This is a genomic window from Tractidigestivibacter scatoligenes, assembly GCF_001494635.1.
GTDB lineage: Bacteria > Actinomycetota > Coriobacteriia > Coriobacteriales > Atopobiaceae > Tractidigestivibacter > Tractidigestivibacter scatoligenes.
On the sequence record NZ_LOJF01000012.1, the window covers coordinates 1 to 110,781 of the forward strand.

Annotated in this window: 118 protein-coding genes, 1 other RNA gene, 1 pseudogene and 1 riboswitch (1 of these 121 only partly in view); of the genes and pseudogenes, 41 read left to right on the top strand and 79 right to left on the bottom strand. The window is 63.4% G+C overall.

Translation table 11 applies throughout. The features are described from left to right. The first annotated feature begins 222 nt into the window (after positions 1 to 222). Genes AUL39_RS09950 through AUL39_RS09960 form a run of 3 tightly spaced genes read left to right on the top strand, consistent with a single transcriptional unit; the run spans position 223 to position 2,057 of the window. Positions 223 to 975 (top strand): AzlC family ABC transporter permease, encoded by a 753-nt coding sequence (locus AUL39_RS09950; protein WP_160327076.1) that lies wholly within the window; start codon positions 223 to 225, stop codon positions 973 to 975. Then, complete coding sequence (locus AUL39_RS09955; RefSeq protein WP_059055848.1) at positions 972 to 1,295, top strand: AzlD domain-containing protein; 324 nt, start codon at positions 972 to 974, stop codon at positions 1,293 to 1,295. The genes AUL39_RS09950 and AUL39_RS09955 overlap by 4 nt, the downstream gene beginning before the upstream one ends. A gap of 24 nt (positions 1,296 to 1,319) precedes the next feature. After that, on the top strand, positions 1,320 to 2,057 hold the full coding sequence (locus AUL39_RS09960; protein ID WP_059055850.1) for an alpha/beta hydrolase: 738 nt from the start codon (positions 1,320 to 1,322) through the stop codon (positions 2,055 to 2,057). On the opposite strand, the gene AUL39_RS09965 is transcribed toward AUL39_RS09960, so the two are convergent. The 4 genes from AUL39_RS09965 to crcB form a co-directional block, all read right to left on the bottom strand. Then, positions 2,054 to 3,469, bottom strand: a complete 1,416-nt coding sequence (locus AUL39_RS09965; RefSeq protein ID WP_059055852.1) for a DHA2 family efflux MFS transporter permease subunit — start codon at positions 3,467 to 3,469, stop codon at positions 2,054 to 2,056. The genes AUL39_RS09960 and AUL39_RS09965 overlap by 4 nt on opposite strands. A 121-nt stretch (positions 3,470 to 3,590) precedes the next feature. After that, positions 3,591 to 4,313, bottom strand: a complete 723-nt coding sequence (locus AUL39_RS09970) for an MBL fold metallo-hydrolase (protein ID WP_059055854.1) — start codon at positions 4,311 to 4,313, stop codon at positions 3,591 to 3,593. Between the two features lie 60 nt (positions 4,314 to 4,373). After that, on the bottom strand, positions 4,374 to 4,898 hold the full coding sequence (locus tag AUL39_RS09975) for a nitroreductase family protein (RefSeq protein WP_059055856.1): 525 nt from the start codon (positions 4,896 to 4,898) through the stop codon (positions 4,374 to 4,376). 419 nt (positions 4,899 to 5,317) lie between these two features. Continuing rightward, the gene (gene crcB / locus AUL39_RS09980) at positions 5,318 to 5,698 is read right to left on the bottom strand and encodes a fluoride efflux transporter CrcB (RefSeq protein WP_070807634.1); all 381 of its coding nucleotides are present in this window, start codon (positions 5,696 to 5,698) and stop codon (positions 5,318 to 5,320) included. A gap of 36 nt (positions 5,699 to 5,734) precedes the next feature. After that, positions 5,735 to 5,809: riboswitch (Fluoride riboswitch) on the bottom strand. A 405-nt stretch (positions 5,810 to 6,214) separates the two neighbouring features. On the opposite strand from crcB, the gene AUL39_RS09985 reads away from it, so the two are divergent. The 4 genes from AUL39_RS09985 (at position 6,215) to AUL39_RS10000 (ending at position 10,098) form a co-directional block, all read left to right on the top strand. Beyond that, complete coding sequence (locus tag AUL39_RS09985) at positions 6,215 to 6,787, top strand: hypothetical protein (RefSeq protein WP_059055857.1); 573 nt, start codon at positions 6,215 to 6,217, stop codon at positions 6,785 to 6,787. Positions 6,788 to 6,841: 54 nt separating this feature from the next. Continuing rightward, positions 6,842 to 7,399: a tryptophan transporter gene (locus tag AUL39_RS09990; RefSeq protein WP_059055859.1), complete on the top strand. Its 558-nt coding sequence runs from the start codon at positions 6,842 to 6,844 to the stop codon at positions 7,397 to 7,399. 139 nt (positions 7,400 to 7,538) lie between these two features. Continuing rightward, on the top strand, positions 7,539 to 9,359 hold the full coding sequence (locus AUL39_RS09995) for an ABC transporter ATP-binding protein (RefSeq protein ID WP_059055861.1): 1,821 nt from the start codon (positions 7,539 to 7,541) through the stop codon (positions 9,357 to 9,359). After that, complete coding sequence (locus AUL39_RS10000) at positions 9,352 to 10,098, top strand: energy-coupling factor transporter transmembrane component T family protein (protein ID WP_059055863.1); 747 nt, start codon at positions 9,352 to 9,354, stop codon at positions 10,096 to 10,098. Before AUL39_RS09995 ends, AUL39_RS10000 begins: the two co-directional genes overlap by 8 nt. A 279-nt stretch (positions 10,099 to 10,377) precedes the next feature. Here the strand turns inward: AUL39_RS10000 and AUL39_RS10005 are convergent, their stop codons facing one another. From AUL39_RS10005 to AUL39_RS10015, 3 genes are all read right to left on the bottom strand, one after another. Further along, positions 10,378 to 11,325 (bottom strand): L-lactate dehydrogenase, encoded by a 948-nt coding sequence (locus AUL39_RS10005; protein WP_059055865.1) that lies wholly within the window; start codon positions 11,323 to 11,325, stop codon positions 10,378 to 10,380. 72 nt (positions 11,326 to 11,397) lie between these two features. Continuing rightward, positions 11,398 to 12,012, bottom strand: coding sequence for a pyroglutamyl-peptidase I (gene pcp, locus AUL39_RS10010; protein WP_059055867.1), 615 nt, complete (start codon positions 12,010 to 12,012; stop codon positions 11,398 to 11,400). Positions 12,013 to 12,081: 69 nt separating this feature from the next. After that, positions 12,082 to 12,276 (bottom strand): hypothetical protein, encoded by a 195-nt coding sequence (locus tag AUL39_RS10015; protein WP_059055869.1) that lies wholly within the window; start codon positions 12,274 to 12,276, stop codon positions 12,082 to 12,084. Positions 12,277 to 12,925: 649 nt separating this feature from the next. Here AUL39_RS10015 and AUL39_RS10020 point away from each other — a divergent pair. Then, positions 12,926 to 15,292, top strand: coding sequence for a LuxR C-terminal-related transcriptional regulator (locus AUL39_RS10020; RefSeq protein WP_059055871.1), 2,367 nt, complete (start codon positions 12,926 to 12,928; stop codon positions 15,290 to 15,292). A gap of 138 nt (positions 15,293 to 15,430) precedes the next feature. Here the strand turns inward: AUL39_RS10020 and AUL39_RS10025 are convergent, their stop codons facing one another. Continuing rightward, positions 15,431 to 16,204: a dioxygenase family protein gene (locus AUL39_RS10025; RefSeq protein ID WP_059055873.1), complete on the bottom strand. Its 774-nt coding sequence runs from the start codon at positions 16,202 to 16,204 to the stop codon at positions 15,431 to 15,433. Between the two features lie 225 nt (positions 16,205 to 16,429). Between AUL39_RS10025 and AUL39_RS10030 the strand changes: the two genes are divergently transcribed. Then, positions 16,430 to 17,362: a carbon-nitrogen hydrolase family protein gene (locus tag AUL39_RS10030; protein ID WP_059055875.1), complete on the top strand. Its 933-nt coding sequence runs from the start codon at positions 16,430 to 16,432 to the stop codon at positions 17,360 to 17,362. 706 nt (positions 17,363 to 18,068) lie between these two features. Here AUL39_RS10030 and AUL39_RS10035 read toward each other — a convergent pair. Together AUL39_RS10035 and AUL39_RS10040 are read right to left on the bottom strand one after the other, a co-directional pair. Continuing rightward, positions 18,069 to 18,695, bottom strand: coding sequence for a response regulator (locus tag AUL39_RS10035; protein WP_059055876.1), 627 nt, complete (start codon positions 18,693 to 18,695; stop codon positions 18,069 to 18,071). Next, positions 18,692 to 19,789, bottom strand: coding sequence for a sensor histidine kinase (locus AUL39_RS10040; RefSeq protein ID WP_059056081.1), 1,098 nt, complete (start codon positions 19,787 to 19,789; stop codon positions 18,692 to 18,694). Before AUL39_RS10040 ends, AUL39_RS10035 begins: the two co-directional genes overlap by 4 nt. A 164-nt stretch (positions 19,790 to 19,953) precedes the next feature. Here AUL39_RS10040 and AUL39_RS10045 point away from each other — a divergent pair, with 164 nt between their 5' ends. Genes AUL39_RS10045 through AUL39_RS10055 form a run of 3 tightly spaced genes read left to right on the top strand, consistent with a single transcriptional unit; the run spans position 19,954 to position 23,272 of the window. Continuing rightward, positions 19,954 to 20,907 carry an ABC transporter ATP-binding protein gene (locus tag AUL39_RS10045; RefSeq protein ID WP_059055879.1) on the top strand — a complete coding sequence of 318 codons (954 nt, stop codon included), beginning with the start codon at positions 19,954 to 19,956 and terminating at the stop codon, positions 20,905 to 20,907. 9 nt (positions 20,908 to 20,916) lie between these two features. After that, entirely contained in the window at positions 20,917 to 22,086 is a 1,170-nt protein-coding gene (locus tag AUL39_RS10050) for an ABC transporter permease (RefSeq protein WP_059055881.1), read from the top strand. Further along, positions 22,073 to 23,272 (top strand): ABC transporter permease, encoded by a 1,200-nt coding sequence (locus tag AUL39_RS10055; RefSeq protein WP_059055883.1) that lies wholly within the window; start codon positions 22,073 to 22,075, stop codon positions 23,270 to 23,272. Before AUL39_RS10050 ends, AUL39_RS10055 begins: the two co-directional genes overlap by 14 nt. Positions 23,273 to 23,372: 100 nt before the next feature. Here AUL39_RS10055 and AUL39_RS10060 read toward each other — a convergent pair whose 3' ends face one another. Then, entirely contained in the window at positions 23,373 to 24,986 is a 1,614-nt protein-coding gene (locus tag AUL39_RS10060) for a peptide chain release factor 3 (RefSeq protein ID WP_059055886.1), read from the bottom strand. A gap of 111 nt (positions 24,987 to 25,097) precedes the next feature. After that, entirely contained in the window at positions 25,098 to 26,297 is a 1,200-nt protein-coding gene (locus AUL39_RS10065) for a Fic family protein (RefSeq protein WP_059055887.1), read from the bottom strand. 170 nt (positions 26,298 to 26,467) lie between these two features. On the opposite strand from AUL39_RS10065, the gene AUL39_RS10070 reads away from it, so the two are divergent. Genes AUL39_RS10070 through AUL39_RS10080 form a run of 3 tightly spaced genes read left to right on the top strand, consistent with a single transcriptional unit; the run spans position 26,468 to position 27,803 of the window. After that, positions 26,468 to 26,713 carry a hypothetical protein gene (locus AUL39_RS10070; protein WP_059055889.1) on the top strand — a complete coding sequence of 82 codons (246 nt, stop codon included), beginning with the start codon at positions 26,468 to 26,470 and terminating at the stop codon, positions 26,711 to 26,713. A gap of 37 nt (positions 26,714 to 26,750) precedes the next feature. Next, positions 26,751 to 27,074: a nucleoside triphosphate pyrophosphohydrolase family protein gene (locus AUL39_RS10075; RefSeq protein ID WP_059055891.1), complete on the top strand. Its 324-nt coding sequence runs from the start codon at positions 26,751 to 26,753 to the stop codon at positions 27,072 to 27,074. A gap of 24 nt (positions 27,075 to 27,098) precedes the next feature. Then, a complete protein-coding gene (locus AUL39_RS10080; protein ID WP_059055893.1) occupies positions 27,099 to 27,803 on the top strand; it encodes a DNA alkylation repair protein in 705 nt (234 codons plus the stop codon). Between the two features lie 349 nt (positions 27,804 to 28,152). Here AUL39_RS10080 and AUL39_RS10085 read toward each other — a convergent pair whose 3' ends face one another. From AUL39_RS10085 to AUL39_RS10105, 5 genes are all read right to left on the bottom strand, one after another. Further along, complete coding sequence (locus AUL39_RS10085; protein ID WP_153001628.1) at positions 28,153 to 29,019, bottom strand: DUF5004 domain-containing protein; 867 nt, start codon at positions 29,017 to 29,019, stop codon at positions 28,153 to 28,155. 62 nt (positions 29,020 to 29,081) lie between these two features. Further along, the gene (locus tag AUL39_RS10090; RefSeq protein ID WP_059055897.1) at positions 29,082 to 29,816 is read right to left on the bottom strand and encodes a DUF4428 domain-containing protein; all 735 of its coding nucleotides are present in this window, start codon (positions 29,814 to 29,816) and stop codon (positions 29,082 to 29,084) included. Between the two features lie 163 nt (positions 29,817 to 29,979). Then, positions 29,980 to 30,594 (bottom strand): response regulator transcription factor, encoded by a 615-nt coding sequence (locus tag AUL39_RS10095; protein WP_059055898.1) that lies wholly within the window; start codon positions 30,592 to 30,594, stop codon positions 29,980 to 29,982. After that, entirely contained in the window at positions 30,591 to 32,102 is a 1,512-nt protein-coding gene (locus tag AUL39_RS10100) for a sensor histidine kinase (protein ID WP_059055900.1), read from the bottom strand. Before AUL39_RS10100 ends, AUL39_RS10095 begins: the two co-directional genes overlap by 4 nt. Next, positions 32,099 to 33,931 carry a hypothetical protein gene (locus tag AUL39_RS10105; protein WP_059055902.1) on the bottom strand — a complete coding sequence of 611 codons (1,833 nt, stop codon included), beginning with the start codon at positions 33,929 to 33,931 and terminating at the stop codon, positions 32,099 to 32,101. The genes AUL39_RS10100 and AUL39_RS10105 overlap by 4 nt, the downstream gene beginning before the upstream one ends. A gap of 201 nt (positions 33,932 to 34,132) precedes the next feature. Between AUL39_RS10105 and AUL39_RS10110 the strand changes: the two genes are divergently transcribed. Beyond that, on the top strand, positions 34,133 to 35,410 hold the full coding sequence (locus AUL39_RS10110) for an SPFH domain-containing protein (protein WP_059055904.1): 1,278 nt from the start codon (positions 34,133 to 34,135) through the stop codon (positions 35,408 to 35,410). Positions 35,411 to 35,526: 116 nt separating this feature from the next. Here AUL39_RS10110 and AUL39_RS10115 read toward each other — a convergent pair whose 3' ends face one another. The 5 genes from AUL39_RS10115 to map form a co-directional block, all read right to left on the bottom strand. Beyond that, a complete protein-coding gene (locus tag AUL39_RS10115; RefSeq protein WP_328586095.1) occupies positions 35,527 to 36,066 on the bottom strand; it encodes a VOC family protein in 540 nt (179 codons plus the stop codon). Then, on the bottom strand, positions 36,002 to 37,183 hold the full coding sequence (locus AUL39_RS10120) for an MFS transporter (RefSeq protein ID WP_059055906.1): 1,182 nt from the start codon (positions 37,181 to 37,183) through the stop codon (positions 36,002 to 36,004). Before AUL39_RS10120 ends, AUL39_RS10115 begins: the two co-directional genes overlap by 65 nt. A 179-nt stretch (positions 37,184 to 37,362) precedes the next feature. Beyond that, positions 37,363 to 38,436 (bottom strand): GDSL-type esterase/lipase family protein, encoded by a 1,074-nt coding sequence (locus AUL39_RS10125; protein ID WP_235810838.1) that lies wholly within the window; start codon positions 38,434 to 38,436, stop codon positions 37,363 to 37,365. A 130-nt stretch (positions 38,437 to 38,566) separates the two neighbouring features. Continuing rightward, positions 38,567 to 39,136, bottom strand: coding sequence for a hypothetical protein (locus tag AUL39_RS10130; RefSeq protein ID WP_059055911.1), 570 nt, complete (start codon positions 39,134 to 39,136; stop codon positions 38,567 to 38,569). A 280-nt stretch (positions 39,137 to 39,416) separates the two neighbouring features. Next, a complete protein-coding gene (gene map, locus AUL39_RS10135) occupies positions 39,417 to 40,301 on the bottom strand; it encodes a type I methionyl aminopeptidase (RefSeq protein WP_059055914.1) in 885 nt (294 codons plus the stop codon). Between the two features lie 494 nt (positions 40,302 to 40,795). On the opposite strand from map, the gene AUL39_RS10140 reads away from it, so the two are divergent. Beyond that, positions 40,796 to 41,248 (top strand): MerR family transcriptional regulator, encoded by a 453-nt coding sequence (locus tag AUL39_RS10140; RefSeq protein ID WP_059055915.1) that lies wholly within the window; start codon positions 40,796 to 40,798, stop codon positions 41,246 to 41,248. Between the two features lie 345 nt (positions 41,249 to 41,593). Next, positions 41,594 to 41,893: a YhbY family RNA-binding protein gene (locus AUL39_RS10145; protein WP_059055918.1), complete on the top strand. Its 300-nt coding sequence runs from the start codon at positions 41,594 to 41,596 to the stop codon at positions 41,891 to 41,893. 36 nt (positions 41,894 to 41,929) lie between these two features. Here the strand turns inward: AUL39_RS10145 and AUL39_RS10150 are convergent, their stop codons facing one another. Next, on the bottom strand, positions 41,930 to 42,463 hold the full coding sequence (locus tag AUL39_RS10150) for a flavin reductase family protein (RefSeq protein ID WP_059055920.1): 534 nt from the start codon (positions 42,461 to 42,463) through the stop codon (positions 41,930 to 41,932). A gap of 213 nt (positions 42,464 to 42,676) precedes the next feature. Here AUL39_RS10150 and AUL39_RS10155 point away from each other — a divergent pair, with 213 nt between their 5' ends. The 3 genes from AUL39_RS10155 (at position 42,677) to AUL39_RS10165 (ending at position 45,656) form a co-directional block, all read left to right on the top strand. Then, the gene (locus AUL39_RS10155; protein WP_059055922.1) at positions 42,677 to 44,167 is read left to right on the top strand and encodes a HAMP domain-containing sensor histidine kinase; all 1,491 of its coding nucleotides are present in this window, start codon (positions 42,677 to 42,679) and stop codon (positions 44,165 to 44,167) included. Further along, positions 44,164 to 44,886, top strand: coding sequence for a response regulator transcription factor (locus AUL39_RS10160; RefSeq protein ID WP_059055924.1), 723 nt, complete (start codon positions 44,164 to 44,166; stop codon positions 44,884 to 44,886). The genes AUL39_RS10155 and AUL39_RS10160 overlap by 4 nt, the downstream gene beginning before the upstream one ends. Positions 44,887 to 45,008: 122 nt before the next feature. Then, positions 45,009 to 45,656 carry a DedA family protein gene (locus AUL39_RS10165; protein ID WP_059055926.1) on the top strand — a complete coding sequence of 216 codons (648 nt, stop codon included), beginning with the start codon at positions 45,009 to 45,011 and terminating at the stop codon, positions 45,654 to 45,656. Between the two features lie 21 nt (positions 45,657 to 45,677). Here AUL39_RS10165 and AUL39_RS10170 read toward each other — a convergent pair whose 3' ends face one another. The 4 genes from AUL39_RS10170 to AUL39_RS10185 form a co-directional block, all read right to left on the bottom strand. Continuing rightward, on the bottom strand, positions 45,678 to 45,998 hold the full coding sequence (locus AUL39_RS10170) for an ArsR/SmtB family transcription factor (protein ID WP_059055928.1): 321 nt from the start codon (positions 45,996 to 45,998) through the stop codon (positions 45,678 to 45,680). After that, on the bottom strand, positions 45,985 to 46,428 hold the full coding sequence (locus tag AUL39_RS10175) for an arsenate-mycothiol transferase ArsC (protein WP_059055930.1): 444 nt from the start codon (positions 46,426 to 46,428) through the stop codon (positions 45,985 to 45,987). The genes AUL39_RS10170 and AUL39_RS10175 overlap by 14 nt, the downstream gene beginning before the upstream one ends. Further along, on the bottom strand, positions 46,425 to 47,576 hold the full coding sequence (arsB, locus tag AUL39_RS10180; protein ID WP_082667382.1) for an ACR3 family arsenite efflux transporter: 1,152 nt from the start codon (positions 47,574 to 47,576) through the stop codon (positions 46,425 to 46,427). The genes AUL39_RS10175 and arsB overlap by 4 nt, the downstream gene beginning before the upstream one ends. A gap of 157 nt (positions 47,577 to 47,733) precedes the next feature. Then, a complete protein-coding gene (locus AUL39_RS10185) occupies positions 47,734 to 48,459 on the bottom strand; it encodes a fructosamine kinase family protein (protein ID WP_059055931.1) in 726 nt (241 codons plus the stop codon). Positions 48,460 to 49,024: 565 nt separating this feature from the next. On the opposite strand from AUL39_RS10185, the gene AUL39_RS10190 reads away from it, so the two are divergent. Further along, the gene (locus tag AUL39_RS10190; protein ID WP_059055933.1) at positions 49,025 to 49,528 is read left to right on the top strand and encodes a hypothetical protein; all 504 of its coding nucleotides are present in this window, start codon (positions 49,025 to 49,027) and stop codon (positions 49,526 to 49,528) included. A 108-nt stretch (positions 49,529 to 49,636) separates the two neighbouring features. On the opposite strand, the gene rpiB is transcribed toward AUL39_RS10190, so the two are convergent. After that, complete coding sequence (gene rpiB / locus AUL39_RS10195) at positions 49,637 to 50,080, bottom strand: ribose 5-phosphate isomerase B (protein WP_059055936.1); 444 nt, start codon at positions 50,078 to 50,080, stop codon at positions 49,637 to 49,639. A gap of 256 nt (positions 50,081 to 50,336) precedes the next feature. Between rpiB and AUL39_RS10200 the strand changes: the two genes are divergently transcribed. Further along, entirely contained in the window at positions 50,337 to 51,503 is a 1,167-nt protein-coding gene (locus AUL39_RS10200) for an iron-containing alcohol dehydrogenase (RefSeq protein WP_059055938.1), read from the top strand. Here the strand turns inward: AUL39_RS10200 and AUL39_RS10205 are convergent. From AUL39_RS10205 to AUL39_RS11575, 5 genes are all read right to left on the bottom strand, one after another. Then, positions 51,449 to 52,114, bottom strand: a complete 666-nt coding sequence (locus tag AUL39_RS10205) for a DUF4143 domain-containing protein (protein WP_082667383.1) — start codon at positions 52,112 to 52,114, stop codon at positions 51,449 to 51,451. The two genes, AUL39_RS10200 and AUL39_RS10205, sit on opposite strands and share 55 nt — an antisense overlap. A 6-nt stretch (positions 52,115 to 52,120) precedes the next feature. Continuing rightward, positions 52,121 to 53,494, bottom strand: coding sequence for an MATE family efflux transporter (locus AUL39_RS10210; protein ID WP_059055942.1), 1,374 nt, complete (start codon positions 53,492 to 53,494; stop codon positions 52,121 to 52,123). Positions 53,495 to 53,572: 78 nt separating this feature from the next. Next, positions 53,573 to 54,421: an aldo/keto reductase gene (locus tag AUL39_RS10215; RefSeq protein WP_059055944.1), complete on the bottom strand. Its 849-nt coding sequence runs from the start codon at positions 54,419 to 54,421 to the stop codon at positions 53,573 to 53,575. A 39-nt stretch (positions 54,422 to 54,460) separates the two neighbouring features. Further along, positions 54,461 to 55,336 (bottom strand): aldo/keto reductase, encoded by an 876-nt coding sequence (locus AUL39_RS10220; RefSeq protein WP_235810839.1) that lies wholly within the window; start codon positions 55,334 to 55,336, stop codon positions 54,461 to 54,463. Between the two features lie 32 nt (positions 55,337 to 55,368). Beyond that, a complete protein-coding gene (locus tag AUL39_RS11575) occupies positions 55,369 to 55,503 on the bottom strand; it encodes a hypothetical protein (protein ID WP_268873232.1) in 135 nt (44 codons plus the stop codon). 106 nt (positions 55,504 to 55,609) lie between these two features. Between AUL39_RS11575 and AUL39_RS10225 the strand changes: the two genes are divergently transcribed. Next, positions 55,610 to 56,470 carry a LysR family transcriptional regulator gene (locus AUL39_RS10225; RefSeq protein ID WP_160327078.1) on the top strand — a complete coding sequence of 287 codons (861 nt, stop codon included), beginning with the start codon at positions 55,610 to 55,612 and terminating at the stop codon, positions 56,468 to 56,470. Positions 56,471 to 56,564: 94 nt separating this feature from the next. On the opposite strand, the gene AUL39_RS10230 is transcribed toward AUL39_RS10225, so the two are convergent. Both AUL39_RS10230 and AUL39_RS10235 read right to left on the bottom strand, forming a co-directional pair. Continuing rightward, entirely contained in the window at positions 56,565 to 57,314 is a 750-nt protein-coding gene (locus AUL39_RS10230; RefSeq protein ID WP_059055950.1) for a carboxymuconolactone decarboxylase family protein, read from the bottom strand. A gap of 12 nt (positions 57,315 to 57,326) precedes the next feature. Beyond that, positions 57,327 to 57,824, bottom strand: coding sequence for a flavodoxin (locus tag AUL39_RS10235; RefSeq protein WP_059055951.1), 498 nt, complete (start codon positions 57,822 to 57,824; stop codon positions 57,327 to 57,329). A gap of 286 nt (positions 57,825 to 58,110) precedes the next feature. Here AUL39_RS10235 and AUL39_RS10240 point away from each other — a divergent pair, with 286 nt between their 5' ends. The 3 genes from AUL39_RS10240 to AUL39_RS10250 all read left to right on the top strand — a co-directional run bounded on the left by AUL39_RS10240 (position 58,111) and on the right by AUL39_RS10250 (position 59,607). Continuing rightward, a complete protein-coding gene (locus AUL39_RS10240; RefSeq protein ID WP_082667393.1) occupies positions 58,111 to 58,365 on the top strand; it encodes a type II toxin-antitoxin system RelB/DinJ family antitoxin in 255 nt (84 codons plus the stop codon). Beyond that, the gene (locus AUL39_RS10245; RefSeq protein WP_059055956.1) at positions 58,358 to 58,636 is read left to right on the top strand and encodes a type II toxin-antitoxin system RelE/ParE family toxin; all 279 of its coding nucleotides are present in this window, start codon (positions 58,358 to 58,360) and stop codon (positions 58,634 to 58,636) included. The genes AUL39_RS10240 and AUL39_RS10245 overlap by 8 nt, the downstream gene beginning before the upstream one ends. A gap of 86 nt (positions 58,637 to 58,722) precedes the next feature. Continuing rightward, positions 58,723 to 59,607 carry a LysR family transcriptional regulator gene (locus AUL39_RS10250; RefSeq protein WP_059055958.1) on the top strand — a complete coding sequence of 295 codons (885 nt, stop codon included), beginning with the start codon at positions 58,723 to 58,725 and terminating at the stop codon, positions 59,605 to 59,607. Positions 59,608 to 59,616: 9 nt separating this feature from the next. Here the strand turns inward: AUL39_RS10250 and AUL39_RS10255 are convergent, their stop codons facing one another. From AUL39_RS10255 to AUL39_RS10275, 5 genes are all read right to left on the bottom strand, one after another. Continuing rightward, the gene (locus AUL39_RS10255) at positions 59,617 to 60,747 is read right to left on the bottom strand and encodes an ATP-binding protein (protein WP_059055960.1); all 1,131 of its coding nucleotides are present in this window, start codon (positions 60,745 to 60,747) and stop codon (positions 59,617 to 59,619) included. A gap of 50 nt (positions 60,748 to 60,797) precedes the next feature. Continuing rightward, complete coding sequence (locus tag AUL39_RS10260; RefSeq protein WP_059055962.1) at positions 60,798 to 61,643, bottom strand: DUF1700 domain-containing protein; 846 nt, start codon at positions 61,641 to 61,643, stop codon at positions 60,798 to 60,800. Next, positions 61,640 to 61,954, bottom strand: coding sequence for a PadR family transcriptional regulator (locus AUL39_RS10265; RefSeq protein WP_059055964.1), 315 nt, complete (start codon positions 61,952 to 61,954; stop codon positions 61,640 to 61,642). The genes AUL39_RS10260 and AUL39_RS10265 overlap by 4 nt, the downstream gene beginning before the upstream one ends. Before the next feature lie 389 nt (positions 61,955 to 62,343). Further along, positions 62,344 to 63,174 carry an SIR2 family NAD-dependent protein deacylase gene (locus AUL39_RS10270; protein WP_235810841.1) on the bottom strand — a complete coding sequence of 277 codons (831 nt, stop codon included), beginning with the start codon at positions 63,172 to 63,174 and terminating at the stop codon, positions 62,344 to 62,346. After that, positions 63,167 to 63,976: a protein-ADP-ribose hydrolase gene (locus AUL39_RS10275; protein ID WP_235810842.1), complete on the bottom strand. Its 810-nt coding sequence runs from the start codon at positions 63,974 to 63,976 to the stop codon at positions 63,167 to 63,169. The genes AUL39_RS10270 and AUL39_RS10275 overlap by 8 nt, the downstream gene beginning before the upstream one ends. A 146-nt stretch (positions 63,977 to 64,122) precedes the next feature. Between AUL39_RS10275 and AUL39_RS10280 the strand changes: the two genes are divergently transcribed. The 4 genes from AUL39_RS10280 to AUL39_RS10295 all read left to right on the top strand — a co-directional run bounded on the left by AUL39_RS10280 (position 64,123) and on the right by AUL39_RS10295 (position 67,609). Then, positions 64,123 to 64,734, top strand: a complete 612-nt coding sequence (locus tag AUL39_RS10280; RefSeq protein ID WP_059055969.1) for a 4Fe-4S binding protein — start codon at positions 64,123 to 64,125, stop codon at positions 64,732 to 64,734. Next, on the top strand, positions 64,735 to 66,276 hold the full coding sequence (locus tag AUL39_RS10285) for an ABC transporter permease/substrate-binding protein (protein ID WP_059055971.1): 1,542 nt from the start codon (positions 64,735 to 64,737) through the stop codon (positions 66,274 to 66,276). Then, entirely contained in the window at positions 66,276 to 67,109 is an 834-nt protein-coding gene (locus tag AUL39_RS10290) for an ABC transporter ATP-binding protein (RefSeq protein ID WP_059055974.1), read from the top strand. The genes AUL39_RS10285 and AUL39_RS10290 overlap by 1 nt, the downstream gene beginning before the upstream one ends. A gap of 65 nt (positions 67,110 to 67,174) precedes the next feature. Further along, positions 67,175 to 67,609 carry an Rrf2 family transcriptional regulator gene (locus AUL39_RS10295; protein WP_059055976.1) on the top strand — a complete coding sequence of 145 codons (435 nt, stop codon included), beginning with the start codon at positions 67,175 to 67,177 and terminating at the stop codon, positions 67,607 to 67,609. Positions 67,610 to 67,635: 26 nt separating this feature from the next. Here the strand turns inward: AUL39_RS10295 and AUL39_RS10300 are convergent, their stop codons facing one another. Then, a complete protein-coding gene (locus AUL39_RS10300; RefSeq protein WP_059055978.1) occupies positions 67,636 to 68,373 on the bottom strand; it encodes a MerR family transcriptional regulator in 738 nt (245 codons plus the stop codon). Between the two features lie 400 nt (positions 68,374 to 68,773). On the opposite strand from AUL39_RS10300, the gene AUL39_RS11495 reads away from it, so the two are divergent. Continuing rightward, a complete protein-coding gene (locus AUL39_RS11495; protein ID WP_235810843.1) occupies positions 68,774 to 69,043 on the top strand; it encodes a hypothetical protein in 270 nt (89 codons plus the stop codon). 1 nt (position 69,044) lies between these two features. Here AUL39_RS11495 and AUL39_RS10310 read toward each other — a convergent pair whose 3' ends face one another. Next, positions 69,045 to 70,076 (bottom strand): alpha/beta hydrolase, encoded by a 1,032-nt coding sequence (locus AUL39_RS10310; protein ID WP_059055980.1) that lies wholly within the window; start codon positions 70,074 to 70,076, stop codon positions 69,045 to 69,047. Between the two features lie 127 nt (positions 70,077 to 70,203). Between AUL39_RS10310 and AUL39_RS10315 the strand changes: the two genes are divergently transcribed. Beyond that, complete coding sequence (locus tag AUL39_RS10315) at positions 70,204 to 70,707, top strand: TetR/AcrR family transcriptional regulator (RefSeq protein WP_201783945.1); 504 nt, start codon at positions 70,204 to 70,206, stop codon at positions 70,705 to 70,707. Positions 70,708 to 70,854: 147 nt separating this feature from the next. Here the strand turns inward: AUL39_RS10315 and AUL39_RS10320 are convergent, their stop codons facing one another. The 6 genes from AUL39_RS10320 to AUL39_RS10340 form a co-directional block, all read right to left on the bottom strand. Further along, positions 70,855 to 71,739 carry a radical SAM protein gene (locus tag AUL39_RS10320; RefSeq protein ID WP_070807636.1) on the bottom strand — a complete coding sequence of 295 codons (885 nt, stop codon included), beginning with the start codon at positions 71,737 to 71,739 and terminating at the stop codon, positions 70,855 to 70,857. Between the two features lie 88 nt (positions 71,740 to 71,827). Next, positions 71,828 to 72,136, bottom strand: coding sequence for an ArsR/SmtB family transcription factor (locus AUL39_RS10325; protein ID WP_235810844.1), 309 nt, complete (start codon positions 72,134 to 72,136; stop codon positions 71,828 to 71,830). A 282-nt stretch (positions 72,137 to 72,418) separates the two neighbouring features. Continuing rightward, the gene (locus AUL39_RS10330; protein WP_160327079.1) at positions 72,419 to 72,754 is read right to left on the bottom strand and encodes a transposase; all 336 of its coding nucleotides are present in this window, start codon (positions 72,752 to 72,754) and stop codon (positions 72,419 to 72,421) included. Positions 72,755 to 72,925: 171 nt separating this feature from the next. After that, the gene (locus AUL39_RS10995; protein WP_160327080.1) at positions 72,926 to 73,066 is read right to left on the bottom strand and encodes a helix-turn-helix domain-containing protein; all 141 of its coding nucleotides are present in this window, start codon (positions 73,064 to 73,066) and stop codon (positions 72,926 to 72,928) included. Between the two features lie 33 nt (positions 73,067 to 73,099). Beyond that, positions 73,100 to 74,083, bottom strand: coding sequence for an EamA family transporter (locus AUL39_RS10335; protein WP_235810845.1), 984 nt, complete (start codon positions 74,081 to 74,083; stop codon positions 73,100 to 73,102). Positions 74,084 to 74,518: 435 nt separating this feature from the next. Continuing rightward, positions 74,519 to 74,965, bottom strand: a complete 447-nt coding sequence (locus tag AUL39_RS10340; RefSeq protein ID WP_059055988.1) for a hypothetical protein — start codon at positions 74,963 to 74,965, stop codon at positions 74,519 to 74,521. A gap of 22 nt (positions 74,966 to 74,987) precedes the next feature. On the opposite strand from AUL39_RS10340, the gene AUL39_RS11500 reads away from it, so the two are divergent. Further along, positions 74,988 to 75,299, top strand: coding sequence for a hypothetical protein (locus AUL39_RS11500; RefSeq protein ID WP_235810846.1), 312 nt, complete (start codon positions 74,988 to 74,990; stop codon positions 75,297 to 75,299). 99 nt (positions 75,300 to 75,398) lie between these two features. Here AUL39_RS11500 and AUL39_RS11270 read toward each other — a convergent pair whose 3' ends face one another. Next, positions 75,399 to 75,536: a 3'-5' exonuclease family protein gene (locus AUL39_RS11270; protein ID WP_235810847.1), complete on the bottom strand. Its 138-nt coding sequence runs from the start codon at positions 75,534 to 75,536 to the stop codon at positions 75,399 to 75,401. A gap of 121 nt (positions 75,537 to 75,657) precedes the next feature. On the opposite strand from AUL39_RS11270, the gene AUL39_RS10345 reads away from it, so the two are divergent. The 5 genes and pseudogenes from AUL39_RS10345 (at position 75,658) to AUL39_RS11505 (ending at position 76,910) form a co-directional block, all read left to right on the top strand. Then, the gene (locus AUL39_RS10345) at positions 75,658 to 75,885 is read left to right on the top strand and encodes a hypothetical protein (protein WP_059055990.1); all 228 of its coding nucleotides are present in this window, start codon (positions 75,658 to 75,660) and stop codon (positions 75,883 to 75,885) included. Next, on the top strand, positions 75,878 to 76,096 hold the full coding sequence (locus AUL39_RS10350; protein ID WP_059055993.1) for a hypothetical protein: 219 nt from the start codon (positions 75,878 to 75,880) through the stop codon (positions 76,094 to 76,096). The genes AUL39_RS10345 and AUL39_RS10350 overlap by 8 nt, the downstream gene beginning before the upstream one ends. After that, positions 76,093 to 76,236 carry a hypothetical protein gene (locus AUL39_RS11315; RefSeq protein WP_174519255.1) on the top strand — a complete coding sequence of 48 codons (144 nt, stop codon included), beginning with the start codon at positions 76,093 to 76,095 and terminating at the stop codon, positions 76,234 to 76,236. The genes AUL39_RS10350 and AUL39_RS11315 overlap by 4 nt, the downstream gene beginning before the upstream one ends. A gap of 63 nt (positions 76,237 to 76,299) precedes the next feature. Next, positions 76,300 to 76,455: pseudogene (locus AUL39_RS11665) on the top strand (peptidoglycan recognition protein family protein); the annotation flags it as partial. 14 nt (positions 76,456 to 76,469) lie between these two features. After that, positions 76,470 to 76,910, top strand: coding sequence for a hypothetical protein (locus tag AUL39_RS11505; protein ID WP_235810848.1), 441 nt, complete (start codon positions 76,470 to 76,472; stop codon positions 76,908 to 76,910). Between the two features lie 518 nt (positions 76,911 to 77,428). Here the strand turns inward: AUL39_RS11505 and guaA are convergent. Beyond that, positions 77,429 to 79,021, bottom strand: coding sequence for a glutamine-hydrolyzing GMP synthase (gene guaA / locus AUL39_RS10360; RefSeq protein WP_059055995.1), 1,593 nt, complete (start codon positions 79,019 to 79,021; stop codon positions 77,429 to 77,431). Between the two features lie 245 nt (positions 79,022 to 79,266). On the opposite strand from guaA, the gene AUL39_RS10370 reads away from it, so the two are divergent. Continuing rightward, a complete protein-coding gene (locus AUL39_RS10370; protein WP_235810849.1) occupies positions 79,267 to 80,901 on the top strand; it encodes an LCP family protein in 1,635 nt (544 codons plus the stop codon). Between the two features lie 163 nt (positions 80,902 to 81,064). Here the strand turns inward: AUL39_RS10370 and ychF are convergent, their stop codons facing one another. The 4 genes from ychF to groES form a co-directional block, all read right to left on the bottom strand. Next, complete coding sequence (ychF, locus tag AUL39_RS10375) at positions 81,065 to 82,138, bottom strand: redox-regulated ATPase YchF (RefSeq protein ID WP_059056001.1); 1,074 nt, start codon at positions 82,136 to 82,138, stop codon at positions 81,065 to 81,067. A gap of 45 nt (positions 82,139 to 82,183) precedes the next feature. After that, positions 82,184 to 83,461 (bottom strand): 4Fe-4S binding protein, encoded by a 1,278-nt coding sequence (locus AUL39_RS10380; protein WP_059056003.1) that lies wholly within the window; start codon positions 83,459 to 83,461, stop codon positions 82,184 to 82,186. A 430-nt stretch (positions 83,462 to 83,891) separates the two neighbouring features. Further along, positions 83,892 to 85,532 carry a chaperonin GroEL gene (groL, locus tag AUL39_RS10385; RefSeq protein ID WP_059056005.1) on the bottom strand — a complete coding sequence of 547 codons (1,641 nt, stop codon included), beginning with the start codon at positions 85,530 to 85,532 and terminating at the stop codon, positions 83,892 to 83,894. 66 nt (positions 85,533 to 85,598) lie between these two features. Beyond that, positions 85,599 to 85,889 (bottom strand): co-chaperone GroES, encoded by a 291-nt coding sequence (groES, locus tag AUL39_RS10390; RefSeq protein WP_032111278.1) that lies wholly within the window; start codon positions 85,887 to 85,889, stop codon positions 85,599 to 85,601. Between the two features lie 301 nt (positions 85,890 to 86,190). On the opposite strand from groES, the gene AUL39_RS10395 reads away from it, so the two are divergent. Beyond that, positions 86,191 to 86,769, top strand: coding sequence for a xanthine phosphoribosyltransferase (locus AUL39_RS10395; protein ID WP_059056007.1), 579 nt, complete (start codon positions 86,191 to 86,193; stop codon positions 86,767 to 86,769). Positions 86,770 to 86,851: 82 nt separating this feature from the next. On the opposite strand, the gene AUL39_RS10400 is transcribed toward AUL39_RS10395, so the two are convergent. From AUL39_RS10400 to AUL39_RS10515, 25 genes are all read right to left on the bottom strand, one after another. Next, positions 86,852 to 88,777, bottom strand: coding sequence for an NAD(+) synthase (locus tag AUL39_RS10400; protein ID WP_059056010.1), 1,926 nt, complete (start codon positions 88,775 to 88,777; stop codon positions 86,852 to 86,854). A gap of 45 nt (positions 88,778 to 88,822) precedes the next feature. Beyond that, entirely contained in the window at positions 88,823 to 89,581 is a 759-nt protein-coding gene (locus tag AUL39_RS10405; protein ID WP_059056013.1) for a transposase, read from the bottom strand. 155 nt (positions 89,582 to 89,736) lie between these two features. Further along, complete coding sequence (locus tag AUL39_RS10410) at positions 89,737 to 90,519, bottom strand: amino acid ABC transporter ATP-binding protein (protein WP_328586097.1); 783 nt, start codon at positions 90,517 to 90,519, stop codon at positions 89,737 to 89,739. A 1-nt stretch (position 90,520) separates the two neighbouring features. Continuing rightward, positions 90,521 to 91,723, bottom strand: a complete 1,203-nt coding sequence (locus tag AUL39_RS10415) for an amino acid ABC transporter permease (protein ID WP_082667388.1) — start codon at positions 91,721 to 91,723, stop codon at positions 90,521 to 90,523. Positions 91,724 to 91,756: 33 nt separating this feature from the next. Continuing rightward, the gene (locus tag AUL39_RS10420) at positions 91,757 to 92,704 is read right to left on the bottom strand and encodes a transporter substrate-binding domain-containing protein (protein ID WP_235810850.1); all 948 of its coding nucleotides are present in this window, start codon (positions 92,702 to 92,704) and stop codon (positions 91,757 to 91,759) included. Between the two features lie 301 nt (positions 92,705 to 93,005). Beyond that, positions 93,006 to 95,438 carry a tRNA (adenosine(37)-N6)-threonylcarbamoyltransferase complex transferase subunit TsaD gene (gene tsaD, locus AUL39_RS10425; protein WP_235810851.1) on the bottom strand — a complete coding sequence of 811 codons (2,433 nt, stop codon included), beginning with the start codon at positions 95,436 to 95,438 and terminating at the stop codon, positions 93,006 to 93,008. 250 nt (positions 95,439 to 95,688) lie between these two features. After that, positions 95,689 to 96,186, bottom strand: a complete 498-nt coding sequence (gene tsaE, locus AUL39_RS10430) for a tRNA (adenosine(37)-N6)-threonylcarbamoyltransferase complex ATPase subunit type 1 TsaE (protein ID WP_059056017.1) — start codon at positions 96,184 to 96,186, stop codon at positions 95,689 to 95,691. Positions 96,187 to 96,188: 2 nt separating this feature from the next. Then, on the bottom strand, positions 96,189 to 96,806 hold the full coding sequence (locus AUL39_RS10435; RefSeq protein ID WP_032111463.1) for a uracil-DNA glycosylase: 618 nt from the start codon (positions 96,804 to 96,806) through the stop codon (positions 96,189 to 96,191). 43 nt (positions 96,807 to 96,849) lie between these two features. After that, positions 96,850 to 98,007 carry an alanine racemase gene (gene alr / locus AUL39_RS10440; protein ID WP_059056019.1) on the bottom strand — a complete coding sequence of 386 codons (1,158 nt, stop codon included), beginning with the start codon at positions 98,005 to 98,007 and terminating at the stop codon, positions 96,850 to 96,852. An 11-nt stretch (positions 98,008 to 98,018) separates the two neighbouring features. Next, positions 98,019 to 99,641, bottom strand: coding sequence for a bifunctional ADP-dependent NAD(P)H-hydrate dehydratase/NAD(P)H-hydrate epimerase (locus AUL39_RS10445; RefSeq protein ID WP_059056021.1), 1,623 nt, complete (start codon positions 99,639 to 99,641; stop codon positions 98,019 to 98,021). 6 nt (positions 99,642 to 99,647) lie between these two features. Beyond that, the gene (gene acpS / locus AUL39_RS10450; RefSeq protein WP_082667389.1) at positions 99,648 to 100,250 is read right to left on the bottom strand and encodes a holo-ACP synthase; all 603 of its coding nucleotides are present in this window, start codon (positions 100,248 to 100,250) and stop codon (positions 99,648 to 99,650) included. Between the two features lie 3 nt (positions 100,251 to 100,253). Further along, positions 100,254 to 102,104 (bottom strand): glutamine--fructose-6-phosphate transaminase (isomerizing), encoded by a 1,851-nt coding sequence (gene glmS / locus AUL39_RS10455; RefSeq protein ID WP_059056023.1) that lies wholly within the window; start codon positions 102,102 to 102,104, stop codon positions 100,254 to 100,256. A gap of 175 nt (positions 102,105 to 102,279) precedes the next feature. Continuing rightward, a complete protein-coding gene (glmM, locus tag AUL39_RS10460; protein WP_059056025.1) occupies positions 102,280 to 103,617 on the bottom strand; it encodes a phosphoglucosamine mutase in 1,338 nt (445 codons plus the stop codon). Between the two features lie 317 nt (positions 103,618 to 103,934). Beyond that, positions 103,935 to 104,330, bottom strand: coding sequence for a 30S ribosomal protein S9 (rpsI, locus tag AUL39_RS10465; RefSeq protein ID WP_032111287.1), 396 nt, complete (start codon positions 104,328 to 104,330; stop codon positions 103,935 to 103,937). Positions 104,331 to 104,333: 3 nt separating this feature from the next. Continuing rightward, positions 104,334 to 104,774: a 50S ribosomal protein L13 gene (gene rplM, locus AUL39_RS10470; protein ID WP_032111288.1), complete on the bottom strand. Its 441-nt coding sequence runs from the start codon at positions 104,772 to 104,774 to the stop codon at positions 104,334 to 104,336. Positions 104,775 to 104,975: 201 nt separating this feature from the next. After that, positions 104,976 to 105,293 carry a type II toxin-antitoxin system RelE/ParE family toxin gene (locus AUL39_RS10475; protein ID WP_059056027.1) on the bottom strand — a complete coding sequence of 106 codons (318 nt, stop codon included), beginning with the start codon at positions 105,291 to 105,293 and terminating at the stop codon, positions 104,976 to 104,978. Beyond that, entirely contained in the window at positions 105,280 to 105,561 is a 282-nt protein-coding gene (locus AUL39_RS10480) for an AbrB/MazE/SpoVT family DNA-binding domain-containing protein (RefSeq protein WP_059056029.1), read from the bottom strand. The genes AUL39_RS10475 and AUL39_RS10480 overlap by 14 nt, the downstream gene beginning before the upstream one ends. Before the next feature lie 59 nt (positions 105,562 to 105,620). Further along, positions 105,621 to 106,514, bottom strand: coding sequence for a patatin-like phospholipase family protein (locus AUL39_RS10485; RefSeq protein ID WP_059056031.1), 894 nt, complete (start codon positions 106,512 to 106,514; stop codon positions 105,621 to 105,623). Positions 106,515 to 106,617: 103 nt separating this feature from the next. Beyond that, positions 106,618 to 106,989, bottom strand: a transfer-messenger RNA (tmRNA) gene (gene ssrA / locus AUL39_RS10800). A gap of 350 nt (positions 106,990 to 107,339) precedes the next feature. Then, positions 107,340 to 108,077, bottom strand: coding sequence for a YoaK family protein (locus AUL39_RS10490; RefSeq protein ID WP_059056033.1), 738 nt, complete (start codon positions 108,075 to 108,077; stop codon positions 107,340 to 107,342). Between the two features lie 109 nt (positions 108,078 to 108,186). Beyond that, positions 108,187 to 109,008, bottom strand: a complete 822-nt coding sequence (locus AUL39_RS10495) for an HAD family hydrolase (protein WP_059056036.1) — start codon at positions 109,006 to 109,008, stop codon at positions 108,187 to 108,189. A gap of 147 nt (positions 109,009 to 109,155) precedes the next feature. Then, positions 109,156 to 109,299: a rubredoxin-like domain-containing protein gene (locus tag AUL39_RS10500; RefSeq protein ID WP_032111290.1), complete on the bottom strand. Its 144-nt coding sequence runs from the start codon at positions 109,297 to 109,299 to the stop codon at positions 109,156 to 109,158. Positions 109,300 to 109,392: 93 nt separating this feature from the next. After that, positions 109,393 to 110,058 carry a flavin reductase gene (locus tag AUL39_RS10505; RefSeq protein ID WP_059056038.1) on the bottom strand — a complete coding sequence of 222 codons (666 nt, stop codon included), beginning with the start codon at positions 110,056 to 110,058 and terminating at the stop codon, positions 109,393 to 109,395. 127 nt (positions 110,059 to 110,185) lie between these two features. Then, positions 110,186 to 110,662, bottom strand: a complete 477-nt coding sequence (smpB, locus tag AUL39_RS10510; RefSeq protein WP_059056040.1) for an SsrA-binding protein SmpB — start codon at positions 110,660 to 110,662, stop codon at positions 110,186 to 110,188. After that, a protein-coding gene (locus AUL39_RS10515; protein WP_059056042.1) for a hypothetical protein crosses the window boundary here: on the bottom strand, positions 110,646 to 110,781 show its final stretch. It continues 803 nt past the right edge of the window; only the last 136 of its 939 coding nucleotides appear in the window; its start codon lies beyond the right edge, outside the window; its stop codon occupies positions 110,646 to 110,648. The genes smpB and AUL39_RS10515 overlap by 17 nt, the downstream gene beginning before the upstream one ends.

Genomic DNA, 110,781 nt, shown 5'->3' on the forward strand with positions numbered 1-110,781 from the left:
CGATCTTTCTCTGCTCAGCGCTGTGCATGCGGCTTCCTTCCTGTTCCGATTTGGTCCAGGATTCCCACCGCAGTCCCGTCTGAACAAGTAACAAAAAATTGTTACCGCTCAACGGGCATATGAAACCACTCGGCGAGCGTATGCCCTGCGGTACAATTGTCCCCACTAAGTGCTGTTATCCGCGTGCCACTGCGCACGCGAGATATTGCCCAAGGGGATTACGTGCAAGAAGCAACAAGAACAACCGCCCAGGAGGTCCTGGCGGCCGCTTGGCCGGTCATGCTCTCTTATGTGGCCGTGGGACTCCCCTGCGGCGTGCTGGCCGCCAAGGCCGGCATGACGCCGCTTATGAACTTTGTCCTCAGCCTCACGTTTCTCTCGGGCGGCGGTCAGTTCATGATGAGCAACCTGTGGCTGGCAGGAACCCCTTTGCTCTCGATCATCGCCTCGGTGGCGGCCATCTCTACGCGCTTTGCACTCTACTCGGCGTCGCTCGCGCCATACCTCAAGCGCTTTGGACGCAGGCAGTCCCTTGCCATCGCGTGCTGCTACACCGAGGAGGCGTACGGCATCACGCTCTCGCGCCTTGCGTCGGGCGACGCATGGACGGCACGACACGCGCTTGGTCTCAACGTGTGCGTGCAGCTTACCTGGGCCGTGTCGTGCGCCGCCGGCGCCGCGCTTGGCTCTGTGGTCGACATCCCCACCGCCATCGCCGGCTTTGCGATGACCTCGCTCTTCATCTACCTGCTCTACGCTCAGCCCCGCACGCGCGGCACCGTCTGCGCCGCCTTGGGAGCAGCGGTCACGGTTGCGCTCTGCAAGTGGAACGGGCTGGGCGGCGTGGCCGTGCCGCTTGCGGCGCTTATGGGCGTGGCCGCGGGGATGGCGTCCGGGCTTGCGCCGCGACGGGGTAGCGACGGCGAGAAACCCGCCGCGCCCGCCGCGTCTGCCAAGGGTAGTGGCGCCCGATGAGCACCTCTCAGTTCCTAGTATTGTGGCTCTCCTCGTTTGCGTTTATTCTTGCCTGCCGCGTGGTGCCCGTGGTCGCGCTGCGCGGACGTCCCCTCTCGCCACGCGTGGTGGAGGCGCTGGGCTACATCCCGCCGGCCGCCTTTGCGGCGCTGGTCGCAAACGACCTGCTCTCCCCCAGCATGTTCGACGCCGGGCTGTGGGCGGGCCTCATGCCCCTGGTAGCGGCGGGCGTGGTGGCGCTTGTGGCGTGGCGCACGCGGTCAATGCTATGGTGCTGCGTGGCGGGAGTCGTGACGTACGTGCTGCTGTCGCTTGTGTAGCGGCGATGGGACCGGGGGCGTGACATGGTTGAGCAGAGCTTTGAGGTCGAAGGCGCGAAGGCCACCCTTCGCGCGACGGAGCCACCGGCGAGCACGACCGACGCCTGGGCGCGCGTTCCTGTGGTCTACCTGCATGTCTTTGAGGGTGACGGCGCAGACGTGTGGCAGCGCCTGCGCGAGGGCGGCGAGCAGCCCATAGCCTTGGTGGCAATAGCGCCTAAGAGCTGGGACAATGACCTCACCCCGTGGCCGAGCCCGCCGGTGTTTCGTGGCGGCAGGCCCTACGAAGGGTTCGCCTTGTTACAGCTCGACCTGCTCGAACGCGAGATCATGCCACAGGCAGAGGCGCTTCTCGCCCAACACGGCATGGTGCCGTCCTTCTCGGCGCTTGCGGGCTATTCGTTGGCGGGACTCTTTGCCGCATGGGCGGCAACGCAGAGCAGCGCCTTCGAGCGCGTGGCTAGCGTCTCTGGCTCTCTGTGGTATCCGGACTTTGTCAAATACGTCGCAGGTAACAGGCCCAAGCCTGCCGTACAACGCGCGTACTTCTCGCTTGGTGATGCCGAGCCGCACACGCGCAACCGTGCCATGCGGTCCGTACTTGAAGACACGCGTCAGGTTGCGGAGAGATTCGAGCAATTGGGCGTCGTTACGCGTTTTGAGCTCAATCCCGGCAACCACTTTGTGGACGAGGACCTACGTACGGCGCGCGGCATCCGCTGGCTGCTAGATGACGGCACAAACGCCGCACCGGCGGACTAGGCCGCCTGCACAGGCCGCGCGGTGACCCACGCCATCGACGCCAGGGGCACCACGGCCACGCACGCCAGAAGCAGGTACGCCTCGCGCGTGCCAACCATGGTTGCCCACGCCATGTCTGTGGCCCCCACCTGCGCCGCATTGACCACGGTAGTCACGACGCTGGTACCGATTGCGCCTGCCAGCTGCTGCAGCGTGTTGATCACCGCGTTGCCGTCGGCCTTGATTGCTGCCGGCAGGAACGAGAGGGACTCGGTCATGGTGTTGCCCACCATGAGGCTCTGGCCAAAGGCAAAGCACACGTAGATGGCAATGGCCGGCGCCGTGGTCAGGCGCTTTGACAGCGCGGCAAAGAGAACCGTGCCAAGTAGGGCGCAGGTGGCGCCCACGAGGATGGGCCTTCTCGGCCCAAAGCGGTCCAGGATTTGGCCCGAGAGCGGCGCCATGCAGGCGCCCACCACGCAGCCGGGCAGCAGGATCGATCCGGCCTCGGTCTCGCCGGTGTCCATCACAAGCTGCGAGTAGTTTGGGATGAGAAATGACAGCCCCAGCACAACAAACTGCAGGCAGACAAGGGCAACCACACCCATCACAAAGCGGCGCTGAGAGAAGACTGCAAGGGAGATGAGCGGGTGGTCTGCTCGCCTTTCTCGGCGTACAAACAGGACGAGAAGTACCACGAAGGCGGCTAGCAGGCAGAGCTCAGCGGGGCTGGTCCAGCCAAGGCTAGAGCCCAGATCGACGGCAAAGACCAGCGTGGCAAAGGACGCGGCAATGGCAAGCCAGCCGGGGACGTCGAAGGGGTCGCGCGAGACCTCGTGGCTCTGGCGGATGGAGAAGACGCCCAGGAGGAAGGCCACGCCCAGCACAGGCAGAAGCGCCGCGAAGATCATGCGCCATCCGTAGTTATCGGCAAGCCAGCCGCCCACGGAGGGGCCAACCGCCGGTGCCATGGCCGTGACCAGCGTACCGATGCCCATCATGACACCCATGTTCTTCTTGGGAGCCTGCTCGGTGATGATGTTGAACATGAGCGGAAGGGCGATGCCCGTGCCCACGCCCTCGAGGATGCGGCCGCACAGAAGCATGGGGAACGAGATTGCAGTGAAGCCGCACACGATGCCGGCGATGTAGAAGCACATTGCCGCGATGAACACGCTACGGGTGCGGAAGCGCCTGTTGAGATAGGACGACGTGGGGACAACGGTGGCAAGAACCAGCAGGTAGGACGTGGTCATCCACTGGACGGTCGAGGTGGTGATGCCGAACTCGGCCATGAGCGAGGGGAACGTGACGTTCATGGCGGTCTCGACGGTCACGCCGGAGAACGACATGATGCCGGCCGCGATGACCGACAGGACGAGACGAGCGTCGAGCATGCGCTCGAAGCTGCTTGCGGTGGTGCTTTCTTTCATGGGGCGACTCCCGGGATTGGCTAGTCCAGACGGAAATGTCTCTGGTTCCGCTCGGGACAGTGGGAACTATAGCCAATGCGCGGGAGCCGCGCTTTCAGTTTCGCGCGGGGTGGCAGCGGCGCTAGGCCGGGTGCGCAGACGGGTCGGGCAGCTCACACACGTCCTCGAAGTGCGTAATTCCTGCGTAGGGGGCCAGCCGGGTATCTGCCATAAGGGTGTGGACGATGTCAGCGCTGTCCCAGTAGTGCATGGGGAAGAGCGCGCGGGTGCCTACCACATCCATAAAGGCTGCAATTCCAGCTGCGGGGTCTTTGAGGCGTGGGTCGAGCGGAACAAAGGCGAGGTCCACCGGACCGGAGGCAATGCGCGAGAGCTCCGTGCGGAAGAACTTCTCGGATGCGACGTTTTGGTCGGCCGGACGGCGCCACTGCCAGGAGTTGAGGTCGCCCGAGAAGTAGATTGAGGTTCCGCCAGCACGGACGAAGAATGCCACGCCCTCGTCGTTGGACTCGAGGGTCTGGACGGAGAGCGAGGTGGGGACTGCTCCTGCCGCTGCAGGCAGCTGCAGATTGTAGGACGCACGCGGCTCGACGGCGGTCACGTGGGCATCCGCCGGTGCGTCTGCTGCGACGTCTTTATCCAGCACGTAGTGCGTGTTGGGGAACTGCTCGCGCAGCGGCCAGATGCAGCGGCCATAGTGGTCGGAGTGTTCGTGCGAGACAAACACCACAAGCGGAAGGTCGCGAGGAAGCTGGGGGAGCTCGCCTGTGTACCAGTCGAAGAGCAGCGTGCAGACGGGTAGTTCCACGGCAAAGCCGCTGTGGTAGATATGCGTGACGCGCATGGATGGTCCTTTCCGGCGCACTACGTACTAGTGGGAACGATAACTGGGGAGCCGCGGGCGTCACTCAGCCCAGAAGACGCGGCCGTCCTTGCGCGCGGGTTGGGACTTCTCGGCGTCTGGGTAGCCAATCACCACGTGGCCAATGCCCTCGTAGTCGCCCTGCACGCCCAGGCTTGCCAGCAGCTCCTTGTAGCGAGGCTCCTCGAACTCCTCCTTGGCGCGGTGGATCCAGTGGCCGCCCAGACCAAGCGACTGCGCCGCAAGCAGCATGTTCTCGATGGTCGCCGAGCCATCGTACACGCGCGTGGGAACCGATGCGCTGGCGAGAACCACAAGGACGACGGGTGCGCCGTAGAACGGGTCCATGCCCTCGGGCGCCCCCATGATGCGGCGGTTCTCCTCGGCAAGCTCGTCGCGAAGCTTGCGGTTGGTCACGGCAACGATGATGGGAGACTGCTTGTTCATGCCGGAGGGCGCCCAAAGGCCGGCCTCGATGACGCGCTCGACCAGCTCGCGCGCCACGGGAACCCGCTTGAACCTAGGGGTGCTGCGACGCTCACGGATGCACTTCTCGACCTCGTTCATGGCTCCTCCAATGCGGTTGGAAATTGCGCGGCCCGTCCTTGCTCGGCCTCGCTCTCCCATGTTCTTCCCAAACCAGCTCTTGATGTACCGTGGCAGCGTTGGCGAATGGCGTCGGGCGACCGGGACGCGATTTCCTCTCGGCAATCCCTCCCGTACCTTCCCGCTGCAGAGATGTGCCCTCCGGCGAGAAAAAGACGCCCGAGAGCCCCTTTTGTACGCACTTGCTGCCAAAACGGCCCACCGCGTTCCCCGTCCCCGTCCTCCGCTCTCAGCAGTTTCCGAGAGTCGGGCGCCGCGTTTGCCCATTGACGGGAATCGGTTTTAAGAAAAGGAGCCAATCTCCCCGAGCCAACAGTATTGGCTCTGGTCTGAGTCGGCGCGAGGCGGGCGTAACCAGTGCCTCAGCGCTGTTAGGCCCCCTACGCTGCCACCTGCTGGGCGAGAACCACCGCGCCCATGCCCAGGCCGGCGCTCAGCATCACGTACACCACGGCTACCAGCGGCTCACCACGCTGCACTAAGCCAACGCTTTCCAGCGCAAACGTCGAGAACGTGGTAAATCCACCGCACACACCCACCTTGAGGAAGAGGACGAGGCGCGAGTCAAGCTCGTGACCTGCGGCAACGGTGGCAACGATAAGCCCAATCACAAACGCGCCCACAATGTTGGTCACAAGCGTGGCAAGCGGGAATCCGGCGTCACCCACGCTCTTGAACGGGGCAAGCGAGATAAAGTAGCGGGCGAGAGACCCAAGAGCTCCCCCGGCGCAGACGGCAAGGCAATCGAGCAGTGCAGGCATGGTTGCGACCTTCCAGACGAGACGGGCGGCACGCCGCCCAACGCAGAAGCCATCAGCGCCATGCGGTTCGGCGAGCGCGCCCGCCGGGGAGGCCTCATTCCCCAGCGGGCAGCGTAGCACAGCCGGCGCCAGCCTACCCGCGCGGTCGCTCGTTCGCACGGCTTTCGCACCCCAAGCAACCCAGGCCCCGCGTTACCAAGCGTTTACACAACGACTCTTGCGACACGCGGGCCATCGGGCGTATAGTTCCCGACAACAAGCACAGGCCGCCCACGCGGCCGGAACTCACGAGAGGAGCGCCAGAGATGAACCGCATCGCCACTAACATCGCACGTACGTCCATGAACTGGTGGTGGCGCGATTCGCAAGCGGTCGGTCGATCGTGAGTCTCTCGCGCCATAATTTCGCGAATTAAGAGGGCTCCCGGTTTGACCGGGGCCCTCTTTCTTGTGCAAGCACACCCTCTAAGCGATCTCAAACCACACACAGCGTCACCCAATCAGAAAGGAACCAACCATGTCCGAGAACACCAACACCCAGCAGGCCCGCACCGTCACCTCCGAGGATCACGGAAAGCTCGACGTCCGCGCGCTGGTACTTCTCGCCGTGCTTCTCGCGGCAGGCTTCATCCTCAACTTCACCGTGGGCAAGGCCATCTCCAGCATCTCCGGCGGCATGATCAGCCCCGAGTTCATCATCTCGGCCTTCTGCCTCACCATCCTGGTCGTTCGTCCCAACGTCCCGCAGGCCCTGGTTATTGGCCTCATCTCTGCGGCCGTGATCCAGATCACCACGACCTCGCCCTTTGTTGACTTCGCCGCCGAGGGCGTGGCCGCCATGCTCATGGCCGTCATCGTGAGCGCCGGCATGCGCGGCAGCGCCAAGAAGATCGTCCCCGCCATTGGCACCTTTGTCACCACCGTAGTCTCCGGCGTCATCTTCATGATCATCCGCATCGCCATGGTTGGCGCCGCTCAGCAGCTTGCCGCCGCCATGCTCCCCGTTGTCTTTGCGACCGCCGTCTTCAACGCCATTCTCGTCCAGGCGCTCTATATCCCCGTGTGCAAGGCCCTTAAGGTCAACGACTAACCGCCCGTCCTCAACCGTAGACCTCACCAGCAGCACAACCGAAAGGAGCCCACCATGTCCGAGCAGAACGCAACCCAGGCACGCACCGTCAACACCACCGAGCACTCCGGCAAGGCCGACGTCTCCTCCCTCGTCCTTCTCGCCGTCCTTCTCGCCGCAGGCTTCATCCTCAACATGACCGTGGGCAACGCCCTTGCCATCGTAGGCATCAAGCCGCAGTTCATCATTGCCTCCTACGCGCTGGCAATCCTGCTCTCCAACGCCGGCTTTGGCCAGGCGGCCATCTTTGGCCTGGTCTCCGCCGCCGTCATCCAGCTCACCACCTCCATCCCCGGCCTCAACTTTGTGACCGAGCTCGTCGCCGCGCTGGTGATGTCCGCCCTCATCCGCCGCACCATCAAGATTGGCGGTCGTGACGTCACCCCGCTTGTCGCCGCCTTCGTGACCACGCTCGTCTCCGGCGCACTCTTCGCCGTGGCTGGCAACCTCATCATGGGCGCCGCACTGGCCACCGTGGTCGTGAAAATCCCTATCGTCCTGGGCACCGCAATCTTCAACGCCGTCGTAGTCCAGGCCCTCTACTTCCCCCTCAAGAAGGTCCTCAAGAAGTAGTTCGTCTACGATAGTGAACCGCACGTGAGACAAAGGGACAGTCCCTTTGTCTCACGTATGTGGCAGGGACGCTCCTTGCCTTCACCCCAGCATTGGTATGAGACAAAGGGACTGTCCCTTTGTCTCACGAAAGGCTCTTATGACCGCACGGGAAGAAAAGCCCATCATCGAGATGAGCCACGTCACGTTCTCCTACGACGCACCAGCCGAGGGGGGCGCCGAGAACAGCGAGGACGCCGCGCTGCGCGACGTGTCGCTGAGCATTGGCGCGGGCGAGTTCGTAGGCGTGATTGGACCCTCGGGCGCCGGCAAGTCCACGCTCGCGTCCGTGATGTCGGGTGCCATCCCTCACCACTACCACGGCGCACTCTACGGCGCCACACTGGTCGACGGGCACGACACCTGCGACGTGACGCTCACCGACATCTCGCAGGTAGTGGGCAGCGTCCTGCAGGACATCGACACCCAGATGGTGGCCTCGGTGGTCGAGGACGAGATGCTCTTTGGCCTGGAGAACTTTGGCGTCCCTCACGACCAGATCGAGGGGCGCATTGCCCAGACGCTTGAGACTGTGGGCATCTCCAACCTGCACGAACGCGAGATAGCCACGCTCTCGGGCGGTCAGAAGCAGAAGGTGGCCATTGCCGCCATTCTCGCCATGCGCCCGCGCGTCCTGGTGCTCGACGAGCCCACGGCCGCGCTTGACCCCGCGTCGTCGACCCTTGTGTTTGACACACTGCGCAAGGTGCGCGAGGAGGGCGTCACCGTGGTGGTCATCGAGCAGAAGGTGGCGCTGCTCTCGGAGTACTGCGACCGCATCCTGGTGATGAGCAAGGGGTCGCTGGTGCTGGACGGCACGCCGCGCGAGGTCTTCTCGCACGGCGATGAGCTGCGGCGCATTGGCGTCGACAGCCCGCGCGTGGCACGCGTGTACAACTCGCTTGCAAAGGACGGCCTGGTTTCCGGCGCACCGTGCCTCACCGTGTCCGAGGCGGCGGAGGTCATATCTGGCCTGGTGCAGCCCGCGTCAAAGACGAGCTGCCACGTGGCAAGCGCCGAGGAGGGAGCACGCGAGGCGGGCTTCCGCGCGGGCTCCAAGCACGTAGCAACGCCGCGCCCGCACGCCGAGGGCGCTCAGCCAGTGGTGAGCCTTGAGGACGTGAGCTTTGCGTACCCGGGCAGAACGGCATCCGTGGACCACCTGGACATGCGGGTGTATCCCGGCGAGGTCGTGGGCATTGTGGGCCAGAACGGCGCCGGCAAGACCACGCTCACCAAGCTACTCAATGGCTTGCTGCGTCCCGCGTCGGGCACCGTGCGGATGGCTGGCCTCGACACGCACGAGGTTCCCACCAGCGCGATTGCCGCGCACTGCGCGACCCTTTTCCAGAACCCGGACTACCAGCTGTGCAAGGACACCGTGCTCGAGGAGGTCGCGTTTGGCCTCACGCTCCAGGGCGTGGACGAGAGGGACGCGCGCGAGCGTGCCAGCGCGGTGATCGAGCACTTTGGGCTGCCCGCAGACGAGGCGCCCTTCTCGCTCTCGCGCGGCCAGCGGCAAATGGTGGCACTGGCATCCGTGGTGGTGATGGAGCCGGAGGTGGTGCTTCTCGACGAGCCTACGAGCGGCCTTGACTACCGCGAGTGCATGACCGTAATGGACACGGTAAGCAAGATGGCCGAGCGCGGCTGTGCAGTAATCATGGTCTGCCACGACATGGAGGTCGTCTCGGACTTTGCCGAAAGGATCGTGGTCATGGCAAACGGGCGCATCCTCGACCGCGGCGGCACACTCGAGATGTTCTCCAACGCCAAGCTCATGCAGGAGGCAAGCGTGAGGGCGCCGCAGGTCATCGAGCTGTCCGAGGTTCTCGCACGCGATCTTTCGCCCGAGTTTGCCGGAATCAGCCAGGTCTCTGGCATAGTCGACCTCACCGAGGAGATGGTTCGCCGTGGTTAACGTGATCGACTACGTGCCGGGAGACACCCTGCTGCATCGGCTGAACCCCGTGACCAAGCTAGGCATTGCCGCGGCAATCATCATTGCGATTTTCCTGGCCGACACCTACCCCATGCTGCTAGGGCTTCTCGTCCTCACCTTTGCGCTGGGCGCCTACGCGCATGCCACGTCCAAGCTGGTCTCGCTGCTCAAGCTGCTTGTGCCGCTGGCGGTGGTGATGCTTCTGCTGCAGACGGCGTTTGTGCGCGGCGGCGCGCCCGTGTTTGCGTGGATGACCACGGAGGGCCTGGTCACGGGCAGCAAGGCATGCCTGCGCCTGATGGGCGTGGCGCTGCCGCTCATCCTCATGCTGAGCGTGACCAAGCTCAACGACCTGGCAAACGCCTGCGTCGAGGTGCTGCACATTCCGTATCGCTACGCGTTCACGTTCACCACGGCGCTGCGCTTTGTGCCCGTGTTCAGCCAGGAGATGAACGCGATCATGGAGGCGCAGACCGCGCGTGGCGTTGAGTACGACACCAAGAACCCCATCCGCAAGCTGCAGCTCATGCTGCCGCTGTGCGTGCCGCTGCTGGTGAGCTCGGTGGGAAAGACCGACGCGACGGCGCTTGCCGCCGAGCAACGCGGCTTCTACCTGCGCACGCGCGAGAGCAGCTACAAGCGCTACCCGATGGTGGGACGCGATGTGGTGGTGCTGGTTGCGTGCGCTGCGCTGGTGGTTGCCGGCGCGCTGCTGTAGGGGCAGCGGGGCGACGCGGTGGCGCGCGGTTCCGGCGGCGCGCGGTTCCGGCGGCGCCGGAGGGCCAGTTTCCGCAGCTACAGCGACCAAAACGCCCCCTCGGGCGTCAATTTGACGCCCGAGGGGGCATCTCGTACGGAATCCCGTCTAAAACCCTCGCTCGGGCGCCGTTTTCTCGCCCAAAGGCACGTTTCCGCAGCTACAGCGTATAAAACCCTCCCTTCGGCGCCAGATTCTCGCCCGAGGGAGGGTTTTCTTCACGCCGCCACCAAGAAGCCCCTAGAGTTTCTCGTCCAAACCATGGAGCATGTTCGCGGACTTTTTCAGCGCCTCAAGCTCGTCCGGGAGGAGGTCAATCTCCACAATCTCCTTGGCGCCGGTGCTGTCGACAATCGTGGGCACTGAGATAAACGTGTCGCGAATGCCGTACTGCCCGTCGAGGTACACCGAGACAGGCATGATGCGGTTCTCGTCAAAGAGAATCGACTTGGCTATGGACGCGGTGCTCGACGCAATGCCGTAGCAGGTGTTTCCCTTGCGGCTAAAGATGTCCCAGCCGGCCTGCACCGTGCGTTTGCGCAGCTCGTCGCGGGTGACACCGCGCGTACGCGAGGCGTTGTCGCGCAGGACGTCGTCCACGCGCTTGCCGCCGATGGTCGCGCTGTTCCACGAGACGATCTCCGAATCGCCGTGCTCGCCCAGCACGTAGGCCTCGACGCTGTTGGACGCCAAGTCATACATGTCCGACAACGCGCGGCACAGTCGCGCGGAGTCGAGGAAGGTACCAGAGCCAATGACGCGCTCGTGCGGCAAGCCAGAGACTTTCCAGGTGTAGTAGCTCATCACGTCGACGGGGTTCGACACCACCAGGAAGATACCGTCAAAGCCCGACGCCATGACCTGCTCGACCACCGAGCGCACCACGCCCAAGCTGGGCTTGAGCATCTCGAGGCGGTCGTTGGAGTCCTTGGGCATGGGCGCCGCCGCGGTGATAATGACAATGTCCGCATCTGCGCACTCGCTGTAGTCACCGGCGTGCACATTGACGTTGCGGTTCATGAAGAAGACCGAGTCGCGCATGTCGAGCGCCTCGCCCACCGCGTGCTCGTGGTTCACGTCGATGAGGCACACGTCACCGCAAAGCCCCTGGTTAATGATGCTGAACGCGGTGGTGGACCCCACCTTGCCCGCGCCTACGATAACGACCTTGGTGTCCTTGAAGCTCATGTGGTTCCCCTTTCTGGCTCGCGGGCGCTTGAGCTGCCGGGCAATGCCAGGGGCCAGCGCCACGCGACGAGCCTAGCCCCATGAGCAGACGCACTCAAGACCGCTCACGATTCCTTGCAGCATGAGCGCAACCGACATGCTGGGAGTTGCCTTTGCCAAATGGCATGCCTGCTCGGGCGAGTTGGGAACGTGCACAAAGCCGGCACGCGCCGTTGACTGGGATGCCGCAAGCGCATCAAGCACCGAGAAGAGCACCGCATTGCAAACGTAGGTCCCCGCGGAGTACGAAACGGCGGCAGGCACGCCGGCGTCGACCATCGCCTGTGCCATCGCACGAACGGGCAGCGTTGAGAAGTGTGCGTCCGGCGCGTCCGCCAGGAGGCGCGTTGCCTGGGGCTGCTCGCCGTCGTTGTCTGGGATGCGCGCATCTGCGTAGTTGATGCCCACGAACTCCGGCGTCACCTTGGCGCGACCGCCAGCCTGTCCCACGCAGAGCACGATGGAGGGGTTCTCGCGCTGGATTGCTTCAAGCACGGCGGCGGGCCCACGGCGGAAGGACACGGGAATGCACTCGCGCACCACCGCATGGCCGACGATGACCTGTGGGAGCGCCTTTACCACCTCCCATGAGGGGTTTGTTTTCTCGCCGCCAAAGGGCTCGAAACCCGTGACCAAGATCTTCTCCATGTGCACCGCCTCTCGTGGTTAATAGCTGCGCTCCACTTGGAACGTGAAACGCAGACACCCAACCACACTCTAGCGGTCGAAGGTAAAAACAACGCTGACAAAAGGCTGCCAGCCACCGCGCTTCTTGGCTGCCCTGCGACGGTAGTTCTCCTCTGCCTCCTCGCGGTCTGCCTCGTCGCACATGCGCTTGTAGTCCTCGAAGTCGAGCTCTCCCCTGCGATACTGCTCGAGTGCCTCTTCCAGTTCGTCATCGGTGTAGCTCATGGTGACCTCCTGACCTAGGGCCAACGTGCCGAAGTCTCTGCCTCGGATTGTCTCGACTATATCCGACGGGCGCGACATAAATAAGGGCTTCAAGTTTGGACAACGTGAGGAGACGAGCATGCACGCCATGTGCTGGGAATCACACGAGTTTTCGCCGTTTAGGGGCGCCTAACCGTTCGATTTTCGCGTCTAAATTTCAGTACCGCGCCATTTCGCCGGTTAACCATCCCTAAACGTTCGGAAAATTCCTAAATGGCGAGAACACGCGGCATTGGCCCCGCGACAGACGGCGCGACAGACGGCCACGTCAACGCTGCCCTTGACTCCCCTCGCCGACACGCCCTTCTCGACTGGCATCGCCTTTGGCAACACAGCAAGGAAGGCTAAGGGGCTTGCAGAGAACACCGCAGCAGGACTCGGGGCGCTCGGCCTGCAAAGATGCCCAGGCCTGGGAACCGCATTTCCCTCCGTTACTATTGGGCTTTGATGCGAATAGTTTCCGAATCTATGCTCGGTCGCCCTGTCCTACCATTGTCCGATGGCAGACGGCCGGGTATCCGTATGCCGTGCGAGAAAGGTAGGGGGATTCCATGGTGTGGCCAGCACCACAATGCACAGACGCCCAAGCTTGCGTGGGTGGTGGGCAGTCATGCTAGCCAAGGTTCCTCTCGAGCTCGACGAATACCTGTGGGCGCAATGGAAGTGCTCGCGCCTGGCCTTTGTCTATGCGCCACTCGGCTTTGGCAAGTCAGAGTTCGCGCACCGCATGCTCGAAGGCATGGACGTGCTTGAGGTGGACGCCGCCACAGTCGACGTCACCCAGGCAGTTACCGCAGAGGCTTCCAAGAAGCACGACGCTGTCCTTGTCGACAACATCCACGACGCCGTTTCCAACGCGCAGGGCGCTGCTCTGGCATCCGTTATCTCCCGCTGCACGAGCACGCGCTTCGTCTTTCTCTCCCGCGCGCCCATGCCGGGCTGGTTCACGCCCTTCTTTGCCAAGGGCGAGCTTCTCATTGTCACGGCGGACGACCTCTTCTTCACCGACACCGACATCGCCCACCTGCTGTCGGCAAACGGAATTGCCTCCACGCCGGAGCTCGTCGAGCGCGTGGCGAACGCCTCCCAACGCTACCCCCTTGCCGTAGCTGCGGCGATAGCCCACATCCAGCGTGACGAGGTCTCCTCCTGGGAGGCCCCTCTGCGCGACGAGGTCATGGCTTACTTTGAGGCGGAGTTCGAGAACCGCTTTGACGAGAAGACCCAGGACGTTTTGCTCCTGGTTCCACTCTTCGACACCATTGACGACGACCTCATTGTCCACGCGCTGGGAGAGGACGAGGGCACGCGCCTCCTCGACGCCCTCCACCACGCAACGAGCTTCATCACGCGAGAAGGTCACACGTGGAAGGTCCGCGAGGGCATGCTCAACTTCTGCAAGTGGGAGCGTGCCAGGCGCCGCAACGACGCCACCGTCACCGACATCGTCAACCGAGTCATTGAGTACTACGAATCCCAGGGCAACTTCACGAGCGCCCTCGATCTGTGCTCGCGGCTTAGTGACGACGAGCGCATGCTTGCGATTCTCGAAGACCATGCGCGCCTCAATCCCGGCAGCGGCAGCTACTACGAGCTGGAGCACTACTACCACGAGCTGCCGGAAGACATTGTCCTCTCGTCTCCGCGCCTCATGCGCATCATGTCCATGCTGGATTCCATGGCAATGTGCATCGCGGACTCGGAACGCTGGTACACGAGGCTCGAGGAGTACGCAAAGGCGCCGGAGAGAACCTCGGAGGAGCGCCGCACCGCCGAGTCCTACCTGGCATTTCTTGACATCTCGCTACCACACCGGCATCTCACGAACATCGTCGCTGCCGTGGGGGCGCTGGCCAAGCTGCACGCGAGTGACAACCCCGAGCTTGTGCCCTCGGTGACGAGCGGCCTGCCGAGCGTCATAAACGGCGGGCGAGACCTTAGTCCCTGGACCCCCTCCGATGACCTCACGGCCCGAGCAATGAGCAGAATCGTTGGCAACGCGCTGGGGCGCCTGGGTGTGGGCATTGTGGAGATTGGCCTCTGCGAGAGCAAGTTCGAGAAGGGCGGGGACGTCACCCCCTACCTCGCGCGCGTCAGCGCCACGCTCCCCAAGATCCGGCGCGACGGAGACCAGGCGCTCGAGTTCGCCGCCGTTGGCATTCAGTGCCGCTGCCTCATCGACCAGGGGAACATCCGCCAGGCGCTCTCCCTTCTCGACTCGCTGCGCCGGCGCCTCTCGCAGGAAGAGAGCCCGGAGGCCAGGCGCATCCTCAAGAACCTCGCGGCGCTGCGCTGTCGCATGTGGCTGCGGCTAGGCGAGACGGAGCGCACGCACGCATGGCTCGAGGAGAACGCGCCCGATCTCTCCGAGCGGCTGTTCTACATGGACCGCTACGTCTATCTCACCGTGTACCAGGCGTTCATCGCGGAGGGTCGCTACACGGAAGCGCGAATGCTCATGGCCGCTCTCAGCGAGTACCTCATGGCGTGCGATAGGGTTATCGACACCATCCACTACGACGTTCTCACGGCAATCGCGCACTGGCGCAGCGGCCAGCAGGAGTGGGAGCAGTGGATGACGCGCGCCCTGGCGCGGGCAAACTACTACGGGTACGCACAAACGATCACGCAGTACGGCGGCGCAGTGCTGCCGCTTCTGCTGGAGCTCTTGGAGCGCGAGGGCACGGGCAAGGCCGAGAAGGAGCAGCTCGCGCGGCTGGTAAAGAGCGCCCGGATGCAGGCGTCACACTATCCCAAGTACCTGGAAGCCGCGGGCGGTCTCGCCGACCCTCTCACCGAAACCGAGCTGCAGGTGCTGCGCCTCATCTGCCAGGACAAGAGCAATGCCGAGATTGGCGAGCTTCTCGGCATCAAGCTGCCCACGGTGAAGACGCACGTGAGCCATATCCTCACCAAGCTGCGCGTGAGCCGCCGCGCACAGGCGGCAAGCGAGGCACGGCGGTTGCGGCTGGTGTAGCATGCCGGCTGCGGCTGGCAGGCGCCTGGGAGTCGCCACACATTCGGCGTTCGAATCTGTGGCGACCTGCGCGGGTCACACATTCGCGTGCGAACCTGTAGCGAGAAGCGCCTGTCGCGCTAGAAGCGCCTGTCGCCGTCACTCAAACGCGTAGCTGGTCATCGATATCGCGCCAAGGTTGCGAACGTCATTGAAGACCTCGGGCTTCTCGCCCTCGGACGCTCCGAGCACCGTGAGCAGTGGCAGGTAGTGCTCGGGCGTTGGCACCGCGTAGGTCGCGTACGGCAGCCGCTGGTAATTGATGACCTTCTCGTCGTCGCGCGCCTCCACGGCCGAGCGCACCGCAGCGTCGAACTCGCTGCAGGCCTTGGTGCCTGCGGGGTTATCCCACTCGACCTCGCGCAGGTTGTGCACCACATTGCCGCTCCCCAGCACCACAAAGCCCTCGTCGCGCAAAGGGGCCAGGCGCCGGCCCAGATCGTAGGCGTAGCGCGCGTCGCCAAGCGCGTTCACCGAGAGCTCCACCACAGGCACGTTGGCCGCGGGCAGCATGTGGTGGAGCGGGGTCCACACGCCGTGGTCGATGCCCCAGGTGTCGTCCACCTCCACATCGCTGCCGAGAAGCTCCTGCACGCGCGCCGTAAGGTCCGCGTTGCCAGCGGGACGATACTTGATGGCGTAGAGCTCCGGCGGGAAGCCGTACATGTCGTTCACCTGGCGCGGTGTGGGGTCGCTCTGCACCAGCGTGCCACGCGAGAACCAGTGCGCAGAGACGGCGAGAATCGCGCGAGGCGCATCTGTCAGGATCTTCTCGCCCATCGCGCGAAGGCCGCGCGCCACCTCGTCGTCGCGGAGCGCCATCATGGGGTCGCCGTGACCCACGAACACTGACATCTGCCTCTTGTCTGCCATATTGTCCTCCATCGCTACTAGGTATCTTATTTGTACCTGTCCTCTGGCATTCATGCTACTCGCCGAGAAATGCCATGCAAGAGGTATCTTTTGGCATACCAGGTGAAGGCGCGGGCTGCCAGGGACCGCAGCGACCAAAACCAGCGCCGCCCACCCTGGTCAGACGCGATTCTCGGCACTACAATAAGGCCAGCTATATACCCCACCCCCGTAATGGAGGCACCGATGAGAGACATCCAAGACACGTGCAAGATCGCCGTGGTGCAGTCGCGACCCCGGCCGTTTGACCGCGACGCCTGCCTGGCGGGGGCCCTCGATGCCATCCGGCGTGTGGCCGAGGAGCGCCCCAGTGACCTGGTGGTCCTGCCCGAGCTGCTCATCCCGGGCTACCCGCATGGCCTGACCTTTGGCTTTGTGGTTGGCGCGCGCGAGCCCGGCAGCAAGGAGCTGTGGAAGCGCTACTACGACGGCTCGGTTGTGGTGGGTGGTCCCGAGACCGAGGCAATTGCCGCCGCGGCGCGTGAGACGGGAGTTTGGGTGAGCGTAGGCGTCTCGGAGCGCGATGCCACCTCGGGCACGCTCTATAACACCAACCTGGTATTTGCGCCAGACGGCCACCTTGACGCATGGCATCGCAAGCTCAAGCCCACCGGCGCCGAGCGCCTGGTGTGGGGCGACGCGCAGGATCACTACTTCCCCGTGAGCCAGACGCCGTGGGGTCCCATGGGCACGCTCATCTGCTGGGAGAACTACATGCCGCTTGCCCGCGCTGCGCTCTACCAGAAGGGCGTGGCCATCTACCTGGCCCCCAACACCAATGGCAACCCCGAGTGGCAGGCAACGGTGGAGCACATCGCCATCGAAGGCCGCTGCTTTGTGGTGAACTGCGCCCCCTACCTGGTTCGCGACGACTACCCCGCAGACCTTCTCGCCTTGCCCGAGGTGGCGCGCCTACCCGAGGTGGTATATCGCGGCGGCTCAAGCGTGGTCGACCCGTTTGGCCACCCGGTGCCCGGCGCCGAGCCGCTGTGGGACACTGACGGCATTCTCTACGCAACGCTCGACATGCAGCAGGTACCGGCGTCCAAGTGGGAATTTGACCCCGTGGGCCACTACGCGCGCCCCGACGCCGTGCGCCTCGAGGTGAACGACATCTAGCGTCCGGCGCGGGATTGAGTTACCGGGCAACAGAATTCCATTGCCCGTCAACTCCATCCCGCCATCAACCGCCGACCTTCTCGCCACGAATTATTGCGCGTTATTCCTGAGAATTTACAGCTCAACTGGCCATATGTCGCTACAGCGAGAAATATCGCGCAATAATTTCGGCGGGATAGGATAAGAGGGGCTATCGCAGAGCAAGGCGACACACGCCCGTCCCTAAGGTTCGTACCAGCCCCAGCTGCTCCATCCCTCTTTACGGAGAATAGCTCCTTTTCTTAATACCGATACCGGCTAACTGGGCAAATGTCACCAGCGTTTAAGAAAAGGAGCTATTCTCCAATCCAGTCCAAGTTGATTGGGGGCAAGGCCCTAGGTGAGCCATGGGCTGCGTGTGTCGCCCACGCTGTCGCGCTCCACCCATGCTGTCTCGCGTTGCATCCTTCGAATTTATTGCACGTTATTTCTCGCCATTACGGCATTTGACCAGTTGGCCCATGAAATCTCAGGAATAACGCGCAATAATTCGCAGTGGAGACGCCGGCGGGCGCGGCGGAAGCGTCGGCGAGTGCGGCAAAGGCCGCCGGCGGAGACGCCAGCAGGACTCTCCTGACGCCGGCAGGCCCCTCTCGTACGCGCTTGCCGCAACAACGCACGCTTCGGCATCGCGCGCAGAGAATGGCGGAACGCCTGGTGCCCCACACTACCCGCGGTAGTAGTACACCGCAATCTGCGTGCGGTTGCGCAGCCCCAGCTTGGCGAGAATGGACGAGATGTGATTGCGCACCGTGCCCTCGCTCATATAGAGCGCGGCGGCAACCTCCGCGTTGCTCATCCCGTCGGCAATGGCGCGCACCACCTCGCGCTCGCGCTCGGTAAGGCCGCGCATCTCGGGCTCCTCTCGTCTCGGTCGCGCGCCATCGACCGAGAGCGCCGTCGCCCGCGCAAGCACCTCGCCCTCGAGCACACTCTGGCCAGCCATCACGGACCGCAGCGCCGAAGCGATGGTCGCCACGTCCTGCTTGATGAGGTAGCCACGCGCGCCCAGCCGCAGTGCACGCACAATGTAGTCATCGTCGGAGAACGTGGTGAGAAAGACCACCCGCGCCGCGGGATCGGCGGCCAGGATCTTCTCGGCAGCGCTCAGTCCGTCTCCGCCAGGCATCTGGATGTCCATGAGCACCACGTCGGGCTTGCACGCCGAGAAGAGCGAGGCGGCCTCCTCCCCGCTTGTCCCCGTGCCCGCAACCTCGATGTCCGGCTCCGCGGAGAGAATGGTCGCCAGCGAGCGCACCACAATGGCGTCGTCGTCCACCACGATGACCCTCATGCCTGCCCCTTCCTGGGAATCGACGCAAACACCGAGAAGCGCCGCCCGTCCGACTTCACCAGCAGCGTACCGCCAAGCCCCTCCACGCGCTCGCGCATGCCGCGCAGGCCCATGCCGCGCCCCTCGAGGCCGGTCACGTCTGCGGGCACGTCGCCGTCGTTCTCGACGCGCAGCTGCCAGATACCGGGAAGCCCCGCAACCCGCACCGCCGCATGGCCGGCGTGCGCATGGCGGGCCGCGTTCGTGAGCGCCTCGCGCGTCACGGCAACCAGGCAGCGGCTCACCTCGGAGGACGGCGCAACCTCAAAGTCGCAGTCCACGGCCACGTGCGCAATTCCGCTCTGGCCGGCAAGCCGGTTGAGCTCCACGCCCACGTCAAGAGCGGAGTCCTCCAGTGCATGGACGCTCGTGCGCATGGAGGTAAGCGCCTCGCCCAGACCGTCCGAAAGCTCGCCAAGCTCCTCGACGGCGGTGGCGTCATCGCGGTGCACCACCTTGAGCGCCTCCACTTCGAGCACCAGCCGGGTAAGCTGGTGGCCCACGGAGTCGTGGATCTCTCGCGCGATGCGCGTGCGCTCGGCCAGAGCGGCGGCGTGGGACTCGTACGCGCGCGCGTCCTCAAGCTCGCGGTTCTTCTCGCGCAGATCAATGACCTTGTCCTGAAGGTCGTCCTGCAGTCCGTGGAGCTCGCGCTCAAGCCCAACGGCACGCCCGCACCGCCACGAGAGCACCATCGAGCACGCAACCAGGGCGAGAAGAACCGCCGCCGTGGTCGCGGGCACACCGGCCGCCCACACCCACGCAGTGCAGCACGGCGCCACCGCCAACGCCCAGCGCGAGCGAATGCGGGGCAGGTCGTAGCAGGTAAGCGGCAGCGCCACCCACGCCCCCGGCACCAGCGCCGCCAGCGCGCACGCCACGCAGCACACCGCCGCAGCGGCAGCTGACCAGCGCTCGCACACAAGCTCGAAGCACGCACCCGCACCCACGGCAACGAGCAGCGCCACCACGCGCACGGCATCCACCGAGCCTGCCAGCACCACAAGTGCCAGACAGGCGAGAAGCACCACGCACTTGTCGGCAATTCTCTCCATGGCCGCAATTATACGGACGCCAGGCGCGCCGCCGCAGCTCTTGCCCCCAGCCGGCAAAACCCATGACATTTGTCACGCCCCACCGGCGCAACCGGTGACGTCGCTCACTTCCCACGCGCCGCCCACCACGCGACACTTTCACCAGGCAGACGAGAGGAGCCGGCATGGCGTCTAACGAGGCGGTCGTTCGCATTCGCAACCTGGTCAAGCGCTACGGGGAGCTGGTGGCGGTGGACCACCTGTCGCTGGACATCGCTCCCGGCGAGGTCTTTGGGCTTCTCGGCCCCAACGGCTCGGGCAAGACCACGACCATCAACTGCATCCTGCAGCTCCTCTCGTACGACCACGGAGAGATCGAGCTCTTTGGCCAGCCCATGCGCCCCACCAGCTACCAGCTCAAACGCCGCATTGGCGTGGTTCCGCAGGAGGTCGCCGTCTTTGACGAGCTCACCGTACGCGAGAACGTGGACAGCTTCTGCGCGCTCTACGTGAGAGACCGCGCGCGCCGCCGCGAGCTGGTCGACGCCGCAATCGACTTTGTGGGGCTCCAGAAATTCGAGGACTTTCGCCCCAAGAAGCTCTCCGGCGGCCTGCTTAGGCGCCTCAACATTGCCTGTGGCATCGCGCACCGGCCCGAGCTCATCATCATGGACGAGCCCACCGTGGCCGTAGACCCGCAGAGCCGCGAGTCGATCCTCTCGGGCATCGAGCGCCTAAACGCCGAAGGCACCACCGTGATCTACACCTCGCACTACATGGAGGAGGTCGAGCGGCTCTGCTCGCGCATCATGATTATGGACCACGGCCGCAGCGTTGCCAGCGGCACCGCCGACGAGCTCAAAGGCATGATCGGCACGGGCGAGAAGGTCTCCGTCGAGGTGGGCGAAATGGACGAGGCGACCCTCGAGCGCGTGAGGTCCCTCCCCCACGTGCGCTCCGCCGAGGTGGATGCGGGCATGCTGCGCGTGCAGTGTGCCTCGGGCGCGCACAACCTGGCAGACGTCCTGGGCGTGCTGGCGGAGAACGGCCTCTCATACGGGCGCGTGCTTTCCGAACCGCCTACCTTGAACGACGTCTTCCTCGAGATCACCGGTCGCGCGCTGCGCGATGAGGCATAGGGGGCAGCAATGCTTGCAAGCCTTAGGGCCAGCGTGCTCTCGCTCGCGCGCGACAAGGCGCTCCTCGTGTGGACGCTGGCCTTCCCCATCATCATGACCCTCATCTTCATGGGCATGTTCTCGGGAATCCAGGACGCCTACACCACCGTGGGCTCCACGCTGGGCGTGGTGCGCGACAAGAACTATTCGGCCGCCATGGGCCTGGATGAGACGATTCAGGCCATCTCTGACCCCACCTCGAGCGACCACATCTGCAACGTGACCTACTACGAAAGCGCGGCAGACGCCGAGGCTGCCGCCAATGCGACCGAGGTAGATGCCTATCTCACCGTGGACGCGGAGGGCGCGCCGCAGCTCCACGTGACCAACGCGAGCCTCTCCGAGAACGGCACTCTCCCCACCTCGGTCCTTGCCGAAATCCTGGACACCTACCAGCACACACGCGCGGCGGCCGAGAAGGTCGCGGCCACGCGGCCGGAGCTTCTCGCCACGGGCGAGGCCATCGGCGCCTTCACCGAGAGCGCCGTCCAGACGGTGCGGCTCACGGCAACCAAGAACCCGCCCAGCCCCGACGCGCGCTACTACTACGCGCTTCTCGCCATGGCCGCGGGTATGGGGGCAACCGCCGCCATGGTGTCGGTGCGGAGGCTCCTTCCCACTGCAGGGCCGCTTGGCGCCAGGCAGGCGCTTGCTGCCGTGCCCCGCTGGCGCATGCTTGTGGGCGCGCTTCTCGGCGCGTGGCTCTGCGAGTTTGCGTGCCTACTGGTGGCGGCTCTCTTCATGTGGGGCGTGGCGGGCGTCTCGTTTGGAAACGACGCCTCTGGCGTGGTGGTTGCCCTTGCGGCGTCCTCGCTCATGGCGTGCGCGGCAGGCACTCTCTGCGGGACCGTCACCCGCATGGAGACGAGCATGATATCCGGCATCACCTGCCTGCTCTCGCTCTTCACAGGCCTCTATGGCACGGCATCACAGCAGCTCGCAGACACCATCGAGACCTCCGTACCAGCCCTTGCGCACGCAAACCCCCTCTGGCAAACAACCAACAGCTTCTATGCGCTGCTCTACTACGACACGCCCGACGCCTTTCTCGAGAGCGTTGCCGCACTGCTGATAATGACGCTCGTGTTTCTCGCCCTGGCGTCTTTCCGCCTGAGGAGGACCTCGTATGACCACCTTTAGGACCTACCTCAAGATCTTCCTCTCGCATCGGGTCTACATTGCCATCTACCTGGTCATGCTTTCGCTTGTGGGCGTGGTCATCGGACTTTCCGCGTACTCTGGCAACACTGGCGAGTTCCAGGTTGCGCCGGCAAACGTTGCCGTGATCGACCGCGACGGCTCTGAGCTCTCCGCCGCGCTGGCGCAGCACGTACTTCAGGGCAACAACCAAGTGCAGGTGGCGGATGAGAAGCGCGCCATCCAAGACGCCGTAGCGCGCGACCAGGTGAGCTACCTGCTCGTTATTCCCGAGGGATGGGGCGAGGGGCTGCTCGACGCCGCGCGGCAGGGCACGCAGGCACCGGACCTGGAGACCTACGTGTCGTACTACTCGAGCATGGGACGCCTGCTGGACATCGAGGTCACCGGCTATGCCGACGGTCTTTATGGCATGGCATCCACGCTTGGCGGCAGTGCTGAAGACGTGATTGACGCCACGGACGCCGCATGGGAGGGCTCCACCCAAGTGAGCATGATTGAGCAGGCCGCGTCGCCCTTGCCCACGAGCATCGTCACGGCAGCGGAGTTTGCCTCGTACCCCATCTTCTCGAGCGCGATGGTCTGCATTGCGGTGCTCATGTCCTCCGTGGGACGCAGGCCGGTACGCGACCGCAGGCTCGCCTCGCCCGAGCCCGGCCGCGTGCGCAACCTGGCGTTGTTCGGTGCCTGCGTGGCGATCGCCCTTATCGCCTGGGCGTGGAACTTTGGGCTTGAGGTGGCGGTGCTGGGCGGCTCTGCGCTGGCAAACTCGCCCGTGCAGCTGGCGCTTGTGGGGGCGGCGCTTCTCGTCTACGCGCTGGTATCGGCGAGCATTGGCTTTCTTGCGGGGCAGCTTGGCGTGAGCGAGAACGCCGCCAACGCGCTGGCGAACATCCTGGGCATGGTGATGTCATTTCTTGGCGGGGCGTGGACGGGTCTCTCGCTTCTGCCGGACGAGCTTCTCGCCGTGGCGCACTTCACCCCGGCATACTGGGTGACGCTGGTGGTGGAAGGCGCTGCCGGCATGGGCGAGGTGAGCACCGCGACCGTGTTGCCGCTTGTGGGGAACCTGGGCATCTGCGCCCTGTTCGGCGTGGCCGCCGTCCTGGTAGGCCTGGCGCTGGGACGGGATTCAGTTACCGGGCAACGGGATTCCATTGCCGGGTGAAGCGGTGAAAAGCGCAACACATTCGTCGTTCGAATCTGTATCGACCTGCGCGGGTCACACATTCGGGTTCGAACGTGTGGCGGGCACAGGTGCCCACGCGCTAGAAGGTGACGTTGCCAAACTCCGAGAGCTGCAGGTCGGGGTTGTGCTCGATGGCCCAGTCCAGGTTCCAGTCGCTCGTGAACAGCAGCAGGCGGCCGCCGCGCATGTCCTCCACGCGGCACGTCTCGCGCGTGAGCTTGAGCGTGCGCACGTCCAGCTCGTCGGGCGAGTTCTGGATCCAGCGGATGATCGAGTACGGCAGCGACGTCCTGCTCACCTCGACGTGGTACTCGCTTCTAAGGCGCTGCTCCAGCACCTCAAACTGCAGCACGCCCACGGCGCCCACAATCACGCTCTCCAGGCCGGTGCCCAGCTCGCGGAAAATCTGGATCGCGCCCTCCTGCGCCAGTTCCTCCATGCCCTTCACGAACTGCTTGCGCTTGAGGGTGTCCACCTGCGTGATGCGGGCGAAGTGCTCGGGCGCAAAGGTGGGGATGGGCGGGTACTGCACGCGCATGCCCGGCGCGCAGATGGTGTCGCCAATCGAGAAGAGGCCCGGGTCGAAGAGGCCCACGATATCACCAGCGTAGGCCTCGTCCACGGTGGCGCGGTCGTCTGCCATCATCGCCGTACCGGTTGCAAGCTTGATGGTTCGGTCGCCCTGCACGTGGTAGGCGTCCATGCCGCGCTCAAACTTCCCCGAGCAGATGCGCACAAACGCGATGCGGTCGCGGTGCCGACGGTCCATGTTGGCCTGGATCTTGAAGACGAAGCCCGAGAACTCGTCGCGCGAGGGTTCCACCGGCTCGCCGCTCAGCGTGTCGGTATAGGAGAGCGGCGGCGGGGCCAGGCGCAGGAAGTCCTTGAGGAACGGCTCCACGCCAAAGTTGGTGAGAGCCGAGCCAAAGAACACCGGGGTCAGACGCCCGTGACGCACGGCATCGAGGTCAAACTCGTTGTCCGCGCCATCGAGCAGCTCGATGTCGTCCATCAGGTTCTTGTGGTTCTCCTCGCCGATAAGCTCATCCAGCGCGGGATCGCCCAGCTCGGCCTCGATCTCGCCCACCTTCTTGGTGGCGTTAGCGTGGCCGTCGCCCTCGAACGCAATGACGCGGCGAGAATTGCGGTCAAAGACGCCCTTGAAGTTGCGGCCCGAGCCAATGGGCCAGGTCATGGGGTAGGTTCCAATCCCCAGGACGTCCTCGATCTCCTCCATGAGGTCGAAGGGGTCGCGCGTGTCGTGGTCGAGCTTGTTCACAAAGGTGAAGATGGGGATGTGGCGCAGCGTGCAGACCTTGAAGAGCTTGATGGTCTGGGCCTCGACGCCCTTCGCGCCGTCGATGACCATGACCGCCGCGTCCGCCGCCATGAGCGTGCGGTAGGTGTCCTCGGAGAAGTCCTGGTGACCGGGGGTGTCAAGGATGTTCACGCAGGCGCCGTCATAGGTGAACTGCAGGACGGAGGAGGTCACGGAGATGCCGCGCTCCTTCTCGATGTCCATCCAGTCAGAGACCGCGTGGCGCGCGCTGGCCTTGCCCTTGACCGAGCCCGCCGTCTGGATGCTGCCGGTGTAGAGCAGGAGCTTCTCGGTGAGCGTTGTCTTGCCGGCGTCCGGGTGCGAGATTATGGCAAAGGTGCGCCGCGAGGCCACCTGTTCCGCAATGCTAGGCATGTGCTTCCCATCTTGTTTCTATGCAACTGACCTCGCGTATTGTAGCTAACACAGGGCAGTGTGCGCCGCATTGCACAAAATGCCGAGACGGACGAGGGCTGGCGGGTGGGCCTAGGACCCCGAGATCATTCGCCTGATTCCTTGGATATCGGAAATCTGCTCAAGTACCGCGAGGATGGCATCCGACTGGTAGTACTCCCCACGCCTCTTATTGCCCATGGGGCGAAGCATGCCGTACTCGCATGCCCTTCCCACGAGCGTCGACGCCGCGCGAGGGGAGATTGCGAGCTCGCGTGCGACAAACGCAATGTCTACGACCGGCTGGCGGACAAGCAGAGGCGGCAGCTTCCGAATGCTCGAGCCCTGGCGCTCGTTCATGACCGAGTCCCACTCTTCGAGAATAGCATCCAACTCACGAGAGGCTCGGTACCCCACTTGGCAGGAAAGCTCCAAGGCGTCGGCAAGCCGAGAAACAACGGTTGCTACGTCGCCCTGCTGGTAGCGTGTTATCGATTCCATGTAGGCATCAACGTTGTGGAGGAGTCCCGCTGACACCGGCAGGGTTGCGTACTTTAGCACGCCCTCGTCACGAAGCACCTTGTGAATGAGCGCGCGACCGGTTCTGCCGTTGCCGTCGACAAACGGGTGGGTCGTCTCCAGTTGCGCATGGATAATTGCCGCCTTCGCCACCGAACCGACGTCTCCGCGCGCCGCGAACTCCGACAAATCCTCCAGGAGCCCCGGGACGCGCTCTGCCACCGGCGGAACGAAGGAGGCTCCATGCGGACTGTACGGCGTGCCTCCAATCCAGACCTGCTCGCTGCGTATCTCTCCCCCAAACGTTTGCCCCCCTCGGTTCATGAGGGCCTCGTGAATCGAGCAGATTCCCTCCGCCGAGATGCCATCGGGCAGGCTCAGCGCCCTGTTCATGGCGGCAATGTTGCCGGCTATGAGGCGAGCATTGGCCGGGGCACCGTCGGACAGCTCCGCCAGGGCGACATTGCGGGCGCTTGAGGTGAGTCTCTCGATCTGAGAGCTTGCCGACGACTCGCTCCGGAGAAGCAGGGTTGGCAGCTGGTATCCCCTGGCTCGCTGCTCGCCATCAAAGCGGGCGAGGAGGACGAGCACTTCCTGGATGCGCGTCTCGACCTCCGGAGGGAGGACGACCTCGCACCTCGCGATAAACGGAGGAACCGCTGCCTGGTAGGTGTTGTCAATCCTTCTGCGCATGGTCTTCGAGACACCCTCAAGCGCATCTGGATCGAAGTGCCAAGGCACCGTCTCGAATGTCACGCATGGCCAGCTGCTCATGTGGGAACCGCCACTCGCTTCTCCTTGGGACAATTAACGGAAGTGAATTAATATTCACTTCCGTTATCAGTATACAAAAGAAGCGAGTCACAAAACAGCAGGACTTGATCCTTGAACTGCCACCGAACGTCCGTCGTGCCATACTGGGGCAAATGCAAAGGGAGGCACGCATGACGAGAAGCACGAGCATTGCAGACACCACGCGCGAGGAGCGCATCCAGATCGTAGCCGAGGCGCTTGCCTGGGGCGACGACTGCGGTGATTGCTCGCTTGACGCCTGCGGCATCGACAAGTTCTACCAGCCCTACATTGACGGCGAGCTTGAGCTGGCGGAGCTCAACATGGCCCGCGCGAGCACGACCTACGTGCTGGGTGACGCGGACCGCGGAGAGCGTGGCACCAGCTGCGTCATGTAAGACAAACAGCACGCAATGCCAGTCGAGGAGAACAAGCATGGAGCTAAGCGAGGCGCAACGACAGTCCGTCGCGATTCGCGCACGCTATCATGAGCTTGAACGCCAGATCCACGGTTCCGAATGGACGGTCGAGGAGGACGCGCTCGCCTTTCTCACCGACGCGGGCCTAGTAGGGCGACTGATTATGGACGAGGAGGGTCGCTGGCCCTCATCCGGCGACGCCACCCTTCCCGCAAAGATCGGCGAGTGCGTGTGGTGGCTCGCGGTCCTGGCGGAGCGCACGGGGCTGAGCCTCGACGAGTGCGTGGGGGAATTCCTTGCCGAGAGGCAGCGCAGCCTAGGCATTGAGGATGCGTCATAGCGCAGCTTGCGGAGGGCGGTTCCCATGCAGTGGGTCGAGGACAGGCTGCGCGAGCTAGCCGACAAGGACGGACAGTACCGGGAGTTCAACGCCCGAGTAGTTGCAACGGCGGACCCTGCAACCATGCTGGGCGTCCGGGTGCCCAAGCTACGCCGTCTTGCGCGGGAGGTCTCTCGCTCGGGCGACCGTGACGCGTTTCTCGCCGAGCTGCCCCACCGCTGGTACGAGGAGTACCTGGTTCACGCCTTTGTGCTTAACGAGACGAGCGAGGTCGCCGACGCGGTGCGCCTGTTGGATGCACTTCTCCCCTTTGTGGACAACTGGTGCGTGTGCGACGCGCTCAACCCACGCGCATTCCACAACGAAAAGGCCCTGGGCGGGCAACAGCAAGAGGTTCTGTTGCCTCTCGCCCAGCGTTGGATGGCCTCGGAACACACCTTCACCAGGCGCTTTGGCGTATCGATCCTCATGCGCGACCTTCTCGGCGAGGGTTTTCACCCCTCGCAGCTGCGCCTGGCCGTGGCCGCGGACAACGGCGAGTACTACGTGCGCATGATGATCGCCTGGTACCTGGCGGAGGCGCTCGTTCCCCATGAGGAGGACGCCCTGGAGGCCATTGCGTCGTCCGAGCTTGATCCGCAGCTTCGGCGCATGGCCATCCGCAAGGGAATCGAGAGCCTGCGCGTGCCCGCAGAGACCAAGGACGCGCTGCGCCGTCTGCGGAGGTAGGTGCGGTATCTGCGCCGCCTGCGAACCGCGGAGAATATCGCTCTCTCTTAAAACTGGCACACCTCAACTGGGAAAACGCTGCGGCCGTTTCAGAGAAAGCGATATTCTCCGACTCTTGCCAGGGATAAGTCTGGCCCTCCCTGCCATTTTCCAGTGGATGAATCCGGCTCCCCGTAGTCTTTCCCGGGCTTCCGGCGTGACCTCGTGTTCAAAAATTGCGAAGGAGCGACACCGTAGGGTCACTTTTCTACGTACTAGCCGCGAACACCGCACCTCTGGCGCCAGCAAACAGCCCCGGGCCGCACGGACCCGGGGCCAACCCCCAACGCAAGCACGCGGCGAACGCACACTAGAAGGCAAACGGATACTCGCCCAGCGTGTCGTACGTATCGTCATCGTAGACCTCGATAACGCCCTCGACGTTCACCAGCTGGTCAAGGCTCGCAACGTCATTGTCGCTAAACCACATGAAGCACTCGGCGTACTTCCCGGGCTGAATTGTTTCTACCAGCCCAGGATCCACCATCTTGCCGTCAACCGAGAACGTTCCGTACTGGGCGATGGCGGTGACGGACTTGTCGGACTTGTTCGTGATCTTGAGCGTATAGCCCGGATCGCCAGCCCAGTCGGCCTTCTTGTCGACAATCTCAATCGTGCAGATGTCATCGTCGGCAATGGTCAGCCCAATGGGAACAACAGCCTCTTCGCCACCGTCAACCACCGTGGTCCCGTTATCCGTACTCGTTGGCGTTTCGGTACCGCCCGTGGTGGCGCCACCGCTGGTCGCCGCGGCGCCGCTCGAACCAGCACCACCCGAGCTCGCGGCCACCGTTCCCTTCTCGAATTGCATCTTTGTGCCGTCCGACTCCAGGGTCAGGACGCCATTGTCGAGCTTGGCAGGAACGCTCTGCCCCTCGATGGTGAACGTGGCCTCAGAGGCGCTCTTTGCCTCCCAGGTACCAGACATCTCCTCGCCCATTACGTTCATCGAGAAGGTCTTGTCCTCCTTGACGCTCATCGTAACACTCAGGCCCATGTCCTCCATGAGCTTGATGTCATCGGCGCTGGTAGCCTCGCCGTTCTCCTCCATGCCCACGAGCTTCCAGTCGCCAACGTAGTTCTTGGCCGCGTCTCCGCCGCCCGCGCAGCCCGCCAGCACGAGGCAGAGCGCGAACACCGACGCCAGCATGGCCACCCATTTCTTCCTGATACTCACTTCCACCACTTCCCTTCTGCTCTCCAATGGCGCCGTGCACCACAACTCCCCAAGCCAGATTCCTATGCGCCCATGGCCCCGCCGCAGTACTCGCAGCGGCCGTTGGCGTCCGGGATGGTCGTCGCGCCGCAGAACGGGCAGGTACGCGCCGTCTTTGGCGCCGAGGCGGCAGCGACCTTCTCGCGCTCGCTCTCGCGCAGCTGCGTGAGGGCATCGCGAATCTCGCCCGCCTGCCGCTCTGCCTCGCGGAACTCCACCGAGTTGCGCTCCTCGATCCGGTAGTCGTTCACCTTGAACGTGATCGAGTCGTAGTAGGGGACGTTCACGTGAATGGTCACGTAGACGTCGTAGTCGATGTCGTAGCGAGGCGGGTCGTAGCTGTGCTGCTCGCCGTCCTTGTCCTTCCAGTGAAGCTCGGTGCGGCTCTCGCGCGTCTCGGTGTCACAGCCCGTGACCTGCGAGAAGTCCAGCACGTCCGGGTTCGCGTCACGCCAGCGCGAGACCGAGGTCACCAGGAAGCGGCCGGCGTCCTCGTCCAGGAGCACCTTGGTGTCGCAGCCCAGCGTGCGCGTGACGTTGAAGGCGTCCACGCGCGCCTTGTTGGCCTCGCGCCAGTCGAGCTGCTCGCGGATCTGGTCGACCGTCGAGCGGCGCCTGTCGCTGAAGAACGGCGAGAGCTTATTGGCACACTCCTTGCAGAGGTTGCCGTCCTCGAGCTTGCGGTTGCCGAGAAGCCCAATCTCTCCGCCGCAGATGCTGCAGGTCTTCTTCTCGAACATCTTTCCGAACAGTCCCATGGTCGCCTCTCCTTTCCACCTCTCACGATTGCCTGCGTCCCCAACACCCGTCACCACAGATTGTGTCGCGAGCCCTCCGCGCACAGAAGTGCCCCGCGGCCCATCCGGAACCGCGGGGCATGATGCGACGTCCAAAATGAGACAAAGGGACTGTCCCCTTGTCTCACATCCCGGGGACGATGAGGCCGTTGGAGACGGCGTGCACCGCCAGGCGCAGGATGTTGTCGTAACCGGTCTTGGCGAGAATCTCCGAGATGTGCCGCTTGACCGTTCCCTCGCTGAGGTAGAGTTCCGCGGCTATTTCCTTTCTCGTCTTTGACTCGCACACCAGGCGAAGGATGTCTATCTCCACCGGGGTAAGCTCCACGCCGTCGGGGATGATTCGCTGCTTGGAGAGCGGGAACGTGGAGTAGCCCTCCATGGTCGAGCGAATGATGCCGAGAAGTTCGCCCGTCCCAACGTTCTTGTAGACGAAGCTGTCCACGCCCGCCTCGCGCGCACGCTCGACAAACGTAATCTCGGGAAGCCCCGTCATCACAACCACCCGAACGTCAGGCAACTCCTCCTTGATGAGGCGCGCCGCCACGATGCCACTCGAATCGTTCTCGGTGCACACGTCGAGAAGCGCGCAGGTAGCGCCGGCGCGTCGCGTTGCCTCCAGGGCATCCGCGGCATTGGCGAGAGACGCCACAACCTCCATGTCCTGCTGCGCGTTGATGGTGCAGGCAAGCGAGTCCCGAAGCATCGCCTGGTCCTCTACAAGCACGATGCGGATCATGCGCGCCCCCTTTCATCCTGGGTTTCTGAGGTGAATGCCTGGTCCTCTGAGCCGAGCGCGCCGGCCCACGCCTCCGATACCGTGCCATCTTCACTCGCCGGCAACACGACCTCGACGGAGAAGGGTGGCCCAGCGCTCACGTCAAACGAGGCGCCCACAGCCGCGGCAATCCGCCGCATGCCGGGAATGCCCGTGCCCTCGACAATTTCCTCTGGCACACAGCCGTCGTTGGTCACACTCAACGCCACCGCACCGCCAGGGCCTCGACAGACTCTCACGTCCACGCGGCGCGCCTGGGCGTGCTTCGCGGCGTTGGTCACCGCCTCGAGGACTATCTCCGCAAACGCGCGGGCCACCGTCTCGTCCGACGGAAGCTCGCCCACCACCCGAACCTCCACGCCCACAAGCGAGAAGGCGCTGCAGATGGACTCCAGGCCAGCACTTGCGGCAGGCAGGTCCGTCTCGGCAAGGTCATCCACGATGCTGTTGAGAAGCCCCGTGACCTGCTTAAGCGTCCGCGGGTCGTCGCGGTCGTCCTCGAGGAAGCGATGGAGTATCGAGAGGCGCGAGCCGATGGTGTCGTGCACGCGCGCCTTCATGCGCATGATTGCCTCGGCCTCGGCCACCTTGCGGACCTGCTGCATCGACGCGCGCAGCTCCTCGTTCGCCGCCTCCAGGAGCCGGTTGACGCTCTCCAAACGCGCGTTGATCGCCACCTCCTCGGTCACGTCGAGCGCCATGATGCGTCTGCAGCGACGCTTTCGCAGCACCACCGTATCGCGCACAAAGAGGCGGGCCGTCTGAGAGTCAGTCTCAATGATCAGACGGTCATGGTCCACCTCCCTGGCATGGGACTCGAGCCGCCCCCACAGTCCACGGGCTTCCGCAAGGTCCGTCGCAAGACCCAACGACGTGAGGCTCCCACGCATGGCGTCGTTCATGAAGAGAACCTCGCCACGCTCGCTTACCCACATCACGCCCTCGGGCAGGGCGTCCAGGGCATCTACGAGCGAGAGGCGCGAGACCGAGGTCTTGCTGTCGCGAACGTCAAGTGCCAGCAATGCAAGGACGCGCGCCGCGAAGAACGAGACGTCTGCGATCAGGAGCAGCGAGGAGCCCTCCCCCATTGCCGCGATGACCGGCGGTGTACAGCAGGCGAGAAGCGCCACCTCCGCCGCCATCCAGGGACGACGCAGGCGAATGGCACACACGCCTCCCAGCACGGCGGTAAGGGCGTTTGCCCAGAGCAGCACCTCCACGCCAAGGAGCATGGGATGCAGCCACAGAAGGATGGCGCCTTGGTTCTCCAGCGCTGAATTCGACACAGCGCAGACAAAGAGCAGGTGGATGGCGAGCATGACCTCATACCAAACGCGAAGCCAACGCAATCTGCCGTCCTGTTGTACCGAGGCATAGCACGCGTGGACGGTCTGACCAGCGGTGAGAAGGTAGGAGATCCCACAGATAACCATGAGCGTCGAGGCCCTCATCGAGAAGAGATGGTTCACTTGTCCCCGCCTCCTCCCCGCGCAGCATCTCCCACAGGCATGCGAATCGCTGCGTTGAGCGAGGTTGGGGACAGCTCAAGGGAGAGGGTGCCGCGGGAACCCTTGAGGTCTTCTCGCAGGCTCGCCGCTGCGGCCTCCAAACGCGCCGCGTCCATCTGTGCCACGTCCAGTGCCGCCCGCATCTCAACGTGCCTCTCGTCACCGCTCACAAAGAGCATGAGAATCGGGTCGACAGCAAAGAGCGCAACGGAGGCCACGTCGTACAGGCAGTCGTAGAGCACGCTCACCACCGCGGAGGGAAGCTCGCCATCCAAGTTCACCACTGCCGCACAGTCAACGCCAATGGAGCGCAGGTCAGATGCCGTCTCGTTAAAGACGAGCTGCAGGCGGTCGCGGTCGAACTCGGGATTGCTCCTCTCGGAGAGGACCAGGGCACCCTTGCGCTTGCAATAGGCCACGAGGAGCTTGACCTCGGTGAGCATGTCCCGCCTTTGCGCACGCTCATCCGCCTCGCTCCCCTTTGGCAGCGCAGCGAGAAGCTCACGCATGTGGCTCACCTTGTCCGAGATGGACCCTTCAATACTGCTGAGCAGGCGTTCCTCGCTCTCGAGGCGCCACAGCTCGCGACGGACGCCGCTCTCGTGCCGAAGGACCTCGTTGCTTCTCCGCAGGCGCTCCTGACGCGCGGTAAGAACGCGGCGCCGCTCGTCCAGGAGGGCCACGTCCTCGCCGAGAAGCGCCGCCCCGCCACTCACCCCGTAGACCTTGAAGAGCGTGTGCGGAATGGCGGAGGTCCTGAACCTCGTGACCCTGTCATGCGTCCGTGACTGGGCGACTCGTAACGTGAGGTCGAAGACGGGAGCAGGCACCGGACCGGCCGAATTGGTGGCAAAGGCAACCGAGCCGTCTCGGTCGACGACTTTGAGGTCGAGGGGAAGGCGCGAGAAGGCCTCGCCATACCACGAGTACGACGGCAGGAGGCCAAGATCTAGCGCAAGCTCCAGAAGCATCACCACTATGAGGGAGTAGTTGAGGGAGAAGTTCGTCTTGATGGCAAGCTCGTTGCGCAGCGCGTACATGAGGCAGTAGGCAACAAAGGGAACTGCCGTCATGACGAGAAGTGCGATGACGCCGTGCAGCCGCCGACGCGACGCGGCAAAGAGAAGAGCAAAGAAGCCCAGGTACTCCGCAGCATAGACCGCCACCGCAAGCCAGTAGCCCCAGTTGTAGATGTAGGCCTCCTGCCAGTCTGACCTCGAGATGTCAACAGAGAAGACCTGCAGGTGCATGCCGTTGGTGAGCACCAAGGCAATGATTGCGGCGCTTGTCGCCCAGGCAACCCGTCGCAGGAATACAGCCCAGGGCCTGGCATCCAGAGCCGCCGCGCGCAGAGCGCACAGCAGGCAGAGCAATGGAATGAACGTCATGGGCACGTAGTAGAGGTACCAGAGAAAAGCAATGAGCTGAGGGCTATTGATGGGACACCGATACTTGATGAGCACGTCGAGCATCCATAGGCCAACGAGCAGCGCCACGCCCTTGAGGCAGTGGCGAATCTGCGCGTCCGAGCACCGCATGTGGACAGAGAAGCCCCAGAGCGCTGCTGCCGGAGCCATGAGAATCATGAATCCCGAGGTGGCAGATGGCCCCACGCTGTAGGAATCCGGCGGTCGGAAGGGAGACCAGCGCAGGAGCATGGCGCTGCCCGGCTTGGGCGAGGGCATGCTGCCAAACACCTGCATGGCGAGGAGGGCCAGGCACAGGAGGACCCCTCCGGCGCATGCGCCGGCGATAACCTTTCGCGCAAACGTGTCATCAGACCTGCTCACGCGGGTGCCCCCTCCCACTCGCGCCTCAATGGCGGCCCATAACCCCATTTTAGTCGCGCCGGATACCGCGCTTTGGGTCGCGTGGCCAACGTTCGGCAGGCGTTTTGGGACGTTCGGTAATTCCGCCATCGGGGCATGCGAATCACCCTGATGGTGAGGGCGACCGTGCCCAACGGAAATAACGACGAAGGAGCGTGAACCATGGGACTTCTGAGAGCTGGAATAGGTGCCGTGGGCGGGGTTCTCGCCGACTCCTGGCGCGAATACTTCTACTGCGACTCGCTTGACGCGAATACCCTCGCGGTCAAGGGACGCAAGAGGGTTTCGGCGCAGGGACGCTCGTCGAACACGCGCGGCGAAGACAACATCATCTCGAACGGATCCATCATCGCCGTGAACGAGGGTCAGTACATGATCATCGTGGAGCAGGGCGCGGTGGTCGAGGCGTGCGGCGAGCCCGGCGAGTTTGTGTTCGACAGCTCAACAGAGCCAAGCCTCTTCTTTGGCGAGGGTAGCTCGCTCGGCGAGAGGATACGGGCGTCGTTCGAGCGCGTGGGCACACGCTTCTCGTTTGGCGGTGACACGGGCAAGGACCAGCGCGTCTACTTCTTCAACGCCAAGGAGATTGTGGGCAACAAGTACGGGACAGCCGCTCCGGTGCCCTTCCGCGTGGTGGACAACAACATCGGGCTGGACGTGGACATCTCCGTGCGCTGCAACGGCGAGTACTCCTACCGAATAGTCGACCCGCTCATGTTCTACAAGAACGTGTCCGGCAACGTCGAGCAGCCCTACACGCGCGACAAAATCGACTCGCAGCTCAAAAGCGAACTGCTCACCGCGCTGCAGCCGGCGTTTGCGCGCATCTCGGCCATGGGCGTACGCTACTCGGCGGTGCCCGCGCACACGAAGGAGCTGGCTCAGGCCCTCAACGAGGAGCTCTCCGAGTCCTGGGGGCAGATGCGCGGCATCGAGGTGGCGGCGTTTGGCGTGAACTCCATTGTTGCCTCTCCCGAGGACGAGGCAATGATCAAGGAGCTGCAGAAGGCCGCAGTAATGCGCGATCCCACGATGGCAGCGGCAACCCTGGCGGCATCGCAGGCGGATGCCATGCGCATGGCGGCATCCAACAGCGCCGGCGCGGCGATGGGGTTCATGGGCATGGGGATGGCCAACGCCATGGGCGGAGGCATGAACATGCAGGGGCTCTACGGCATGGGTGTCGGCGGCCGCGCCGCGGGAGGCGGTCCGTCGTCGGGTACGCCGAGCGGCGCCGCGGGCGCGGCATCGGCGGGCGGCTCGGGCACGGCGGCGGGCGCGGGGACCTGGACTTGCTCGTGCGGCGCCCAAAACACCGGTCGCTTCTGCGGCAACTGCGGAAGCCCCAGGCCCCAGCCGGCTGACGGGCCGTGGACCTGCTCGTGCGGCGCCCAGAACACCGGGCGCTTCTGCGGCAACTGCGGTAGCCCGCGCCCGTAAGCGACGCGCGGCGTGCCACTTGCAACAACGAGCCCTCCGGCGCCGGATTGACGCCGGAGGGCTCACTTCGAAAATGAGACAAAGGGACAGTCCCTTTGTCTCATGTGCCGCGGTCCCTACGCCTTCGCGGGGATAATCTCGATCCGCTGGCCCTCGGGGTCGGCGATGAAGTAGAGCCCCATCGCGTGGTTCTCGAAGACGATGCAGCCCATCTCCTCGTGCAGGCGGTGGAAGGCGTCGTAGTCGTCGACCTCAAACGCAATGTGGGTGTCATCGCCGCCGTTGGCGTAGGGCTCAGTACGCCCGCGGTTCCACGTAAGCTCCAGCTGGAACGGCGACGCGTCGTTCTCCATAAACGTGTTGGTCCACGAGCCGTCCTCGGGGCCCATTTCCCTCACCACGTGGAAGCCAAGCGCCTTCTCGTAAAACGCAATGGTCTTCTCCTTGTCCAGAACATGCGTGCAGCGATGGACAAACTTTGCCTTCGTGATTGCCTCCTTCGAAGAACGCGAACGCGGACGCGAGCACCGGCCCGCGTCCGCCCTCGTACTAACTCGATCTAGGATACCAGCGGCAAGCGCCGCGCACGCGCTATCGGTTGGCGAGCCTCTTGCTGAACGACGTATCGGAGTGGCGCGCCCACACCACGTAGACAATCACGCTCAGGACGCAGGCGAGAGACACGATCGACCACATGGCCGAGTAGCCCAGCCCCGTGATGAGCGAGCCCGCGATGCCGCCACCCAGGCCATACCCAATGTCATACCCGCAGAGGAACGTCGAGTTGGCGGAGCCGCGCGTCTCCTCCGTCGAGGTGTGCACAGCCATCGACTGCAGCGACGGCTCGAGGCCACCAAAGGCGTAGCCCGCGAGCACAGCCGAGAGGATATACGTCACGGCGTTGGGCACAAATGCCAAAAGCAGGAACGCCGCGAGCATGGCTGCGTTGCAGGAGTAGACGAAGAACGCCTCACCTCGCTGGTCAACCAGCTTGCCCAGCGTAATGCGCACCAGAAGCAGCATCGCGGACATCACGAGGAAGTAGATCGAGCCCGAAGGCAGCGAGGCCTCGGAGGCAAAGATTGCCACGAAGTTCTCGAGCGCACCAAAGGTGAACATGAAGATGAGCATGGTCACCGTAGCAGGCAGCGAGTCACGGTTGATGATGGTGCGCAGGTCGAGCTTCTTCTTGGGAACGTCGACCTTGGGCGCGCGCACAAACGCAAACAGCACAAGGCCCAGGCCAGCAATGACGGCAGCCACGGCGTAAAGCGCGTTGAAGCCAAAGCCCTCCATGAGCGAGAGGCCAAGCGCCGGCGCCATGCCAAAGTAGCCCATGCCCTCGGCAAAGCGTGGACGGCAAATCACGTCGGACGCCACGGTAGCGGTAGTCGAGTTGGAGAACGACAGGCCGACGCCGTGCATCATGCGGATGGCAATCGCCACGGACAGCACGGGGACAAACACATAGCCCAGCGGCGCCAGGCCCATGAGGACAAGGCCAACGACAAGTGCTGCCCTACGGACGCCGTTGTCGAGCCACCAGCCCACAAACGGCCTGATAATCACGGCCACAAACGAGAAGGCCGCCGCGCAGATGCCCGCCACGGCCTCGGTGCCGCCAAGGCTCTGGATGTAGAACGGAAAGGTCGAGAGGCTCATGATGTGGTTGGTGAAGACGCACAGGTTCACCAAGATGATAAGAACCAGGTCACGCGTCCACAGCTTGGGCTCGCCCTTGCCCTTCGCGGCAGCAGTTGTTGCTTCTGACAAAAAAATCCCTCCTAGACGGGTCGAGAATGACCGTCCAGCGGGATTCGATCGTGCATGATGCGCGGAAGCGTCACGGCTGGACGGCGTAGCCATCAATTGGACTTACGCCGTGCGGCAGCTCATTGACGTAGTGCAGTATAGCCGAGAAGCGCGGGAACGGGCGAGAAAGTCGTGCTGCGTTAATCCGCGCTCGCACCATTGGCCTGGTGCCTCTGCGGCTTGGCGACGTCGATGCTCCCCTCGCCGGGAGACCAGTATCCCAGCTTGACCCCGCGCTGGTAGACGGCGACCGCCTTGGCAAAGTAGCCACGCGCGTTGAGGTGGGTCCAGTCGGACCGCAGCTGCTTTGAGATGCATCCCAGGCGGGCGTCCGCCACGTCCTCCTCGGTGGGCGTGAGACCCGAGATCTCGAGCCCGTGCTTGATGAGAAAGACGCGCATGTTGATGAAGTGGTCGCCAAACGCCTCGCGAAGCGCGGCCTCCCAGTTGGTCTCGCGCGGGGCGTAGTCCTCCGTAAAGGGGACCTGGCTCGTATCGCCTACCGAGGTGCCCGGGTCGTCGGTATCGCCCAGGATGAGGTAGTCCTCGCAGCCAGAGCGCTCGATCATCGCGCGGTACTGGTCGATAAGAACCTGGTAGTCGTTGTTCCAGCCGCCATTGCTGCCAATCTCGAGCACGAGGATGTCGCCGGTGTGCTGCTCGCCCTCCTCGATGACGTCGGGGTCGATGTGGCTTACGGGCTGATCGTCGGCGTCGTCCGCGTCCGCGTCGTCGTCCGCGTCGTTGGCGCCGGCGTCGTCCGCGGCGTTGGCGTCGTCCGCATCCGCGACTTCCACGCTCTGCTCGGCCGCCTCAAGCTCCTCCCACGTGAGACCGCCCTGCATGGCGGCAATCTCCGCTGAGGTGGCACCGGCAACGCCAAAGTTGTAGGTGTCGAGCCCCGTGAGCTGCGAAAGAACCTGCGGATACGACTGGTAGCTGGTATCGTACAGCTCCCGGTCCGCAAGCGAGACGAGCGCCCCTTCGTCGGTGTCCGCGCCCACGCCCTGGGTCATGCTGTCGCCCCAGCAGACAATCTCGCGCGTATCGTCGTCGCTGGTACCGGGGTAATAGCGCCAATCGAGGTCGGACTCGGCCTGAGCGTCCCCGCCCACCGCATCCGACGAGGTTTCGTCGTTCGTGGGGAACTGTCGGCAGCCCGCGAGCGAGGCCACAAGCACGGCGGCGATAGCGACAATGCCAAGCCTCTTCACAAGCACACCTCCCCCTCGCGAAACCCCTTCCAACGTACAGAAGGATAGCCGCGTGAAAGGGAGGTGTAAGGAATTCACACGTTACATACCCGTAGCTAAAACCGCGCCCATCGCGGACGCCGCCGCCTCGCTACATCTCGCTGCCGGACTCGGCCTGAAGCGGCGTCGCATCCGAGCCCTTCTCGGCCTTCGTCTCTCCCACATGCGAGAAGCACTTTGCGAACACCAGGCGCGAGACGGGACCTGCCGCGAAGAGGTTCCACAGGAGCGCCATCGGGAAGTTCTTGATGAGCGTCCCCACCCAGATGGCGGGGAGCTGCACCACAGGCATGCCAGCAAGAATGACGTTGAAGAGTATGCTCGCAACCAGGCTCATCGTGGGGCACATGATGAGGACGGTGCAGCAGGAGCGAATGGTCCCCTGGATGAAGGCGCTGTCGCGCTTGGAGTCGGTGAGGCGAGCCGCCAGCGCCGCGCCGCCGCGCGTACCCCGCAGATTCGAGAACAGGAACACGAAGAGCCACATATACGAGGCCTCGACCAGAGCACCCAGGAAGACATCGTTGGTCATGTTGGAGAAACCGCCGGGCATAGTGGGGATGCCCATCTTCCATGCCACGTTGTAGACCTCCATCCCGTAGGCCATGGTGACGGACATGAGAATCCCAAAGATGACTCCCTGTACCTTGTTCTTTGGCATGCCTTGCTCCTCTCCGCCGCGCTGGTGCCAGGCGCGCGACACAAAAAATGCGTGCGGCCGCCCAGCAGGGGCAACCGCACGCTTTGCTAACTACACCTTTTCGCCGCGGGGATGGCATTGTGGGGCATCCTGCCCGCGGCGGCTTTGCGCTACACGCAAGGAAAACCATAGCACGAGCGTCGCACCGCGCGACAAAATCAACACGTGGCGGCCTGGACGGCTGTTCGAAACCCCCGCGCTAGCCAGGAGCGCCAATTTACGTTCGGAATCAGGGGCCCAGCTACCAAGACAGCAGCTCGTACCCGTCCTCGGTGACCACCAGCTGGACCTCCCACTGGGCGGAATCCGAGCCGTCTGCCGTGCGCACGATCCAGCCGTTGGCCTTGTCGGTCGTGATGTCGGGCGCGCCTGCGTTGACCATGGGCTCGATGGTGAAGCACATGCCAGGCACCAGGATGGGGCCGGTACCGCGCTCGGAGACAAAGCTCACGAACGGATCCTCGTGGAACTCGCGACCAATGCCATGGCCGCCGTACTCCTCAACCACGGTGTAACCGGCCTCGCGGCACAGCTCGTTCACCGCCGCACCCACGTCGCCCAGGTGCCCCCAGGGGCGCACGGCCGCAAGGCCAGCCTCGACGGACTTTTTGCAAGTCTCGACCAGGCGCCGGCGCTCGTCAGAGACCTCGCCAATGCAGTACATGCGGCTGGAGTCCGAGAAGTACCCGCCCTTGATGGTGGACATGTCAACGTTGATGATGTCGCCATCCTGAAGGACGTCCTTCTCGTTGGGGAAGCCGTGGCAGATAACGTCGTTGATCGAGGTGCACACGCTGTAGGGATAGCCCTCGAAGTTGAGATCTGCCGAGACGGCATCGTGCGCCGAGAGGTATTCCTCTACCCACCGGTTGATGTCCATGGTCGAGACACCTGCGGCGATGTGCTCGCCAACGTAGTCGAGGACGCCCATGTTGACGGCGGCCGACGCCTTGATGCCCTCGATGTCTGCGGCGGTCTTGAGGAGCGAGCGGGGCAGGATCTCCTCGCCGTCAAGGTACAGGCGCTCCATGCGCTCGTCCGCAGGGCCGTGGCACTTCTTGTACTTGCGACCGCTCCCGCACCAGCAGGGGTCGTTGCGCCCGGGAACGGGCAGCCTGTCAAACATCGCGATTCTCCCATCGGGTCGAGCTTGGTTACCGTTTCAACGATACCCTCGCAGGGCGCCTGCCGACGCCGGGATTGCAAGTTAGACTAATCTAATCACACCGTTTCGAGGGTGGATGACCGGGCCACCAAGGCGCCCGACACGCAGCTGGTGAAAAAGCTTAGTCATAACGTCGTAATCCATGCTGCCCTGCCCGAAATTTGCGGTTGACGGCCCTATTTTGGCGAATCGACGAGTACGAAACATCTAACTTTTTGCGGAGCCGCAGGTAGGAGAATGGCACTTGTGGGGTGATACTAAGCGAAACCCCGATTTTGGGCCGGCAACCGCAAATTTTGGGCAGGACACCCCGCTCGGAGGCTTTTCGCGTCGGTTGGTGGCAACATGACCCCAGGAACAACGCCAGAAAGAAGAAGACGCAAGTTTGTAAGCGCCTCGAACCCATTGTAAAATCTCTATCTGACTTTAGGTTTATGTATCTCGGGAGGCGACACATGTACACCATAGGCCAGGTGTCGCAGATGTTCGATTTGCCCATGTCCACTCTGCGTTACTACGACAAGATGGGGCTTCTCCCCGGTCTGGCGCGCACGTCGGGCCCCCGCCGTTTTGACGAGGAACAGCTGGAAGCACTACGCGTAATCGAGTGCCTCAAGCGCTCCGGGCTGGAGATTCGTGACATCAAGAAGTTCATGGATTGGTGCCAGGAGGGGCCCGGTACGTACGCCGACCGGCTGGAGCTCTTCCGCAAACAGAGGCGCGAAGTAGACGAGAAGATCGCCGAGCTGGAGCGCACGCGCGCAATGCTCAGCTGGAAGTGCTGGTACTACGGCAAGGCCTGCGAGCAAGGCAACGAAGACTTTGCGGCCAACCTTCCCGAGGACCTTCCCGAGGATGGCCGTCGCCTGTGGTACGCCGCGCACAGCAAGACGGACGAGAACGCCTAGCGGCATGAAGACCTTCGGTCGCCGTAGCCGCGGATTCTCGCCAGTTAGGAAAAATCCGAACGTTTAAGCCGGGTTAACCGTCCAATATCAGCGACACCGCTGGTAAGGCGCGCAGCTTCGCCATTTAAGGCGGGCTAACCGTTCGAGATTCGCGCCTTCAGATTCGACGAGGGGAGCAACCCGGCCGCTTCCTTCTCGACATTGCCACCGCAGCGCATCGTGCACGCTTTGAGGGGAACAGAGGGGCAAGCTCCTTTCGGCGCCCGCGCGTGGTAACCTGCCGTATCGTTATTACCAGCGATAGCCCCGCATTTAGAAGCCCTGCGCTTCAACACAGGAGGAACCATGGAACTCACCGGCCGTCAGATTCGCCAGCTCCGCAGCATGGCCAACCGACTCGAGGCGACCATCGGCGTTGGCAAGGCCGGTATTACGGACGCCGTTGTGCGCCAGACCAACTCCGCTCTTGAGGCAAACGAGCTGGTCAAGTGCTCGGTTCAGGGCACTTCGGGCATGGATACCCGCGAAGCGGCAACCGCGCTCGCCCGCCCCACGCACGCCCAGGTGGTCCAGGTAATCGGCCACAAGTTCGTGCTCTATCGCACTTCTCAGCGCGAGGACATCGAGCACATCCAGCTGGTGTAGGAGCAAGAGCGGCCATCGACGCGGCCTCCCGCAGACCTACATCGTGTACGCGGCCACAACCTCGCCGTAGTAGGCGATGTGCATGTCGCGGTTGGAATCGCAGTTGGTGCTCGGCACGTCCTCTGGATAGAAGCGCGCAAGGATGTCCGCCGGCAGGGCCTTGCGGTCCTGGAGCTGGTGATGCACGACACGGCACTCAAGGGTAAGGGCGGTCTCCGCAATCGCTGGCACGGACACAACCTGAGGCTCTACCGTGTGCAGCCCCAGCTCAGCGATCTTATCGATGTCGCGACCAGTGATGCTTCCTGCGCGGGCGAGAATCCTACGGTCAAAGCCCTCTCCCGGCACGCCAATGGTGAACTCGCCCGTCTCGTCCAGCAGCGTACGGGTAAAGCGGCCCTCGCGCACGAAGGTGACAAACACCGGCCGCGCCCACTCCACGCCCAGCGTACCCCACGAGATGGTCATGGTATTGACCTTCCCGTGCGCCGCGCTGGTGAGCAGCACGCCTCTGTTGACGGCGGTCAGGATTCCGCCTGCGTGCTCCAGCACATCAATCTTCTCGCCCATGAAATCACTCCCCCTTGGTAGGTCCCGCAGCAAGGCGCCTGGGGGACAGATTGGAACTGCCACGGTTATACCCAGGCGCCGGGCTCCAGCTCCTTGCAACAACGCAAGCGACAGTGCATATTGGGAGGCGAGCGCCGCCCGGCTATCAACGCGCCGATACCGGAGTAGCCGCCCCATCCTCCCCGACGGCAATGACGAGAGGAACGCGCACCAATGACGTCGAGGCAGACCATCCGCCACAGGCTCCTTGTCTCCAACGTAATCATGGTCGTGGTGCCAGTCCTCGTGACGGCACTCGTTGGCGTGGCATGTCTCGTCGTGATGCTCAACACTGCCAGCCACAAGGGCCTGGGGCTCGACAGCGAAAGCGACTTCTGCTGGGCGGCCACCACGGCAGCGGAGCTTGTCGAGAACACCGTGGGCGACACCTCGCCGGCGTCAGCCTCGTATGACGGCGTCACCTCCCTCCTCCAGGGGCAGGGCCTTGACCTCGCCGTCATTGAGGACGGGCGTGCCGTCTTCTCCACCAGTGGCGTCACGGGAACGGACCTCTCGCTCGCGCTTGCCGCCAGCGCCACAGGCGAAAGCCCCGTCACGATGCGCTCGGGCGAGCGCATGGCGTTCCTCAAGGCAGAGACCTCCAGTGACGGCACGACGAGCTACCAGGTCGCCGTGTTTGGCTCGCTCACCGAGGTCGCAGACGGCACCATCAAGCACATGGCCGCAGCCAGCGCCTTCATCCTGGCGCTCACCGCCGCTGGCTCGGTCCTTCTCGTGAATCGCTTCTGCCACCGCTACGTGTTCGACCGCATCGAGTGGTCGCTTGGGCACCTTGAGGAAGGCGTCCGGCAGCTCTCCGCCGGCAACCTCTCCTACCGCATCCACTACGACCGCGACGACGAGTTCCGCCCCATCGCAGACTCGTTTGACCACATGGCCGCCCAGCTTCAGGCATCCGAGGAGCGACAGCAGCGCGACCAGCGGAGCCGCCAGGAGCTCATCGCGTGCATCTCGCACGACCTGCGCTCGCCGCTCACCTCAATCCGCGGCTACGCCGAGGGGCTAAGGGACGGCATTGCCACGACGCCCCAGATGCGCGAGCGCTACGCCACGCGCCTCGCCTCCAAGGCCGAGGAGATGGACGGCCTGGTATCCGAGCTGTTCACGTTCTCCAAGCTTGACCTTGGGGACTTTCCGCACGAGGAGCGCCCCGTGCGCGTGGACACGTTCCTGCAAGGCGTCCTAAGCGACCTTGCGCCGGAACTTGAGCGCACGGGCACCACGTTATCCCAGGTGGACCTGACCCCCGCAACGGTGCTCGCAGACGAGCGCCTCCTGAGACAGGCAGTGTCAAACGTGCTGCTCAACGTTTCACGCCACGCGCCTGGCGCTGCGGTCTCGGTCCGCACGGGCATCACCACGGACGGAAGCCGCGTGCGGGTAGTGATAGCCGACAACGGCCCCGGTGTGCCTGCGGAGTCGCTCGGGCGCATCTTTGACGTGTTCTACCGCACCGACCCGTCGCGCACGGCAACGTCCGGCGGCAGCGGCCTTGGCCTGGCCATTGTCCAGCGCGCCATGCGGGCGATGGGCGGTGATGCCACGGTGGAGAACGTCGTGCCGCACGGGCTGCGCATAACTCTCACGCTGCGCACAACAGACACGCCGGCCAAGGAGCACGGCACGGAGGGGGCTCCCGCATGAGCAAGATCTTGATTGTTGAGGACGACAAGGACATCGCCGAGCTCGAGCGCGACTATCTCGAGGCAAGCGGCTTTGACACCGCGATTGCCCCAGACGGACGCCGAGGTCTCTCGCTTGCACGAAGCGGTGGCTTTGACCTGGTCATACTCGACCTCATGCTGCCTGGTGAAGACGGCCTTTCCGTGTGCCGGTCAATCCGCGAGCGCTCTGGCGTCCCCATCATCATGGTGACCGCGCGCAGCGAGGACATCGACGTAATCCGCGGCCTTGGAACCGGCGCCAACGACTACGTGACCAAGCCCTTCTCGCCCAGCGTGCTCGTGGCGCGCGTGAAGGCGTGCCTCGCCAGCGCCGAGCGCGCGAGCAATGCGGCCGCGCCAGCCGTCGATACAAACAAGCCCCAGGTAGACGACATTGTGTTTGGCGATGTGCGCATCTGCCCGGCTTCGCACGTCGTGCGCGTGGCGGACAGCGAGGTTGCGCTCACCAACCGCGAGTACGAGCTGCTGCTGTTCCTCGCGCAGAGACCGGACACCGTCTTTAGCCGGCAGGCCCTCTACCAGCGCGTATGGGGCGAGGACGCCGTGGGCGATGGCTCAACGGTCACGGTGCACGTGAACAGGCTGCGCGAGAAGCTCGAGCGCAATCCCGCGAACCCAACGCTCATCCAGACCGTGCGTGGCGCGGGCTACATCCTGCGCTCCAATGACAACATGTAGCCCGCCTCGCGTTTAGCCAGCGTTTATCTTTGCGTGCCGGGGCGTTTAGCGCGCTTCCTTAGCATGTGTTGCTGCCAACAAGCCAACGGGGTGCCACCGCGGCACTACGCTAAGGAGCAATTATGCAGGGATTCGTCCTTTCCTTTGTCGCGCAATACGGCTACCTTGCCCTCTCCGCGCTCATCTTTCTCGAGAACGTCTTCCCGCCCATACCCAGCGAGGCCATCCTGCCGGCAGCCGGTTTCATGTCGAGTATTGGCTCGCTCTGGCTTCCCGCGACCATCCTCGCAGCAACCATTGGCTCGCTCCTTGGGGCATACGTCCTGTACGGCATTGGGCGAGTCCTCAGCCAAGAGCGCCTTGAGCGCCTCATGGGCACCAAGCCCCTGCGTATGCTTGGCTCCGAGCCCGCAGACGTATCGAGCGCCATCGGATGGTTTAGGAAGCACGGGCAGGTAAGCGTGCTAGCATGCCGCTGCATTCCCGTGGTGCGCAGCCTCATCTCAATCCCCGCCGGCACCTCCGGCATGGGCGTTGCGCGCTTCTCGGCCTACACCTTCCTTGGCTCGCTCGCATGGAACACCGTGCTCTGCACGCTTGGCTACGCCGCAGGATCTGCCTGGGAGAGCGCCTCGGCCAACGCCACGCAGGCCATCGACGTGATGACCCTTATCGTGATTGGGGCCATTGTCGTTGCACTGGCGCTCTTGGTGGCAAAGCGCGCGGTCCCCGCAATAAGGAACGCCGTGCGCTCCGAGGGCGCCGAGTAGGCCGTGAAGGACGAGACGAGACTACTCGCCGGCACCGCAGCCGCTGCATGAGCACCGGTCCCCGTGAACAGATGGCGTGGCAAGTTCCGAGAAGAACCCTGCAAGTTTTGCAGCCGCGCCGGCGTCAATCGAGTAGTGGCACCAACGTCCTTCTCGCCTGCAGCGCACCAGTCCGCAGTCGCAGAGCACCTTCATGTGGTGGGAGAGCGTGGGCTGTGAGATCTTGAGCCCGGAAAGCAGATCGCACGCGCACACCTCCCCGCATGCGCCCACCATGCGCACGATGGCAAGGCGGTTCTCGTCCGCCAGAGCCTTGAACATTCTTGCGTCAACCGCGCTCATCAGCGCCCCCCTCGCCTAATCGCTCGGCATCCATTCTCGCACGGAGGTCGGCAAGGTGAGCAAGGATGTCTTGTGCGCAGGCCTCGTATCCGCCCTTGGGTCCACCCATTGGGTCGGCAAGACCCCAATCCTCACGGTGCGCACACGGAAGCGAAGGGCACGCGACGCCACAGCCCATGGTCACCAGCCAGTCGACGCGAGGGGGTAGCTCCCAGAGAGACTTTGGGCGCAGGGAGTCGATGAGCTGCGACGCGACCCCGCGACGAGAGAGCTCCTCCAAAGCACCTGCGTCAACGCGATCCGCCGGACTGGTCCCCGCCGAGAGGAACGTGGCCCTCCCGGGCATAAGGGTCTGGGCCAGCGCCTGCGCCATCTGGCTGCGACAGGCGTTGTGCGTGCAGACAAAGGCGACAATTGGGGTGTCCATCATGCGCGCTCCTTCTCGGCGCCCTGTCCCACCGAGAAGGGCATGTCGTCCTCAGGCCACGAGCAATGTCGCCGCATTGCCAGCGCGGCGTTCACCAAGAGGATGAGCGAGGGGACCTCGATGAGAGGCCCAACAACCGCCGCAAACGCTTCGCCCGAGCCCAGGCCAAACGTAGCCACCGCCACGGCAATCGCAAGCTCAAAGTTGTTGCCGGTTGCGGTAAAGGCGATGGCGCTCGTCTGCGGGTACGAGAAACCCGCCGCATGCGCAACCGCAAAACTCGAGAAGAACATCACCGCAAAGTAGATGACCAGGGGAATTGCGATACGAACCGCATCGAGCGGAAGCTGCACGATCTGACGGCCCTTGAGCGAGAACATGAGGATGATGGTCGCGAGAAGTGCCACAAACGAGACGGGCGAGATGCGCGGGAGAAACACGCCCTCGTACCAGTCGCGACCCTTTGCGCGCTCAAGTGCCAGGCGCCCCAGAGCGCCCGCAGCGAAGGGAATCCCCAGGTAGAAGGCAACCGTTCCGGCCACGTCTCCCACAGAGAGGCTCACGGTCACAACCGGCGCCCCCACAAGAGACGTGAGCTGCGTCGCAAAGAGCCATGCCATGGGGCCGTAGAGCAGCACCTGAAGAATGGCGTTGACGGCGACAAAGCCGGCGCACCACTCCGTGTCACCGCCGGCGAGGCCGTTCCACACGATGACCATGGCGATGCAGGGCGCAATGCCAATGAGAATGAGCCCCGTCATGTAGTCCGGCTGGTCGCGCAGGAAGGTGGTCGCCAGCACAAACATAAGCAGCGGGCCAATAACGGCGCAGAACAGGAGCATGATTCCCAAGGCCCGTGCGTTCCGAAACACGCGAGGCAGCTCTGCGTAGCGAACCTTTGCGAGCGGCGGATACAGCATGAGCATCATGCAAATGGCAAGCGGGACGTTTGTGGTGCCTACCGAAATTGAATTAAGCGCATCGGAGACGCCCGGAGCCACGGCACCAAGCAGGATGCCAGCGGCCATGGCGAGGAAGATCCACAGCGTGAGGAGCCGGTCCCGCACTCCCAGACGCGCTGCGGTTCCCGCAGAAGGAGCCGTGACTTCCGATGACGCGCCAGCGATGTTTGCGCTTGTTTCTCTCGCCATTGCCTAGTCCTTTCGCCCAGAGGCCTTGGAGGAGCGCCACGTGGGTTATATCGATATATGTCAATGCATCTCTGATAGTAGGCTTGTATCGATAATTGTCAATCTATTGTGAGAGAATCGCGCCACAACGAACACGCCGATCCCATGCGCACCAGCGTTACGCGTAACGACGGGCAATGGAAAGCGCGAGGCCCACGTAACTCTCGCCAAAGAGCACGCAATGCAGAAGCACCGGCACCAGCTGGTGGATGCCCACGCGATCGCGCCATCCGTCTGCCAGCGGCGACACATCGTTGTAGGCGGCGAGAAAATCGTCCAGGTACGCGCAGCCAAAGAGCTGGAGCATGGCGAGGTCGGTCTCGGCGTGGCCGCCCGACGCCATGGGGTCGATAAGCGCGGCGCCAGTAGCGGCGGTACGGGAGCCTTCGGCTGCCCAGAGGAGATTGCCAGCCCAGAGGTCGCCGTGGATGCGCGAGCAGCGATGCCCCCGGCTGTGGACAAGCTCCGGTTCTGGAGAGTCGAAGTCCCCTGCCGCCATGCGATCGGCCACGTGGGTAAGAAGACGTGCCTCCGAAGCGTCTACCAGGCCGTCATTGCGAATCGTGCGCAGGTGAGGCATCACGCGTGACGTAGCACAGACGGCGCCCCAGCTCTTGGTGGCTTCGGTTGGCTCGGCAGGCACCACGGGCGTGAGAGAGCGGCCAATCACGTAGCCGTCGCCATTCCAGTCCGGCGGCGGGCACCCATACCACGACGCTCCGGCAGCATGCGTGCGTGCGAGAGCGGCACCGGCGAGACGGGCCTTCTCGCGCGTGGGCGCGCCCTCCTCAATGCGCTCCTCAAGCAGACGATGGGCGCCTGCCTCCACAACGCGAGAGCACACAAGGCCACCGTCCTTCTCGGCCTCGCCGAGCCAGCGCAGGCCAGCCGCCTCACCCGTGAGGTCTGACCGCGGGTTCTCGTCTCTCTTCTCAAAGGTTTCGAACGTCTGGACCGCCCCCCAGCAGCGTACGCATTTTCACGCGCTTCTAGCTTGCATCATGGAGCGGGTTAAGGGTACGGGATTCTCATCTTCGCTCACGAGGGTCGCGACGCAATTGCAGAAACCCTCGCTGTGGCGTCGTTTTGGCGCCACAGGGGCAGCTCCAGCAGCAACTCCGCACGTAGCCCCCGCTGTGGCGTCAAATCGTCGCCACAGGGCGCATTCCCGCAGCGACTCCGTACGAAACCCCCGCTCCGACGCCAACCGCGGCGCAACAACGCCACCTCCCCCGCCGCCGACACCCAACAAAAACCTATGAAGAGTTTGTCCGCGTCGCAAACCGCGCCCCCTTGGCAGGGCGCGAGACATGCTAGGGTCTTTGGGACACAACTCATTGCAGGTATCCTTGGAAACGCACACCCTCCCGGTGATAACGAACAACACTGCATCAACCCGGGAGGTTTACATGCCGAAAAACCGCATCCAGACTGCTATCTTCACCCTCATGATGGTTCTTGTCATGGTGTATGGGATGATCTGCTACAACATCACGCTCGAGGTCGGCGGCCTGTCCAACTTCGTCTTTGTCGAGGCCCTGCCCGAGCTTGCCTTTATGGGACCAATCGCATTTCTTCTCGACATGCTCGTGGTCTCCCCCATTGCGTCACGTCATGCGGCAAAGCTAGTTGGCCCGCGTCCCCAGACGCCCTTTGCGATGGTCGCCGCAATCTCCGCGCTAAGCGTCCAGCTTATGTGCCCGCTCATGAGCCTCGCTGCCACGCTGATCATCAAGCGCCCGGCCAACGTCAATATTCTCGCGACGTGGATCCAGACTACCATCCTCAACCTGCCCATGGCCTTCTTCTGGCAGTTCTTTGTCGCGGGGCCAATCGTGCGCGGGGTCTTTGGCGCCCTGTTTGGCGAGAAGCGCGAGGCCGCAGGCAACGCCGCGGAACAGGCAGCACGATAGCCCTCTTGCCGCAGACGTCGGCAGGTCCTCGCTGAGAAACACCGCAAAGCTCCAAGCATCACCCAGTGGCGCCGCCGGCCCTAGCCGACAGCGCCACATGTCAACGCTTTACTGCTCGTCCTCGATTGCGGAAATCTTCGCAATGCGACGGACGTGGCGCTCATCGCCGCTGAACGGCGTATCGAGGAACGTGTCCACGATCTTGAGCGCAAGGCCAGGGCCGGTCACGCGCGCGCCCATCGTGAGGATGTTGGCGTCGTTGTGCTGGCGCGTGGCCTCGGCCGAGAAGCAGTCGCCGCACAGCGCCGCGCGGATGCCCTTGAACTTGTTGGCAACAATGGAGACGCCAATGCCGGTACCGCAGATGATGATGCCGCGGTCACACTCGCCGCTCTGAACCGCGCGCGCAACCTTGGCTGCATAGTCCGGGTAGTCAACGGATTCGGTGCTGTACGTGCCAAAGTCCTTGTACTGAAAACCAAGCTTGTCCAGGTGTGCCTTGACCTCCTGGAGGAGCTCGAAACCACCGTGGTCACAGCCCAAAGCAATCATGTCTCATCCTTCCCTCGTTGTTGGGGCCAGCCGACGGGAAGCGTCGGCCAGGCGACATCTCATAGTACGACTGGAAACCAGGGGATACCGCTCCAAACGTACGCCGCCACGGTAATGCCCCACATGTTCGCCGCTCCGCAAAGCCTGCCGCAGCAATTCTCATACAAATGCTCTTGACCTAAAGTCAGGTTTAAATAGTACAACAGCAATCGAGAAGGGCATCCATCTCAGGAAAGCCCACGGCGAGAGGAGCACCATGCTCGGCAACTTTACCTACCACAACCCGGTCCGCGTCCACTTTGGTCCGGACTCCCTCGACCAGCTCCACGACGAGCTCGCGGAGTACGGTCCCAACGTCATGCTCACCTACGGCGGCGGGTCCATCAAGCGATCCGGCCTCTACGACAAAATCATCGCCATTCTCACCGCCGCGGGGAAGAACGTGTTCGAGGTCCCCGGCGTCATGAGCAACCCCACCGTCCAGAAGCTGGACGAAGGTCGCAAGGTCGCCCGCGATAACGACGTCGACCTCATCCTCGCGGTGGGCGGCGGCTCGGTGATCGACTACGCGAAAGGCGTCTCCGTGAGCGCCTGGTACGACGGCGACGCGTGGGAGAAGTTCTACCTCAAGATGGAGAACCCCGACGGCAGGATCATCCCCGTGGGCGACATCCTCACGATGAGCGGCACCGGCTCCGAGATGAACGCCGGCTCCGTCATCACCAACCACGAGCAGGGCCTCAAGATCGGCCACGTCTTTGGCCCCGAGGTGATGCCCAGGTTTGCCATCGTGAACCCCGAGCTCACCTTCACGGTCCCGGACTACCAGATGCGCTCCGGCATCTACGACGCCTTCAACCACATCTGCGAGCAGTACTTCTCCGGCACGGACGACAACACCTCAGACTACATGGCCGAGGGCCTCATGCGCAGCCTCGTGCACGCAAGCCGCATCGCCGTTAAGGACCCCACCAACTACGAGGCCCGCTCCAACATTTCCTGGGTCTGCACCTGGGCGCTCAACACGGCCATCGCCTGCGGCAAGGCGACCGACTGGGAGGTCCACATGATCGGCCAGGCCGTGGGCGCCCTCACCGATGCCACGCACGGCATGACGCTCTCTGCCGTAAGCCTGCCCTACTACCGCCTGGTCATGCCCTATGGCGTTGAGAAGTTCGCCCGCTTCGCGCGTGTGGTGTGGAACGTGGACGATGCCGGCAAGTCCGAGCTCGAGGTGGCCCAGGCCGGCCTCGAGGCCATGAGCGCGTGGATGGACGAGATTGGCGTGGTCAAGCACCTGAGCGAGCTCGGCTTCACTGAGGACATGATCGACGATGCCGTAAAGGGCACCTTCATCCTCACCGGCGGCTACCATCCCCTGACCCCGGACGAGGTCGCGCAGATCCTCCGCGAGAGCATGTAGCAGTCCTTCTCGTCTAGGCCCAGTTCGGAGGGGACAACCTGCCTGAGCATGTCAAAAAAGCGCGACTTGTACGTCGCGGATGACTTGATCTCGATGGCTCTTACAGGCTTCAGGCCCCTCCGAACCACAAGGTCTATCTCGCGCTTCTTGGCGTCCCTCCAATACGAGAGCTCGGGCTTGGAGCCAAGCGCATAACCGGCCTTCAGGACCTCGGCAACGATGGCCGTTTCGAACAGCGCGCCTCTAAACTCACTGAGGAGCAGCTCATCGGCTGAGCGAATTCCCATGAGGTAGGCAGCAAGACCCGTGTCCAGAAAATAGAGCTTCGGGGTCTTGGTAAGACTCTTGTTCCTGTTGCTAAAGAAGGGCTCGAGCAGGTAGATGATTCCGCTGGTCTCAAGCACTGACAGCCATTCGCGAACGGTGTTCGTCGCAATGCCACAGTCGGATGCCAGGCTGCTTATATTCAGACGCTGCCCAGTGCGCAATGCACAAAGCTGCAAGAACGTCGTGAACTCCCGCACCTTGCGAACGCCAAGCTCCCTGCGGACGTCACACTCAACATAGGTCTGGACATAGCCTCCACTGGAAGCAGCGCCGTGCCCAGCTATGGGACGCTACGCCGCACGCGTGTCCTTCTTGACCAGCGTCTCCGTGGGATGCAGCACCAGCAGCAGGACGATGATGCAGGCACAGTTGATGCCCAGGCTGATGGGATAGATGTTCATGATGGTCTGGAACGTGTGGCTGGCAGGGAACACGACCGCAATCCAGAAGAAGCGCAGGCCGCAGATGACGATCATGGTGGTCAGCGCCGGCGGCGTGGACATGCCAAACCCGCGCAGGTAGCCGCTGATGGCCTCGTAGACCATGCTGAACGCGTAGGCCGGAAATATGGTGCACAGACGCATGTAGCCGTACTGCACCACGGCGGAATCCGGGTTTATGAGCCCCAGCACCTGCCGGCCCAAAAACACCGCGAAGGCTATCAGCAAGGCTGCCGCGATGGCGCCCTCCCCCAGGCACACGCCCATGGTCTTCCGGCACCGCCCGTAGTTGCGTGCGCCTCGGTTCTGCCCCACGAACGTGGTGCATGCCTGGCTGAACGAGTTCAGCAGGCTGTAGCACACGAACTCGATGTTCATGCCGGCGCTGGAGGCGGCCATGACCTCGGTGCCCAGGCTGTTGATGGCACCTTGGATCACGATGTTGGCGATGGAGAACACGGCGCTCTGGATGCCGGCGGGAAGGCCTATCTGCACGATGGTGCGCAGGCTCTTCCGGTCCACGCACAGGCGGTGCGGGTCTATGCGCACCGGCGAGTCCAGATGCAGCAGACGAACGAACAGCAGCACCGCGATGGCGGTGTAGCACAGGTCGGTGGCGATAGCTGATCCGACCACGCCCCAACCGAACACGCCAATGAACAGCAGGTCCAGCACCACGTTCAGCACCGCCGAGAGGCCCAGCGCCTGCATGGGGAGCCGCGCGTCGCCGTCCGCGCGAAGTATCGCCGCCTCGAAGTTGTACAGCAGGATTGACGGCATGCCAAGCAGGAACACCCGCAGGAAGAGGACCGCGTCGGGCAGCGTCTCGGGCGGAACCTGCAAAAGAACCAGCACCGGCTGCGCCACCAGCTCGCCCAACACGATTACCGCCAGGCCCGCCAGCGCCATCAGGATGGAGGTGTGCGCCGCCCTCGACGCCGCCTCGTGGTCGCCAGCGCCCAGAGCGCTGGCGACCGTGACGTTGGTACCCAGCGAGATGCCCACGAACAGTACGATGATCAGACTCGTGATCTGGGTGTTCGCTCCCACCGCAGCCATGCCTATGGTGCCCTCGGGACCCATCAGGCGGCCAATCATCACGGTGTCAATCAGGCTGCTGAGCTGCTCCAGGATGCTCGTAAGGGCGACCGGTATGGCGAAGCGCAGCACGTTCGTCCAGAGGTTTCCCGTCAGGAACTGTATCTCGTGATGCTTTCTTGCCAAGGCATTCCCTCCACACAGCCGGGACCACCCGCGTTGCGGATGGTCCCGGCTGTCTCATATGTATCGAGTCGCCCTATATTACGCCTGCTGGGAGTAGTCGTTGGGGCCCCAGACCCACGCCGGCGCCTCGTCGGGAACGGTGTAGTACGGCTTCTGGGGAATCCAGTTGATTGCGGCCATCTCGTCGTCCGTGAGCTTGAAGTCGAAGATGTCCGCGTTGTCCGCCATGTGTTGCGGGTTCAGCGTCTTCGGGAACACGACGTTGCCCTCCTGCATGTGCCAGCGCAGGATGATCTGCGCGGCAGTCTTGCCGTACTTCTCGCCCAGCTCCTTGAAGACGGGCATCGCCAGCAGCTCCTTGTCGCCGTGACCCAACGGGTACCAGCCCTCCCACACAAAGTGCTCGTCGGCAAAGGCGGCCTTGAGCGAGTGCTGGTTCCAGCGCGGGTTGATCTCCACCTGGATGACGGCGGGCCTGATGGTCGCGACGTCCAGGATCTGGCGAATCTTGCGCTCGTTGAAGTTCGACAGGCCAATGCTGCGGACCTTGCCCTCGCGCACGGCCTCCTCCATGGCGCGCCAGCCGTCGACGTACTCGCCGTAGGGCTGGTGGAAGAGGAGAAGATCGAGGTAGTCCATGTCCAGGCGCTCCAAGGTCGCGTCGATGGCTGCCTTGCACTTCTGGTACGGGTAGTCCTGCGGGAACAGCTTGGACGTCACGAAGAGGTCCTCGCGCTTGGCGCCAGAGGCCTTGATGGCCTTGCCCACGGCCACCTCGTTGTAGTAGGCGTTCGCGGTATCGATGTGGGTGTAGCCGGCGGCGATGGCCTCGGACAGGTGCTTCTCGACGTCGGCCGAGCTCATCTGGAACACGCCATAGCCGAGCTGGGGAATCTTGTTGCCGTCGTTCATGGTCAGGTACTGCATGGATGCCTCCACTTAGGAAGTTACTTCTTTTATTGTGTGCTACGCCTGCTTGGGCTCGTTCGCAAAGAGGCCCATGAGCCAGGCGACGGTCTTGGGGTCACGGTGGTCCAGGACGACCGACTTGTCCGCGTCCATCCGCGCGATCCTGTCCCTGTCCTCGTCCGTCAGCTCAAAGTCGAACACGTCGAAGTTCTGCTCCATACGCTCCTTGTGGACGGACTTGGGGATAACGATGACGCCCAGGTCCATGAGGTAGCGAAGCGCCACCTGCGCCACGGTCTTGCCGTGCCCCTGGCTGATGGCCGTCAGGATCGGATCCCTAAAGAAGCCGTTCGCGCCCTCCGCGAATGGGCTCCACGCCTCGTGCGCGATGTCCAGGTCCTCCATGACCTGATGGTTCTGGCGCTGCTGCCAGTACACGTGCGTCTCGACCTGGTTCACCATGGGCTTGATGCGAGCGAACGTACTGAGGTCCAGGATGCGGTTGAAGTCGAAGTTGCTGACGCCGATGGCGCGGACCTTGCCCTGCTCGTATGCCTTCTCGAGGTCGCGGTAGGCGCCGTAGTAGTCGCCATAGGCCTGATGCAACAGCATGAGGTCCAGGTAGTCCGTCCCCAGCCTGCGCAGCGACTCGTCGATCGAGCGCATCGTGTTGCCCTCGCCGAAGTTCGTGACCCACACCTTGCTCGTGATGAACAACTCGTCACGCGGCACGCCGGATTTCGCGACGGCGGAGCCGACGCCCTCCTCGTTGCCGTAGGCCTGCGCCGTGTCAATCAGGCGGTATCCGCAGTCGATGGCGTCCAGGACGCAGCGTTCCGTCTGGGGGCTGTCGATCTGGTACACGCCGTAGCCCAGTATGGGCATCCGGACCCCGTTGTATAGCCGCCTGTACTCCATGCCCTTCTCACCCAATCCCTTCGCCCGAACGAAGCGTCGCCCGCTTGTTAGAAGTCGGTGCCGTCACTGATGTCCTTCCAGAGTTTGATCTCGGTCATGCGGTCCTCGAGCGTCTTGCACTCGACCTCGACCATGCCCTTGCCCAGACCGCTCGACGCGCCCGTGATAAGCCATGTCCTCATTGCGCTACCAACCCTCTCGCCGTTGCGCCTCTCTGTGTTCGCTATACAGATTACGGATTGAAAGCCTAGGAGTACAATGCCGAGAAGAGCAGTTGGTATTCGTGGCATGCATAGTATGGAGAAGAACGTGGAACTCGAGCAGCTGCGCCAGCTCGTCGCCATCGCGCAGACGGGCACCATGTCGAAGGCCGCGGAGGCGCTGCACGTCTCGCAGCCCTCCATCAGCAGGGGCATGCACGCCCTGGAGACCGAGCTCGGGCAGGAGCTCTTCACCCACACGCGCAACCGTGTCACGCTGAACGACGCCGGCGCCATCGCACTCGACGGGGCGCGCAAGGTGCTTGCGGACGTGGACGTGATGCGGGGCAACCTGGACGAGCATGCCAAGCGCATGCGGACCATCCGGCTGGGCACCGTGGCCCCGGCGCCGATGTGGCTGCTCACCCAACGCACCGTAACGGCTTACCCGGGCACGATTTTCTCGACCGAATACATGGCGGAGCAGGACCTCGAGCGCGCGCTGCTCGACCGCAGCGTGGACGTTGCAGTCCTGATTCGCCCCCTGGGTTTGCCGAGCATCAGGACGCAGCAGCTGATGACGGAGAGCCTTTCGGTCGAGATGCCCCCCGACTGCAATCTGGCGGGGCGCGACCACGTGACCTGGGACGACCTGAACGGCCTCCCCTTCCTGGTGCTGGAGTCCATCGGCTTCTGGATGGACGTCGTGCGAGAGAAGCTGCCCGACTCGCAGGTCATCGTGCAACAGGACCCGCAGGTCCTGGACCAGCTGATTGGCTCGTCGGACCTGTTCAACTTCGTGACGGAGGCCTCGCAGGCGATACATCCCGAGCGAAATCGCGCGCGCGTCCCCATCTGGGACACCGGCGCCAGCGCCACGTACTTTGCCGCGTGCCTGAGCGATTCCAGCGAGCAGGTCACGCGCGTACTCGACCTGTTTAAAGAATAGAGAGAACCCGCCGCGCCTCCGTGCATGGAGGTGCGGCGGGCTCGATTTTTTGGGAGTCTATATGGGCGGCCGGCAGCGAGTGTCGCCGAAGGCTTTAGCCCAGCTGCTCGTAGACATGGGTGTCGACGGGCTCCAGCCACTCGGCGCTGGCACCCTCGGCGGGCACGGCCAGCGCGATGTGCTGGAACCACGAGTCCGCCGCGGCACCGTGCCAGTGCTTGACCTCGGGCTGGATGCTCACCACGTCGCCCGGCTTCAGCTCCTGCGCGGGCTTGCCCCACTCCTGGTACCAGCCGCGACCGGCGATGCAGATGAGCACCTGGCCACCCTTGTGGTGGATGTGCCAGTTGTTGCGGCAGCCTGGCTCGAAGGTCACGTTGGCGGCACCCAGCTGAGGGTCGCCCAGCGGGGCCAACCAGCTGTTGCCCACGAAGTACTGGGCGTAGGCAGTGTTGGGCTCGCCCTTGGGGAAATCCTTGGAAAGGCCCGACGGGTCGGCAATGCGCACGTCATCCTGAGCCACGGGCTCGTCGTCCTTCCAGACCTCCTTGGCCAGGTTGAAGGCTGCCCAGCCCTTGGGCCAGCCACTGTACATGGTGGCATGCGTGATGATGGCTGCCGCCTCGGCGCGCGTGACACCGTGGTTACGCGCGTTCTCCAGGTGGTAGCGCAGCGAGCTGTCGGTGATGCCCTGCGAAATCAGGGCCACGATGGTGACGATGCACTTGGTCTTGGTGGAGATGGCCTCCTGGTCCCACACCTCGCCAAAGAGCACGTCGTCGTTGAGGTGCGCGAACATGGGGGCAAACTCGCCCAGTGCGTTCCTGCCTGCCGTCTGCTTCATGTCAGTTCCTCCTTATGCCAGGGCGGCCACGCGGCCAGCCCAATCCGTAACCTTGCGCGGGTCCGTCACCATGCGGTCGCCGCCGTCGGACCCAAACGTGACCGTGAGCGGCTCGGCAATCCGCGCGCCCTCGGCCAGCCCCGCGATGTCATCCAGCGTGGAGCCCGCCCATCCGGCGCAGGTCGAGAAGGGCACAACGACCTTGCCGTTCCACTTCCGCGAGTTCAACAGCGTACGAACTGCAGGCGCCATGGTGTACCACCAGGTGGGCGTGCCCACGGCAATCACGTCGTAGTCCGCCGGATCGTGCTTCAGCGGCTGCAGCTCGGGCTCGAAGCCCGCCTCGACCTCGCGCTTGCCCTGGTCGACAGTCGTGTCGTAGTCCTCGGGGTAGAGCACGGCGGTCTCGATGCGCTCAACATCGGCGCCGCAGGCATCCGCAAGCTCCTTCGCCACGCGCTCCGTGTTGCCGTTCGACCAGCTGTAGTACAGGACCAAAACCCGTCCCATGGGCACCTCCACTGTGGTTGCGTCGTCGGGCGCACGGCCCTTCTTGCTAGCTACTACGGTAGAGACAAGAGCTGGCAATGTGAAATGCCTATGTACGTGATTTTGTCATACGTTCTATTTATTTCTACTGATAAGAATCCAGTACCTAGACTGGTAGCCAGACGAGGCAACTACTCGGCCGATGCCGTAGGGAGACCTGTCACGACACCAGGATTGACCTCCAAGATACACCCAATAGACATACAATGAGTATACATTGTACTAAGGATAGTTGATGGGAGGAATCATGTCGGAAGCAAGGCTAAGCATACGAACGGACCCTAACCTCAAGAAGCAGGCACAGGAGCTTTTCAACCAGATGGGGTTCGATATCTCTACGGCGGTCAACATCTTCCTCCGCCAGTCGGTTCATGACCAGGCCCTTCCCTTCAGGCCTTCAGTCGAGGATCCCGACAGCATAGAGGCTCGCCGCCAGGCTGAAGCCGGTGAGGGCAAGCGTTACGCATCCGTATCCGACCTGATGGCAGACTTGGATGCTTAGGTCCATCCGTGCGTTGCCCATATTCGAGCGAGACATAAAGAAACTTCGCAAGAAGCATTTCGACATGGCACTGCTCCAGGATGCAATCACAGCACTGTTCGAGGAGGACGAGTCCACGCTCGTTAGGCTGCGAGACCATGCGCTCAAGGGCAACTGGAAGGGTTACCGGGAGCTGCACATTGATGCCGATTGGCTGCTCATCTACCAGGTCGAGAGAGAAGAATTGGAGCTCGTTTTGGTCAGGTCGGGCTCACACGATAGTCTCCTGTAGGTGCTTTCTCTTGTTGGCATCGGCCTTCGAAGGACCCCCAGCTAGCGAAACAATCCCTCTATCTACTTTTAAAATGAGGCATTGCCATGGAGCTACGAACCCTGAAATACTTCCTCGCCGTCGCGCGCGAGCAGAACATGACCGAGGCCGCCAACGTCCTGCACGTGACGCAGCCCACGCTGTCGCGCCAGATGGCCGACCTGGAGCGCGAGCTGGGGTGCACCCTCTTTGTGCGCACGAATCGCGCAACCATGCTGACTGCGGACGGCATGCGCCTGCGCCAGCGCGCCGAGGAGATCCTGCAGCTGGTGCAGCAGACCGAGGACGAGATGGGCACCAAGCGCGAAGTCGCAGGCGTCGTACGCATCGGCGCGGGCGAGACCCAGGCCATGCGCGTTCTGACCGATGCCTTTGCCGAGCTGCGTCGCAACCACCCGCGCGTGACCTGCCAGCTCTACACCGGCAACGCCGACGCCGTGGAGGAGCGCCTGGAGCGCGGCCTTGTGGACTTTGCCCTGATGATCGAACCCGTAAACGTGGAGAAGTACGACCACCTAGAGCTGCCGGCGCGCGACACCGTGGGGGTCGTGGTGGGAACGCACAGCCCCTGGGGCATGCTGGACGCGGTGACGCCGCAGACTCTGGTACAGATGCCACTTCTCGTAAGCTCGCGCACCACGCACCAAACGTTTGATCTTGCAACCTGGTCAAACGGCCTCGTCAAACCGGGACAGCTGAACGTCGTGGGCACCTTCGACCTGATTGGAAACGCCGCGCTCCTGGCAGAGGCGGGCACCGCATGCGTGCTGGGCATCGACCACCTGCCGGAGCTGCAGACCAGCAGACTGCGCTTCCTGCCGCTTGAGCCCGCCCTCACCACCGGGTCCGTGGTCGCGTGGAAGCGGCACAGGATCTTCTCGCCCGCATGCGAGGCGTTCCTGGAACAGCTGCGGGCCACGCTGGAGCAGTGACTGCGCCGACTACGCCCCGTAGCGCGCGAGGATGTCGGCACGGTGCTGCAGCAGGTACTCGCGCATGAACGGGATCGAGAACGCCACGAACCCCGGCGCCGTGCTCTCGATTATCTGCCGCTCGATCAGGATCCTGCGGTACGTGTTGGCGCTTGGTGCCGGCATGCCCATGCGCTTGGCGATCTCTGACGTGGATGACGCGCCCTCGTCCTCGGTCATCGCAAGCAGGTAGTCCACAGCAGGTTTTGTCAGTCCGGATATGGCCGTCTCCAAGACCGACGAGCCAAACTCCTGCAGCGCAATCTCGGAGCCACGCCTGGCATCCGCCAGCGTGATGGTGACGGATTCCCGCGAGTGTCGCCGTCCTTCTCGCCAGACGTAGTAGCCGACCAGCTGGATCAGGTATGCGTAGCCATGCGACTGCCCGGCCGCGTAGGCAAGCGCGTCGTCATCGATGTGCAGGCCCGACGCCTCGATCGTCTTCCTGAGTGCGCGGGCGACCTCGTCCGTTGGGATGCTGGCAAGCTCCTCCGCCTTCGCACGTCGCAGGAACGTGATCCCCTCGCCGTTCAGGAGGTCAAGCACCCCCGTGGTGATGCCCGCAAACAGCAGGCCGATGTCCTGCTGCTCCCGAACCATGTACTGGACGCTCGTGGCTATGGTTGCCATCTCCTCGTGGGAGGCGTCCTGCACCTCGTCCACGGTTATCAGCAGGCCCGAGCCGTGCTTGGTGAGCGAGCGCGTCGCGCGGGTCAGCACCTCCCGGAACGACAGCTCCTCCGCCGCGCCACCAAGATGCGCCTCCGCGGAAACGACGGGAAGCGAGATCTTGATGTCGAGCGACCTGAGCTGCGTGTCGTGTGCAAGCTGCTCCTGGATGGAAGCACAGAGCGGCTCCCTGCCCGACACGTTGACCACCGTCCAGCCACGGTCAGTGGCGATGTCACCCAGCTGGGTGAGAAGAACGGTCTTTCCCGAGCCTCCCAAACCCGTAATTCTCATGAGGCGACTCGGGGCACCAGGCCCTTTGTCCAAACCATCAACGAAATCATCGATTACGCCCTCGCGGCCAATGAGCACGGGCGGAGTCATGCCGGCCGTAGGCTTGAACGGGTTTATCAACTTCAGCGGCTTGGGCATGAGCTCCTCCCTTGCATTTGAATTGCACATGGGTACGGATGCTGTACTCGCTATCCGATATGCGCCACCCAATGAGCCAAATCCAGACCCACGGAGACACCCCAAACGTGAAGCTCGGGAAGCACGGGCAGCGACCGCGGGTTAAAGCCGCAAGCAATAAGGCAGATCAGCATCAGTACGCCACCCACCGCGGCAACTACCAAGGCCACCAGCAGACAGGGCTTCCAAAAGCCTGCATTGCGTTGCCACCACGATCCCACGTGGGCAGGTTGATACCCCGCATCCGCCTGGTCGCCTCTTGCCACTCGGACAAAAAAGTGTTTTAGCCAACGTGCATATTTTCCCGTCAGACGAGCAAGCTGACCCGAGCACATCGCCATTACGGGCATGAGAGCTATGCCCACACCGCACAGTAACAGTCCTACGCCACACGAATAAATCCCCGTCAGTGAAACGCCTGCCGTTAGCCCCTCTACCAGTGCCGCAATGCCAACACCGCCCATAAGGAGCAACGTGACGTCGACTACCCACACGGCCGCGATTACGCACCAAATCATTGCGTAGACTGCAACAGCCAAGAGGGCCAAACCGGCAGCCAAGGGAACCCAAGCAACGGCGCCCAATATCAGTAGCACTATCACCAGTATGGTGCGCTCCCTGCTCTGACGCACCCCTGCCACTGCCCGGCGCGCTGGAGGCAAGCTTTCCACGACCGAAGCGCAAGCGTCCCTAACGTCACCTAAGTGGGCAACAGCTTCCGCTTCGGTCATGCCGTCCTCTATGCAATCATCCAGTGCCTCCGCATAGAACTCTCGGGCCTCCTGCACGTCCTTCTTTGAAACTCCTTGGTTGCGAAGCTTGTCACAAAGCTGAGCCAGCCATTCGTCCCTCGTCATCGCCGAGCACCTTCCCTCACGTAGTTCAGCACGTCCTCTATCTGGTCCGCATCGGCTGCAAACGACTGCAGTTGTTGCCGCCCTTCATCTGTCAGCGAGTAATACTTTCGCAAGCGACCGTTGTGCTCCTTCGAGTACTCCCGCAGCGCGCCTTGTTTTGACAGGCGGCGCAGGATTGGGTACAGGGTGGACTCAGATAGCGCCAGCGTCTGCGGCACGTCTTTTATGATTTGGTAGCCATACGAATCGCCATGCGCCAAAGCCGCTAGGACGCATACATCCAAAAGCCCTCGTTTCATTTGAGCTTGCATCTTTTCGCCTCCTCTGGCGCTGGAATAGACTCACCTCGTCCTGTCGACCGAACCGTAAGAGCCAATCCCTCGTCATATATACTATGCATTGCATAATGTGCTGCTGAGAACGATACTATGTATTGCATAGCATATTGTCAACGATAATTCCCCTGATTGGATCTAGGAAAGAAGTGCTCCGCCGAGAATGGTGGACGTATCAGAGTATTAACTGCCTGCAGCAAGGCCGCATGCAGAATAGCCCCGCTCCCCTCGGCTCTGGTATTCCCACACATGGTATGAGAGTTCCGAGTACAGATGGGAAGCAGGGCCTTTGTGTTTGTCGACACGCTTACGTATGGGCAAATAGCGCCAACTTTAGTCCGGCTAGCTCGTAGCGCGCAGAACCTTTAGCTCAGGCGCTCGCGAACGGCAGAGAGCGCTTCGGCGGCGTCGCAGTCCAAAAGAACGCTCTGCCGCTCCAGCTGCGAGGGCGCCAGCATTTCTCCCTTGTTCAGCTGCACGTAGGTGGCATGGCGGTTCTGGGAGGCCAGCTTCCAGAACGGGTACTTTATGATGACCGGCGTGTTGCCGCCCACGCCAACCTCCAGAAGCACGATGCGATCGCGTCGATGCTCGCGCAGGAAGTCGTCGTAGCGCTTGGCCGCCGCATGCCAGCCCTCGTCCTCCACAAATGTGTCGTCGCAGCGCAGGTTGAGGGACATGGGTGCGCCGCAACGCGGGCAGCGCGGCACCAGTTCGCTGGGAACGCGCAGGTCGCTCTGCCGCTCTGCCATCTGGCGCACCAGCTCCTCATTGTCGTAGGTGGCCTGGTGGCAGGGCTTGGAGCACTGCAGCAAGCCGTAGTCGCCCTGCGTATAGAACAGCCGGTCGTGGTCGATGCCGGCGCGCTGGAACTGGTGGTCCACGTTGGTGGTCAGCACAAAGTACTCGCGTCCGCGCAGCATGTGGAGCAGGTCAAGGTACGGCTGGCCCACAGGGCAGTCGTAGCGGTTGAGCAGAATCGAGCGGCTCCACCATGCCCAGAGCGACTCCTCGTCCGGAAAGGGATAGAACCCGCCGGAGTACATGTCCGTTATGCCATATGCGTCGCGGAAGTCCGCAAAGTTGTCGTCAAAGCGCTTTCCCGCGTACGCGAAGCCCGCAGCGGTCGAGAGGCCCGCACCCGCGCCCACCAAGATGGCGTCGGCATCGCGCACCGCGTCCGCAATCCTATCCACGCACCCCGAGAAGCCCCCGGTAGATGTCGTAATCCACTGGCTTGAAAACATCAAAGATCACCTTCATCTTGCTGTTGGTCTGTCTCTTCCAGTCGCGCACCGTGGCCACGGCCACCTGCGCGGCCTCGCGGTTGGGGTAGCCAAACTCCCCCGTTGATATGCAGCAGAACGCCAGGCTGGCGAGCCCCCGCTCGTGCGCCAGCTCCAGGCAGGACGTGTAGCAGCTATCCAGCAGCGCACGGTCATGCGGCGAGGGAATAGCGCCGCCCACGGTGGGACCCACCGTATGCAGCACGTGCGCAGCGGGAAGGTTGTAGCCGGGCGTTATCTTTGCTCGACCCGTGGGCTCCTTGTGTCCCTGCGCGGCCATCTGGCGCGCGCACTCCAGCCGCATCTGGATGCCCGCGTACGTCTGGATGGCGTTGTCGATGCAGCGGTGGTTGGGCACAAAGCAGCCCAGCATCTGGCTGTTAGCCGCGTTGACGATGCCGTCCGCCGCAAGCCGGGTGATGTCGCCGCGCCACACGGCGATGCCCTCGGGCGAGAAGGACATGTCCTTCTCGCCCACGGCACCACCGCGCTCGGCCAGGCGCTCCCGCAGGTACGCGTCCTGCACGCGCAGCAGCTCGGGGTCTGCCGGCTCGGGCGGTCGCACGTTCACGAGGGCCCTCAGCAGCAGCCGCTGGCCCTCCGCGTCGTCTGACACGTCGGGGGTGTCGCCGCCCCAGGCCCTTCTTTCCTCCTCGAGCGCACGGATGAGCCAGACCCTGCGCTCGTCCTGCGTCATGTCCTTCTCCGCCATGTGGTGCCCCTTCCTCCCTCGCGGGCGAGACCGCTCGTATGGGACGCTCGTGTTTGCTGGGGCAATAGTAGCAAACGTGTCAATTTTTTCTTGACATGTTACGTGTCACAACATATATTACACGTAAGCCACAAGAGAGGAGCCCCATGAACGCACAGGACTGTCTGCAGACGCTTCGCGAGATCAAGGACGTGTCGTTTGCCACGGTGGACCAGGAGGGCCACCCCCAGATCCGCATCATCGACGTGATGCTCGTGGACGAGGGCGCGCTGTACTTCTGCACCTCGCGCGGGAAGGACTTCCACGCGCAGCTGCTGCGCGACCCGCACGTGGCCATCGTGGGCATGACGCGCGACTTCAAGATGGTGCGCCTTGCCGGCGAGGTGCACTTTATCACCAACGATCCCCACACCTGGATCGACCGCATCTTCGAGCAGAATCCCTCGATGAACGACGTGTACCCCGGCCAGTCGCGCTACGTGCTGGACCCGTTCGTAATCGACAACGGTTGCGTCGAGATATTCGACCTGGGCGTCTCCCCCATCTATCGGCAGACCTTCTCGCTGGGCGGCGCGCCCACGCACCTACAGGGCTTCCAGATAACCGACGCCTGCATAGGCTGCGGCACGTGCGCGCGCAACTGCCCGCAGCAGTGCATCACCCCAGGCAAGCCCTTCGCCATAGCTCAGGAGCACTGCCTGCACTGCGGGCTGTGCTACGAGAACTGCCCCGTTCAGGCCATAGAGAAAAGGGGATAGATGCTTGCACAGTCTTGGGACCTTCTCGTCCAACGCTGGGACTTCTTCTGGGGCCTGCTCCTTGAACACATGGAGATATGCCTGGTTGCCGTCCTTATCGCCATCGTGTTTGGCGGCATCGCCGGCATCCTCATCAGCGAGTACCAGAAGGCGGCCAAGCCCACGCTGGCCGTCGTGAACTTCCTGTACACCATCCCGTCCATCAGCATGCTGGGCTTTCTCATCCCCTTCAGCGGTGTGGGCGACGCAACCGCCATCATCACGCTTACCGTCTACGCGCTGCTGCCCATGGTTCGTTCCACCTATACGGGTATGACCAACGTGGACCCCGCCATCATGGAGGCCGCTAGGGGCATGGGCGGCACGCGCATGCAGACGCTCGTGCGCGTGCAGCTGCCGCTGGCCCTGCCTGTCATCATGAGCGGCATCCGCAACATGGTCACCATGACCATCGCGCTTGGCGGCATCGCGTCGTTCATCGGCGCGGGCGGCCTGGGTGTGGCAATCTATCGAGGCATCACCACCAACAACGCCGCAATGACCGTGGCGGGCAGCCTTCTCATTGCCGTGCTTGCCCTGGTGGTAGATGCCATTCTGGGCTTTGTCGAGAAGCGCATGCGGGCACGCGGAGCCAAGTCGCACCGCACCAACCGCAGGCTGGCCATTGGTGCCGCAGCGGCATGCGCGGCCGTGGCGCTGGGCGCAACCGTACCGGGGGCGCTCGCCGGGACCGGCGGCATCATCCACGTGGCCACCAAGCCCATGACCGAGCAGTACGTGATGGGCGAAGCCCTCAAGATGCTCATCGAGCACGACACCAACCTCAAGGTAGAGCTCACCGAGGGCGTGGGTGGCGGTACCTCCAACATCGAGCCCGCCATGGAATCCGGCCAGTTCGACCTGTACCCGGAGTACACGGGCACCGGTTGGGCGATGGTCCTCAAGAACGAGGGCACCTACTCCGAGGGCGAGTTCGACCAGCTGCAGGCAGGCTACCAGGAGCTTGGCATGAGCTGGGTGGGGATGTACGGCTTTGGCAACACATACGGCATGGCCGTGCGCAAGGACGTCGCCGAAAAGTACAACCTCAAGACCTACTCAGACCTGGCCCGCGTGGCAGACCACCTGACCTTAGGCGCCGAGGCAGACTTCTTCGAGCGAGAGGACGGCTACGATGCCCTCTGCAACACGTATGGCATGAGCTTTGGCAACACCATGCAGATGGACATCGGCCTCAAGTACGATGCGCTTGCCCAGGGCAGCGTCGATGCCATCGTGATCTTCACCACCGATGGCAAGCTGAGTACCGCAGACGCCACGGTCCTCACCGACGATAAGGGCTTCTTCCCCTCCTACCAGTGCGGCAACGTCGTGCGCGACCAGGTGCTGCAGCAGCACACCGAGCTGCGTGGCGTGCTGGAGAAGCTCCAGGGCACCATCTCCGAGCAAGACATGGCGCGCATGAACTACGAGGTTGAAGAGGAAGGCAAGGACCCCAAGACCGTAGCCGAGGAGTTTCTCCGCTCGAAGGGACTGATCTGATGAGCACCACGACGACCAATGACGTCGCCATCGAGTATCGCGACATCTGCAAGGCCTATGGCGAGAAGAGCGTGCTCGAGCACCTGAACCTCAGGATTCCCAGGGGCGAGTTCATCACCATGATCGGCTCCTCCGGTAGCGGCAAGACCACGGCGCTCAAGATGGTGAACCGCCTGATAGAGCCCACCTCGGGCACCGTGCTGGTGGACGGGCACGACGTACGTGAGACCGACCCCATCCGGCTGCGCCGCAACATCGGCTACGCCATCCAGGGCAGCGTGCTGTTCCCCCACATGACGGTGGAGGAAAACATCTCCTACGTGCCCAACCTGCTGAACAAGCACGACCACGAGCGCACGCGCAAGGCGGTGCGCACGTGGATGGACATCGTGGGGCTCCCCTGCGACCTCCTGGAGCGCTACCCGTCCGAGCTATCGGGCGGTCAGCAGCAGCGCGTGGGCATCGCACGGGCCCTGGCCGCGTCGCCCGACATCCTTCTGATGGACGAGCCGTTCGGCGCCGTGGACGAGATTACCCGCGGTCAGCTGCAGGTCGAAATAAGCCGCATCCACCGCGAGACCGGCATCACCGTAATGTTCGTGACCCACGACATAGGCGAGGCGCTGCGCCTGGGGACGCACGTGCTCGTGCTCGATGAGGGCAAGGTACAGCAATACGGTGCGTCCGAGGAGATTCTGGCGCGCCCCGCGACGGCATTCGTCGAGCAGCTGGTCTCGCGCCAGCGCCATGCCTGCGACCTTCCGGAAGACCAGCTGTGCGCCTGCACTCACAGCGGTGCGGCACGCGCGAGGGCGGCGCTCGCCGCGATGTAGTACCCTCGCACAAGAGGCGGGAAGAAGACCCTTGGCAAGGCCGTTGATACGGAATAGGTGAACGGATGCGGATAACCAGCAAGCTCACGATGGCGGCGCACATGGTTTGCGCCATAGACTACTTTGGCGACACCAGGCCCGTCACCAGCGCCTTCCTCGCGGAAAGCATCGGCACGAGCCCCGTCATGGTACGCACGATCATGGGCATGCTCAAGCAGGCAGGCATCATCAACTCCAGCAAGGGCAAGACCGGCATCACGCTGGCACGGCCGCTCGAGAAGATCACCCTTCTTGACCTGTGGCGCGCTGTGGATCAGAGCGACGCGGACTCGCTCTTCCACTTTCACGAGAGCCCCTGCCCGCAATGCCCCGTAGGCGGCAACATCCACGCCGCGCTGGACGGCAGGCTTGAGGCCGCCCAGCAGGCGCTGGAGGACCAGCTGCAGCGCACCACCATGGCGGACGTCGAGAAGGACATCCGCCTGCTGGCGGCCAGCTAGGCGTTGCCGGACCGCCCGCTCGCAACCTACGCTCGGTCGCAGTACGCGCGCACCGCGGCAGCGGCAAACTCGGCGGCACCAGGACCGGCCGCCGCGTTGATGTTGCGTGTGAAGTCGCCACCACTGCCGTATGCCTGGCCAAGCCCCGCCGGAATCTCGTCGGTGCAGTCGTAGTAGTTCTCGGTGATGAATGCCTGGATCTTTGCAACCTGAGCCAGCGCCTCCTCGCACGAGGGGTCGGCCCCTTCGGCAGACATCCTCCCAAACGGCACGAAGAGCTCCATCAGGCTCTTGCCCATCGCGACCTGCTCCTCCTTTGGCCTTCCGGCCCACTTGTCCTCATATTCCTTCCGTTGCGGGGTCTTTCCCCACGAAGCCTTCGCCTGCTCGGCGTATTCGTCCAGCTTGCTCGTGTCGAACGGCTCGAATTCCAAGGTGTTCCCCTCTCCGCCCCTGAGGGCCTTTGCCATGCCTATCAGGCTGCCGATGTGCTCCCGACGAAGCTCCAGAAGCTCGATCTGTTGGTCGAGCGCTTTGTTCCGGTCGAAGCCGGGGCTGTCGAGAATTGCCCCTATGTCGGCAAGCGAGAACTCCAGCTCCCGAAAGAGCATGATCTGCTGCAGCCGAGTCAGGTCGTCATCGCTGTAGAGCCTGTAGCCCGCCTCGCTGCGGGCGCTCGGCTTGAGCAGGCCTATCTTGTCGTAGTGATGCAGCGTTCGCACGCTCACGTGCGCAAGCTCGCTGACTTCATGCACGGTTCTCACGGACCCTCCCCTCGCTCGTCTTGGCCACACTCTAAGGTATGACGTTACGTGAGGGTCAAGCATGTTCTGTCAGACAATTCCACCTCCGCCAATATCAGGCGGAAGGCCCGCGATGACGGCATCAAGGCGTTCGAGCATGGCTCGTCGCATTGCGGGAAAACACGCTTCTCTCCCATTCCTTAGCTTTGCATCTCATCCCGCCTTCGATAGAATCGCGCTAGAGCTGCCAAAAGGGAGGAAGCGCATGGGACCGCAGGAAACTATTGCGCAGGCAATCGCACGCAAGGCGCACGCGGGGCAAACCGACAAAGCCGGCGCACCCTACATCGAACATCCCGCACACGTGGCCGCATAGGTAAGCGGCGACAAGGCAAAGGCGACGGCATGGCTGCACGACGTTGTGGAAGATACGCCGACCACCCTCGACGACCTGCGCGCGGCCGGCGTCGACGACGACGTGATCGACGCCCTCAAGCTACTCACGCACGACAAAAGCGTGCCCTATCTTGACTATGTGTCAAACCTGAAGCACAACGACCTCGCCCGAACGGTGAAGCTCGCCGACCTCACCCACAACAGCGACCTAAGCCGCCTGGCCAAGGTCACGGATGCCGACCGAGAGCGGGCGCAAAAGTACCGCCTCGCAATCGCCCTGCTACGTTCCCAGTGAGCTAGTCCGTCCGGTCGGCTAGAAACGCCAGCATCCTCTCGAATGCATCCCGTGCGACCTCGTCCGAGCGCTCAGCAGCCACGAAGCAGTGCGGCATCTCCAGGCCACGTTCGGCCAGCGGGTCGATGAGCTCGTGCGTGACGCCCGCCTCCGAAAGCGCTGCATCCATGTGCCTCATGTCGTTGTGATACTCGCTACCAAGAAGCACCGCGGGCGGGTAGTCCGAGGTGACCCATTGGGTGGCATCGTAGCGATGGACCTCCTCCTTGCTGAGGAAGATCGTGCCGCGAACGTAGTTGCCTATGAGGACCTTGGTGCCCAGGGAGAACTCGTCGTAGACGAGCGGTGCGTCGTCGATCACGACGGCTCTCACCTGGTCTCGCTCTAGTGAAGGCTCGATGCCAAGCTCGGCGGCATACTCTGGGTTCGAGAGAACGGCACCCAACTGGCTGGATATGATGACACCGGCAGACGAGCCCATGATGATGACATCATCCATGTCGAGGCCATACTCGTCCGCATGCGACTCGCACCAGGCCAGTGCCTGATTTGCCTGTATAACAGGAACTGGAAAACGGCAGTCGGGCACGAGTCCATAGTCCACATTCACGACGTTGTATCCGGCCGCGCAGATGTCGTCCAGAAGCGACGTGACATCACTCGATGCCAGCGGATCGCCCATACTCTTGCTGCCCCCAAAGAAACCGCCGCCGTGAAAATAGACCAACGTAGGCCTTCGCACGGAGGTATCCGAGTCGGGGTAGGTAATGTCTAGAAAGCTGTTGGGGTACTCGTCGGCGTAGGCAATATCGGTAACGATGCGCTGACCGTTGTCCCGCACCGCATCCATGGGCTCGCCCTCAGGTTCATAGGTGTTGGTCGTCTTGACCGTACCGGCCGAAAGCGCCTGGATTGCCCCAACCACAATCTGCGTGTGAGTAGCCAGCACCAGAGCGAGCACGACAAGAGCAACGCATATTCCGCCGACCACCCTTGCGAGCAGCCGTAGACGCCTCTTTGTCTTCTCTTTCATCTCGGCCCCCTGAAGAACGCCCTTGATTCATTGCCGTTGATACAATCGTATCGTCCGTTCAACAATCGGTTCGATGCCACACGCGTGAACGATACGCATCGGCGGCTTTCGTATCAGGAGGTCTGTCGTGTCTGCATATGCCACAGACATGCTGGGACCAGCCCTGCTCTCGCTCATGGCCGAGAAGAACATCAGAAAGGTAACCATCGACGAGCTTGCCGCACGGGCGGGCGTGGGCCGCGCCACGTACTTTCGCAACTTCTCGTCTAAGGAGGAGCTGCTGACCGCCTACCTCGTTCGCCGGTGGCGCGCTTACGAGGAGGAGCACCACCTCAAGGAGCTCGCATTCTCGAATCCCGAGCGTGCCCTGCGCTACTTCGAGTTCTGCCTGTCATTGCGCGCGGAAAACGACCTCATGATCGAGCAGGGATACACGGATGCCATCCTGGCCGCGTTCGAAACGATCGTAAGCGACGCCGACCTAGGACGCGAGGGGAGCTACGAGGCCGCTTTTCTCGCCTACGGTCTCTACGGCTTGTTCGTCACATGGGCGCGCAGTGGCTGGAAAGAAACCCCGCAGGAACTGGCAGCCCTGGTGTCGGGGAGCATGTTGGGTGGGATTGTCGGCTAAAACGAGCGCAGCCAGTCTAGACGAGTTCGCAGAAGTGGACTTCTAGGCTTGCTCCTGGATCGCGCGCGCATCCGTCCCTGACAATACCTGGGTGGTGCGACAGGCAGCGCACGATAAAAAGGAGCCGCTCAGTCACGATTTCCGGCGTCAGATCGTGCGCATCATCGCCCTCCTGCGCGAGAGCCTCCGCTCGTCGTCCTCCGAGAAGCCGGCGATGGCCTTGTCGAGCGCGGCCAGGCACTCCTCGCGGTCGGCCGGCAGCTCTGCGACGAAGCCGATGGAGTTGGTGACCAGGCGCGTGTCGACGACGATGGGGTTCTCCAGCGCGGCCACGAGCGCGCGGAACTCGCGGAACCGCTCGAGCTCGCTCATGGGCTCGAAGTCGCCGCGAGCCACCTCGGCACCGAGCTCAGAGTCGGGGAAGATGGTGACGGTCGTGAGGTACATGAACCGCGGGCGGATCTGGTTGAACACCTCCGCCGAGCGCGCGGCGGTCTCCTCGGCGCGCCCCGCGCCGGCGATTCCTCCCAGGTAGATGCAGTTGTAGGGCAGCCCTGCCTCGTCGAGCTTCCCGCACTGCTCCACGACGTCGGCGGCGGCGTAGCCCTTGTTCACGTGCGCGAGCACCTCGTCGTCGCCCGACTCGATGCCGATCATGATGTCGGTGTAGCCCGCGTCGTGCAGCGCCCGCAGGTCGTCCACCGTCTTGTTGCGCATGCTGTCGACGCGCGCGTAGGTTGAGATGGTGGCGCCCGGCAGGTACTCGTGGACGAGCGCGGCCAGCTCGAGCAGCCTGCGCGTGCTCATGGAGAACGGGTCGCCTCCCGCCGCCCATATGTGGTCGGTGCCGGGGCGGAAGCGCGCGATTTCGGCGAGGTCGGCGCGCACCTGCTCGAGCGGCGCGGGATGGAAGGGGTGGCCCTTGTAGTAGGTGCAGAAGGTGCACGAGTTGTGCGTGCAACCCACCGTCACCTCAAGCATTACGCTCCCCGCCTCGTAGGGAGGCCTGATTACCGGTCCCGTGTAGTGCATTGTTTCGTCCTACTCAATACTAGATATCGTGATATGTCGATGCGTTATGGAATGCCAATGCGCTTAGTCGGTTCGTCCGGGTGCGGCGTCAGAGCTCGCCTCCCACGAACCGGGCCAGCTCGGCTATAGCCTCCTCGTTGCGGCGGAAGTAGGTCCACTTGCCGTGGCGCTCGGAGAGAAGCAGCCCGCAGCGCTGCAGCACGTCGAGGTACTGCGAGGCGGTCGACTGGGAGATGCCCGCCTTGTCGCGGATGGAGCCCACGCACACCCCGCCTTTCAGGTCATCCGGCACGCCGGGGTGTCCTCCCTGTTCGGGGAAGTTGGCCTCGGGGTCCTTCAGCCACATGAGGATCTGGAGCCGCGTGGGGTTCGATAGCGCCTTGAATGTCTCGGTCATGTCCATAGGTACATCATATCGTAATACCGCGATATGTCAATGCACATTTCACGTCCGTGTCACGCGATGACGATCGGCGGCAAGGGCTTCGACCAGCTGGTCCACTTCCGCGGGTTCGACTACCACTCTGAGAGATGCGTTCAGTTAGAAAAAGTCGACAGTTGGGACTGCGATGGGAATCCTGGACTGCATCCTCCCATGTCGCCTGCCCTAACGTCCGTGGCGTCACGTTTGGAATTGCGTCCCAAAAAGTGGTGTAGGGCCATTCCCCGCAGTCGGATTCTACGCTGCCCTCAGCCTCCTCTCAAACTCCCGCTCGACCGCCGAGACGACCCTCAGGAGCTCTGCCTCGTCCGCCTCGCCGCCCCTGGCGACGGGGGCCAGGTCCCGCATGGACCTCGCGTCGATGAACTTGGCGTCGAGCCAGGCGTTCTGCTCGCAGCAGGCCGCACCGACCAGGCGCATGGGCGACTCGTTGGAAGGGAACGCCTGGACGACCCTCGCCCTGCGCTTGAGCTCGGCGTTCGCCCGCTCGCAGACTTTGTTGGTCCTGACCCGCACCCTGTGCTCCCTGGTGGAGGAGAGGTAGGCCACCCTGCCCCCGTCGTCGACCGCCACGCGCGGCAGGCCGTTGCGCGCGACGATCCTGGCGCAGGTGCGGGCGGGCACCCCGGTCTCGGCGGCGAGGGCGAGCGAGGCGAGCAGACGGGCGCGGCGGGCCTCCACGACCCTCGGCTCGACGTCGGGGGGCGTGAGCCTCGCGAGGCGCGAGGGGCGGCTGCGGCGGTCCTACAGCGGCTCGCCCGCCTCGGCCCTCGCGATCCACTTGTGGGCCGTCTGCCTGCTCACGCCCGCCTCCCGGGCGACGGCGGACACGCTCTCGCCGCGACCTTCGACAAGCCACAGCTTGGAGGAGTCCCCCTTTGTCACGTCATGTGTCAACAACCTGTTGGCACACAACAGCTAGCTGACGGCTTTTCCCGCGACGGCGCGACCTGTCTCCCGGCCTCCGAGCAGGGAGGGGACCTGTGCCAGGCACACGCCGGCGAGGATGATGATGACGCCCAGCCACTCGACGACGCCGAGCGGCTCGCCGAGGACGATCATGGCGATGAGAAGGCCGACGGGGAGCTCCGCTGCGGCCATGACGGTGGAGAGGCCCGCGGGCAGGTGCGGAGAGCCCATGCCGAAGAGCAGGACCGGGCAGAGCATGCCGAAGAAGCCGGCGATGACGGCAAAGGGCAGGATGCCCTGGGCGAGAACGCCCGAGACGATGTAGTCCGGGCACACCGTGAGCGACATGACAACGGAGCCCGCGCACACGATCACGCCGCGCTGCTCGGACGAGCAGGGGGTCTCGACCTTGCCGGAGAAGGTGACGAAGAGGGAGCAGGACACGGCCGCCCCCAGCGCGCAGAGCAGGGCCACGGGGTCGTACCCGGCGATGCCGGTCTTGTAGACGCCGCTCGCGAACACCGTCCCGAAGACGATGACCAGGGCGGAGACCACTTGGAGGGGCCTCGGCGGCCGGCGCGTCATGACGGTCTGCCACACGAGCCCCAGCCACGTGAACTGGAAGAGGAGCGTGAGCGCCACCGGGGCGGGCAGCACGCTCATGGCGTAGCAGTAGAGGATCGAGGTGAGGCAGGTGAGGGCTCCCAGGCTCATGAGCTTAAGGGCGAGCTTCCAGCCCACGCGCTGCCAGCGGTGCCCGAGCGCGTGGCCCGCGAGCGTGGCAAGGGCGAAGAAGAGGCAGCCGAACCACGCCTGGCTCGCCACCACCTGCGCCGAGGTGAAGCCTGCGGCGTAGGCGAGCTTGTAGGTCGTGGCCATCGCGCCGTAGCAGGCACCGCCCACAAAGACCTGGAGCGCCGCCTTGGCCTGTCCCGCGCCCGTGGCTCCTGCCCCGGCTGCCTTTTGCTTGATTGTGTCCGTTCCCGTCATCATGCTACCTTCCGTCTGCTGTCTCGCAGACGCACGTCTTGCGCGTCTGATCCCTGCAGTCGGAAGGTGGGGCTCGCCCGGTCTTCTGGCGGTGCTTGTGGCACCTGCTGCCGAGACGAAAAAGCCACGCAACCGACTACTCGGTTGCGTGGCGAAAAGGTGGCTAGCGCCCAGAAAAGTCCACGCGTTTTTAGACGGGGTCAAAGTACTACAACAGAGGAGATGCCGTCAAGAAAAGCCAAGGAAAAAAGCGAGTCTCTGCCCGCCGCACCTCTGACTCGCTGGTTGGGACAAAAGGGACGGGGGATTTTGTCCCAAATTGTGGAGCCTTCCAGGCTGCTGCGCTTTCTGCCCGCGCGGGAATCGGGGACCGTCGGTAATATCAGTCCTTGAATCTGGCTTAGTCTCTATTTGGCCGCCCAAGTTTTGGGACGCAGTTCAGAAGCTTCCGCCCCTCTTCCTTGTGAGGTCGAGCGCGTCTGCAAGTGCGCACGGCCCCATTTCATTCCGTACCGATTGGGCGGTATGCTCTAGGGTTGCAGACGATAGGCAGGCGAGGCCGTCGTCCCCTAACTCTACCGGGATGGGTTCCGACGCGCCCGGGAACGACCCCACATATTCGAGCTTCGATTTGTTTCTGAGGAGTCTCTTGCGCGCATCGACCTGCCTGGCTTGGACTTCCGAGTCAATCAGGTGCTCGACGGTTACGCCGGATATGTTGTTCGGAAATCTCACGAATTCCCTCGTCGCGCCCTCTGAGAGCTCGAGCGCGAATACCTTCTGAGCCTCCACGTACCTCTTCGGCACCCCGGCGTTTTCTCTGAGTCCCGAGAAGCTGTCCAGGTAAGAGGCGGGAACCACATACCCGTGGTTCAACTTGAACACATTTCCTCTGGGTGACGAGCAGATGCTGTCCATCCGTCGCCTCGAAAAGTTTCCACTCGAGCATGCAGTCGTTCTTGGATGTATGGGTGCTCGATACACCACCGATGCCGAACGCCCTGCCCAGGTTGTCCTTCGTTACCGGAAAGGACGTGCTCCTTCCCGAGTGAATCAACCTCTTGAAGTCAAAAAAGTGCAGCTTGTCCACGCCGACGAGCCCGTGGTCGTCGAAGTACTGCCGCAGAAAGCGTTCATCGAAGCCTCGTCCCGAAGCGCCGCGGGCGCCTCCGTAGGTAAGGATCGTTCTTTCGCGCAGCCCAAATCCCTCGATCAGTGAGTCGGCCTCCCCCCCTGGTCGAGCGGCTTCTTCCCGCGCAGGCCCCCTCTCCTGATTCCATTTACCGCCGTGGCCTTGGAGTCGAGTTTGCTCTGCTTCTCAAGGGTCAGAAACCGATCGAACGCCTTCCCCGTCATCGGGCTTGTAAATCGAGATTGAGAGCAGGTCATCCTTTGCCGGGTTCAGCCCGTTCGTCTCCACGTCCAACACGAGGTACTTCTTCGGATCGACCACCATGCCACCCCCAGACGCAGCGGACTCGGACTCCGTTTTATGCACATGCAAGGCATTGTATCAGTGCGCTTGTGACCTCCCGTGACCATGGTGCCCGAAGGGGCGTCGTCGAGGGGAGTCGGGCTTGGAGTCGGTTTTCGTGGCGCTCATATCCGGCGGCGTTACGCTTGCCGGCGTCATAGCCAGCAATTCGAAGTCGCGCGCGGTGATGGAGCAGAAGATCGACGAGCGCACGCGCAGGGCGGAGAAGCACAACTGCCTCGTCGAGCGCACGTACCAGCTCGAGCGGGACGTGGCGCTCCTCAGGAACGACGTCGACGGCCTCGAGAGGAAGGCGGACAGGGATGGCTGATTTCCTAGGCGGAAACGAGTGGTACTGGCGTCTCGCGCGCACGGTGGTCCAGGGCGTCCTGGGCGTCGTCGTGGCGAACCTGGACATGCTGGTGGGCGCGACCGCACTCCCGACGGAGTGGAGGGCGCTCGTCGTCGCCCTGGTGATGGCGGAGCTCGGCAAGCGCGTCGACGAGGACGCACCCGAGATCGAGCGGGGTGACGCGCGATGAGGGACTGGGCACGCTGCGAGGCCGACATCGTGAGGCTCCTGAGCAAGCACTTCACCCCCGGCCGTAGCGGAGCAAGAATCCAGCACGTCGTCGTCCACTACAACGACGCCGACGGCTCCGTCGAAGACGTGTGGGACTGATGGCAGACGCGCAAGGCGTCCGCGCACTACCAGGTCGAGAGCTCCGGGCACGTCGGCCAGCTGGTGTGGGACCGCGACACCGCCTGGCACGCCGGCCTCTGGGCGGAGAACCTGAGGTCCATCGGCATCGAGCACGCCAACCGCTCGGACGGCACGATCTCGGAGGCCTGCCTCGACAACGGCACCCACCTCGTGGCCGCGCTCTGCAGGCTCTACGGGCTTGGCCGGCCGGAATGGAACGTCAACGTGTTCCCCCACAGCCACTTCGCGAGCACGAGCTGCCGGGCCAGATCTACGGCTCGCAGAGGGGCGCCTACATCGGGCGCGCCCAGCTGTGGTACGACCGCATGGGCGCCGGCGGCGCAGCCTCCGCGAGCCCCGCACCGACCGTGCCCTCCCCCGACATCGACGCCCTCGCCCGCGAGGTGATCGCCGGCAAATACGGCAACGGCGACGACCGCCGCAGGGCGCTCGGCGCGAACTACGGCCGCGTCCAGGCGCGCGTGAACGAGATCCTGGGTGCCGGCGCGAGGCCGCATTCCCAGGTCGTTGACGTGGACGCCCTCGCACGCGCGGTAATCAGGGGCGAGTTCGGCAACGGCGAGGAGCGCAAGCGGCGCCTCGGCGCGAACTACGCGGCAGTTCAGCGACGGGTGAACGAGCTCCTGTCTTGACGCGGGACGAGCTTTCCTGGGCGGTGGCCACGCTCATAGCCGCTGCCCTCTGCGCGCTCGTCGCTCCCCTAGCGCTCCTGCTGTGGGCCGCCAGTGGAGGACGCTGAGCTTCGGAATCCTCCGACTCCCTGCGGCGGACGTGCGGTGTGCCCCTTCACCGCACGCCCGCCGCAGGGCAGCAAGGGGGTGAGCGCGCGTCCCCTGCGCGCGAGGGAGTGTGCAGCACCCCCCTCCTGTGCGGTCTCCTCTGCAAGGGCGGGCCCATGCCCCAGCCAATCAAAAATGAAAGTGGCGCGACTCCCTCGGGGAAGCCGCGCCACCGTCTCTGTGTCACTCTGTGCTAGAAGCGTTTCAGGCCATCCGCTCCGACCCTGCCACTAATTCTGCCACTAATAATCCCGAACCAAGCGTTTTCAAGCGTTGCGAAGCGTCGCTTCTCAAATCTCTTCTCAACCTATCTGACCTGCGGAAATATTGTCTTTTGTAGCAGAGCGTTGCGAACTGTAAAAGCCCGAAAATTATTCCCACTCGATCGTGGCTGGCGGTTTAGGCGTGACGTCATACACCACGCGGTTCACACCATCGACCTCGTCCACGATGCGGCTGGAGATGCGCCCGATCACGTCGTAGGGAAGCTTTGCCCAGTCGGCGGTCATGGCGTCTGTGGACTCCACGGCACGCACGATGATGGGGCGACGGTACGTGCGCTCGTCGCCCATCACGCCAACGCTCCTGATGTCGGGAAGCACAGCAAAGTACTGCCAGCAGGCGTGCTCGGAATTGCGATCGCCCGTCTCCTCAAAGAGGCGCTGGTTGTAGGCGTCAAGCTCCTCTCGCACGATGGCATCGGCGTCCTTGAGGATGGCGAGCTTCTCGGGCGTCACCTCGCCAATGATGCGAATGGCAAGCCCTGGGCCCGGGAACGGCTGGCGCCACACCATCTTGGCGGGCAGCCCAAGCGCAATGCCCAGCTCGCGCACCTCGTCCTTGAAGAAGTGGTCGAGAGGCTCGATAAGGTCGAAGTGCACGCCCTCGGGGAACGGAATCAGGTTGTGGTGGCTCTTAATGGTTGCCGCCTTGCCGCCGGTCTTTCGTGCACCGGACTCAATGATGTCCGGGTAGATGGTGCCCTGCGCGAGCATCTCCACGTCCCCGATCTTCTGGGCCTCGTCGAAGAAGACCTTCCAGAACTCGGTGCCAATGAGCCGGCGCTTCTTCTCGGGATCGGTAACGCCGGCGAGCATCTTGGCGTAGCGCTCCTCGGCATGCACATGCACGAGCGGCATGTGGAACTGCTCGCGGAAGACCTCCTCGACCATCTCGGGCTCGCCCTTGCGGAGCATCCCATGGTTCACGAATACGCAGGTGAGCTGGTCGCCGATGGCGCGGTGCACCAACGCCGCGACCACGGAGGAGTCCACGCCGCCAGAGAGAGCGAGAATAACCTTGCGCGACCCAACCTGCTGGCGGATCTCCTCGACCTTCTGGTCGATGATGCCCTCCATGGTCCAGCTCTTCTCTAGGTGGCACACGCCAAACAGGAAGTTCTCCAGCATGCGCGTGCCGTACTCGGAGTGGCGCACCTCGGGGTGGAACTGCGTAGCGAAGAGACGACGGCGCGGGCACTCCATGACAGCCACGGGGCAGGTGTCCGTACGGCCGGTGACCATGAAGTCCTCGGGGGCACGGCTCACGGAGTCGCGGTGGCTCATCCACACCGTCTGGCCGCCCTCGGGTGTGCCGTCGAGAAGAACCGAGGAGCCAAGGCGCGTGAGCGTTGCCGGTCCGTACTCGCCCTTGTCGGTGTGCGCAACCTCGCCGCCAAGCTTGACGGCCATGATCTGCTCGCCATAGCAGAAGCCCAGGATGGGGATGCCCAGCTCAAAGACGCGCGCGTCCATGTCGGGCGCACCCTCGGCGTAGACCGAAGCGGGGCCGCCGGAGAGGATGATGGCAGAGGGGGCCATTGCGGCAAGCTCGTCCGCCGAGATGTCACAGGGGACAATCTCTGAGTAAACGTGCAGGTCACGAACCCTGCGAGCAATAAGTTGCCCGTACTGGGCCCCAAAGTCGAAGACCGCCACAAACTGCTTGGGCCTTGCCTCGGACATGCGCGTCTCCCATCCCCGGATGCTCCCGGACAAAATATGTATACGTTCTAGAGCATACTACCGAATGGCCACGTAAAGGACTCCCAAGGATTGAGGACACCGTATGTACGTCGGCTTTTTCTCCCCTCTTCATGGAGCGTTCACGCTCGTCACGTATGATGAATCGGTTATGGCGGTGCCCTTGAGTAGCGCCAGCATCGAGCAAGAACCACACAACGTCCGCCAGGACACGGTTAGGGGGCCCCGTGGCCGAGAGAAGAAGGCAGCACCGTCGCATGTCATCTGAGGAGCAGGACCGCCTCTCCGCAGAGCGCTACGGTACAGGTAGCAACCGTAGCAGCGTCGGCTCCGATGCGCGCCAGCTCCACAGCACGCCTCTTGTACAGGGCCGCCATGTCGATGCGAGCTCCTACTCCCATGCCAGCCACACCACAAATGACACCCCTGCCGTCCACTTGCGCGGCGGCGAGCTGGACGAGATGGACCACGCCGCATCCCGCGCGGACGGCGTTGGCTACTACGTCTCCAAGCGCAGGCAGGCAAAGCGCAGCCATCGCGTGCTCAAGGTCGTGGTGATTTCGCTTGTCGCCGTTCTTGCCGCGGCGGGTGCAGCCTTTGCTTGGTATATCGACAACATCAACAGCAAGCTCTCCAAGGGCATCGACTCGAGCCTCCTCAACCAGCTTGTTGCCCCCACCAAGACGGACGACCCTTTCTACATGCTGCTCCTTGGCGTTGATCAGGATGAGGAACGCACGGAGGAGTGGGGAGCAGACCAGTCCAACTATCGCACGGACTCCATCATCCTCGTGCGCGTTGACCCGCCCAACAAGAAGGTCACGCTCATCTCGATTCCCCGAGACACCATGGTCGATATGGGTGAGCACGGAACGCAGAAGATTAACGCTGCATACTCGTTTGGCGGCGCCTCCTACATGGTCGAACAGGTCTCCAAGCTCGCGGGCGTGAACATCTCGCACTACGCCGAACTCAACTTTGAGCAGTTCACCTCGATTGTCGATACCCTTGGCGGTGTGGAGGTTACCCTGCCCGTTGCCGTGTCCGACATGGATTACGCTGGCATCGACCTGCCCGCCGGCACGCAGACGCTCAACGGCGAGCAAGCCCTTGGCCTCTGCCGCAGCCGCCACGCCTATGACGCCTACGGCGGCGGTGACTTCTACCGCTCCGCCAACCAGCGCATGGTCATCGCGGCAATCATCCGCAAGGTCCTCGAGAGCGACGCGTCCGAATGGCCGAGCCTCATCTCCAAGCTCGCGGACAGCGTTACCACCGACCTCTCGGCGACGGACATCCTCTCGCTGGCCAATCAGTTCAAGGACCTGGACACCGAGAACGACATCTACTCCGGCTCGGTGCCCACCACGTCGCAGTACATCAACAACCTCTGGTACGAGGTCGTGGACGAGGACGCCTGGAAGACCATGATGGAGCGCACCGACGCGGGCGAGCCGCCCTACTCGGACTCCTCGCAGGACTTTACCTCTGGCGTGGCAGGCTCCGTAAGCACAAGCGCGGATGACTCCGGCTCCCCGGACACCTCAAGCACCAGCTCCGACCCCGTCTATTCTGGTTCCGTCCTAGTGCTCAATGGCACCGCGACCCAGGGCATTGCCTCCAATGCCGCCAACGCCCTCACTGCGGCGGGCTTCTCTGCCATCGCCGGAAACGCAGACTCAACGAGCCACACGGCCACGACCATCGTGTACAACACCAGCCAGACCACTTCTGCGTTGGGGGAGGCAAAGGGCGTTGCCGAGAAGCTCGGACTCTCCGTGACCCCCACAGAGAACCCCGGGACCTACTCCGACAACTACGACGTGGTGGTTATTCTCGGCACCGACTACAAGGGGAAATAGCCGAATCGTCTCCATCGCCCTCGTCCCTCTCGTCCAGGGCCTTGCTCCTTCGTTCTTTATCGGAATCTGAGAAATCAAGTTCCCGTCAACTGCGAAAACGTTGGGCCCGTTTCTCAGAAACCGCTAAAGAACGAGGGGAGGGTGAGAGACGAGAGGGCGGAGGCTACACGTTGAAGCGGAAGACCATCACGTCGCCGTCCTGGACCACGTAGTCCTTGCCCTCCATGCGCAGGCGGCCGGCATCACGCGCACCAGCCTCGCCGCCCAGCTTTACGTAGTCCTCATAGCTGATCGTCTCGGCCTTGATGAAGCCCTTCTCGAAGTCGGAGTGAATGACGCCGGCAGCCTCCGGGGCCTTGGCGCCAATGCGCACCGTCCAGGCGCGAACCTCCTTGGGACCCGCGGTGAAGAAGCTCTGGAGGCCCAGCAGGTGGTACGCCGCACGGGCCAGCGTCTCGAGGCCAGAGCGCTCGAGGCCCATGGACGCCAGATACTCGGCGGCCTCATCCGGGTCGAGGTCTGCCAGCTCCGCCTCAACCTCGGCGCAGATGGGAATGGCGTCCTGGCCGTTGATCTGGGGCTTCTCGCCCAGCTGGTCCTCGTCGCAGTTGGCCACGTAGAGAATGGGCTTCATGGTGAGCAGGAAGAGGTCATGAGCAGCAGCGCGCTCGTCGTCGGTCATGTCCATCTCCGCCGCGCGGTGCCCCTCGTTGAGCCACGCCTGCAGACGCTTGGCCACCTCGAGGCGAGGCGCCATCTCTTTGTCACGCTTGGCCTCCTTCTCCAGCTTGGGGATGGAGCGCTCGAGCGAGCCCAGGTCTGCGAGGACAAGCTCGGTCTGGATGGTGTCAACGTCTGCCGCAGGGTCGACAAACGCGCCGGTACGGCCCGTCTCGCGCATGACGTTGGGGTCCTTGAAGTAGCGCACGACCTCACAGATAGCATCGCAGTTGCGGATGTTCGCCAGGAACTGGTTGCCAAGGCCCTCGCCCTCGTTGGCGCCCTTCACCAGGCCAGCAATGTCAACGAACTCGACCGTGGCGGGCACGATCTTTGCGGGGTGCACCATCTCGGCGAGCTTGTTGAGGCGCTCGTCGGGGACGTCGACCACGCCCACGTTGGGGTCGATGGTAGCGAAGGGGTAGTTTGCCGCAAGCCCGCCCTTGCGGGTAAGCGCGGTGAACAGGGTCGACTTGCCCACATTGGGAAGTCCCACGATGCCGATGGAAAGTGACACGGTGTCTCTCCTTCTTGGCCTTGGCCTCTTGCCAGTGGCCTCTTGCTACTTCTTGCTATCGTCCAGCTTCTCAAGGGTGTCAGCCGCCTTGGAGAGCTGCTTCTTGCCCTGCTCCATGAGTCGCTGGGCCTCCGCCTTGGCCTTTGCCTTCTGACGCGCGATCTCCTCGGCGTTCTTGTCAGGAACGACCAGCTCGCTGGCATTCTGTGGCCGCATGGAGAGCGCGCCCTCGGGGCATGCTTTCACGCAGGCGGCGCAGTTCACACAGTACGCGGCCATGGTGTGCACGTGGCCGTTATCGTCGAGGTCGAGGGCATGCGTCACGCACACCTTGGCACAGTCACCGCAGGACGTGCAGAGGTCCGGGTCAACCACGGGCACGTCCAGGCTGATGTCTGTTGCCAGCTCCTGGTCGTGCTGGAGGCCGCCCATCATGAGCTTGCGATTCTGCGTGAGGATGCGCTGGCGGTTCTGGTTGGTCTTTGCCCCCACCGCGTTCTCCAGCTGACGCTGCAGGTCGTTCAGGCGGTTGGCGTGATCGGTTATCTTCTTGGCAACCGCCTGGGCGCCGGCGAGCTTGGGGCTCGAACGCGTCACGAGGTTCTCGGTTGCATGGATGGCGGAGCTCACAAACTGGCTGCGGCGGTACTCGCGCGTGAACTCGTGCGTAAGGTTGTCCCTGTCGACCTCAAGGCCAACCGCGGACTTGGCCCACTCCTCCGCCGTTCCGATGGCCTCGGTGTAGAAGTCCTCGCCCGTGGTGGTGCGGCAGCGGTCGCAGATGCCAAGCGGCAGGAAAACAGACACGTTGGTGTAGTCAACGAGGATAGAGAACCACAGGTCGCGCGAGACCATGCCCACGCACGGGAGGAGAATCTCGTTGGGCTTGGGGAGGCGCTTCAGGGCACGGGTGCACGTGACGTAGCACTGCTCGTACGCTGAGGCCGCGCGGGCGATGTTGTCGTAGAGCTGTTTGGCCATGTGGCGACGCGTGTTGAAGACCTCAGTGGGACACGCGGCCTGGCAGAGGCCGCACTTGCGGCAGGAGTCCGTGATTGTCACAGACTTGTTGTGGATGTCAATCGAGTTGGTGGGGCACACGTCCAGGCAGACGGAGCACACGTCATCCCGCTCCGCAGCAGTGCGCAGGCAGCGGCTGGAGTTGCACCAGGGCTTCTCCTTGTAGTCCGCCGGGTCGAAGACCTTGCGCTGGCTTGGGTCCTGGGCAAGCGAGTCCGCGATGCCCGCAAGCGGGTTCTGAACTGCCTGCCAGTTATCCTGGATGTCGATGATGTCGTCGAGAATGTCACGCTTCTGTGGCATCGCCTCTCCCCTCTTCTCGGCGGGGTGACCGCACGCAGCTCCCCCGCGGTGCGTGTGCCTGCACACGCAACCGTTACATTGTACCGTCCGCCGGCGAGAAGCCCAGCCACAGGCGAGAAGCGCACAAGGAAGAGACCGGGGGCCGGGACGGGGTGTCCCGCTTCCGTTGGACAAGGCCGCTGCAGGAGCTGGTTGGACGCTGCATGAGCTGTTGGGATGCCGTGCGAGCTGTTGAGAAGAGAATCGACATTTCTGTTCGTTCCGGGGACCCAAAACGTCGGATTTCTTCTCAGCAGGCCACCAGAGGCAACGTGCGCAGCCCACCAGCCTGCCACGAAAAAGGGCCCCGGGTGCCACATGGCACTCGGGGCCCTGAGGTTCACTCGGTCGAGTCGCGTAACCGAGGAGCAGTACGTGAGGCTACCAGCCCTTAGTACATGCCGCCACCCTGGCCGCCAGCAGCGGCTGCCTTGGAGATGGCCTCCTCGATGGTGGTGTCCTTGGGCTCATCGGAGACAGTGGCCTCGGTGATGAGGATGAGGGACGCCACGGAAGCGGCGTTCTGGAGCGTGGTACGGGTGACCTTGACGGGGTCGAGGACGCCCATCTCGATCATGTCGCCGTACTTGCCGGTTGCGGAGTCGAGACCCTGGCCCTTGGGCAGGCCCTTGATCTTCTCGACCACAACGGAGCCCTCGTAGCCAGCGTTGCTTGCGATGGTCTTCACAGGGGCCTCGAGCGCCTTACGGATGATGTCGACACCGATCTTCTCGTCAGAATCGGAGGTCTCGACGGAGTCGAGCGCGGGAGCAGCAGCCAGGAATGCCACGCCGCCGCCGGCGACAATGCCCTCCTCGACGGCCGCACGGGTGGCCTGCAGGGCGTCCTCGATGCGGTGCTTGATCTCCTTGAGCTCGACCTCGGTAGCAGCACCAACCTTGATGACCGCGACACCGCCGGAGAGCTTGGCCAGACGCTCCTGGAGCTTCTCCTTGTCGAAGTCGGAGGTGGTGTTCTCGATCTCGTTCTTGATCTGGGAGACGCGCTCCTCGATGGCATCCTTGGAGCCGGCGCCGCCAACGATGGTGGTGTTGTCCTTGGTGATCTTGACGGACTTGGCGCGGCCGAGCATCTCGGCGGTGACGTCGGTGAGCTGGACGCCAAGCTCCTTCATGGCAACCTGGCCACCGGTGAGGATAGCGATGTCCTCGAGCATGCGCTTACGACGGTCGCCGTAGCCAGGGGCCTTCACGGCGGCGATGTTCAGCGTGCCGCGTAGCTTGTTGAGAATCAGCGTAGCCAGAGCCTCGCCGTCCACGTCCTCGGCAATGATGAGCAGCGGCGCGCCCTGCTTGGAGACGGCCTCGAGGATGGGCAGAATGTCCTGGATGTTGGAGATCTTCTGATCGGTCATCAGGATGTAGGGGTTGTCCAGCTCCGCCGTCATGGTGTCGTTGTTGGTGGCAAAGTACGGGGAGATGTAGCCCTTGTCGAACTGCATGCCCTCGACGGTGTCGATGTCGATGCCGAAGGTCTGGGACTCGTCGACGGTGATGACGCCGTCCTTTCCCACGACCTCCATGGCGTCAGAGATCTTCTCGCCAATCTCGGGGTCGCCGGCGGAGATGGTGCCCACGGAGGCAATCTGCTGCTTGGTCGAGATCTCCATTGCGGAGTCCTTCATCTCGGCCACGACGGCGTCGACGGCCTTGTCGATGCCGCGACGGATAGCGATGGGATTGGCGCCAGCGGCGACGTTGCGGAGGCCCTCGTTGACAATGACCTGCGCGAGCAGCGTAGCGGTGGTGGTGCCGTCACCCACGGTGTCGTTGGTCTTGGTGGCGACCTCCTTCACCAGCTGGGCACCCATGTTCTCGATGGGGTCCTTGAGCTCGATCTCCTTGGCGACGGAGACACCATCATTGGTGATGGTGGGGGCGCCGTAGGAGCGCTGCAGGGCGACGTAGCGGCCCTTGGGGCCGAGCGTGGTGGTGACGGCGTCAGCGAGGGTGTTCACACCCTTGGCCAGCTTGGCGCGGGCGTCGGTGCCAAAAACAATGTCCTTAGCCATGTTGTGCTTTCCCTTCCAGAGAAACCCAAGTGGGTTGTTTACCAGCTAGCGAGCAGCTCGCGCGAGCTACTCCTCGATGATGGCGTAGATGTCGTCCGCGCGGAGGAGCAGGAAGTCCTCGCCGTCGACCTTGACCTCGTTGCCACCGAACTTGCCGTAGAACACCTCGTCGCCGGCCTTGACGTCAACGGGGATGCGGTTGCCGTCCTGATCGCGCTTGCCCTCGCCCACGGCGACGACCTTGCCGCGCTGCGGCTTCTCCTGGGCTCCCGAGGAGATGTACAGACCAGAAGAGGTCTTCTCCTCCTTGGGTGCGGGCTTGACGAGGACGCGGTCTCCCAGCGGCTTAAGAGTCATAACCAAGAACCTCCTTTTAGGGCGCCGTGTGGCGCTTGAACCTGTGACGACGGGCGCGTGGCCGCGCCATCCAATCCAACGCTCAACTATGTACCCATCCGATTGGGGTTATACCGTCGAGATTAGAAAAATCTTACGAATAGGACTTAGATTTTCTAACTGGTGAGGGACTAGGGGCGTGGCGGGTGGGACTCTCGCGGGCATCTCCCGCCCGCAATAAATCACCGCAGCTCGCGGCATTAAGCTTGCTCGCAATGCGTACAATGGGATGCATGTCAGGCGCCGAGGAAACGGGGATTGCATGCGGGAGCTCGAGGAGAGAATCAAGCAGGAAGGCATCGTCCGCGAGGGCAACGTGCTCAAGGTGGACAGCTTTCTCAATCACCAGTGTGATGTCGCGCTGTACGCCGACATGGGTGACGAATGGGCGCGGCGCTTTGCCGACCGGCCTGTTGACAAGATTCTGACCATCGAGGCCTCCGGCATCGGCATTGCCTGCGTAGCAGCCACGCGCTTCAACAACGCACCCGTGGTCTTCGCGCGCAAGTCGCAGTCGATTAACCTCGATGGCGAGCAGTACGTGGCCCGCGTGCACAGCTACACCCACGGCAACGACAACACGGTCATCGTGGCCAAGCGCTTCCTCAACAAGGGCGAACATGTCCTTATCATCGACGACTTCCTGGCCAACGGATGCGCGCTCGACGGCCTCATCGAGATCTGCGAGCAGGCCGGCGCCATTGTCGAGGGCATTGGCATCGCCGTCGAGAAGGGCTTCCAGCCTGGCGGCAAGCGCCTGCGCGAGAAGGGCTTTGATGTGGAGTCGCTCGCCATCGTGAAGTCCATGGACGCAAAGACCGGCGAGATTGAGTTCGAGTAGCCGACCAACCCGGGCGACACCTCAAATCGAGCCGCACAAGCAAGGGGCCCGCAGCGTTGCGGACCCTTTTCATCTACAGATTTTACAGATCTTCCAGTTCGTGCAGCCAGAGCGTGGCGCAGGCGTCGGACGGCATGCGCAGGTCCCCCCTGGGCGAGACGGCCGCCGAGCCAACCTTTGGCCCGTCCGGCAGGCAGCTGCGCTTGAACTGCTGGGCAAAGTAGCGCCGGTAGAAGGTCTTCTCCCACTTGAGAATCGTTGCGTCGTCGTACGTGTCGCCAAGTGCGTAGCGCGCCAGCCGGTATGCCTTGCGCGGCGGCGTACCGCGGCGCAGGACCTCGTACAGGAAGAAGTCGTGCAGCTCGTAGGGGCCAACAAGGTCCTCGGTGCGCTGGGCGATGGTACCGTCCTTCTCGGCAGGCAATAGCTCTGGCGAGACGGGCGTGTCCAGAACGTCGTAGAGGACTTCGGCCTCCTCGTCGTTTCCGCAGGTGTCAGCCACATAGCGCACAAGGTGCCGCACAAGGGTCTTGGGAACGCTCGCGTTGACGGCATACATCGACATGTGATCGCCGTTGTACGTTGCCCAGCCAAGCGCCAGCTCGGAGAGGTCGCCGGTGCCCACCACCAGGCCGCCCTCCTGGTTGGCGATGTCCATGAGCACCTGCGTGCGCTCGCGGGCCTGGCTGTTCTCGTACGTGACATCATGGACGGATTCGTTGTGGCCAATGTCCGAGAAGTGCTGGCGCACGGCGTCCGAGATGTTGACCTCACGCAAGTCGCAGCCGAGGGCGTCGGCCAGCGCAGTCGCGTTGCCGTGCGTGCGCCCGGTGGTGCCAAACCCGGGCATGGTCACGGCAATGATGCCAATGCGGTCCAGGTCAAGCAGGTCAAACGCGCGGGCGCACACAAGAAGCGCCAACGTGGAGTCAAGCCCGCCCGAGACGCCGATCACCACGTGGCTCGAGCGCGTGTGCGCAAGGCGCTTGGCCAGGCCGCGGGCCTGGATGCTCAGGACATCCTCGCACCTCTCGGCACGGCGATCCGCATCGGAGGGAACAAACGGGTGCGGGTCGACAAAGCGCGTGAGCGTAGTGGCACTGGGCATGAGCGAGAAGTGCGTGACCGTATAGCCCATCGCCTCGGGCGCCGGAGCGGTGACAAAGGTGGACATGCGGCGGCGCTCCTCGCAGAGAAAGGCTACGTCGACCTCGCTTGTTGCGGCGCCGGTGCCAAAGGGCTCCGCCTCCGCGAGCATGCGACCGTTCTCGGCAATCATGTCGTGGCCGCCAAAGACCAGGTCCTGCGTGGATTCGCCCGCACCCGCCGATGCGTACACGTATCCGCAGATGAGACGTGCCGACTGCCCCGTGACGAGGCTGCGACGGTAGTCAGCCTTGCCCACAATGGCGTTAGAGGCCGAGAGGTTGCAGATAAGCGTGGCCCCCGCCAGCGCGTGATCGGTCGAGGGTGGGTTTGGAATCCAGAGGTCCTCGCAGATCTCGGCGGCCACCACCAGCTGCGGAAGCTCGTTGCAAGCGAAGAGCTGGCGGGTACCGAAGGGCACGCCCGAGAAGCCAGCAAAGTCCACGGGCACGCAGTCCTTGGGCCCCACCGAGAAGTGGCGAGACTCGTAGAACTCGTTGTAGGTGGGGATAGCCCGCTTGGGAACGATGCCCAGCACGCATCCGTGGGCAAGGGCTATCGCGCAGTTGTAGAGCTTGGCGTTGGTGCGGACTGGCGCGCCGAGAAGCACCAGTGCATCGATGTGGGAGGTCCGCTGGGCGATTATCCCCACTGCCTTCTCGGCAGCGTCAAGAAGCGCGTCTTGCCAGAAGAGGTCCTCGCAGGTATACGCCGTCACACAGAGTTCCGGCAGCACGATGACGCGCGCGCCCTCCTCGATGGCCGCATCGATCTGCCGCAGGCAGGAGGCCATGTTGTACTCCACGTCCGCAACACGGACCTCGGGCGTCCTTGCCGCAACCTTCACGAATCCGTCCTGCATCTTTCCTCCCCGTGAGACAAAGGGACAGTCCCTTTGTCTCATTGCCTACCGGCCGGCACGCGCAACGATGTTCCTTCCAATGCCGGTGAGTCGCTCGATTTGGCGAATGGACAAACCGGCTGTCTTGAGCTCTAAGAGTACCGCATCGCGCCGCCCACGCTCGACTGACTTCAAGAGGCTCGGCGGCAAATTGTCCAGGATTCCGGCGAGAACCTCCGCTGCGGTGTCATCAGGTATACGGGGTCGCAGATTTGGCTGATAGCCGTCACCCACGGTTTCGTCGAGTGAGAAGTTTGCGAACTCGTCCACCCCGCCTAGCATTCCCAACAGCACGCGCGTGTCCGCAAACCTTTGGCCCCAAAGCGACTCCCCCAGATACTCGTGGTAGCTGCTCCACCGATACGACGCTGCCGAGGCAATCCCCGCCTTGGCCGGGTTGTTGTGGATGTAACGCATCGCTTCGAGCAGATAGGAGTCCCCCTCTATGGGGAAGCTGCGAAACCGCTGCTGGAATACGTGCCCGATATGGCCCGACCTAGTGTTGTATTGGAGCGCATATGTTGTGGCGACCTTCTGCATGGCGCTGCTCAGCACATCGCGGGCGTCCTCCACCAGCAGGTGCACGTGGTTGTCCATCAGGCACCACGCCAGAAGTGTGATGTCACATTCGAGAAAGGAGCCCCTCAACAACTTGAGAAACCCCAGGCGGTCGGCATCGCACTCAAACAGGATTTGCCGCCCGTTCCCCTTAAGAATCACGTGATAAAAGCCCGACTCCGACCGTACACGAGCCGCCCTTGCCATATTCGGCCTCCCGTCACCGCAATTTGTTGGTGTGACGGGTATATGCCTTGAGCGAGGCCGCCCGGAGCCTATTCGGCGAGCGCAAAACTATTTTTGACAGCAATCCGCAAGGCTCTGGAAAGATGTCGATGAGACAAAGGGACTGTCCCTTTGTCTCATAGGTACCGGGCGAGGAACTCGCGGGTGCGGGGCTTCTCGGGATTGGTGAAGATCTTCTCGGGGCTGCCCTTCTCGGCAATAACGCCCTTGTCCATGAACACGACCTCGTCGGAGACGCTGCGCGCGAACGCCATCTCGTGCGTCACCACGACCATGGTCATGCCCTGCGAGGCCAGACGGCGCATGACCTCGAGGACCTCGCCGGAGATCTCGGGATCGAGGGCCGAGGTAGGCTCGTCGAAGAGCATGAGGTCGGGCTTCATGCAGAGCGCGCGAGCGATTGCCACGCGCTGCTTCTGCCCGCCAGAGAGCGTGTTGACGTCGGCGCCGGCAAAGTCCGCAAGGCCCACGGAGTCGAGGTTGGCCAGCGCGACCTTCTCGGCCTGCCCCTTGGTCATCTTCTTGAGCGTCACCGGCGCAAGTGTGCAGTTGTCCAGCACGTTCATGTTGTTGAACAGGTTGAAGCCCTGGAAGACCATGCCGATCTTCTCGCGCAGGGCGTTGATGTCCACGTGCTCGGCAGCAAGGTCCTTGCCGTGGAACCACACATGGCCGGCGTCCGGCGTCTCGAGCAGGTTGATGCAGCGCAGAAGCGTCGACTTGCCAGATCCAGAAGCGCCGATGATGGTCACCACCTGGCCGGGCATCACAGTGAGGTTAATGCCTCGAAGGACCACGTTGTTACCAAAGGACTTCTGCAGCCCCTCGACGCGGACCACGGCCTCCTGGGGATTGGCGGCGTCCGCAACGGCGGCACCCACGGTCTTCTCGTCTGCCATGCTACTTCTCGCCTCCTGCCTTCATCTGGTTGGATACGCCCAGCACGGGCTCGGTCTTTGCGTCGAGCCGCTTGGCAAGCTTGCCCAGAAGCCACGACGCCGTTGCCGTCATGATGAGGTAGAAGACTGCAATGACGAGATAGGCGTTCAGCTGCTTGTAGTAGATGCCCGCGATGGTCGAGGCGGCAAACGCCAGGTCAAACACGCCAATAACCGAGAGGACCGAGGAGTCCTTGATGTTGATGACCAGCTCGTTGGAGAGGCCGGGGATGGCGTAGCGGATGCCCTGCGGGAAGACGACCTTGGCCATGGCCTGCCACTGCGAGAGGCCAAGCGACCGCGCCGCCTCCATCTGGCCCTTGTCCACCGACTCGATGCCGCCGCGCAGGACCTCCATCATGTACGCGGTGGAGTTGAGCGAGATGACCACCAGGCCGGCGATGAAGCGCGACCACACGGCGTTGATCTCGGTCACAGACATGCCCGAGCCGCTGAACAGGCCAAACCCGGCGTAGTAGATGATGACGCCCTGGACCAGCATGGGCGTGCCGCGAACCACGGTGCTGTAGACCTTGGCGAATCCCACGCCGACCTTCTTCCAGAAGCGAACGAAGTCGTTGTCGGGACGGTCGATGCGCTGGATGCGCACAAAGACAAGAAGCATTGCCAGCACAAAGGCGATGGCCGTGCCAAAGACGGCCAGCTCGATGGTCGTGATGATGCCCTGCAGGTACGTGGCGTAGCCCTGCTGGAACATGTAGAGGATCTGCGTGAGCATGTCATCCTGCGGCATCCCAGAGGAAGCCGCGGCGGCCGTCCATGCGCTCGCGAAGCCCATGACCGCGCGGTCCACAAAGAGCACGATGGCGAGCGCCCAGATGACGTAGGACCCCAGACGCAGCGCCCGACGTGCGCCGGGCTTCACGAAAGGCGCCACCTGGCCATACGTATTCCAGTGCGTGAGCTTGAAGACAAGCGCCACCGCCGAGAGCGCCAGCCACGCGACAAGCACGTAGTACATCACGACCTCGACCGTAAAGGCATGGGCGAGGAAGCTCAGCGCCGGACGCGGCTGGCTGGAGAGCCACATCCCCACAAACGCGACGGCGGAGGTGCCGAGAAGGACGTAGCGATGATCTTGACACAGCCACGCCGCAAAGCGGGCACGCCTGGTCGTCGCCGGAATTGATGGTGCATCTGACATGTTCTTGCTTCTCCCTGCTGTGTGCAACGCGCGCTATGCGGGCTGGCGGTCCATGCAGTCATCCCACATGCTCTGGCGCTCGTCCGCCGAGATGCCGTCGATGACCTCGTTGATCTTGGCGAGAACCGCGTCCTGGCCCTTGGCGATGGCGGCATTGTCGGGGTTGGAGGCGTCCGTGAAGCCTTCGCCATCGGCAAGGTCGACCTTCTTGAGCGTGGGATAGTCCTTCAGCAGGCGCGGAAGCGAGAGGGACGAGAAGGTAATGGCATCGCAGGTGCCGTTCATAAGACCGTCGACCACCAGCGGCACCGTAGCGACCGGCGTGAGGTGGTTGACGTTGGGGATCTGGTCGATGAGGTCGTCGTAGAAGGTGTCCTTCTGGCCAAGGACCGAGGCGCCCGAGAAGTCAGAGAGCTTGGTGGCATCAGCGTAGGGCGAGTCCTGCTTGACGACCATAATGACCTCGTCGTCGATGTAGGAGTCCGAGAAGTCCGCGGACTGGGCACGCTCGTCCGTCACGGACATGCCGGCGCAGATGATGTCGATCTGGCCGTTGACCAGCGAGTCTACCAGGCTGCCAAACTCCATCTTCACCGCGACGGGCTCCATGCCCAGGGCGTCGGCGATCTTCTTGGCCACCTGCACGTCATAGCCATCGGCATAGGCGCCGTCGACGTTCTCGATGGGGATGGTGGTGTCGCTGGCAGAGGACTCCTGCCAGTTGTAGGGGGCATAGGCGGCCTCCATGCCCACGCGCAGGGTCTTGCCGTCGCCCAACTTGAGGGAGTCAGACGAGGAGGTATCGCTGCTGGAGGAGGTGGTTGTGGTGGAGCTTGCGGATGCGTCGCTCGACTGGGCCGCAGGGCCGCATGCCGTAAGGACCGTCATCCCTCCAACGGTGAGGGCCGTGATGCCCGAGGCCCTGAGAAAGTCTCGACGAGAAAATGAGCCAGACGCGTGCTGGATGGGATGCTTCTTCATGATGGTCCTCCCTGGACGATCCCCGCTGTTCCCCTTTCGCGCGACGCAACCGGAGGGGACCCATTCCCCTCCCCCTTGCAAGCGAGACGCGCCAACGCGGCCCGATGCGAGAAAGTTACGCGCACACGGCAACGATACTCCTCTGGTCGCGACGTGCCCCGATGGTCACAGTGAGGTAACAATGGGGGGCTGTGATTTGGTGGGGTTTAATTTGATATTTGATATCATGAGCGAGACGCCCATTCCCGGTTGAAGGCAGTCCCTCTCGCCACGAATGAGACAAAGGGAAACTCCCTTTGTCTCATTCCCAGCTGGGCGGAACGGGAGCGTCGGTCGTGGACCAAGTGCCGAGAGGCGCGTTGGGGTCGGCGTCGAGCGTGAGCGGAGCGAAGTTGCGCGCGCGGTAGCTTCTCAGCGCCGCAACGCTAATCATGGCCGCGTTGTCGCCGCAGGCCCGCATGGGCGGCACGGTCACCCGCACGCCACGCTTGCCAAAGGTCTCGCGGTATGCCTCGCGCAGCTGCGGGTTTGCCGCAACGCCACCGCCCACGCAGAAGTCCGAGACACCTGTCTGCTCAACCGCTGTCACGGCCTTGGCCACCTGCACGTCGATGACCGCCGCCTCGAAGGAGGCCGCAAGGTCGGGCAGGTCGATGGGCCGGCCGGCGCGGTTCTCGCCCTCAATGTAGGTGATGACGGCCGTCTTGAGGCCAGAGAGCGAGAACTGGTAGTCACCGCTATGCATCATCGCGCGCGGGAAGTGAATGGCACGCGGGTTGCCCTTGGCGGCAAGCCGGCTGATCACCGGGCCTCCGGGGTATCCCAGGCCCAGCGCCTTGGCCACCTTGTCGAAGGCCTCGCCCACAGCGTCATCGATGGTGGTGCCCAGGATCTGGTAGTCGCCCCATCCGCGCACGTAGACAAGCATGGTGTTGCCACCAGAGACCAGGCTTGCCACAAAGGGCGGCTTCAAGTCAGGCGTCTCGAAGAGGTTGGCGAGAAGGTGCCCCTCAAGGTGGTGCACCGCAATGAGCGGCAGGCCCGTGGAGGCGCAGAGGCCCTTGGCAAACGCCACGCCAACCACGAGAGCGCCCACAAGGCCGGGACCGGCGGTAACACCAACTGCCGAGAGGTCCGCGGCAGTAAGGGTGTCGCACCCAAAGTGCGCACCCGCCTGCGCCATGGCCTCCTCGTAGACGCCCACGATGGCCTCGACGTGCTTGCGGCTTGCAATCTCGGGCACCACGCCGCCAAAGCGCGCGTGGAAGTCGATCGAGGTGGCAACCACGCTCGAGCACACGGTGCCGTGGGAGTCCACCACGGCCACGGCCGTCTCGTCGCAGGAGGATTCTATCGAGAGAACCAGGTCGCCTGCGGCAGCCAACGCCTCCTCGCACGCCGCGCCACGCGGGCCAGCGACGATGGGCCACGGGCGGATGGAGGCATGCGGCTCCGGACGCTTGCCCAGGGCCTCGACGTCTCCGGCCAGTGGGAGCTCCGCGCGCAGGATGAGGGCGTCGTGACCGGGCGCGTAGTAGCCCGGACGACGGCCGACCTCAGCAAAGCCCAGGTGGTCGTACGTAGCCCGGGCGGGCTCGTTCTTCTCGTCCACCTCAAGCGAAGCGGTTTTTGCGTTGAGGACGTGCGCGTCGTAGCACAGGCGCGCCGCCAGACGAGACGCCACGCCCTGGCGGCGATGGCCCTCCTCCACGGCAACGTCGCAGATCTCGAAGTCGTCGCCAGCCATCATGCCGCCGGCAAAGCCGATGATGCGGCCCAAATCGTGCGCCACCCACCAGCTGCGGCCCGGCTGCGAGAGCTCCTCGTAGAAGAGCTTCTCGGTCCAAGGCGTGTGAGAGGAGCCCGAGAAGGCCGCGGCCTCCAGCGCCGCGACAGCAGGCAGGTCGTTCACCGACATGGGGCGCAGTTGCAGGTGCCTGTCGGCAAGCGCGTCATCCACACCCGTGACCTCGACGCTTGCGGGCGCCTTAAGGCCCAGGCGCTTGCGCTCGTTCTCCTCGGCGTCCGAGAGGCGCGTGTAGATGGGCAGCACCAGCGCCGGGTCGCCGGAGTCCAGGGGCGACGCGGCCGCGGCAAGTGCCAGGCCCTCACCGGTGGGGTACCACAGGGTCTCGTCCAGGATGTTCGTGAAGCCGGCCGCCTCGAAGCGCGTGCGGTACTTCTTAAGCCCGTTGCCCGTGAGGACAAGCTGGGACGCGTCCTCGCGCGCCGACCACGTAGCCACGCACTCGTCGGCTTTGCAGACGGTCTCGGTGGCGAAGGTGCGATGCGCACCGGCGTCATCCAGCTGGTAGATGCCGGGGTAGACCTCGCCACGCATGGCGTCGTCCGCCACGGCGAGAAGTCCGCGCACGCCGGCCTGCCAGGCACCCCATGCCGTAGCGTCGAGAACCGAGACGCCGTGGAGCGGCTTGGAGAGCCCGCACGAGAGACCCTTGGCCGTGGCGATGCCAATCCGCACGCCCGTGAAGCTGCCGGGGCCGCGCCCAACCAGAACGCGGTCGAGGTCAGCCATGGTGTGGCCGCAGTCCTCGAGCGCCGCGAGCGCCGTGGAGACCAGCTCGACGTTGGCCTGGCGGCGGCACATGTGGTCGCACGCCGCAAGGACGCGGGGAGCCGAGCCGGGCTCCCAGGAAACCACTGCGCACGCAAGCATGTCGGTGGACGTATCGATGGCAAGGGCCAGGCCCTTGGTGTTGGTATCGCTCGTCATTCTCATCTGGCTCCAGAGACGTGGCATTATCACGAGGGATAGTGTAGCGCTGGCGGTGGGGGCAGGCGTCGGCGGGCGCTGCGCTGCCACTAGAGCACACGCGATTCTCGCCGGGAGCTGCCAGAAGGCCCTCCGGGGGATTGTCGGGCCAATATTCGACAAAATCTAATCTGATGACACAGTTATGTGTCTGGAAATGGCCCCATAGCCCCACAAGGAGAAGGTGCCGGCGAGAAGCCGCAGCCGCCCCCTACGCCGTTGCCGCTACCAGCGCATCTACCAGCTCCTCGCCACGGGCGTCATGCGCAACAAAGCGCACCTCGCGCGGAGGCTCCTCCCCCGGCGCCGCCTCGGCATCCAGCCGCGTGACAAACACGTCAACGCGCGCGTCGCCAATCTCGTTGGCGAACTGCTCGCCCCACTCAATCACGCAGACGCCGTCGACACCCAGCACGTCAAAGAGGCCCGTGTCCTCAAGCTGCTCCGGGCGGTCAAGACGGTAGAGGTCAAAGTGGTCGAGGTCCATCTCGTGCCCGTGGTAGACCATCTCGATGGTGAAGGTGGGGCTGGTGACATCCGCCGTCACGCCCATGCCCGCGGCAATGCCTTTGGTAAGCTGGGTCTTTCCCGCCCCCAGGTCTCCCGTGAGCACTAGCACGTCTCCCTCGTGGAGAAGCCCGCCCAGCACGCGGCCAAGCGCGATGGTCTCCTCCTGCGACGTGGTCCTAAACGACGCCTCTCGTGCCACGGCTACTCCTTCCCCGGACCAGGCGGGTTGTCCCGCAGCCACTGGCCAACCATTGCAAGATCACTCTCGAGAAGCGGCTGCCAGTCCGAGTGGTAGATGCAGGCCGCCGGGTGAAATGTAGGGCACACCACAAAGTGCCCGGTCTGGTACAGCTTGCCGCGCAGCGACGTAACGCCCGCCTCGGTGCGCAGCACAAATTGAGAAGCAAAGTTGCCCAGGCAGACAAGGACGTCCGGCCACACGGAACGGATCTGCTCGCGCAGGAAGGGCGAGCAGGCCGCGATCTCCTCGGGCTTGGGGTTACGGTTTCCGGGCGGGCGGCACTTCACCACGTTGGCAATGTAGATCTGGTCTCGCGTAAGGCCGGCAACCGAGAGGAGCGAGTCGAGCTTGTGCCCCGCAGCACCCACGAAGGGCTCGCCCTGCAGGTCCTCGTTTCTGCCGGGGCCCTCGCCCACGAACATCACGCGCGCGTTGGGATTGCCCACGCCAAACACGAGGTTGGTGCGCGTCTGCCCCAGGGGGCAAAGCTGGCAGTTGCCCATGACGGCGCGAATCTCCTCGAGCGTGACCTCCTGCGGACCCTGATGCTCGTGGCCGGGGATGTGCATCACCGACATCTCTCCATCGCCCTCCAAGAGGCTGGCGCGTTCACGCCGGCGCCTAGACATAGACCTTCTCGAGGCGCATGCCAAAGTCGCATACGACCTCGTAGTTGATGGTGTCGCGAAGCTTGGCCATCTCGTCGGCGGTGATCTCCTCGTCACCGTCGCGTCCGATGACGGTCACCACATCGCCCATCTCGACCGGCTTAGCGGGTCGGTACGCGCGGGCGTTGTTCACGTCCACCGCAAACATGAACTGGTCCATGCAGATGCGGCCAACCTGACGACAGCGCGCACCGTTCACAATGACGTCCATGTTGTTGGAGAGCGTGCGCGCTAGGCCATCGGCGTACCCAATGGGCACGGTTGCCACCTGCATATTCTGCTTGGGAACGCGCCAGGTGAGCCCATAGCCCACGCCGTCGCCCACGCTGGGGTAGATGGCGCGGGTGACGCGCCCGCGCACGCTCATGACCGGCTCGAGCTGGATGCGTGGAGCCGTGGTCTCGGCCGGTTGCAGGCCATAGAGCCCAATTCCCACGCGGCACATGTCGTAGTGGCACTCGGGATGCAGAACCGTTCCCGGCGTGTTGTCGCAGTGGACAAGGCCCGTCTCGAGACCAGCTTCACGCACAATCTCGACTGCCTCGTTGAAGCGGTTGAGCTGCAGAGCAAAGTCCCAGTCATCGATGGCGTCGGCGGTTGCGAAGTGGGTGAACATACCCGCGCACTCAAGTCCGCGGTGAAAGTCGATGGTGCGCCTCAGCTCCAGCACGTCCTCGCGACGCACTCCAATGCGCGTCATGCCGGTGTCGACGGCCAGGTGGTAGCGAGCCACCTTGCCCGACGCGGCAGCGCACTCGCCCAGCGCAAGGGCAAACTCGGACGTATAGACCGACGGCATGATGTCATAGTCCACAAGCGTCTGCACGCAGTCCATGGGCGGCTCGGAGAGCATGAGGATGGGCCACTCGATGCCTGCCTTGCGAAGCTTCACGCCCTCTTCCACGGTGGCAACGGCAAACTGGTCCGCACCGGCAGAGTGCATGGCCCGAACGCAGCGCTCGGCACCGTGGCCGTAGGCGTCGGACTTCACGACGCACATCATCTTGACGCCAGGCTCCAAGAGCGCCTTGAACTTCCGCGTGTTCCGCTTGAGAGCCGAGAGGTCTATCTCAACCCACGACCACCTGTCCGCAGGGCTCTGAACTGCCATGCCTTCGCTCCCTAGTTGTTCTCGTCACCATTGTCGGCGTCGGGGAAGGTCACGCGCTCCCCCAGGGCATCGTCCGCAATGCCAAGCTCGTCGATGATGTCCGAGGCCATGACGCCCCTCGAGCCCATGCGTTCCATGGCGAGCGTCGCGGCATAGCCGTGAAGCTCGCAGGAAAGGGCGCAGAGAAGGGGCAGGTTGTCCACGCGCCCGTAGGTCTGCGCGAGCTTGGAGGCAATGATGCCGCCCAAAACGTCTCCCGAGCCCGCCGTGGCAAGCGCCGCCGGGCCAGGCTTGGGAAGAATCGCCTGCTCGACGCCCACGCAGCCGGTTGCGGTGCCCTTGGCAACCACAACCAGCTCGGAGCCACCGTCGGACCACACAATCTTGCGCGCGTCCTCAAGCTGGTCCACGAGCGAGGCGGGCGGGTTCTCCTCCTTGCCTACCAAGCGGCCAAGCTCGCGGCGGTGCGGCGTGAGCACCAGCGGCGTGCTCCTCCGGAGAATCTCCGGGAAGTCCTGCAGCTTGCCCGAGGTAAGACGGGCGATGCAGTTGAGTGCGTCCGCGTCGAGCACAAGCGGGGTGGGAGATGCGAGAAGAGCTGAGACAACGGCAACGGTGCCGCCAGAGACGCGCATGCCTGGGCCGGCGAGAACCGCCGAGCGCTTCTCGGCCAGCTTGGTCACTATGGGCACGGCATCCTTGGAGATGGTGCCGTCCTCGTCGCAGGGCAGCCCCACCACGGGAATCTCCAGCACATGTGCCTGTACCTGCGGCACGATGCACGAAGGCACTGCCAGCGTAACGTAGCCGGCACCCGCGCGGGCAGCCGCGCGGGCAGCCAAGATGGGCGCACCCACAAAGCGAGAGGAACCACCCACGACCAGCACCGAGCCACGAGAGAATTTATCGACGGCCGTGGTTGGCGGCGCCATCACATCGAGATAATCCTCGAGATCGGTGCGCCAGGCCACCGGGTCTGCCTCGACCACAATCTGCTCGGTCTGCTCGGCAAGCGGCGCCACAACAATGGAGCCGCACACATCGCGGCCGTCGTCGGCGAGAAGGCCGGGCTTTAGGCACAGCATGGTCACCGTGAGGTCTGCGACCACGCAGGCGCCAGGGGCATGCCCTGTCTGCGCCGAGAGGCCGCTGGGCACGTCAACCGCAACCACGCGCACCCCGGAGCTGTTCACGCAGTCGATCCAAATGTCAAAGGGCGCGCGGACGTCACCGTGGAAGCCGGTGCCCAGCATGCAGTCGAGCGCCACGTCGGAAGCAGAGAGGAGCCCCTCGAGCTCGTCACGCGACGGCCCCACCAGCGTGGAGACGCCCGCGCGCACGGCGCGCTGCGCCACCTGACGCGCAAGGTCGCCGGAGAGCTGGTCGGGCTCGATGGGCGTAACCACTTTCACGTTGACACCATGGGCGAGCAGGGCCTCGGCTGCAACCCAGCCATCGCCTCCGTTGTTGCCCATACCGGCAAGAATCACGGCATTCTGGACGTCACCCAGGGCAAGCGCCTCCTGTGCTGCGGCGCATCCTGCGCGGTGCATGAGCTCGGAGATGCTCACACCCACACGGGTGAGCGCGACCTCTACGCGCTTGACGTCTTCGACGTTGAGTACGGGCTGCATATCGTTCTACTCCTTGGCTGGCTCGGCCGGCGCGGATGAGTCCGCGGCTCCCCCGGCATCGCCTTCCTCTTGTGTCATCTGGGTGTCGGCGACGGAATGCTCTCCCGGCACGCCAGCCATTATCCCATCTTGCGCCTGTTCAAGCTCGTCCAACACAGAACGCGCTTCACGAAACGAGGCGGCAAGCTCGCGCTCCGGGTCGGGACGGCCGTCGGGCTGGGGACGAACCTCGTCTGTCACTGCCACGGCGTTGGCAACCGCCACGTCGCGCGTGTACGAGAGAGAAAGCGCCACCTCACGCACGCCACCCTCGCGGGCAATCTGGGCGGCGCGGCCGGTAAGCAGCGCACGAGGCCTTCCCTGCGCGTCCATGGTCACCGAGACATCCGAGAAACCCACGCCGTTCGAGAAGCCCGTGCCCAGCGCCTTGACAACTGCCTCTCGCGCCGCAAAACGCGCCGCGTAATGCTCGGCCGGGCGCGCGTATGCGTCGCAGTAGGCGCGCTCCTCCTCCGTAAACACGCGGCGGAGAAACGACGGCCTGCGGCGCATGGTGCGCTCCATGCGCGAAATCTCGAGCATGTCGACGCCAATGCCAGCCAGGGCCATGCGCTACTCCACCGTGACGGACTTGGCGAGGTTCCTGGGCTTGTCCACGTCGCACCCACGCGAGCGGGCAACGTAGCGAGCCAGCACCTGCAGGTGAACAACGGCAACAATGGGGACGAGAAGCTCGTCCTCCACAGGCGGAATCCACAACACGTGCTCGCAGAGCGAGGCCACGGACTCGTCACCGTCGGTGGCTACCGCCACGCAGGTGGCGCCGCGGGCGATGACCTCCTGGATGTTCGAGACGGTCTTATCGTGCACGCGGTCCTCGGGGACGATGGCCACCACCGGGAAGCCAGGCTCGAGCAGAGCGATGGGGCCGTGCTTCATCTCGCCCGCAGGATATGCCTCAGCGTGCAGGTAGCTGATCTCCTTGAGCTTGAGCGCGCCCTCGTAGGCAGTGGTGGAGTTAACGCCGCGGCCGAGGAACAGCGCCGAGTGAGCGCGACGGAAGACAGTCGCAGCCTGCTTGTCCTGCCAGGCGCGTGAGAGCACGGTGCGGATGAGATCGGGCAGCGTGGCTAGGTCAGCGTAGTGGCCGCTCACCTCGGCGGCGTCCATGTGGCCGTTGGCCTGTGCCAAGCGCAGCGCAAAGAGCGCGCAGGCCACCATCTGGGCAGTGTAGGCCTTGGTAGAGCACACGCAGACCTCCGGACCCGCCTGCACGTAGAGCACGCCGTCAGACTCGCGCGCGGCGGAGGAGCCCAGCACGTTGGTCACGGCGAAGACCTTGCAGCCCATACCCTTCATGCGGCGTGCCGCCGTGAGGGTATCTGCTGTCTCGCCGGACTGCGTGATGATCAGGCAGAGGGTGTGGCCGGTGATGAGGACGTCCTGCTCGTAGTTGAATTCGGACGCATACTCGCAGACAACTGGAACGTGCGCCCAGGTCTGGATGAGGGTGCGGGCGATAAGACCAACGTGGTAGGAAGTGCCGCAGGCAATGATGAAGATGCGGTCCACGGCCGCAAGGTCCTTCTCGCTCATGCGCAGCTCGTCAAGGAGGATGCCCTTCTCGCCCAGGCGACCCTTGAGCAGGCGCTCGATGGCCTCGGGCTGCTCGGAGATCTCCTTCTCCATGAAGTCGGCGTAGCCACCGAGCGTTGCGGCCGAGGCATCCCAGTCGATGTCGAAGGTGCTGGGGTGCTCAACGGTAGTGCCCTCGGAGTCGTAGACGGTCACCTTGCCGGACTCCTCGAGACGTGCAATCTGGCCGTTCTCGAGCTGGATGACGTGAGACGTCACGCTTGCAAGCGGCGTGACGTCGGAGGCTGCGTAGGCGCCTTCGGGCGTGGAGGCCACCACGAGCGGCGAGCCATTGCGTGCAACGACAATCTGGCCGGGGGCGTCGGCACACACAACGGCGAGCGCCCAGGAGCCCTCAAGACGGCTCACGGCGTTGCTCACGGCAGCAACCAGATCGCCCTTGCAGGGGCCGGCCCACGCGTCCTCGACGAGGTGCGCCACGACCTCGGAGTCTGTGTCGGAGGCAAAGGTGTGGCCATTGCGCGCCAGGTAGCTGCGGAGCTCGCGGTAGTTCTCGATGATGCCGTTGTGGACGATGGCAATGCGGCCGGTGCAGTCCAGGTGCGGGTGGGCGTTCTTGTCGGTTGGGGCGCCGTGAGTGGCCCAGCGCGTGTGCGCGATGCCCGTGGTTCCCGTGAGGTTGGCGGTCTTGCAGCGGTCGGCCAAGATAGAGACGCGACCGGCGCACTTCACGCCGTGGAGCTCTCCGTCGGGCGACAGAACCTCGACGCCTGCCGAGTCATAGCCGCGGTACTCAAGCGTTGCCAGCCCGTCAAGAAGGAACTGAGCAGCCTGCTTCTTGCCGGTGTATCCCACGATTCCGCACATGTTTGGCCCCCTCGCTTACAGTTTTTGGTTAGCGTGCACGTTTTTGCGCCATCTTGGCGAACGATGCATAGAGTCTATCAGCCACAGGTGGTGGCCCTGTAGCCAAGCTGGTATCGACGGAGAGAAACCACGCCGCCAGGCTTGGAACTCGGCGGCGCGGACAAGGCGATGCGCCCTACTCCTTGAACGGCTCCAAGGCTTTGAGGACAATGGCATTGGCCTCCTGGCACAGGCGCTCCTCCGGAGCCTCGGCAAGCACGCGGACCAGGGGCTCGGTGCCCGAAGCGCGCACCAGCACGCGACCGTTGCCCTCGAGGAACTTCTCGGCCGCTGTCACAGCCTCCTTGACCTCGGACGCAGCCATGGCTGCGTCCTTGTCGGCAACGCGCACATTCACGAGCTGCTGCGGATAAAGCGTGACGGGACGCGTGAGCTCGGAGAGCTTCTCGCGCTCGGCACGCAGGACCTCCATGATGCGAAGGCTCGTCATGATGCCGTCGCCGGTCTTCTCGAGGTCGCCAAAGATGATGTGGCCGGACTGCTCGCCACCCAGGGTGTAGCCGTTCTCCATCATGCACGCCCACACGTTCTTGTCGCCCACCGCGGTCTTCTCGTAGGAGATGCCGGCGGCGTCAAGCGCCTTGAAGAAGCCAAAGTTGCTCATCACCGTGGGCACCACGGTGTTCTTAGCAAGACGCCCGTGCTTTGCCATGTAGGTGCCGCACACGTAGAGGATGAGGTCGCCGTCGACCAGGCGGCCGCGCTCGTCTACGGCCAGGCAGCGGTCGGCGTCACCGTCGTAGGCAAAGCCAACGTCGAGGCCGTTGCGCACGACGAAGTCCTGCAGGCGCTGGATATGGGTAGAGCCGCAGTCGACGTTGATGTTGAAGCCGTTGGGCGCGTTGTTGATGACGTGGGTCTCGGCGCCCATGGCATCAAAGACCGGGCGGGCAACGCTGGAGGCGGCGCCGTTTGCGCAGTCCAGGCCAACCTTGACACCCTGCATGGAGAAGCCGCAGGAGGCAATGAGGTGCGCGATGTAGCGGTTGCGGCCCTGCATGTAGTCAACGGTGCATCCAATGGCGTCACCGGTGGCGAGAGGAACCTCGAGCTTGCCGTCGATGTAGTCCTCGACCCGCTCGAGCACGTCCTCGTCCATCTTATAGCCCTCACGGTTCACGAGCTTGATGCCGTTGTCCGTGAAGGGGTTGTGGCTTGCGGTAATCATGACGCCACAGTCGAAGCCGCCATCGATGACCTCATACGAAACGCCAGGCGTGGGGATGACGTGCAGCATGTAGGCGTCGGCGCCACTGGCAACCAAGCCTGCGACCAGCGCGGACTCGAACATGTAGCTCGAACGTCGGGTGTCCTTGCCAATGAGCACGCGTGCCTTGGCGCCGCGACGGGCACCGTAGTACCAGCCCACAAAGCGCCCGATCTTATAGGCGTGGTCAACATTGAGGCCCTCGTTGGCCCTGCCCCTAAAACCGTCGGTTCCGAAGTACTTCATTTCTCGCTCCTTGTTTCGGGGTACCGGTCGTGCACAGACGGGTGTGATTCTACCAGTTACCTGTGGCCACACTGTGGGGAGCGGGCCCCTCGAATTCCGGCGCGTCTATCCTTCTCCCAGCCTCCCCATTCTTTAGCGGTTTCTGAGAATCAAGCATCGCATTTGCCCAGTTGGCGAGTAGCGCGATTCTCAAATACCGATAAAGAACGGCGGGGAGGTGGGGGCAAAGCGGACGGAACGCAAGGGCGGGCCCGACAACAAAAAACGGGACCCACAACAAGTGCGGGTCCCGATAAGGGGCAAAGCGACGAGAAAGCCTAGCGCTTAGAGAACTGCGGGCGCTTGCGGGCCTTCTTGAGGCCGTACTTCTTGCGTTCGACGGCACGGGAGTCACGGGTGAGGAAGCCAGCCTTCTTGAGCTCCTCGCGGTACTCGCCAGCCTGGAGAAGGGCGCGGGCAATGCCAAGGCGAAGAGCGCCGGACTGGCCGTTGATGCCGCCACCATCGCAGCGGGCGAGGACGTCGAAGGACTCGGCGGTCTCAGTCAGACGGAGGGGTGCAGCAGCGTTGTCAACGAGCTGCTGACGGCCAAAGTACTGCGCAGCGTCGCGGCCGTTGACGACGATCTTGCCGGTGCCGGGAACGAGGCGGACGCGAGCGACAGCCTCCTTACGACGGCCGGTGCCGGTATAAACAACGGTGTTGTCAGCCATCGGTTAAGCCTCCACATCGATCTTGACGGGGTTCTGAGCGGCGTGCGGGTGCTCGGGGCCAGCGTAGACCTTGAGCTTCATGCCCTGCTTGCGACCAAGGGTGGTCTTGGGGAGCATGCCCTTGACGGCGTGCTCGATCACGCGCTCGGGGTGCTTGGCCATGGCCTCCTTGAAGGACTCGGTCTTGAGTCCGCCAAGGTAGCCGGAGTAGCGCCAGTAGGACTTGGTGTTTGCCTTGTTGCCGGTAAGAACGACCTTGTCGGCGTTGATGACAATCACGAAGTCACCGGTGTCGGCATTGGGGGTGTACTGGGGCTTGTTCTTGCCACGGAGAATCATGGCAGCCTGGGTCGCGAGGCGACCGAGCGTCATGCCGTCGGCGTCGATGAGCACCCACTTGCGCTCGACTTCGCCCGTCTTGGCGAACTGAGTCGACTTCTTCACTTGACTCCTCCTACACACATCTTGAATGGCTGCCCCTGGACAAGGCCGCCGTGCTTTTTCGAAACAGAGGTTACGGGGCTCTGGGTGGAAAAGCCTTAAAAGTATACAGCCGCAGATGCCCTGTTTTGCGAGCATTTTTTCCACACAATTTTGACAAGCGAAAGGACCCTGCCTCACGCGCGGTGCAGCAGTGCGTTCACATTACTCCGAACTGCCCAGAATGTGATAACGCCAGTTAGTTGAGAGGTAGAAGAGGCGAAGAAGGGTCACCACGCCTTCGGATTCATCGACCTTGTAGATGACGACAAATACACCCAGTTGCCGCCAGCGCAAACCCGAATCGCCAACGAGGGAGCCATGCCCAGGCAGTGTGGACACCAGCTCTAGAAAAGAATCGTATCTTTCGAGAAAACGAGCGGCACTCTGTTTGCCTGACTGCGTCTCATAGTAGGTCACTGCCTCATCAACATCATCGGCAAAAGCGTCTGCGGCCTCCACTTTGTAGTCATTCGAGCCCATGTCGTTCTCTCAGCTCTCGAGACAGTTCACGGGCGTCTCGTGTCCTTCCGCTCGCCACATCTGACATGGCGGTCTCAACTCCATCCCAAAACTCCTCCTGAGAAGAAACCACATTCGGTAGAGGCGGCTCGGATGAGAGCGTCGCGTGATCACCGTCAAGCCGCCACCACACACGCGCCTCATCGCCAATGCCCAGAGCAGTGCGAATCTCTTTTGGAATGGTTGTCTGACCACCCCTAGTGAGCTTTGTAGTCATGGTCAAAGCCATTACAACCTCCTATCAATGAATTCATTAATTTCAATGATAAGGCAGAATGGGACCCTCTCCTACAGAAACGCGCGAATCTCGTCGAGGTGGCTCATCGCCTCCTGGCGACCCTGCAGGTAGAGACGCAGGAGCGGCTCGCCGTTGTGCTCGGAGGTGCGAATCTTCACCGGCTCGGGCGGCCTCAGCACCAGCGCACGGCCCTCGGCCTCAAGGCCGGCAAGTTCTTCTCGCTGCGCGTTGTAGCGATCGGCGCGTGTGGCAAGGGCCTGCTCGTAGTAGGGGTAGGCGTCGTAGCGGTGGGTCCTCAGGATGGCGCGCTCGGTGGCTCCGTCCTTGATGTAGGTGCGATCCTGCGTGAGCACCACCAGCGCACGGTCGGCGGGCTCTGCTCCGGGAACCTCGGGCACGTCGTCAAGTCCCATGGCAACGGCAAAGGGAATCGAATCCGTGGTGCCACCGTCGAGGTAGCGGTGACCGTCTATCTCGACCACCGTCGAGACGCCCGGCAAGGAGGCAGACGCACGGGCCTTGGTGGCGTCGAGCCTCTCGCCCTCCACGGGCAGATAGGCCGGCGCACCAAACAGGACGTCGGATGCCACGAAGTACATGGGCGTGAGGTCCTTGTCAAAGACATCCAAGTCGCAGGGGTCAATGTGGTTCTGGACCTCGTCGTACATGAAGTCGGTCCCGGCAAGGTTGCCCGTACGAACCAGCGAGAGGAGCGACATCATGCGCGGGTCGTCGCGGAAGGTCAGCATGATGCGCATGGTGCGGCCAATCTGGCGCGAGCGATAGCTCACCGCATTGAGTGCGCCCGCCGAGACGCCCCACACGCTCTTGAAAGAGCTGGTGTAGATGCCGTTCTCGAGAAGGACGTCAAGAACGCCGGCCGTGAAGATGCCCCTGTAGCCGCCGCCCTCGAGGACGAGGGCGGGCCTGTCGTTGCTGCCCATAGACCGCCTCCGAATACGAACTGTCACGTTGCCACGCCACGCGCGACCATCCAACTATACAAAAAGCGCCGAACCCCATAGCGGGATTCGACGCCTACGCTTTTGGTGGAGGTGCGGAGAATCGAACTCCGGTCCAAAGCACGTCCCTGACAGGTGTCTCCAGGCTCAGCTGCCGGTTAAGTCTTGGAGGCCGCGCACCCGGTAGCCCGCGCTTAGCCTCCCAGCCGGTTTGGTCTTAGCGCGCGGCATACCGACTACATCCGCGCGAGCGTCTCCCTAGAATGACGCCGCCCCGGGAGCGGGAGAGACCCCCGGTTTGACGCGCTGGTTAGTTAAGACTAAGCAGCGAGAGCCAGCTGAGGCTCGTAAGAAGAATTGTCGTCAATTCAATTTGACGGTTCCCCTGTTTTACGTGGCGAGGAGACCACGGCCTGCTGCCCATCTCAGATGCACCCTGTCGAAACCAGTCACCCCCAGAGATGGAATGGGGACGCTGCCACCATACGCGTTATCAGAGAACAGCGGCTCACAGCCGTATTGCATAGTCTACCCAAATCGGCAGCAGAGCGACGCGGAGACGGCGACGGCACGTCGCCGGAGGCGGTTATTGTTGCAGTTCGCATCAAACCGAGGCTTCCGGCGATTATTTGTCGCCGGAGGGCACGATATCGCGGCAATCACGTACAAAGTCGCTGCTCAGGCGCCGTTTTGGCGCCCGAAGGCGCTTCTCGTACGGAATCCCGCATGAAGCTCTCGCTCAGGGGCCAAATTCTCGCCCGAAGGCGCATTCTCGCAGAAAGCCTGCACAAAGTCGCTGCTCAGGCGTCATTTTGACGCCGAAGGGCGCTTCTCCGCAGCTCCGGGGGCCCCGGCGGCAGCAGCCGCCGCAGCGCGCTCGCGGGCGCGCTTCTCGCGATCTTGGAACATTACGACAAACGAAACCAGGAGCAGCGCGGGGCTCACGAGAATCGCCCTCAAGCCCAGCGCCCCAATGACGCGGCTGCCCGCAATCGCGCCAATGGCAAAGCAGAGAATGACTCCGTAGTAGAGCAAGCATCCCTCGAGGTGCGCGCGGTCCTTCTCGTGCACATAGTCAACGAGCTTCTGGGTACCGCTGCGCAGGTTGCCAATGCACATGGTGGTGGCAAAGCCGTTGCCGTGAAGCTTCCTAAACGCCTGGACCTGAATCCCGCAACCCAGAGATGTGAGGCTGTTAGCAATGAGGTTGAGGTCATCGGGGATGAACGCCACCACAAAAAGAAGAGCCGCCTCGACGAGAAGCGCGGTCTGGCGCCAGTGCAAGTGGCGCTCCTTCGAGAAAAGCTTGATGGAGTGTGCAAGGGCGATGCCCACCGCGAACGCGATCACGGGCACGGCGTAGTGAAGGGCGCGATCAACGTCGCCGTCAGCCAAGTTCACGCCAAAGAGCAGGATGTTGCCGGTCTGGGCGTTGGCAAAGACCTTACCGCGCGCGAGGTACGAGTACGCATCCATGAGCCCGCCCGAGAATGCGAGAATTGCCGCCAGCTCGATTGACTCCGACGTCTGCCGTGCGCGCTTCATCTACCAGGGCCTCCTAGCCTCGCGGGGCGTCGCCTAGTCACGCGCCCCACCGGTCGCTCGCCGCAACGCCGGCCCCAAGCCGCCACGGCCCCGCCATTGTAGCGCAGGGCTAACACGCCTGCGGCTCTATGAACTTCTCGACCACTTCTGCAAGGATGCCGTCATCGCAGCTGGAACGGGCAGCGTAGCCTGCCAACCCGTCGATGCCGTCAGTGGCATTCGAGACGGCAACGCCAAGCCCCGCAGCCTCAAGCATGGGCAGGTCGTTGAGGGAATCCCCCACCGCGATGGTCTCTGCCACGTCGACGCCCAGGATGCGTGCCAAGGCGCGCAGTCCGTGGCCCTTGTCCACGCCCTCGGGGAGGTACTCAAGGTAGCGTCCGGAGGAAAATGTAAACGCAGTTCCTGGCACCGCACCAATTTGCTCGGCCATCCGGTGGAGAAATGCGAGGTCATGCCTCACAAAGAGAATCTTCGCCAGGGAGACGTCACGCAGGAAGTCGATGGAGGCACCATCGAACTCACGGTACGCCATGTGGCCGTCGAGGTAGCGCTTGTCGTCTTCCGGCAGGTTGGCCGCCCAGACAACGCCATCGCTCTGGTAGATGTGAACACCCACGTCAAAGGCCTTGCCCCGCTCGAAGAGGCCGCGAATTGTCTCAAAGGGAAGCGAGTGGCTCTCAAGGGGATGCGGGTCGCCCGCGCGATTGATGGTGCCGCCGTTGTACGAGATCACGTACGTCCCGTCGAGAAGATCCGCCGGCGCAGAGGAGAAGCTCTCGAGCACCGAGGAGTACGACCTCCCCGACGCCGGCACAAAGAGAACGCCCAGCTTGCGCATGCGCCGTATGGCGTCGATGTTTGCCTGCGGGATGCTGTGGTCGTGCGCGAGAAAGGTCTCGTCCATGTCGCTCGCAACCAGCTTGTACATGCGCATCTCCTCACCGACAGAATCGCAATGCCTCGGGCGTGCCCCATCGTAATGAAACCCTGCCTCATGCAAGGGGACGGGCCTCACCGCTCGCACGGCGCCAGCCCGTCCCCATCAACGCGAGAAAAAACTCCCGAAGCGTCGAGGCTACTCCTCGACGAGCTCGAACATGTCGGGGCCAACGCCGCACACGGGGCAGACGTAGTCCTCGGGGAGCTCGGGGGTGTCAACGGTGACCTCGTAGCCGCAGACGGTGCAGCGGAAGGTGTAGGTCTTCTTCTCGTCAGCCATGATGGTTCCTCTCTCTTGGATACAACTAACGACCGGGCCGAGCAAATGCTACCTCAGAGCTTACATCAACCGTGGCACACCACGGGTGGAACGCTAGTCGATCTTGGTGAAGTTCTCCGGACCAACGCCGCAGACGGGGCAGCGGAAGTCTGCCGGAAGCTCCTCGTCGGTGGTCTCGTAAACGTAGCCGCAGATGTTGCAGCGGAAGTGGTGCTTGGGCGCCGAGACGGGCACCACGGGCTTGGTTGGGTCTTCTCCCTCGATGTAGGAGGATGCCTTGGGCGGTGTCTTGCCCTTGAGGACGCTGTGGTAGTAGGCGTAGGTCATAGGTTCCTCATCCGAGACGCGCTCGGCATCGCAGACCTCGCCGATGAACATCACATGGGTGCCCAGGTCGATGGTGTTCACCACGGCGCAGCAGACCATGGCGCAGGCATGCTCTGGCGTGTAGGGGTCAAAGAGCAGCGACGTCTTGGTGGTGATGCCCTCGAACTTGTCAACATCCGCCGAGCTCTTGAAGCCAAAGCGGCCAATGAAGGGCATGTCGGCCGTCTTGGAGACCACCGTGAGCGTGAAGTGCTCCGCCGCCTTCACGACCTGGGTGGTGTGGTTCTGCTTGTTGAGTGTGATGGCAACCTGCAGCGGGTCGCCCGTCACCTGCAGCGCGGTGTTGATGAGACACGCACCAACATTCTCGCCGTCGTTAGCCGACACCACATAGAGTCCGTACGAGAAGCTAAACATCGCCTTTGCGTCCATGGGTCTCCTCTCCTCGACCTTGCGGACCAGACGTTCCCATCATATCGCCCGACGGCGCGAGCTAGCGGCCCAAGGCCGAGCGCGAGCACCCCGAGCTCTACACCATCATATCGCCCGACGGCGCGAGCTAGCGGCTCCTCTCCTTGAGCGCGCGTTGAATCTCGCGGTCGGTATCGCGGCGGGCCATGTCGTCGCGCTTGTCGTAGAGCTTCTTGCCGCGGCAGAGGCCAATACAGAGCTTCACGCGGTTGTGCTCGTCGAAGTAGAGCTCAAGCGGGATGAGTGCCATGCCCTTGGTGCGGAGTTTGCCGTCGAGGTAGTCGATCTGGTGGCGGTGGAGCAGGAGCCTGCGCTTCCTGTCGGGGTCCACGTTCCACACGCCGCCGTTGGAATAGGGGTGGATGTGCACGCCATGCAGCCACACCTCTCCCCCACGGATGAGGCAGAAGGCGTCAGTGATCTGCGACGCGCGCTCGCGCAGGCTCTTGACCTCGGTGCCAGTGAGCTCGACGCCCGCCTCGAAGGTCTCGTCCACAAAGTACTCGTGGCGTGCCGCGCGGTTGCGCGCGATGGTCTTCTTCTCGCGCTTAGTTGGCTTGGGCATCGCCCGCACCCCCGTTTGCCTGCGAATCGTTCGTGTCACCGGAGTCAGCGGCATCGCCAGCGGCGGCCTCCTGGGCCATCTCGGCATCCGTGTCGCGGATGAGCTGCAAAAGCGTCATG

Coding starts and splice junctions, on each gene's coding strand:
- AUL39_RS10335 (WP_235810845.1), bottom strand. CDS start 74,083: ATGATGACGGGAACGGACACAATCAAGCAAAAGGCAGCCGGGGCAGGA.
- AUL39_RS10080 (WP_059055893.1), top strand. CDS start 27,099: ATGCAGTGGGTCGAGGACAGGCTGCGCGAGCTAGCCGACAAGGACGGA.
- AUL39_RS10505 (WP_059056038.1), bottom strand. CDS start 110,058: ATGGACGCAAAGGCGATGTTTAGCTTCTCGTACGGACTCTATGTGGTG.
- AUL39_RS10295 (WP_059055976.1), top strand. CDS start 67,175: ATGCGGATAACCAGCAAGCTCACGATGGCGGCGCACATGGTTTGCGCC.
- AUL39_RS10500 (WP_032111290.1), bottom strand. CDS start 109,299: ATGGCTGACGAGAAGAAGACCTACACCTTCCGCTGCACCGTCTGCGGC.
- AUL39_RS10110 (WP_059055904.1), top strand. CDS start 34,133: ATGGGACTTCTGAGAGCTGGAATAGGTGCCGTGGGCGGGGTTCTCGCC.
- AUL39_RS10235 (WP_059055951.1), bottom strand. CDS start 57,824: ATGGGACGGGTTTTGGTCCTGTACTACAGCTGGTCGAACGGCAACACG.
- AUL39_RS10245 (WP_059055956.1), top strand. CDS start 58,358: ATGCTTAGGTCCATCCGTGCGTTGCCCATATTCGAGCGAGACATAAAG.
- AUL39_RS10190 (WP_059055933.1), top strand. CDS start 49,025: ATGCCGAAAAACCGCATCCAGACTGCTATCTTCACCCTCATGATGGTT.
- AUL39_RS10475 (WP_059056027.1), bottom strand. CDS start 105,293: ATGGGCTCGAATGACTACAAAGTGGAGGCCGCAGACGCTTTTGCCGAT.
- AUL39_RS10090 (WP_059055897.1), bottom strand. CDS start 29,816: ATGGGACTGTTCGGAAAGATGTTCGAGAAGAAGACCTGCAGCATCTGC.
- groES (WP_032111278.1), bottom strand. CDS start 85,889: ATGACTCTTAAGCCGCTGGGAGACCGCGTCCTCGTCAAGCCCGCACCC.
- AUL39_RS10420 (WP_235810850.1), bottom strand. CDS start 92,704: ATGAAGAAGCATCCCATCCAGCACGCGTCTGGCTCATTTTCTCGTCGA.
- AUL39_RS10170 (WP_059055928.1), bottom strand. CDS start 45,998: ATGAGCGCGGTTGACGCAAGAATGTTCAAGGCTCTGGCGGACGAGAAC.
- AUL39_RS10140 (WP_059055915.1), top strand. CDS start 40,796: ATGTACACCATAGGCCAGGTGTCGCAGATGTTCGATTTGCCCATGTCC.
- AUL39_RS10155 (WP_059055922.1), top strand. CDS start 42,677: ATGACGTCGAGGCAGACCATCCGCCACAGGCTCCTTGTCTCCAACGTA.
- AUL39_RS10325 (WP_235810844.1), bottom strand. CDS start 72,136: ATGACCGAGACATTCAAGGCGCTATCGAACCCCACGCGGCTCCAGATC.
- AUL39_RS10380 (WP_059056003.1), bottom strand. CDS start 83,461: ATGCCACAGAAGCGTGACATTCTCGACGACATCATCGACATCCAGGAT.
- AUL39_RS10165 (WP_059055926.1), top strand. CDS start 45,009: ATGCAGGGATTCGTCCTTTCCTTTGTCGCGCAATACGGCTACCTTGCC.
- pcp (WP_059055867.1), bottom strand. CDS start 12,012: ATGGAGAAGATCTTGGTCACGGGTTTCGAGCCCTTTGGCGGCGAGAAA.
- AUL39_RS10405 (WP_059056013.1), bottom strand. CDS start 89,581: ATGGCAAGGGCGGCTCGTGTACGGTCGGAGTCGGGCTTTTATCACGTG.
- smpB (WP_059056040.1), bottom strand. CDS start 110,662: ATGCCCAAGCCAACTAAGCGCGAGAAGAAGACCATCGCGCGCAACCGC.
- AUL39_RS10160 (WP_059055924.1), top strand. CDS start 44,164: ATGAGCAAGATCTTGATTGTTGAGGACGACAAGGACATCGCCGAGCTC.
- AUL39_RS10065 (WP_059055887.1), bottom strand. CDS start 26,297: ATGAGCAGCTGGCCATGCGTGACATTCGAGACGGTGCCTTGGCACTTC.
- AUL39_RS10040 (WP_059056081.1), bottom strand. CDS start 19,789: ATGGAGAGAATTGCCGACAAGTGCGTGGTGCTTCTCGCCTGTCTGGCA.
- AUL39_RS10490 (WP_059056033.1), bottom strand. CDS start 108,077: ATGAAGCGCGCACGGCAGACGTCGGAGTCAATCGAGCTGGCGGCAATT.
- AUL39_RS10255 (WP_059055960.1), bottom strand. CDS start 60,747: ATGCCCAAGCCGCTGAAGTTGATAAACCCGTTCAAGCCTACGGCCGGC.
- AUL39_RS10320 (WP_070807636.1), bottom strand. CDS start 71,739: ATGCACTACACGGGACCGGTAATCAGGCCTCCCTACGAGGCGGGGAGC.
- AUL39_RS10070 (WP_059055889.1), top strand. CDS start 26,468: ATGACGAGAAGCACGAGCATTGCAGACACCACGCGCGAGGAGCGCATC.
- AUL39_RS10250 (WP_059055958.1), top strand. CDS start 58,723: ATGGAGCTACGAACCCTGAAATACTTCCTCGCCGTCGCGCGCGAGCAG.
- AUL39_RS10225 (WP_160327078.1), top strand. CDS start 55,610: ATGCATAGTATGGAGAAGAACGTGGAACTCGAGCAGCTGCGCCAGCTC.
- alr (WP_059056019.1), bottom strand. CDS start 98,007: ATGGCAGTTCAGAGCCCTGCGGACAGGTGGTCGTGGGTTGAGATAGAC.
- AUL39_RS10480 (WP_059056029.1), bottom strand. CDS start 105,561: ATGGCTTTGACCATGACTACAAAGCTCACTAGGGGTGGTCAGACAACC.
- AUL39_RS09955 (WP_059055848.1), top strand. CDS start 972: ATGAGCACCTCTCAGTTCCTAGTATTGTGGCTCTCCTCGTTTGCGTTT.
- AUL39_RS10050 (WP_059055881.1), top strand. CDS start 20,917: ATGCTTGCAAGCCTTAGGGCCAGCGTGCTCTCGCTCGCGCGCGACAAG.
- AUL39_RS10275 (WP_235810842.1), bottom strand. CDS start 63,976: ATGGCGGAGAAGGACATGACGCAGGACGAGCGCAGGGTCTGGCTCATC.
- AUL39_RS10075 (WP_059055891.1), top strand. CDS start 26,751: ATGGAGCTAAGCGAGGCGCAACGACAGTCCGTCGCGATTCGCGCACGC.
- AUL39_RS09985 (WP_059055857.1), top strand. CDS start 6,215: ATGTCCGAGAACACCAACACCCAGCAGGCCCGCACCGTCACCTCCGAG.
- AUL39_RS10260 (WP_059055962.1), bottom strand. CDS start 61,643: ATGACGAGGGACGAATGGCTGGCTCAGCTTTGTGACAAGCTTCGCAAC.
- AUL39_RS10495 (WP_059056036.1), bottom strand. CDS start 109,008: ATGTACAAGCTGGTTGCGAGCGACATGGACGAGACCTTTCTCGCGCAC.
- AUL39_RS10020 (WP_059055871.1), top strand. CDS start 12,926: ATGCTAGCCAAGGTTCCTCTCGAGCTCGACGAATACCTGTGGGCGCAA.
- AUL39_RS11315 (WP_174519255.1), top strand. CDS start 76,093: ATGAGGGACTGGGCACGCTGCGAGGCCGACATCGTGAGGCTCCTGAGC.
- AUL39_RS11575 (WP_268873232.1), bottom strand. CDS start 55,503: ATGAGGACATGGCTTATCACGGGCGCGTCGAGCGGTCTGGGCAAGGGC.
- arsB (WP_082667382.1), bottom strand. CDS start 47,576: ATGGCGAGAGAAACAAGCGCAAACATCGCTGGCGCGTCATCGGAAGTC.
- AUL39_RS09970 (WP_059055854.1), bottom strand. CDS start 4,313: ATGCGCGTCACGCATATCTACCACAGCGGCTTTGCCGTGGAACTACCC.
- AUL39_RS10485 (WP_059056031.1), bottom strand. CDS start 106,514: ATGGGCAGCAACGACAGGCCCGCCCTCGTCCTCGAGGGCGGCGGCTAC.
- AUL39_RS10200 (WP_059055938.1), top strand. CDS start 50,337: ATGCTCGGCAACTTTACCTACCACAACCCGGTCCGCGTCCACTTTGGT.
- acpS (WP_082667389.1), bottom strand. CDS start 100,250: ATGGCCCTGGCTGGCATTGGCGTCGACATGCTCGAGATTTCGCGCATG.
- rpsI (WP_032111287.1), bottom strand. CDS start 104,330: ATGGCTGACAACACCGTTGTTTATACCGGCACCGGCCGTCGTAAGGAG.
- AUL39_RS10130 (WP_059055911.1), bottom strand. CDS start 39,136: ATGCCAAAGAACAAGGTACAGGGAGTCATCTTTGGGATTCTCATGTCC.
- AUL39_RS10060 (WP_059055886.1), bottom strand. CDS start 24,986: ATGCCTAGCATTGCGGAACAGGTGGCCTCGCGGCGCACCTTTGCCATA.
- AUL39_RS10435 (WP_032111463.1), bottom strand. CDS start 96,806: ATGTCGGTGATGCACATCCCCGGCCACGAGCATCAGGGTCCGCAGGAG.
- tsaD (WP_235810851.1), bottom strand. CDS start 95,438: ATGACGAGCGATACCAACACCAAGGGCCTGGCCCTTGCCATCGATACG.
- AUL39_RS09995 (WP_059055861.1), top strand. CDS start 7,539: ATGACCGCACGGGAAGAAAAGCCCATCATCGAGATGAGCCACGTCACG.
- glmS (WP_059056023.1), bottom strand. CDS start 102,104: ATGTGCGGAATCGTGGGATACACCGGCAAGAAGCAGGCTGCTCAGTTC.
- AUL39_RS09990 (WP_059055859.1), top strand. CDS start 6,842: ATGTCCGAGCAGAACGCAACCCAGGCACGCACCGTCAACACCACCGAG.
- AUL39_RS10095 (WP_059055898.1), bottom strand. CDS start 30,594: ATGATCCGCATCGTGCTTGTAGAGGACCAGGCGATGCTTCGGGACTCG.
- AUL39_RS10005 (WP_059055865.1), bottom strand. CDS start 11,325: ATGAGCTTCAAGGACACCAAGGTCGTTATCGTAGGCGCGGGCAAGGTG.
- AUL39_RS10415 (WP_082667388.1), bottom strand. CDS start 91,723: ATGTCAGATGCACCATCAATTCCGGCGACGACCAGGCGTGCCCGCTTT.
- AUL39_RS10025 (WP_059055873.1), bottom strand. CDS start 16,204: ATGGCAGACAAGAGGCAGATGTCAGTGTTCGTGGGTCACGGCGACCCC.
- AUL39_RS10410 (WP_328586097.1), bottom strand. CDS start 90,519: ATGGCAGACGAGAAGACCGTGGGTGCCGCCGTTGCGGACGCCGCCAAT.
- AUL39_RS10045 (WP_059055879.1), top strand. CDS start 19,954: ATGGCGTCTAACGAGGCGGTCGTTCGCATTCGCAACCTGGTCAAGCGC.
- AUL39_RS10350 (WP_059055993.1), top strand. CDS start 75,878: ATGGCTGATTTCCTAGGCGGAAACGAGTGGTACTGGCGTCTCGCGCGC.
- glmM (WP_059056025.1), bottom strand. CDS start 103,617: ATGAAGTACTTCGGAACCGACGGTTTTAGGGGCAGGGCCAACGAGGGC.
- AUL39_RS10015 (WP_059055869.1), bottom strand. CDS start 12,276: ATGAGCTACACCGATGACGAACTGGAAGAGGCACTCGAGCAGTATCGC.
- AUL39_RS10290 (WP_059055974.1), top strand. CDS start 66,276: ATGAGCACCACGACGACCAATGACGTCGCCATCGAGTATCGCGACATC.
- AUL39_RS10445 (WP_059056021.1), bottom strand. CDS start 99,641: ATGCAGCCCGTACTCAACGTCGAAGACGTCAAGCGCGTAGAGGTCGCG.
- AUL39_RS10030 (WP_059055875.1), top strand. CDS start 16,430: ATGAGAGACATCCAAGACACGTGCAAGATCGCCGTGGTGCAGTCGCGA.
- AUL39_RS10285 (WP_059055971.1), top strand. CDS start 64,735: ATGCTTGCACAGTCTTGGGACCTTCTCGTCCAACGCTGGGACTTCTTC.
- crcB (WP_070807634.1), bottom strand. CDS start 5,698: ATGCCTGCACTGCTCGATTGCCTTGCCGTCTGCGCCGGGGGAGCTCTT.
- AUL39_RS10035 (WP_059055876.1), bottom strand. CDS start 18,695: ATGAGGGTCATCGTGGTGGACGACGACGCCATTGTGGTGCGCTCGCTG.
- AUL39_RS11500 (WP_235810846.1), top strand. CDS start 74,988: ATGCTGTCCATCCGTCGCCTCGAAAAGTTTCCACTCGAGCATGCAGTC.
- AUL39_RS10145 (WP_059055918.1), top strand. CDS start 41,594: ATGGAACTCACCGGCCGTCAGATTCGCCAGCTCCGCAGCATGGCCAAC.
- AUL39_RS10055 (WP_059055883.1), top strand. CDS start 22,073: ATGACCACCTTTAGGACCTACCTCAAGATCTTCCTCTCGCATCGGGTC.
- AUL39_RS10280 (WP_059055969.1), top strand. CDS start 64,123: ATGAACGCACAGGACTGTCTGCAGACGCTTCGCGAGATCAAGGACGTG.
- AUL39_RS09975 (WP_059055856.1), bottom strand. CDS start 4,898: ATGAACGAGGTCGAGAAGTGCATCCGTGAGCGTCGCAGCACCCCTAGG.
- AUL39_RS10150 (WP_059055920.1), bottom strand. CDS start 42,463: ATGGGCGAGAAGATTGATGTGCTGGAGCACGCAGGCGGAATCCTGACC.
- AUL39_RS10230 (WP_059055950.1), bottom strand. CDS start 57,314: ATGAAGCAGACGGCAGGCAGGAACGCACTGGGCGAGTTTGCCCCCATG.
- AUL39_RS10265 (WP_059055964.1), bottom strand. CDS start 61,954: ATGCAAGCTCAAATGAAACGAGGGCTTTTGGATGTATGCGTCCTAGCG.
- AUL39_RS09965 (WP_059055852.1), bottom strand. CDS start 3,469: ATGAAAGAAAGCACCACCGCAAGCAGCTTCGAGCGCATGCTCGACGCT.
- map (WP_059055914.1), bottom strand. CDS start 40,301: ATGTTTGACAGGCTGCCCGTTCCCGGGCGCAACGACCCCTGCTGGTGC.
- AUL39_RS10310 (WP_059055980.1), bottom strand. CDS start 70,076: ATGAAAGAGAAGACAAAGAGGCGTCTACGGCTGCTCGCAAGGGTGGTC.
- AUL39_RS10240 (WP_082667393.1), top strand. CDS start 58,111: ATGTCGGAAGCAAGGCTAAGCATACGAACGGACCCTAACCTCAAGAAG.
- AUL39_RS10215 (WP_059055944.1), bottom strand. CDS start 54,421: ATGCAGTACCTGACCATGAACGACGGCAACAAGATTCCCCAGCTCGGC.
- AUL39_RS10400 (WP_059056010.1), bottom strand. CDS start 88,777: ATGCAGGACGGATTCGTGAAGGTTGCGGCAAGGACGCCCGAGGTCCGT.
- guaA (WP_059055995.1), bottom strand. CDS start 79,021: ATGTCCGAGGCAAGGCCCAAGCAGTTTGTGGCGGTCTTCGACTTTGGG.
- AUL39_RS10175 (WP_059055930.1), bottom strand. CDS start 46,428: ATGATGGACACCCCAATTGTCGCCTTTGTCTGCACGCACAACGCCTGT.
- AUL39_RS10395 (WP_059056007.1), top strand. CDS start 86,191: ATGCGGGAGCTCGAGGAGAGAATCAAGCAGGAAGGCATCGTCCGCGAG.
- AUL39_RS09960 (WP_059055850.1), top strand. CDS start 1,320: ATGGTTGAGCAGAGCTTTGAGGTCGAAGGCGCGAAGGCCACCCTTCGC.
- rpiB (WP_059055936.1), bottom strand. CDS start 50,080: ATGATTGCTTTGGGCTGTGACCACGGTGGTTTCGAGCTCCTCCAGGAG.
- AUL39_RS11270 (WP_235810847.1), bottom strand. CDS start 75,536: ATGGTGGTCGATCCGAAGAAGTACCTCGTGTTGGACGTGGAGACGAAC.
- groL (WP_059056005.1), bottom strand. CDS start 85,532: ATGGCTAAGGACATTGTTTTTGGCACCGACGCCCGCGCCAAGCTGGCC.
- AUL39_RS11505 (WP_235810848.1), top strand. CDS start 76,470: ATGGAACGTCAACGTGTTCCCCCACAGCCACTTCGCGAGCACGAGCTG.